Here is a 104,729-nt window from a genome sequence, read left to right as displayed (position 1 = left end):
GCTAGCGGATTTTTTATACAGATAGCGATAGCTTCATGTTTTTATTAGGCTGCCATAATGTTAACTAAGTGACATTGCCTAAAAGGCAGCTCTTTTTTGGAGGCACCACCCAGATTTGAACTGGGGAATAAAGGTTTTGCAGACCTCTGCCTTACCACTTGGCTATAGTGCCAGAGTTTATATTAATAGTATATACCTATATTATATTTTTGATACTTTTAGTTAAATAAAAATTTTATATATGAAGATAATACTAATAGGAGGTGTTAATTTGGACACATTTAACAAAATAAATAAGATATTATTAGATAGTGAAAATCCTTCTATTGAAATTGAAAAATTAATGAAGGAAGAATATTATAATAATAGCATTTTTGAAATTTTAACAAAGTTAAAAGATATTCCTCAAGATAAGAAGTTTCATCCAGAAGGAAATGTATGGAATCATACTAAGATGGTTATTGATTTTGCAGCTAAGGTTAGAAATTACTCAAATAATAAGGAAATGTTTATGTGGTCAGCTTTATTTCATGATATAGGGAAAATAACTACTACTAAATTTATAAAGGGAAGGTATAGATCCTATAACCATGATACAGAAGGGGAAAAAATTAGTTATAATTTATTAAAGGAATATATATCTGATAAAGAAGCAATTAATATTAGTGAAACAATTAAGTTTCATATGCATCATATTTATATATTAAAGGATTTGCCTTTTTCTGATATCTCTAACCTTACAAAAAGCAATAATTACAATGATATAATTTTACTCTTTATATGTGATAAGCTAGGAAGAGGAAAGCAGAATAAGGAAGATAAGATAAGGGTATTAAATGAAGTAAAAGTTATCTTAGACAAGCTTGAAAGAGAAAATAGCAATATTAATAATGATATTAAATTAAAAATAGAGGAAATAAAAAATATAATAATAAAATAGAAGGCAAGTTTGCCTTCTATTTTATTATTATATAGAAACATTTATATAGAAAATACGTATTATATAAAAGATTAAATTACAAAAAGACTTCCTCTATCAGTAAGTTTACTATTTTTTAAATAAATAGGTTTAACATTATATTTACTTAAAAATGAAATGACTTCATTACCATATTTATAATGATTTAAATCTCCAAAAAAAGCCATTGTATTATTATTTATTAATCCTCCTGTGCCACCAATAAATCCATAATTTAAGCCTTCTAGAATAATATCACCAGGTGGGAGTAGCAAGATATCGAAATCGTACTTGCATAATGAATTATAAATACCAGAATCATTTGTTATTAATGCTTTATCAGAAACATATAAACAAGAACATTTAGTATAGCCTTGTTTAACGTTAATTAGAATTTTATCTTTTTGATCATTAAGTAGGTTTTCATCTGTAAATTTTAAGTTATGTATAAAATATTTTTCTAAAATTAAAGCATTTAATATAATATCATTTGGGTAATTATACTTTAGTGAATTTTTACTTTCTATATAAGTTATTCCTTTATCTTTTAAATTATTTTTAAAATTGTTATTTATATTTTTGTTTATAATCACCTTTTTAGACTTCTTATCTAATATATTAAATTGAATATCAACATGACCATTTATAGATTCATATAAATCATTACATATTGGAATTTCAATAATTTCTAGACCAAGAGAACTTAATTTTTCTTTTTCAGGATAAGTTGTTCTATAGTCAACAAAACAAACCATAATAACCTCCTAAACAAATTTAGTTAATTTATTATAAAATATTAAAAGTTATTTGTCGATTACTAAGAAATAATTTTTGAATATAGTTAATTTTTTTATACATACTATTATTAGAAAGGGAGTGAAATCCATGCTTGTATTAAGACTTGTTTATAACAGCGACTTAGATTTTGTAGGAGAAATTCAGGAGTTAAGATCAGTCCTAAAGAAAAAAGACATTAAAATAGGAATAGTTGAAAGTGTGGAATTGGATAATCATATAATAAAGATATTATGTGATGATAATAGTTTTAATGAAAGAGTTAAGGAAATTATTAATTTATATATAAGTAATGTACTATATAAAATTGTTTTAGAAAAATATAAAGAAAAAGAAATGTTTGATTATTTAACTGAAAATTATTTCTTTTTAAAACAGGATGAAATAATTGAGGTTGAAGAAGAAATTATGCGGATTTTATTAGGAAATGAAGCTTTGAATTTTGATAATCTAATATATTGCATGAATAAAATAAACTCTATAATTGAAAAAATTAAAAATTGTTTAGAAGAAAACTCTGAAATTAATATAAATGGTTTTATTAGGTTTAGAATGAAAGAACTTAGAGAAGATATAGAAAATATAATTGATAAAGTTATAGAGAGTTATATGGTCGAAAAGGAGTATAAGGAGTTTATTAAGCTTTTAAAATATTTCGTAGAAATCCAGGAAAGCAAAATTGAAGAAATAAATATAGTAATAGAGGAAGGGGGAAACTATTTAATTATAGATAGAAATAAAAATGATATATTCAAGGAATTTATGAAAGAATTAATTGAATGTAAAGTTGATAGTGATGTTAAAATGGAAGATATTATAATTAGTGGATTAATAACTAATGCACCAAAAAGAGTTATAATACACGGTAAGAAGAATTGTAATAATAAAGAGTTTATGGATACTATTGAAAGTGTTTTTGAAAATAAGGTGTATTTTTGTAATAAATGTACATTATGTACTGAAAAGCAAGTTAAATTATAAAATAATATTGACAAGTTTTTTGTCAAATAATATAATTACTATTGTTAAGAAGAAACAAAGCCGTTTCTCACCTTACGGCATAGCTTAGTAAGGTAGTATATTCTATTTTAATTTATTGATATTTAAATTAAAGAATGGATATTGTGAGGACGGCATAATGCTGTCTTTTTTATTTTGTATAAGTTTGTAAATATCTTAGTTATTTTTAGACTTATTATTAAAGCATAATTTGAGAGGAGGATTTTATTATGCCAAAAATGAAAACACACAGAGGTGCAGCAAAAAGATTTAAAAAGACTGGAACTGGAAAATTAAAGAGAGCTAAAGCTTTTAAGAGCCATATATTAACTAAGAAAAGCTCTAAGAGAAAGAGAAACTTAAGAAAAACAGCTTATGTTTCAACAACTCAAGAAAAAGCAATGAAAAAATTATTACCATATTTATAAGATTATAGGAGGATTGGAGCATGGCAAGAGTTAAAAGAGCGGTAAATTCACGTAAAAATCATAAAAAAGTATTAAAGCTTGCAAAAGGTTACTACGGTGGAAAGAGTAGATTATTCAAAACTGCTAACGAATCAGTAATTAGAGCTTTAAGAAATGCTTATGTTGGAAGAAGATTAAAGAAGAGAGATTTTAGAAGACTTTGGATAGCAAGAATTAATGCAGCTACAAGAATGAATGGTCTTTCTTATTCAAAATTCATAAATGGAATCAAATTAGCTGGAATAGATATGAACAGAAAGATGTTATCAGAAATAGCTATCAATGATCCAAAGGCATTTGCAGATTTAGTAGAATTAGCAAAAAGTCAATTAAATAAGTAATTTACTGCGACCTGGTGGTCGCATTTTTTGTAGACAAAATAGAAATAAAATTGAAAAAATAGTAAACAATAATTAGTGTTAGTACAAAATTTAGTATATCTGTGAGGTGAAGATATGCAACATAATCTTAAAAAATTTTTTAAGTTAAATGGAGTTCAAATAGTATCGCTAGGATTTTTAGTATTAGTATTAATTGGTGCAGTCTTACTTACTCTACCTATTTCATCTAAAAGTGGAGAAGGTACTAATTTTTTAGATGCAATGTTTACGTCTACTTCTGCAGTTTGTGTTACTGGGTTAATAACATTGAATACTAGTACACATTGGAGTATATTTGGTCAAATAGTTATAATGATTTTAATAGAAATTGGTGGACTTGGATTTATGTCTTTTGCAGTATTACTATCTTTAATTTTAGGAAAGAAAATTACTTTAAGAGAAAGATTGGTTATGCAAGAAGCTATGAATACACATTCTATTCAAGGACTTGTTAAAATGGTGAAATATATTTTAATATTTACGGTATCAGTTCAGTTTTTTGGATCATTATTATTATCAACTCAATTTATACCTGTATATGGATTAACTAAAGGAATATTTTATAGTATCTTTCATTCTATATCAGCATTTTGTAATGCTGGATTTGATTTGTTTGGAACAAGTCTTGTTAATTTTTCAAATAATTTTGTTGTAATTTTAGTCATAAGTGCACTTATTATTATTGGGGGATTAGGCTTTGCTGTACTTTTAGAAATTTATGAATTTAAAAGAATAAAAAATTTTTCAATTCATTCTAAATTAGTTCTTATAACTACTGGGATATTAATTTTTACTGGATTTATATTAATGTTGTTATTTGAATATAGTAATCCAGAAACTATAGGTTATATGAATATAAGAGATAAATTTCTAAATTCGTTTTTTGCATCAGTATCTCCGAGAACAGCAGGATTTAATAGTGTTTCAACTAGTGATATGACTTTAGCTAGTAAGTTCTTAACAATAATTTTAATGTTCATTGGAGGATCACCAGGATCTACTGCTGGAGGATTAAAAACGGTTACTTTTAGCATTTTAGTTTTAACAGTTATTTCGGTAATTAAAGGAAGAGAAGATACTGAAGTGTTTGGTAGAAGATTTACGAAGGAAATAGTTTATAAGGCTTTTACTATTGCATTTATAGGGATATCTTTAGTAATTATTGTAACTATGATATTATCATATACAGAGGTTGGTGTTAGTTTTATTGATTTGTTTTATGAATCTGTATCAGCTTTAGGAACTGCTGGATTAACACTTGGAGTAACACCAAAATTAAGTTTAGTAGGAAAGATCCTCATTATGTTTATGATGTATCTTGGAAGAGTTGGTCCATTAACAGTAATGTTAGCTTTGACAAGAAAGAAAAAGAAGTCAGGGTACAAATATCCAGAAGGAAAAATTTTAATTGGATAGGAGATGAAGTAGTTGGCTAATAAACAGTTTGTAATTATAGGACTAGGAAGATTTGGTTCTTCAATAGCTAAAACTCTATATTCTTTGGGGAATGATGTATTAGCTATAGATAAGGATGAGGATGTAGTTCAAGAAATTGCAGATAGTGTTACTCATGCAGTTCAGTTAGATGCAACTGATGAAAGTGCATTAAGATCTTTAGGAATAAGAAATTTTGATGTAGCAGTAGTTACAATAGGTGATAACATTCAATCAAGTATTATGGCTACTTTATTAGTTAAAGAGCTAGGAGTGAAATATATAATTGCTAAGGGGCATAATGATTTACATGAAAAGGTATTATATAAAATTGGAGCTGATAGAGTGGTACTTCCAGAAAAAGATATGGGAATTAGAGTTGCCCATAACTTAGTATCGGCAAGTATTTTAGATTATATTGAGTTATCAAAAGATTATAGTATTATGGAAATTCAAGCATTAAGAGAATGGTCTGGAAGTACATTGAACAAATTAAAGCTTAGAAGTAAATATGGAATTAATGTAATGGCTATAAAGAGAGATGATAAAGTTAATTTATCTCCATCAGCAGATGATATAATTGAAGAAAATGATATAATAGTTGCTATAGGGTCAGCAGAGGACTTAAGCAGGTTAGAAGGCATGATAGTTAAATCAAAATAATGAGGTGATTGCTTTGATTTATATTGAAAGTAAAGATAATAATTTATTTAAGTTTGTAAAAAAACTTAAGGAAAGAAGATTTAGAGATAAAGAAGGACTTTTTATTTTAGAAGGACTTCGCTTGATAGAAGAAGCTATAAAAGCAAATATGGATATAGAATATATTATTATATCTAAAGATTATGAAAATAAGTTTAATGGATTATTAGTAGAAAATAATATTTCAAGTAATAAAATAAATATATTAGCTAATAATTTATTTATACAAGTAGCATCGACAGAAAATCCCCAGGGGATTATAGCTGTTATTAAAAAAAATAACAAGAAAAAAGATTTAATTGGAGATTTCTTTTTAATTTGTGATAAGGTTCAAGACCCAGGCAATTTAGGAACTATTATTAGAACTGCTCATGCAGCAGGAGTGGATGGAATAGTTTTAACAAAGGGAACTGTAGATATATATAATGATAAAACTATTAGGTCTACTATGGGATCAATATTCTATGTCCCTATATTTTATGATGATGATGATTTTACTATAATAAGAAATATGAAAAAAGATGGATTTAGTTTAGTTGCAACATCTTTAAAAGAATCAAGGGATTTTTTTGAAGAAGATCTTAAGGGAAAAATAGTCTTAGCCGTTGGGAATGAAGGTAATGGAATAAGTGATGAACTTTTTGATTTAGCAGATAAAAAAGTAAAAATTCCAATGCCAGGAGGGGCAGAGTCGCTAAATGTATCCATTGCAACGTCTATTATTTTATTTGAAAAAGTAAGACAAAATTTGATTTAGTAATAATTCTAAATTACTATTGAAATTATTTATATTTATTTGTATAATTAGTTGTAAAATAAATATGTAAAGACTGTGAATGAGAAAGTAGATATAAAGGACTTTTCAGGGAGAAATGGCCTAAGACTGTAAGCTGTTTTAAAGAAATTTATATTGAAGTTCGCTCAGGAGTCCTAGAAGTGAAATAATAGTAGTTTCTAGCGGATTTTCCGTTATTTAAATTAAGTTGGGTTAAGATTTCTTAACCAATTAGGGTGGTAACGCGACACTTCGTCCCTTTATAGGGGACGGAGTTTTTTTATTCTTTAGAAAATTATATTTTCTAATTATATTAATAAGGGAGGAAGAAAAATGCAAGAAAAGTTAATGTCTATTAAAGAAAATGCATTTAATGAATTAACAAGTGCAGATAGCAGTTCAAAATTAGAAGAAATAAGAGTAAAGTATCTAGGGAAAAAAGGAGAATTAACAACTATACTAAGAAGTATGGGAGGTTTATCTAAAGAGGAAAGACCAGTAGTAGGTAAACTTGTTAATGAAGTAAAAAAAGAAGTTGAAGATAAAATAGAAGAAAAACTTAATGCAATTAAAGAAAAAGAAAAAAATGACAAATTAGCTTCTGAAATTATAGATATTTCTATGCCTGGAAAGAAAAATATGATAGGAAAGAGACATCCTCTTGATTTAACTTTAGAAAGTATGAAGGATATCTTTATATCTATGGGATTCACAGTAGAAGAAGGACCGGAAGTAGAGTTAGATTATTATAACTTTGAGGCCTTAAACATACCTAAGAATCATCCAGCAAGAAGTGAACAAGATACATTTTATATAAATGATAATTTAGTATTAAGAACTCAAACTTCACCAGTTCAAATAAGAGTTATGGAAAATCAAACTCCTCCAATAAAAATGATAGGACCTGGTAAAGTTTATAGATCAGATGCAGTTGATGCAACTCATTCACCAATATTCTACCAAATGGAAGGATTAGTAATAGATAAGGGAGTAACTTTTGCTGATCTTAAGGGTACATTAGAGCTTTTTGCTAAAAAAATGTTTGGAGATAAGGTTAAAACTAAATTTAGACCTCATCACTTCCCATTTACAGAACCTTCAGCAGAAATGGATGCAACTTGTTTTGTTTGTGAGGGGAAAGGATGTAGAGTTTGTAAGGGAAGCGGTTGGATAGAACTATTAGGATGTGGAATGGTTCATCCACAAGTACTTAGAAATTGTGGTATAGATCCAGAAGTATATAGTGGATTTGCCTTCGGATTTGGTGTTGATAGAATGGTTATGCTTAAATATGGCATTGATGACATCAGATTATTATATGAAAGTGATATGAGATTCTTAAATCAATTTTAATTAACAGGAGGTAAAGGATATGAAGGTACCATTTAATTGGCTTAAAGATTATGTTGAAGTAAATATAGATGCAAAAGAACTTGGAGATAGATTAACTTTATCAGGATCAGCATTAGAAGAGGTTATTATTCAAGGTGATGAAATTAAAAATATTGTTACAGGTAAAATTGTAGAAATAACACAACATCCAGATGCTGATAAATTAAAGGTGTGTCAAGTAGATATTGGAAAAGAAATAATCCAAATAGTTACAGCGGCAACTAATATGAAGGAGCAAGACATAGTTCCAGTTGCTCTTCATAAATCAATTTTAGCTGATGGAACTGAAATAAAAAAAGGTAAACTTAGAGGAGTAGTATCTAATGGTATGTTTTGTTCTGAAGAAGAGCTAGGTATAGCAGGAGATGAACCAGTACATGGTCTTATGATATTACCAGCTGATGCTCCACTTGGAATGGATATCAAAGAATACTTAAATCTTAATAAATCGATTTTAGATTTTGATATTACTTCAAATAGACCAGATTGTTTAAGTATTGTTGGTATGGCAAGAGAAACAGCAGCAACTTTAGGAACAGCTTATAAGATGCCAAACTTAAACTATGAAGTGAAAAGTAATGAAAATATAAATGATAAAATAGAAGTTGAAGTTAGAGACTCACTTTGTAGAAGATATATGGCTAGAGGTGTTAAAAATGTTAAAGTTATGCCTTCACCAGCTTGGATGCAAGAAAGACTATTAGAAGCAGGGGTTAGACCTATAAATAATATAGTTGATATTACTAACTTTGTTATGTTAGAAATAGGTGAACCTATGCATGCCTTTGATGCAAGAGAAATTAAAAGTGGTAAAATTGTAGTTGAAAGAGCAAAAGATAATGAAGTATTTGTTACTTTAGATGGAATTGAAAGAAATTTAGACTCATCATTCCTTTGTATAAAGGACAATGAAACCTCTATAGGTCTTGCAGGAATTATGGGGGGATTAAATTCAGAAATTCAAGATGATACGATAGAAGTTATATTTGAAGCAGCAAATTTTGATGGAACTAATATTAGAGTTAATTCTAAAAAGTTAAATTTAAGAAGTGAAAGTTCATCAAGATTTGAAAAAGACATAGATCCAAACCTTGCTGAGTTAGCTATAAATAGAGCTTGTGCATTAGTATGTGAGCTTGGTTGTGGAGAAGTTATGGAAGGAACTATAGATATATATAACTCTAAAAAGGAAGAGGGACATATTACTGTAGATTCTAAATGGATAAATAAATTCCTAGGAACAGAAATTTCTTCTGAAGATATGAAGAAGTATCTTGATTTATTAGAGTTAAAAACAGAAATAAATGGAGATAATTTAGATATAACAATACCTACTTTTAGAATAGATATTGCTATAAAAGAAGATATAGCTGAAGAAATTGCAAGAATTTATGGATATGATAACGTGCCAGCAACTATATTTAATATTTCTACTGGTAGAGAGCCTAAGTACAAAAATGAATTACTAAGAGACTTAATGGTTAGTAATATGGTATCAAGTGGTTTAAATCAATCCATAAGTTATTCATTTATATCACCTAAGGTATTTGATAAAATTAATCTTCCTGATGATAGTGAATTAAGAAAGGTTATAAAAATCAAAAATCCATTAGGTGAAGATTATTCAGTTATGAGAACAACTACTATTCACTCTATGATGGAATGTTTAGGAAGAAATTATTCAAGAAATAATGAGTATGCAAGATTATTTGAAATAGGAAAAATATATATTCCTAATGAAGATGAAAGTGTTATGCCAACTGAAAAAAATATTTTAACTATTGGAATGTATGGTAATTGTGATTATTTAGATCTAAAAGGAATAGTTGAAAATGCTCTTGAAGCATTAGGTTTAAATAAAGTAATGTTTGTAAGAGAAAGTGATAATCTAAGTTACCATCCAGGAAAAACAGCAGCGTTAATGATAGGTAATAAAAAGGTTGGTGTTTTAGGAGAAGTGCATCCAGATGTTTCAGAAAACTATGGAGTAGATACAAATTGTTACTTAGCAGAATTAAACTTAGATTTATTATTTGAGTATGCTAAAACAGATAGAAAATATAAGGCTTTACCTAAGTTCCCAGCAGTTACAAGAGATATAGCACTTCTTGTAAATGATGAAGTTTTAGTTCAAGAAATAGAAGAAACTATTAAAAAAGCTGGTGGTAACCTAGTAGAAAAAGTAGCATTATTTGATATATATAAAGGGGCTCAAATACCAGAAGGTAAGAAGAGTATAGCATATGCAATAGCTTATAGAGATGAAAGAAAGACATTAACAGATAATGATGTTAATAAGGTTCATGATAAGATTTTAAGAAGTCTTGAATATAAGCTTGGAGCTACTTTAAGATAATAATTAATTAAATAGGTAAAAGTGAAGAGAAATTAAATTTTAGATATCTTAGATAAACATCTATCTAAGATATCTTTATTTTTATTATTTTGAAATTTTATACTTTAAATTTTATTAAAACTATAATTAGATTATAATTTCATATATATAATTATATATTTTTATGTTAAAATTAAATTAATATAATTATTATGTTAACGAGGTGTATTATGAATACTGTTACAATTAATATAAATGGTATGGAATATAATTTAAAGGGTAGAGAAAGCGAAGAGTATTTATTAAAAATAGCTAGTTATGTAGATGAAAAGGTTAAAGATATAATGTCAAGTAATAGAAAGTTAAGTTCAACAGCTGGAGCAACATTAGTGGCTATAAATATAACTGATGAGCTATATAAAGCAGATAAAGAGATTGAAAGTCTTTTGAAGAAAAATGCTTCTTTAGAAGAAAGAAATTTAACACTTAAGGAAAGAATCAAAGAAATTAGAGATGAGTCTGAAAATATAGATGAGTTAAAGAAGGCTATTGAAGATTTAAAAGCTGAGAATTTAACTCTTAGAGAAGAGGTTGAAAATTCTTATAAAGAAGTAAAAACTACTAGAGAAAATAATGATATACTCAAAGATAATGAAAAATTATATAGAGATAAATTTAGTAAATTAAATGAAGATTATAGAATAATGGAAGAAGAATATAATAAGAGTAAGTTAGAAAAAGACAAGCTAAAAGAAAGGCATAAAGAAACTAAATTCCAGTTCCAAAATTTAAAATATAAGGTATTGGATTTAGAAAAAAAATTATTAGATGCCCAAGTTAATTTAGCAAATGAAAAGAAAAAAACTAATGCATTACTAAAATAATATAATTTTTCAGGAGATGATTTTACATCTCCTTTAAAATTTTTAAGAGTAAATAAATATCCAATAGAAAAATAATGAAAATTGTGTTATATATAATAAGAAAGATTTTAGATAATTATAAACTAAAGCTTAGGAGAATTATTTATGAATAAAGTTGAGATTTTAGCTCCAGCTGGGAGCATGGAGAGCCTTATTGCTGCAATGAATAAAGGTGCTGATGCCGTTTATTTGGGGGGGAATAAGTTTTCGGCAAGGGCTTATGCCTCTAATTTTGATAATGATAATATGATTAAAGCTGTTGATTATGTACATAGCTATGGAGCTAAGGTATATGTAACATTAAATACTATATTAAAGGAAAATGAAATTGAAGAAGCAGTAAGATATGTTGGCTTTTTATATGAAATCGGTGTAGATGCAATAATATTACAGGATCTTGGATTATTTAAAAGAATTAAGGATGATTATCCTGATTTTGAAATACACGCTTCAACTCAAATGACTATACATAATGGAGAAGGGGCATTATTCTTTAAAGAAAGAGGATTTCATAGAATTGTACTATCTCGAGAACTTTCAGTAGATGAAGTTAAATATATATCAAAGGATTTAGGTATAGAAACGGAAATTTTTGTTCATGGTGCTTTATGTATATCCTATTCAGGACAATGTCTTATGAGCTCCATGATAGGTGGAAGAAGTGGAAATAGAGGAAGATGTGCTCAGCCATGTAGAATGGAATATACTTTAAAAGGAGAAACATCAGGGGAAAGAAAAGCCCATCTTTTAAGTCCAAAGGACACATGCACAATTGAAGATATAAAAGATATTATAAATTCTGGAACATATTCATTAAAAATTGAAGGTAGAATGAAAAGAGCAGAATATGTTGCAGGCGTAGTTGATAATTATAAAAAAGCAGTAGAAAAAGAATTGAATAATACTGAATATAATGTAAGTAAAGGCAAAAGGCAATTACTTCAACTTTTTAATAGAGGGGGGTTTTCAACAGCTTACTTACATAAGAATTTAGGTAAGGATATGATGAGCTTTAATAGCCCAAGAAATACAGGACTTCCTCTTGGTAGAATAGAAAAAAATAGCGAAATAATTTTAAAAGAAGATATTGCGTTAGGTGATGGTTTTAGATTTAGAGATACAGGTTATAACGTAAATAAGATTTTAAAAAATGGAAATGAGGTTAAAGAGGCTAAAAGAGGGGATAAGGTTAAGATATTTCCAACTGGATATAAGATAGGAGATGAAATATTTAAATCCTTAGATAAAAAGCTTTTTGATTCTTTAGAAGACTCATTAAAACCATATAATAGAAAAATTTCTTTAAATGCTAAAGTGAGGTTTAAGATATCAGAACCTTTAAAGATAACTATTAATTATAATAACAAAGAATATGAATTTTTAGGTGAAGTAGTTAAAAGAGCAGAAAAAAAGCCTTTAAGCAAAGAAAGAATTATTGAGGCATTAAATAAATCTTCAGATTCTGTGTTTAAAATAGATAATGTTGATTTTACAGATTTTGATGATGGATTCTTAAGAGTAAGTGATTTGAATAATTTAAGAAGAGAAGCTGTAGAAGGTATTCAAAAATCAATTACTAAATCATATAGAAGAAGAAGACCTGAAAAAATAAATAAAATCAAAGAGGAAGTTTTTAAAAACTTAGATTTAGATATTATGTATCAATGTATTACAAGGGAACAGTTAAATGCTTTATTAGAAGAGAATATTAATGATATAATTGTAGATGTTTTTAATAGAGATAGAGATTCTATAAAGGTTAAAGATATAATTGATTTAGCTAGTATGAAAAAAACAAATCTATATTTAAAAGTACCTAACATAATAAAAAGTGAATTTAATAATGTTGTTAAGGTAATTGAAAAAATTAAACCATATATTAAAGGTATAGTAACAGTTAATGTTGGTATAATAAGAAAATATCAAAGGGAAATGACGATAATTGGAGATTATAAATTGAATATAATTAATTCGGAAGCTTTGAATTTTTATCAACAAGAAATTGATATTCCTACTCTTAGTTTGGAGTTAAATAGAAAAGAAATAAAATCTGTGTTAAAAGCCAATAGAGGGAATGTTCAAGGAATTATTTATGGAAAAACTGAACTTATGATAAGTGAATATTGCCCAATTGGAAGCACTTTTGGTGAAAAATCAGCTTGTAAGGATTGTAATTTTGCATGTACTAGAGATAAGTTTATTTTAATAGATAGGATGAATGAAAAATTTAGAATAATGACTGATGTATTTTGTAGAAGCTATATCTTGAATCCTAAGCCACTTAATTTAATTGAAGAAAAAGAAGATTTAAGAAGCATTGGAGTTAATTCCTTTAGAGTTGAATTTAGAGATGAAAATTATAAAGAAGTTAAGAAAGTTATAAAAATGATAAGTGGTGAAGAAAAAATAAATACAAGTGAATATACTAAGGGTCATTATAGAAGAGGTATAGAATAGGAGATAATATGGAAATAAGAACTCTTAAAGTATTAGAATTTAATAAAATAAAAGAAAAGCTTAAAGATTATGCTATTACTAAAGGTGGAAAAGAACTTATTGAAAAACTTGAACCTTATGAAACTGTATTTGAAGTTAAAAATAAATTAAAGGAAACAGATGAAGCTTTAAATCTTTTAATTACAAAGGGGAATCCACCATTTGAAGGATTACATGATGTAAAGGATGGAGTCGAAAGAGCAAAAAAAGGAGGGATACTTACAGCTGGTCAATTACTTAAAATTGGTGCAATGCTTAAGTGTTCAAGAAGATTTAAGGACTATATTTCTAGAAGAGAAGATGAAACTGCACATATAATTTTAGAAGATTTAGCATATATTTTAACTCCTATAAAATCTTTGGAAGAAGTTATAGAAGTGTCAATAATTTCTGAAGATGAAATAAGTGATAGGGCTAGTGGCACTTTAAGTTCTATAAGAAGAAGTTTAAAAGAAAAGAATGCATCTGTTAGAGATAAAATTAACTCTATTGTTAGGGCAAATGCAAAATATCTGCAAGATTCATTGTATACTATGAGAGGAGATAGGTATGTTCTACCTGTTAAATCTGAATATAAAGGCTCAGTTCCAGGATTAGTACATGATCAAAGTTCAACAGGGGCTACACTTTTTATAGAGCCTATGAGTCTTGTTAATTTAAACAATGAAATTAAAGAACTTAAGCTTAAAGAAAAAGCAGAAATAGAAAGAATACTTATGGATTTATCCAATAGAGTATATGAAGTTATAGATACTGTAGAAAGTAATTATAAGATTTTAACAGAGTTAGATTTTATATTTGCTAAAGGGAAATATGGATCAAGTTTAAATGCTATATGCCCTGAGGTTAATGAAGATAAGAGTTTTGATATAATTCAAGGAAGACATCCTTTAATAGATTCAAATATTGTAGTTCCTTCAGATATTTACTTAGGTAAGGAATTTAGCACATTAATGATTACTGGCCCTAATACTGGAGGTAAGACTGTTACTTTAAAGACTGTAGGATTATTACATCTAATGGGTTTAAGTGGATTATTAATTCCAGCTAAAGATAACTCAAGCATAAGCTTTTTTACAAATATCTTTGCCGATATAGGTGATGAACAAAGTATAGAACAATCTTTATCAACATTCTCATCTCATATGACTAATACTGTTAAAATAATTAATAAATCTGACGATAATTCATTAGTTCTATTTGATGAAATTGGTTCAGGAACGGATCCAGTTGAAGGAGCTGCACTTGCTATTGCAATAATTGAAACCTTAAGAGGTCAAGGTTCAAGAATAATTGCAACTACTCACTATAGTGAGTTAAAAGGTTATGCCTTAAGAACTTCAGGAATTGAGAATGCATCTGTAGAATTTGATGTAGAAACATTAAAACCTACTTACAGACTTTTAATTGGTGTTCCAGGAAAATCTAATGCTTTTGAAATATCTAAAAGATTAGGGCTTAGGGAAGATGTAATAAATATGGCTAAGGAAAATATATCTTCTGAGAATCTAAAATTTGAAGATTTAATTAGAGATTTACAAGAAAAGAGTATTTTAGCAAATAGAGATGCAAGAGAAGCTAAAAAAATTAAAATTGAAGCTGAAGAAATAAAAAGAAAATATGAAGAAAAAGTAAAGAGATTGGATGAAGTAAGGGATAAAGCCTATAGTGATGCGAGATTAGAAGCAAGAAATATTATTTCTAAAGCAAAGGATGAAGCTGATGAAATACTTAAAGCTATGAGGGAACTTGAAAAACTTGGTATTGCTCAAGGTGGGAGAGCAAGACTTGAAGAGGAAAGAAAGAAACTTAAAGATAGCCTAGAAAAGAAAGAAGATTCACTTTATAAGGAAAGAGAAAATAAAGGAGAATCAATTGATAAAGTTGTATTAGGCATGGATGCTTATTTACCTTCTTTAAATCAAAATGTAATTATTATTTCTATGCCGGATTCTAAGGGAGAAGTACAAGTTGAAGCAGGTATAATGAAAATAAATGTTAAGCTTAAGGATTTAAGAAAATTAAATAATACATCTACTAAAAAGGAAAAGAAAAGAAGAGAACTTAATTTAAACCTAAAATCTATTGAAAGTAGAATAGATTTAAGAGGTATGGATTCAGAAGAGGCTTGTTATAAAGTTGATAAGTATTTAGATGAAGCATATATGGCTAATTTAGGAGAGGTAACTATTGTTCATGGAAAAGGAACAGGAGTACTTAGAAAAGCTATTAATAATATGTTAAAAAGGCATCCTCATGTGAAAGACTATAGATTAGGAGAATATGGTGAAGGCGGAGATGGTGTAACAATAGTAATACTTAAATAATATTAAAATAAAATTAATATAATGAGACTCATTTTTTAGAGTCTCTTTTTGTGATATAATTATATTGGAAAAGAGGTGTTTATATGTACCTTATAAGTAGCTGTTTATGTGGAGTTAATTGTAAATATAGTGGAAGTAATAACTTAAATGAACAATGTTTAAAACTATTTAAGGAAGGAAAAGCAATATTAGTATGTCCAGAGCAATTAGGAGGCCTTTCAACACCTAGAAGACCAGCTGAGATAAAAGGAACAGCAAAGGGTGTTATAAAGAATGTAGACAAAGTTTTCACTAAAGACAATATAGATGTTACTAAAGAGTTTTTAAAGGGTGCTTATGAAACTTTATATATAGCAAAATTAAGTAATGTAAATAAGGCTATTTTAAAAGAAGGAAGTCCTTCTTGTGGTGTAAATTATATATATGATGGCAGTTTTACTAGTAAAAAGATAGAGGGAAAAGGAATTACTGCAACTATTTTAAAAGAAAATGGAATTGAAATTATAAGCGAATTAGACCTTGGAGGAGAAAAAAATGGGGATTTTTAGTTTTATAAAGAGAATAAAAGATAAAAATAGTGAAGAGTTTGATGAAAAAATTGAAGAAAATAAAAAAAATGTAGATTATATTGATAGTGATAAAGATGAAAATATTGAGATAAATTTAAAAGTTGAAGAAAAAGAAATAGAGGAGGAACCTAAAGAAATAATAGAGAAAGTTAAGATAACTAAGGAAGAGTTAGATGAATTGATCTATAATGAAATATTAAGAATAATAGATATATATGATGATTTTGATGAAGTTAAAGTTGCTGCAATGGAAGCAGCTAAAAAAATTGGTGAAGAAAATCTAGGTGAAATTCCAAAGTTTTTAAATGGAAAAATACATAGGCCTGCTAAATATATTAATAAGTATTTTGAAGATTCTGAGTGGACAATCGTAGTAGAAAATTCAATATTAATGATTATATATAGTTTTAATGAAAATGCTGTCCCTATTCTTGAAAGGATTTCTCAAAAAAATTCTAAACTTAATTTAAAAGCTACTAATTTATTATGTAAATTAGCTAGTGAGGGAGTTGAAACAGATCAAATAGTTAATTGGATAATGAACAATTTAATTGCTTTTAATGATGATAATAAAATTATAATATTAGGATTTATGTCACAAATTAAAAATAATAATCAAGTAATTGGGTTGATACAGCATTTTTATAAAGTATTTATAAAAAATGGTGAAATTGAATATGCATTTAAAACATTGAAGCACTTAATAAATGCAGCAGAAAGATTTACTCAAGGACATTTAAAATTTTTAAAATACATTGCCATGGGCAAAGAAAGTATAAATTTAGAAGAGATTACGATGTTAGAAGATGGAGATCCTAAAACTATTAATTTCCCAAAAATAGATGAAAATTTAAGTATAGAAGCAGCAGTAACATATTATTCTTTAGATAAAAATGATGATGATATTAATAGTAAACTTTATTATTTAAGTGAATATTCATTAGATAAAAATTTAAGAGAAAGTATTAAAATTATTTTAAATGAATAAATACACCATAATATTACAATAAGATGAAAAAAAGATGGGGGTTTAAGCTTGAATAAGAATAATAAAAAAAGATTTAAATTGAATTTTATAAAACTAGTTTTATTTTTATCAGTATTGTGGTTAGTTATATATATTCCTCTAAAAGTTAAGCATTTTTCTTTAATAAAAAGAGAAGTAAGTGCGGGAGAAAGATTTAATGAAAATTTAGAAGCAATACAGGATTTTAAATACATTAAAGATAGCTATAATAACCTTTATGGTGATGATGAAGAATTAAAAAAAATAAGTGATTCAATAAGCTATATAGAAGGTAAATTGTCTAATAATATCAGCGATGAATTAGAAAATTTAATTTCAGAATTAAAATCAAAGATAAATGATTTAAGTGCTAGTAACGAAAGAGAATTGGAAGAATACTTTAATAGTATAAATGATAGTGGTTTAAATAACTTCAATGAAGATGAAATTTCTGAAGTAAATAATCTTATAAACGAATATAATAATTTATTTAAAGAAAAAAATTATAAACAAGCTAAAAGTAAATTAGATGAATTAAGTAATTATATAAACGAAACAAAGAAGACAGCAAATTTAAGAAGTATTAATGAAAAGTATGAAGAAAAATCAAATGAAGATGCAAGTTTAAGAGAGCCTACATATATTAATGGAATACTAATTGTAAACAAAGAATATGGACTACCTGATAATTTTGTTCCAGGAGAAAAGGCAGAGGCAAGAGAAGCTTTTGAAAAAATGAAAACAGATGCCGCAAAAGAAGGAATTTATTTAAATGCATTTTCTACATATAGAAGTTACTGGAGTCAAAATACACTATATAATAATTATGTATCAAATTATGGACAAGATTCAGCTGACACATTTTCTGCAAAGCCTGGATTTAGTGAACATCAAACTGGACTTGCTTTTGACATAGGTGGTGTAGATAGATCTCTTTGGGCAGAGGAGGATTTTAAATATACTGATGAAGCAAAATGGCTTAAAGAAAATTGTACTAAATATGGATTTATTTTAAGATATCCTGAAGGAAAAGAATGGATTACTGGATATATGTATGAATCTTGGCACTTTAGATATATAGGAGTAGAAAATAGTAAAAATTTTGAAAATAGTGATTTAACATTAGAAGAATATTTAGGATTAAAATAAAAAAAGAAGATATCACTAACAGATTTAGTTTTGTTAGTGATATTTTCTTTTTTATCTTTTAATATATAAAGTCTAATTTTATAGATTTTTATTTAGAAACTATTTTTATATATTTTACAGTGGAATCTTCAGTTCCTTGAACATATAAATTTGCTCTTTTTAAATCATGAACATAATCTATAACTTCTTTAGTTATTATTTCTCCTGGACAAAGTACAGGTATTCCTGGTGGGTATGCAAGTAAAAATTCTCCTGAAATATCTCCTACACTATCTTTTAACAGCTTAGATGTTTTATCACTATAAAATGCCTCTCTTGGTTCAAGAATTTTTTTTGGAATAGTAGGTATATCTAAGAAATCTTGAACAGGCTCTCTTTTACCATAGTATTCGTCTGAAATTTCTTTAAGAGCAGAAATTAATATATCCATGCCTTCTTTAGTATCTCCAAATGAACCGACGGCAAGAACATTATAAAAATCTGATAATTCCATTTGAATATGATACTTTTCAGATAAAATCATATCTAACTCAAAACCAGTAATACCAAGTTCTCTAGATGATATTGTAAGTTTAGTAGGATCAAAAGAATAAGAGCCAGGTTTTCCTAAAACTTCGTCACCAAAACAATAGAAACCAGGAATTTTGTTTATTTCATCTCTTGTATATTTACATAGCTCTATAGCATTATTTAATAATTCTTTTCCTTCTAAAGCAATTTGTCTTCTAGCACAATCTAAAGATGCCATTAAAATATATGAAGGTGATGTTGTTTGTAGCAGATTCATTATTTGTTGAACTCTTTTTGGATCAACATATTTACTTTTTACATGTAATAGAGACCCTTGAGTTAAAGAACCTATTATTTTGTGTGTGCTTTGAGCACAAATATCAGCTCCTGCTTCTAAGGCAGACATAGGTAGCTTTTCTGAAAAAGCTAGATGGGGACCATGAGCTTCGTCTACTATTAATGGTATATCGAAGCTATGAACTATATCAGCAATTTTTTTAATATCAGTTGCAACTCCGTAATAAGTTGGATTTATAATAAGAACTGCTTTAGCATCTGGGTTTTCTTTTAAAGTTTTAGCAATAGTTTCAGGAGTGACTCCATGTGCAATACCTAACTTTTTATCAATTTCAGGTTCCATAAATACTGGACTAGCACCACTTAAAATAATTCCTGAAGTAACTGATTTATGAACATTTCTTGGAACAAGGATTTTATCACCATCTTTTACTACAGATAAAATCATAGCTTGTATTGCTCCAGATGTACCATGGATGGAGAAAAATGAAGCATCAGAACCATAAGCATCAGCAACTAATTCTTGAGCTTTTTTTATTGGTCCTGTAGGATGATGCAAACTATCTACTAGCTTAAATACTGTAACATCTATTTTAAAAGGATTTTCTCCTATAAAATTTTTAAAATCTTTATCTATTCCAATTCCTTTTTTATGACCAGGTACATGAAAGGGTAAAGTTTCTCTATTTACATATTCCATTAATGCGTTAAATAGTGGAGTTTCATTTTGATTCATTTTATACACTAAAAGCACCCTCTTTCTTAAGAATATTATTGGTTATCATATTAGTTTTATACAAACATAAATATTATATTTTAATAATTACAACTATGCAATAAAATCCTTAAATTTATTTAATAAATAGTAAATTAGTCAATTTTGAATAAAAAATAACAATTATGTTAACAATATCTTAAGAGAAAATGAATTATAGGAGGAGTTATTTGTGAATAGCCTAAATTTAAATAAGAGAGATACAAGTATATCTAATAATGCTAAAAAGTTAAGAAGAGAAGGTAAAGTTCCGGGAATACTTTATGGTAAGAAAATAAGTGACTTTTTGTTTGAGGTCGGAGAAATAGAATTATGTAGAGAAATATCCAAAAATGGTGAACATGGAGTTATTAATTTTGATTTAGACGGAGATAGTTGTAGTGCATTAATAAAGGATGTTCAAAGGGATCCAGTTACTCATAAAATAATTCACTTAGACTTAGAAGAATTAAATCATAATGATAAGATAATTTCGACTATACCAATTATTTATGAAGGGGAAAATTATTTAAATAAAAAAGGGATGGTGCTTCAAAAAGAAAAAGATTCTATAAGGATTGAATGTATAGCTGATAAGCTTCCAAAGTATATAAAAATAAATATAAATGAAAGTAATAATGGATATGTATATAGAGCAGGAGACTTAGAGGTTGCATCGGAGCTTTCTATAATAGATGATTTAAATATGGTAATTGCTTCAGTTACATATGAAAGAAAAACTGTAAGTGATGTTATGGAATTAGAAGAAGAAAATAATGAAAGATAAATAAATTAAAAAAATGTAAAGAGATGCAACGATTACCCTCTTTACATTTTTTTATTCCAAAATCTTTTTCTTTAGTGTATAATATTACCTGGATTATTAAGTAGTTTAGGAGGTATAAAATGTTATATAAGGATAAATATAATGATTGGTTATCATCAAGGGTCATTGATGAGAAGATGAAAGATGAATTAAGACAAATTAAAGATGAAACAGAAATTGAAGATAGATTTTATAAGGATCTTGAGTTTGGAACAGGTGGACTTAGAGGGATTATAGGAGCAGGAAGTAACAGAATGAATATATATACTGTATCTAAAGCAACTCAAGGCTTTGCAAATTACTTAAATGGAAGATTTGAAAATCCAGCAGTAGCAATTGCTTATGATTCAAGAAATATGTCTAAGGAGTTTTCTAAGGCAGCAGCTTTAACTCTTTGTGCGAATAATATTAAAGTGTACTTATATGAAGACTTAAGACCTACACCAATGCTTTCTTTTGCAGTAAGACATTTAGAGTGTACTGGAGGTATAGTAGTTACAGCTTCACATAATCCTAAGGAATATAATGGATATAAAGTTTATGATGAATTTGGTGGTCAAGTAACAGATGAAAAAGCAAATATTATTATAACTGAAGTAAATAAAATCAATAATTTTGATATGATTAAAACTATCTCTGAAGAAGAAGCAATTGAAAAGAATTTATTAGTTTATATTGGTGAAGACATAGATAAGGAATATATAGATAAGGTAAAGTCTTTAGCTATAAGAAAAGAGTTAGTAGAAGCTAAGGCTAAAGATTTAAAGGTAATTTACACACCAATACATGGATCAGGAAATATGCCAGTAAGAAGAGTTTTAAAGGAACTTGGTTATACTGGAGTATCGGTAGTTAAAGAACAAGAAATGCCTGATGGAAACTTCCCAACAGCATCTTATCCAAATCCAGAAGAGCCAGCAGTATTTAAGTTAGCATTAAAAATGGCTAAGGAAGAAAATCCAGATGTAATTTTTGCAACAGATCCTGATTGTGATAGAATAGGTGTGGTTGTTAAAGATAGTGAAGGAGAATACAGAGTTTTAACAGGTAATCAAACAGGGTTATTATTAACTCAATATATTCTAGATGCATTAAAAGAAGAAAAAAAATTACCTGATAATGGGGTGGTTATTAAGACTATAGTAACTACAGATGGTGCTAAGAAAATAGCAGAAGCATATAATATTGAACTTATGGAAGTTTTAACAGGATTTAAGTATATTGGAGAAAAAATCCAAGGATTTAAAGAAAATAATGATAAAACTTATCTTTTTGGATTTGAGGAAAGTTATGGTTATTTAGCAGGAGATTTTGTAAGAGATAAGGATGCAGTAATAGCATCTATGTTAATTGCAGAAATGACTTTATATTATAAGGAAAAAGGAAAAAGCCTTTATGATGGATTAATAGATTTATATGAAAAGTATGGTTATTTTAAAGAGGCTCTAGTATCATTTGAATTAAAGGGAAAAGAAGGAGCAGAAAAAATAGCTAACTGCATTGACTCTTTAAGAAACGAAAAACTTGTAGAAATTAATGGCGTTAAAGTTAATACTAAGTATGACTATAAGTTAAGAATTGAAGAAGATATAGAAAGTGGAGAAAAGAAGGACATAAATCTTCCAAAATCAAATGTTCTTAAGTTTATTTTAGATAACGGATCATGGTTTGTAGTTAGACCTTCAGGAACTGAACCTAAGATGAAGGCTTATATAGCAGTTCAAGGAACAGGATTAAATGATTCAGAAGAAAAACTTGAAAGCTTTAAAGAAGAAGTAGTTAAATTAATAAATGAAAAGTTAAATTAATATTAATATTGGTGGAATGTCTAGAGCTATTTGTTTATTCTTATAGTAAATAGACTTCCACTTTTTCTTTAAAATATAAATAGTTATATTTTAAAGAACTTTGTAGAATTTAAAAATGAGATTTGAAAGCTTTATAAATATATAGTATTATGTATATTAAGCCAATATAAAGGAGGAATCTATTTGGATTATAATTCAGTTTTTAAAGAAAAATTAGGGAAATTATTATTCTTAGAAATAGATAAAGAGGGTTTTAAAAGAAATGTTGGTATACCAAGTTATATTTCTTTTGATAATAAGGAGTTATATTTACCTATTTCTTCTGATTATATAACTAATAATATTCAAGATGAGATTAAAATAAAAAACTTACCAATATATTATTTTATAGAAGGAATGTTTTTAGCTATAGGGGCAGATGAAAAATTAAGATTTAATGATGACTATGAATTAATATTATCTTACATAAAAGATACTGATAATTGTATAAAAAGCATAATAGCTAAGAAAATAAAAGATAATAATCTTGTTGATGGATATTTGCTTTTAAAAGGATATTATAGATATTCTAAAGATATAGATATTATGAAAAGGCTATTATTAGTAGGCGAAAGCATAAGAGAAAAAGATAGTGGATTTAAAGATATATTATTAAATGATATTCAATACTGTGAAGATCATTTGTTGAAAATTCCAGAGGCATATCTATATAAAGCATTAGTATTAAAAGATAATGATAATTATAAAGCAGCTAAAGTTGCAATTAATGAATATATAAATTTAGGTGGTAAAGTTACAGAAGAAATAAAAGTTTTATTAGAGGATATAAATAATGTTTCAAATTATGAAATAGCTATTGATAACTTAAAAGATAATCCAGATAAAACTATAAAGATTTTATTAGAACTATTAAATAATTTTGATAATAATCCTTTAATCTACTATTATTTAGGTGTAGCTTATAGAAAATTGGAAAATTATGAAAAGGCTATATATTATTTAAATGAAAGTTTAGAAAGAGAAAGTGGAATTTACGAAGTAGTTGTTGAATTAGGTATAAATTATGCTTGTATAAATGATTTTGAAACTGCAATAAAATATTTCAAAAAGGCATTTGAAGCAACTAAGGAAGTAGAAATATGCACTAATATAGTTATGTGTTATATAAATTTAAATAAATATGAAGAAGCTAAATTACATTTAGAAATTGCTAAAAAATTAAATCCAGAAGATGAAATAGTTAAGGATTTAGAGAAAATGCTAAATAAGTAATATTAAACGGGCTGTCTCTTACGACAGCCCAATTTATATATTATAAGTATTTATTACTTTAGCAATGCAGGTAAATATGATATTATAATTATGGATAATTTTACTTTTTAATTATTAAGGAGATACGATGGAAGATAATAACTTTATTGATGTATTAGGGTACAAAGTTTTTAAAAATAGCTTAGTAGATGCTGTTAATTATATTAATGGATTTAATAAAATTCATATAATATCAGGTAATCCTGAAGTTTTATATACAGGATTAAATAATAGAGTATTATTTGAAAACTTCACATCAAAGTATTCATTTATTATACCTGATGGTGTAGGTGTTCAAATATCCTCAAAAATTTTAAAAACTCCCGTTAAAGAAAAAATTGCAGGCATAGATTTAATGAAAGAAATTATTAATAAAGCTTCTTTGGAAAATAAAAGTATATATTTACTTGGAACCACAGATGAAAATTTAAAGGCATGTGTAGCTAATTTAGTAATAAAGTATCCAGGTATAAACATTACAGGATATAAAAATGGTTTTTTTGACATTAATAATCCAATTGAAATAATAAATGAAATCAAGGAGAAAAAGCCATATGCTATTTTTGTAGCAATGGGATGTCCAAGACAAGAAGAATTTATAGTAAGATATATGGATGAATTACCTTGTAAAATATTTATGGGAGTTGGAGGTAGCTTTGATGTAATTGCTGAAAAGGTCAATAGAGCTCCGAAATGGATGATAAAGTTAGGATTAGAATGGCTATATAGGGTTTTAAAAGAACCATGGAGAATTAAAAGATTAGGGAGTATCCCTAGATTTTTATTACTTGTTATAAGAGGAAAAAAGTAGATTATGAGTAAAAATAAAGTTTTTAAAGCAACATTTATAGTTATGATGATGACTATTTTGAGTAGAGTTATTGGATTTGGCAGAGATATTTTGGCTGCCTATCATTTCGGGGTAGAAGGATCTTATGATATTTATGTAGCTTCTGTCGCTATACCTGAATCAGTATTTATGATTGTTGGCCTTGCTATATCAACTACATTTATCCCTATGTTAAGTGAAATTAAACATAATAAAAGTAAAGAAGAGATGTTTAGTTTTGCAAATAATGTTATTAATATTTTATCTATATTATCTATATTTGTTATAATTTTAGGGTTAATCTTTACAAAAGAAATAGTTAATATATTTGTTCCTAATTTTTCTAATGAACAAATGACACTGACTATTTTTCTAACAAGGATAACATTAATTAATGTTATTTTCCTTTGTATTAATTCTTGCTTTGCATCTATATTACAAGTTTGTGAGGATTTTATAATACCATCATTATTAGGATTGTTTTTTAATTTTCCTATAATTGTTTATTTAATATTGTTTAAGGAGGTTAGCATTATTGGATTAGCTGTGGCTAATGTATTAGGAAATTTATTAAGAGTTATGGTACAAATTCCTTCACTATATAAGCAAGGATATAAGATAAAGTTTTTAGTGAATTTGAAAGATGAAAAATTTAAAAGAATGATGAAATTAATAATTCCGGTAATAATTGGAGCGGGTGCAAATTCTATAAATATGTTAGTAGATAAAAGTGTAGCTTCAGGTTTAGTTACAGGGTCCATGGCAGCTTTAGAGTATTCTCAAAGAATAATACAATTTGCAAATACTGCTATTACAACTTCTTTAGTTTCAGTAGTCTATCCTATTATGGCTAATAGACTTAATGAAGGAGATAAGGAAGGATTTTTAAAATATTTAAGTAAATCAATAGTAATAATTTGTATATTCTTAGTACCGATTACTTTTGGAGTTATTTTCTTAAGTAATGATATTGTAAAGCTAATATATGAAAGAGGAAAATTTGATTCTAATGCTGTTATTCTTACTTCGATGGCTCTATTAGGGTATTCAATTCAGTTACCTTTTGCAGGAATAAGAGATATATTGAATTCTTCTTTATTTTCAATGAAAAAGACTAAGATAACAACTTTAAATGGAATAATTGGAGTTGTTATTAATATAGTTTTAAGTATTACTCTATCTAAATATTTTGGAGTGCTTGGAATTGCAATAGCTACATCCATATCAGCATTTGTAATATCAATATTGCTATTGAATTCTACTAGAAAATTGATAGGTTCCTTTAATGTTAGAGAGCTTTTACTAAAAATATTTAAAGTAATAATAAGTTCCTCAATTATGATAGTAGCACTTTATTATTTAAATAAATTAATAAATATAAATAATTCATTTATATTTATTTTAGTAGATGGCATTATAGGAGCTATTATATTCTTTGTTTTATGTAAGGTTATTAATATAGAAGAATTTGAAGAAGTGTTAAGTATTATTAGAGAAAAATTTGTAAGGAGGGGATAGTTAATGAAAATTCTATTTATAGCATGTTATTCGCCATTAATTAATAATTCGGCATCTATAGAAACTCTTCAATATTTAAATAATTTAGCTAAATTTGAAGAAAATGAAATTCATCTTTTAACTGTAAATTTTCCTCCAAATTCAATTTATTATGATGAATATATATTAAGTATGTTAGATCCAAGGATAAAGTTACATATAATTTCTGGAGGCATAATTTTTGAAAAAATTATGCCTAAGAAGAAAAAAAATGAAGTTGTTACAGAAGTTAATAAATTAAATTTAAAGATAAAAGGTATATTAAGAAAAATTAAAAAAATATTTGCAGTACCAGATATGTATTTATATTGGGCTATAAAGGCAAGTAAATATGGAGTTAGATTAATGGAAAAAGAAAACTTTGATGTTATGTTTTCGATGCACGAACCGCCTTCAAGCCATATATGTGCTTATAAAATTAAAAAAAGTTTCAAAAGTCTTAAATGGATAGCTTATTGGAGTGATCCTTGGCTTAAGGATTCTACAAGGGATAGCTCAACCCTTATAAGAAGAAAATTTGAAGGATACTATGAGAAGAAAATAGTTAATCTAGCGAATAAACATATTTTTGTAACTAAAGCTAATAGAGATGATTATATAAATACTTATAATCTTAAAAAGGATAATACTTTTATAATAACTAGAGGATATGATGATAAAGTATATAAAGAAATAGAAAAAAATGAAATTCCTAAGTTGATTAATAAAGAAAAAATTAATTTAGTTTACGCAGGGGAAATTTTTTCAAAACTTAGAGATATAAGACCGTTCATAAAAGCTATTAATAAGATAAAAAGTGAAAATAGTAATCTATATAATAAGTTGAATATTTTATTCTTTGGAAATATAGATAATAATGAAGTTAAAAAAGAATTATTAGAAATAGATAATGTGAAAATTTCTAATAGAATTCCATATAATGAAGCCTTAAGTTATATGATAAATGCAGATATATTATTATTATTTGGAAATAAAAATTCTAAACAAATCCCGGCAAAAATATATGATTATTTTGGGTGTTATGGATATATATTAGTTGTTTTAGGAGATGAAAATGATCCAATTATTGATGTGGTTAATGATTTAGATAAGTGTAGTGTTTCTAAAAATAATTATGAATCTATTGAGAATTCTATAATAGAATTATGTGATAAAATTACTAATGGTGAAAAGTCTAATCAAATAGAAGAATATGAGTGGAAAAATATATCTAAAAGGTTAGATTCTATTCTAAGGGAGGATTAATATGCACGTTATGTTTATACCTTCATGGTATCATAATCAAAGAAATCCAGTTCATGGGAGCTTTTTTAAAGAACAGGCTTTAGCAATTCAAGAAAGCGGTGTAAAAGTTACGGTAGCATATAATGAAATTTGGCCTCTAACATTACTATTTAAAGTTAAAGAAAAAATAGGACTTAGTTTTAAAATTGAAGAAAACTTAAGAACTTATAGGTATAAGAATTTCAATTATTTACCTAAAAATCCAAAAATGTTTAATATATTCAATAAGAGATTAGATAAATTATACAATGAAATAGTAAAAAAAGAAGGTAAGATAGATCTGATACATTGTCAATCTTCCTTTTGGGCAGGCATTAGTGCTGCTTATATTTCAAAAAAATATAATATTCCTTTAGTTATAACAGAACATTCTTCTTTAGATAAAGCTGTATATATTAAGGAAAGTTATAAACCATTTATAAAAAAATCCTATTTAGATGCTGATGTATTAATTGCAGTAGGAAATGGATTGAAAAAAGAAATGAGTGAGTTTTCAGGACGAAATGATATAAGGGTAATACATAACTTAATTCCTGTAGAAAATTTTTATATTAGTGAAAATAAAAACAAAACATTTACTTTTTTTTCATTAGCCTTTTTGGAGGGAGAAAAAGGAATGGATGTTTTAATTAAGTCTTTCAACAAATATTTTAAAAATAGTAATTCAAAGTTACTTATAGGTGGAGAAGGTAGTCAAAAAGAATACTTAATTAACCTATCTAAGGAGCTTAAAATTGATAGTAAAATAGAATTTTTAGGAGCTTTATCAAGAAAAGAGGTTTCTGATTATATGAGTTTATGTGATGCCTTTGTATTAGCTTCTAAGTATGAGACTTTTGGAGTAGTATATATTGAAGCTTTGGCTTCAGGAAAGCCAGTTATTGGAACTCTTAATGGAGGAGCAGAAGATATTATTAATTCTAATAATGGATTAATAGTTAAAATTAATGATATTGATGATTTGGGTAATGCAATGATTAATATTATGAATAATATAAATTTATATAAGCCAGAAGAAATTAGAGATGAGTGTATAAAAAGATTTTCTAAGATTAAAATTACTAATGAAATTTTAGAGGTATACAATTCATTGTTAGAAGGAAGGTTATGATTATGCTGTTTAAGGATTATAGTATTGATGGATTTTTAAATGAACTATCATCAAGTGAACCATCTCCAGGTGGAGGAAGTACTGCTGCGTTAGTTTCAGCACTTGCTGCTAGTTTAAACTCTATGGTGTATTCACTTACTATAGGAAAGAAAGTTTATGAAAATCTCAGCGATAAAGAAAAAGAAGATATGTTGAGATTACATGACGAGACACATGATTTTATTAAATTATCTCAAGAATTTATGGAAAGAGATAGAAAAGACTTCTTGGGATTAATGGAATGTTATAAGTTACCTAAATCTACAGAGGAAGAAGTTAAGTTTAGAAAAGATAAAATAAAAGAATTCACTATTAAGGCAATGGAAAGTCCTTTAGAACTAGCTGAAGAATGTTTAAAATTTTATAATAATATTGATTTTGCTATAAGATATGGAAATAAGAATTTAATATCAGATGCAGGTGTTGCAATTAGTTTGTTACATTCAGCCATTGAAAGTTCTATAATTAATGTCAAGGTAAATTTAAATTATTTAAGAACTGAGGATATTATTTTTGAAATAGAAGATAAATGCAATAATATTATAAATGATTCATATGCAAAAAAAATCAATTTACTTAATGAAGTAGAAAAAATAATTTATCCTAAAAAAATATAGTCTCAAAGGAGACTATATTTTTTTATGGCAATTCATTTAATGATTTAAATTCATATCCTTGAGATTTTAACTCCTGAATTACATTTTTTAATATTTTAGCATTAGTGTCAGATACAGCATGCAATAGCATTATACATCCTGGATGAGCACCATTTACTATTTTTTTTATTGCTACATTTTCCACAGGTTGATTATCAACTAACCAATCTTTATATGCAAAACTCCAAAAAATAGTTTTATATCCTAAGTCCTGAGTTTTCTTTAATGAGTTCTTAGAGTATTTACCCATAGGTGGTCTAAAAAATTTAGGCATATCTTTACCTATTAAAGCTTTAAATTCATCTTCAACTTCGGTAAACTCTAGTTTGAATTTTTCATTCTCTTTTATACTAGCCATAGATGGATGATGAGATGTATGGTTACATACTAAATGACCTTCTTCAACCATTCTTTTAACTATATCTCCTTCTTGCTTTATATATGGTTTTACTACAAAAAAGGCTGCTGGAACTTGTTCTTCTTTTAAAGTATCAAGTATTTTAGGAGTATTACCATTCTCATAACCTTCGTCGAAAGTTAAATAAATTACTTTAGAATTAGTATCACCTACAAAATAAGCTCCATAGTCATTGAAGAATCCAGCTGATTCTTTTGGAGATTCTGGAGTTGCTCCATTTTGTCTATTTACAAAATACCAATTTAATTCTAAATCATCTGAAGCTAGGGTTTTTTGTATATTTAAGTTAAATCCTAAAAATAATATAAGTAAAGATATTGTTATTTTTTTTGTTATCTTCAAAATACTCACCTCCTATAATATATTTTTATCTAAAATATATCTTTTACACTGGAAATAGACAGTAAATATCCTATTAATTTACCTAATAATCTTTATATATTGAAATAATTCTTAGAGTAGAGTATAATTTTAAAGATGTTAAGATGTGATTATGTAAGGAAAGGAATGTACATAGATGAATTTAGGAATAGTTGGTTTACCTAATGTTGGTAAAAGCACTTTATTTAATGCAATTACAAAAGCTGGAGCAGAATCAGCAAACTATCCGTTTTGTACTATTGAACCAAATGTAGGAGTAGTTAGTGTACCGGATAAAAGATTAGATGTTTTAGAAAAAATGTATAATACTAAGAAAAAGGTGTATACTGCTGTTGAATTTTATGATATAGCTGGATTAGTTAAAGGAGCATCAAAAGGTGAAGGCTTAGGGAATAAGTTCTTATCTCATATTAGAGAAGTATCAGCGATAGTACATGTTGTTAGATGTTTTGATGATGGAAATGTTGTACACGTTGAAGGTTCGGTAGATCCTATTAGAGATATAGAAACTATTAATTTAGAACTTATATTTGCTGATTTAGAAGTTCTTGAAAGAAGAATGGAAAGATCTATGAAACAAGTTAGATCAGGAGATAAAAAAGCAAAAGAAGAATATGCTTTAATGGAAAAAGTAAAGGCACATTTAGAAAAAAACTTACCGATAAGAACATTAGAAGTTACTGAAGAAGAAGAAGAAATTATTAAAGGATTATTCTTAATAACTTCAAAGCCGGTTTTATATGCTTGTAATATATCAGAAGATGATATGATGGAAGGTAATACAAATAATGCGTATGTTCAAAAAGTGAAAGCTCATGCAGAAAGTGAAAATTCAGAGGTAGTTGTAGTATGTGCTAAACTTGAAGAAGAACTATCAGGATTAGAAGATGAAGAAAAACTTGAAATGTTAAGTGAGTATGGATTGACAGAATCAGGATTAGATAAACTTATAAGAGCAAGTTATAGATTATTAGGATTAATTAGTTACTTAACAGCAGGTGTTCAAGAAGTAAGAGCTTGGACAATAAAAGAAGGAACAAAAGCGCCACAAGCTGCTGGTAAAATACATTCAGATATTGAAAGAGGATTTATTAGAGCTGAAATAGTTTCTTATGATGATTTACTTGAATGCGGATCAGAAGCTGCTGCTAAAGAAAAAGGCCTTTACAGATTAGAAGGAAAAGATTACGTTATGAAAGACGGAGACGTTGTTAATTTTAGATTTAACGTATAAAAGTTTAAATATATAAAATATATTATTTAAAAGGTATGAAATTTATATAGATTTCATACCTTTTATAATTTTCTTCCTTAATTTCAGAAGTGCTTCTATTAGTTTTGCAATGACTTCTTTCGGCTAAGTAGGCAAGATTATATAGAAGTACTTTTTTATTTGAAAATAAGTAATGCTAAAAATAGAAATAGTTCTTGAAGTATTCCTAGAAAAATAATAAAATAATAGTATAAAGTGGTTTAAAGTGGTTTAAAGTGGTAGAGAATTTCATTTTAAGGTAGGATTGAAGATGTTTATTGGAGAATATCAACATGGGTTAGATGCAAAAAATAGAATGATAGTTCCTTCAAAATTAAGAGAAGGACTTGGTAGTAAATTTGTTATTACTAAGGGGTTAGATGGATGTCTTTATGCTTACCCAATAGAAGAATGGAAGGCTTTAGAATCAAAGTTAAAATCTTTACCACTTACTAATAAAGATGCAAGAGCATTTGTTAGATTCTTTTTTTCTGGTGCTTGTGAAATTGATGTAGATAAGCAAGGGAGAGGTTTGATTCCTCAGAATTTAAAAGAATATGCATGTATTGAAAAGGAAATAGTAAGTATAGGAGTATTAACTAGAGTTGAAATTTGGAGCAAGGAAAAATGGGAAGAATATAATGAATCGGATATAGATTTTGACTCTATTGCTGAAAAAATGAGTGATTTAGGAATATAAGGAGAATTATTATGGAATTTAAACATGTATCCGTACTTTTAAACGAGTGCATTGAGGGATTGAATATTAAAGAAAATGGAATATATGTAGATGGAACTTTAGGTGGTGGAGGACATTCTTCGGAAATACTAAAAGAATTATCTGGAGATGGCCTTTTAATAGGGATAGATCAGGATAAAGATGCTTTAAAAGCCGCAGGCTTAAGGTTACAAAACTTTAATAATGTAAAGTTTGTACATAGCAATTTTTATAATATAGATTCTATTTTGAATAATTTGCAAATAGAAAAAATAGATGGAATGTTAATGGATCTTGGAGTATCTTCTTATCAATTAGATAAAGGGGATAGAGGATTTAGTTATATGCAAGATGCACCTTTAGATATGAGAATGAATAGAGAAAATTCTTTATCTGCTTATGAAGTAATTAATGATTACGAAGAAGAAGAAATCTATAGAATAATTAGAGATTATGGAGAAGAAAAGTTTGCTAAAAGAATAGCAAGATTTATTGTGGAAAATAGAGAAAATAAACCAATAGAAACTACACTGGAATTGGTTGAAATAATTAAAGCAGCTATACCGGCAAAAGCAAGAAGGGAAGGACCTCATCCGGCTAAAAGAACCTTCCAAGCTATTAGAATAGAAGTAAACAGCGAATTGTCTATATTAAATAAAGCTATTGAAGATGGGGTAAATAGATTAAATAAAGGTGGAAGAATGGCTATAATAACCTTCCATTCTTTAGAAGATAGAATAGTAAAACTTAAATTTAAAGAATTAGCTACTTCATGTACTTGTCCTAAGGAATTTCCAATATGTGTTTGTGGTGGAAAAGCTAAAGTGAAGATAATTACTAGAAAAGCTATAGATCCATCTAAAGAAGAAGTTGATGAAAATCCAAGAAGTAGAAGTGCTAAATTAAGAGTAGTGGAGAAAATTTAAAAAAATTAAGTAAAATAATATGGGGGATGTAATTAAAATGGGTAATAAGGAATATGAATATATAAGAGGAAATACAGCTCTAAACCCAAAGAGAAAGTATGACGAAGTAAAAAGAAGAAAAGAAAGAGAAGAACTTGAAAGACAAAGAAGAGAGCAACAAAGAAGAGAAAGAAATGCTAAAAAATCTGTAGTTAAAAATATATTGCAAGTTGCATCTATTGCTCTAGTTTTAGGAGTATTAACAATAGCAAGAGACGGTAAAGTTTTTAAAATGCAAAATGATTTAACTAACGTTAAGAGTGATATAAAAACTGTTACTGCAGAAGGGGAAGCTCTAAGAGTAAACTTATTAAAATATTCTTCTCTTGGAGATGTAAAATCAGCTGCTACTGAAGCTGGTATGAAAATTCCACAAATGGATGATACTATCACAGTAAATATAACTAAAGATTTTTTTACTAATCTTAGAGAGTAACATAAGGAATGAAATAGTACACTTGCCAGATAAAGAGTATAATACTCTACATGTTTTAATTAATTACATGGAGGCATTGATGTGAATAGAAAGAATTATAGAGATAAAGCGCTAATGAAAAAAAGAATATCATTAGCGCTTACAACATTAATATGTTTATTTTCTCTTTTAGCAATAAGATTATCTTATATAATGATAGTTAAGAGAGAAGATTATTCAGCAAAGGCAGAAGAACAATGGACTAGTGAAGTAAAAATTGATGCAAGAAGAGGAAGAATTTTAGATAGAAATGGTGTTGAACTTGCTGTATCTGCTAATGTATATAGAGTTGATTTTGATTTAAACTCTATTAGAGCTCACTTAAGAAAAGAAAATTTAACGAATAATGATATAGCTCCAAAAATATCAGAGGCTTTAGGAATGGATGAACAGAAGGTTCTAGATAAGTTAAATACTAAGCTGCCTAGTGGTTCTGATGCTGGAGCTGCAATTTTAGTAAGAAGAATTGAAAAGGAACCTGCTGATAAAGTTAAAGATTTAAACATACCAGGGGTTATAGTATCTCCAGATACGAAAAGATATTATCCAAATGGAAATTTTTTAGCTCATGTACTAGGAAGTACTAATATAGATGGCCAAGGTTTAACAGGAGTTGAACTTGAATATAATGATTATTTATCAGGAACTCCAGGTCTTAGAATATCAGAATTAAGTAAATATAATGATGAACTTCCTTATACAATTTCAGAATTTACAGCTCCTGTAAATGGAAGTGATTTAGTATTAACTATAGACGCAAATTTGCAGGCTTTTGCTGAAAAGGTAGCTGAAAAGGGATATATAGATAATCAAGCAAAGCAAGTTTCAATAATAATTATGAATCCAAATAATGGAGAAATATTAGCTATGGTAAATAAGCCAGATTTTGACCCTAATAATCCCTATGAAGGCGCTGAAAATTATGAAGGCGAAAATTTGGCGGAAAAGGTACAAAAAATGTGGAGAAATCACTTAGTAAATGATACCTTTGAACCAGGGTCTATATTCAAAGTCGTGACTATGATTGGAAATTTAGAAGAAGGATTGGTAGATGAGTCTGATACATTTACATGTAATGGTAGTTTGAAAATTGGACCTCATACAATAAAATGCTGGAAGACATCAGGACATGGTACTCAAACATTACCTGAAATATTGCAGAATTCATGTAATGTAGGATTTATGGAGATCGGAAAGAAAATTGGTAAAGAAAAGTTAAATGAATATATAAGTAAATTAGGATTTGGTCAAGTTAGTGGGGTTGATTTACCAGGTGAAGCCAAGGGGATAACTAAAAAAACTGAAAATATTAATGAGGCAGATCTTGCAACTATTTCATTTGGACAAACTAATACTGTAAATGCAGTTCAATATATGGCAGCTTTTAATAGCATTATCAACGGAGGAAAGTTAATTCAACCACATATAATGAAAGAGATTACTTCTAGTAATGAAAATGGTGAAACTGTTGTTAAGGAAACTTTTGAGGCAAAGGTAACAGAGGTTTTAAGTGAGAGTAATACATCTATATTAAGAGATTATTTAGAAAGAACAGTTTCTTATGGTGGATCTAGCAAAACTTATGTTGAAGGTTATCATATAGGAGCAAAGACTGGAACAGCTCAAAAAGTTAATCCGAATGGTGGAGGATATGAATCAGGAAAATATATTTCATCATTAGCAGGGTTTGCACCAGCAGATAATCCACAAGTTACTGTTTTTATATCAATAGATGAACCTGGAACTGGTACTTACTATGCTGGTCAAATAGTTGCTCCTTTAGCAAATATATTATTTACTGATATATTTAATTATATGAGTGAAGAAATGCCTAAGGATGATGTAGAAAGTATAGTTAAGGAAGTAGTTATTCCTGAAATAAGGGGACTTGAAGTAAGTGAAGCAAAAAAAATATTAAAAGAATACAATCTAGAGTATAATATTGATGGAAATGGGTCTATAATAACAGATATAAAACCTTATCCGGGATACACAGTAAAAGAAAATTCTAAGATTAATATAGACACAGGAGAAATTGAGTCTTATAATAAAAATGTTGTTATGCCTGATTTAAGGGGTTACTCTTTAGAGGCAGCAAGTAAAATATTATATGATTTAGGTATTATCTTCACTTATGAAGGTGAAGGTACTATTGTTAAACAAAGCATTTCAAAAGGCGAAATTATTACCAAAGGTACAAATGTTAAATTAATTTTAAATGAAGAATATGGAGATTAATTAGAATATCCCTTTACATTAGCATGTGGGACACTCACATGCTAAATTTATATACAAAAGACATAGGGATTTCGTTTAGAATATTAAGGAGATGGTGAAATGAAGTTATTAGATTTATTAGATGGAGTAAGCTATGAGGTTTTAAGTGGAAGCTTAGATATTAATGTAAATCATATTCAATATGATAGCAGAAAGATAAAAGAAGGAGATCTTTTTGTGTGTCTTACAGGTTTCGAAGCAGATGGTCACGACTATGCATTTAAAGCTATTGAAGCTGGAGCTAAGGTTGTATTATGTGAAAAAAATATAAATATAGATGTAGAAGGAATAACAGTATTATTAGTAAAAGAGGGAAGAAAAGCTTTAGCAACTATGGCTGCTAATTATTATAATCATCCAGCTAAAAAATTAAAATTAATAGGAGTAACTGGAACTAATGGTAAAACTACAACTGTATATATATTGAAATCGATGCTAGAAAAAGCTGGTAAAAAAGTTGGCTTAGTAGGAACTATAGCTAATTATATTGGAGATAAAAAAGTTAAATCTGAAAGAACTACTCCAGAATCATTAGAGCTTCATAAGTTATTTAAAGATATGGTTGAAGCAAACTGTGAATATTGTGTTATGGAAGTCTCATCTCACTCTCTGTATCTAGATAGAGTTTATGGATGTGAATTTGAAATTGGAATATTTACTAATCTAACTAGAGATCATTTAGATTTCCATAAGTCTTTTGAAAACTATTATAAAGCAAAATTTAAATTATTTGAAATTAGTAAAGCTTGTGTTATAAATATAGATGATGACTATGGTTATAGAATTGTAAGGGATATTGAAAACATAGGGAATAAGGAAATAAAGACATATTCAATAAAGGATGAAAGTGACTTTAAGGCTTCAGATCTTATGTTGAAAGAAGGAGATATACATTTTAGGGTTAATGGAGACAGTTTTAATTCAATTTTACCTGGTGAATACAATGTATATAATGCATTAGGTGCTGTTGGAGCTATGAATATTTTAGGTATAAATAATGATTATATCAAAGAAGGACTTTTAGATGTAGTAGTTCCAGGTAGGTGTGAGAGAATAGGATATAAATATGATATTCCTTATGATATTATAATAGATTTTGCCCATACTCCAGATGGATTAAAGAATATTTTAGAAACAATAAAAGATTATACAAGAAATAGATTAATTGCAGTTTATGGATGTGGTGGAGATAGAGATAAAGTTAAAAGAGCAGAAATAGGAAGGATTGGAACTGAACTTGCTGATTTATCAATAATTACGTCAGATAATCCTAGAGAAGAAGATCCTATGGCAATACTAAAAGAAATAATTTCAGGAACAGATAAAACTAATTATATTGCAATTGAAAATAGATCAGAGGCAATCAAATTAGCATTAAGCATGGCAGAAGAAGGGGATGTTGTAGTATTAGCTGGTAAGGGACATGAAAACTATCAAATAACTCCAGAAGGATATGTTCATTTTGATGAAAGAGAAGTTATAGATGAAGTTTTAGCAAATAAAAGAAAAAATTAGAGGTGTAAGAATGGAACTATCTTTTAAAGAATTATTAAAAGCAATAGATGGTGAAGTTATAGTAGAGGGGAAAAAGACCTTTAATAGGCTTTGCATAGATACAAGAAAAATAGAGATTGGTGATATTTATTTAGCGATAAAAGGTGAAAGATTTAATGGTAATAAATTTTTAAAAGAAGCCTTTTTAAATGGAGCATCTATTGCTATAGTAGATGAAATATTATTTAATTTAGAAGAATTAAAGGGATTAGGTACAGTAATAAAGGTAAATAATTCTGAAAAGGCACTATTAAACCTTGCAAGTTATTACAGAAAAAAACTTGGATTAAAGGTTGTAGGAGTTACAGGTTCTTGTGGTAAAACTTCTACAAAAGATTTGATTGCTGCATTTTTAAGTGAAAAATATAAGGTTTTTAAAACTAAAGGAAATTTTAATAATCAAATTGGATTACCACTAATGATTCTAGAGTTAGATAGCTCTATTGATGTAGCTGTACTAGAAATGGGAATGAGTAATATTGGTGAAATAGATGTACTAGCTAATTGTGCAAGACCTGATATTGCTGTTATAACTAATATTGGGTTATCACATATAGAAAACTTAAAAACTCAAGAAAATATTTTAAAGGCTAAATCTGAAATTTTTAATTATTTTGATGAAAATAATACATTAATTATAAATGGTGAAGATAATTATTTATTAAAAATTAATAATAAATGTTTTGAAATTAAAAGAATTGGCTATAATCATGAATATGATGTTTATGCTTATAATATTATACTAGAGGAGGATAATACTACCTTTTCAGTTAAGGAAAATAATCAGGAATTCACATTTAATATACCTATGGCAGGAAAACATAATGTTTTAAATTCAATGTTAGCTATAGCTGTAGCTAAACAATTAAATGTATCACTTAAAGAAATGAAAAAAGGAATTAAAAATTTAGAAGCTACTTCAATGAGATTAGAAGTAATTAAAAGAGATAAAATTACAATAATTAATGATTGCTACAATGCAAGTCCTGATTCAATGAAATCTTCTATTGATGTATTAAATTCTTATAAAAAAGGGAGAAAAGTGGCTATACTTGGAACTATGAATGAACTTGGTGATGAATCTATAAATGCACATAGTGAGGTTGGCTGTTATGCAAAGAATAAGTTAGATTTGCTGATAGCAATAGGAAAGTATAAAGATTGCTTTAAAAATGGTTATTCTTTAGAGAGTATAAAGACTTTTGAAAGTAAAGATGATTTTATTAGCAATATAAATATACTTATTAAAGAAAATGATGTAATTTTAGTAAAGGCTTCAAGGGGAATGAAGTTTGAGGAAATAGTAAATTCATTAGAAGAGCTGGAAATATAACAAAGGAGGTGAACTGCCTAATTTAGGCAGGAATAATGGGGGATAAGTTAGTAGACATTATAACGTCAAAAATAGTAATAGGATTAGTATTATCTTTTATAATTTCAGTTATATTAGGACCAATAATAATACCTATGCTGACTAAATTAAAGTTTGGTCAAAATATTAGAAAAGAAGGGCCTCAAAGCCATCTTAAAAAAGCTGGAACGCCAACTATTGGTGGATTAATTTTTGTAATATCTACATTAATAGTTATGGTGGCAATGAGATTTAATCCTAGTGATGAGGCAATGATTGCACTATATTCATTATTGGCTTTTGGATTCATTGGATTTTTAGATGATATATTAAAGATATTAAAGAAAGATAATGAAGGATTAAAAGCATGGCAAAAAATGTTGCTATTAATAATTTTTTCTACTGCAATAGCAGTTTATGGTTATGTGAATTTAGGAACTAGTTTAAGAATACCATTTATAGAAACGAGAATACCTTTAGGAATATTATATATACCATTTGTTATAGTATATTATGCAGGTGCAACAAATGCAGTTAATTTAACTGATGGATTAGATGGATTAGCTTCTACTGTTAGTATTTTAGTTTTAACTTTCTTTGGTGTTGTATCATTTACAATGGGGCACGAATCGTTAGCAGTGTTTTCCTTTGTTTTAGCAGGAGGATTATTAGGATTCCTAAAATTCAACGCATATCCAGCAAAGGTATTTATGGGTGACACAGGTTCCTTAGCAATAGGTGGTGCAATAGCGACAATTGCTTTAATTTTAGAACTACCATTAATATTATTTATAGTTGGTGGTATATATGTTCTTGAGACTATATCAGTAATTTTACAAGTTGCATCTTATAAGCTTACAGGAAAAAGGTTATTCAAGATGGCACCAATTCACCATCATTTTGAGCAAGTTGGATGGAGTGAAATTAAAATAGTAACAATTTTTGCAATAATAACTGTAGTGTTATGCTTTATAGGATTTGTAGCCCTTTAATCATTGATTGGAGGAGTTTTTATGAGAGCAGTAAAGCAAAAGGTTAAAATGGGAGAAATCGACTATGGTATTTTTTATGCTGTTATAATTTTACTTGCAATAGGAGTAATTATGATATATTCAGCTAGTTCATATTATGCTATGTTTAAAGAGGGAGATAGCATGGTATATTTGAAAAAACAATTAATTTGGGCTATTACTGGATTAGTTGTAATGAGTTTTATGGCTAGTTTTGATTATCACAAAATAAGAAAAATTACTCCGCATATTTTAATTATAACTATACCTTTATTAATTGCAGTATTTTTCTTTCCGGCAGTAAATGGAGCAAAAAGATGGATACAACTAGGACCATTATCTTTTCAACCATCTGAGTTAACTAAGTATGCTGTAGTAATGTTTTTAGCAATGAGTTTAGATGCCAAGGGAGATGGTGTTAAAAAATTTTGGACTGGAATAGTCCCTTATTTAGGTGTATCTGGTTTTTTTGCGGCAATGATTTTAGCAGAAAAAAATTTAAGTATAGCTGCAATAATAATGATAGTTACTTTTATTTTACTTTTTGTTGCAGGAGGAAGATTTCAAGATTTGTTTGGAAAAGTAGCCCCTGTTTTGCTTGTAGCGGTAATGTTCTTTATATTTGGAGAAGATTATAGAAGAGCAAGAATGCTTAATTTTTTAAATCCATGGCAAGATCCAGCTGGAGATGGATATCAATTAATACAATCTTTTTATGCTTTAGGTGCTGGTGGTGTAACGGGACTTGGTCTTGGTCAGTCTAGACAAAAAACATTATATATGCCAGAACCACATAATGACTTTATATTTTCAATAATTGGAGAAGAACTTGGATTGATTGGTTGTTTATTTATAGTATCTTTATTTGTATTTTTTGTATGGAGAGGAATAAAGGTTGCAATTAAAGCAAAGGATAGCTATGGGACTTTATTAGCTATAGGGATTACATCTATAATTGCAGTTCAAGCAATTATAAATATTGCTGTTGTAACAGGTTCTATGCCGGTTACTGGGGTGCCTATGCCATTTATAAGTTATGGTGGTACATCACTAGTTATTAATATGATGGCTATGGGAATTCTTTTAAACATATCAAGACAGATACAAGGAAAAGAGTTATAATATTAAAAAAAGAGTGATTTTATTTTTAAACTCACTCTTTTAATTTTATGTGTAAAACTATTAAAAAAGTATTAATTTATTATAAAACTTTAAATTTAGTAAAAATTTATAATGAAAAAACATCCAAAAAGTGATACTATTATAATTAATAATGTTATGTAAAAGTGGGAGAGAAATGAATACTAAGGTTAATAAATTTGTAAGAAAAAAAAAGAAAAAGAAAATAGTAAAGAGAATAATTTTAGGCTTTTTTGTATTTATAATAGGAATTGTAATTTTTATATATAAGGCGCCTCTTTTTAATTTGAAAAAAATAAATATTAATGGATTAGTAACTATTACAAATGAAAGTTTACAAGAAAAATTAAAATATAATATTGGAAAGAATATATTTACTATAGACTATAGTAAAATAGAAAAAGATTTAAAAGAAAATCCATATATAAATGAAGTAAAAATAAGAAAAAAGGGTATTAATCAAATAAGTATAGATATAGTAGAAAATAATATAGCATATTATTTTGAAAGTAATGGTAAGATAAAATCTATTAATAATGATGGAGTTATAGTAGAGGAAGTTGATAGCTTAGAAGGAAGAAATTTAACTAAGTTAACAGGCCTAGATTTAACAGAAAAAGGAGTAGGAGATAAGATAACTGAAGATAAAAAGCTACCAGAAGTGTTAGGAACTTTTTATAAAATGATAGAAGTTATGCCTGAGGAATTTTATTTTTCAGAAATTAATATTTTTGATTTAAATGATATTGTGTGTTATATAGGAGATGTAGAGGTGATACTTGGAGATAGTTCTGACTTAATTGACAAAGTAAATATTGCATTAAACCTTATAGAGCAAGGAATAATTAGTAAAGGGTATATTGATATGAGTTTTAATGGAGCACCTGTTATTAAGCAAAGTGAATAGAAAGGGGGAATTTTTATATGAAAAAAGTAACTTCACAAATTTTTGTGGCTATTGTTTGTGCATTTTTAGGATTTTTATTAGCCCATCAGTTTAAATTGCTTAATGAAAAAGATAAAATGAATGTAGCAACTCAGAGTTTAGACATAATGGCTGAAATAGATGCATTAAAGAAAGAAAAAGAAGAACTTACAAAAGAAAATAGTTCTTTATCCCAAGAGTTAAAGCAATTAGAAGAAGCGGCAGCTCAAGAGGGGGATTTAGAAGCTGAAATAAAAAAGCAGTTAGATAATGCTAGAATGAATTTAGGCTTAGTTGATGTAAAGGGACCAGGAATAATAATAACAATTACTCCAAAGTCAAATATATTTAGTTCTAATACTAGTACATCTAGGAGTATAAGTGAAGATGAAATAGTTCATGTAGTTAATTCATTAAGATATATAAAGGCTGAAGCAATTTCAGTCAATGATTTTAGGTTAACACCTCAAAGTGGCATTAAAAACTCAGGAGATTGGATTTGGATAGGAACTTCTGGACAAATAGACCCTAAAGAAAAGATTGTTATTAAAGCAATAGGTGATAAGCAGGCATTAAGCGTAGCTGCTAATTTTCAAGGGGTTTTAAATTATGGTGCATTGCAAAACTATTATTGTGAAGTAAAAGAAAGCGATGAAATAATAATTAATAAAACAAATCAATCTTTAAAGAATGAGTATATAAAACCAGTAAATTAGTAAGGGGGAATTAATATGATAGCATTTATAGGACTTTTATTAGGTGTGCTTTTAGGTTTATTATTAGACGTTAACATTCCAGAAACATTATCTCCTTACATGTCTGTTGCAATACTTGCTTGCTTAGACTCAGTTTTTGGGGCTGTAAGAGCTTCTTTGTCTAAGAATTTTAAGGCTGATATTTTTATTTCAGGATTTTTTGGTAATGCAATTTTAGCAGCGGCTCTTGCTTATTTAGGAGATAAGCTAGGAATACCGATATATATTGCTGCAGTTATCGTATTTGGAGGAAGAATATTTGATAACTTTGCTGTTATTAGAAGATTAATAATTGAAAGGTTGAAATCTCGTAAAAGAGGTGAATAAATGAAAATTATTAAAGGAAAAATATTTGTATTAGCAGCATCAATTTTTACAGGATTCCTTATTGTTAATAGCATAGATTTAAATGGAGTTGTCAATAGTATTTCATCTTTAAATGCCGTAGATTATAAAAAAGCTGTTGAAGAGCGTAATCAGCTTTATAAAGATATAGAAAATATAAAAAGTGAAAATATAGATTTTAGATATAAAATAAGTAAATATGATGGAAATGACCCTGAAAAAAGTAAAAAGCTTGTTGAAGATATGAAAAATCAACTTGTTGATTATGGAGCTTTAAGTGGAATAACTACTATTAAAGGGCCTGGATTGATTATAAAGATGCAGGATGGTGATTACAATCTTGATTTAGATACAGAAATTCAAGTTCTTAGAAAGACTATACATGATAATGATCTTGCTCAAGTTTTAAATGCAATAACAAATGCTGGAGCTCAAGCCGTTGCAATAAATGATCATAGAATGCTTCCAAATTCAGCAGTTAAATGTTACTGGGCATTTATTGGTTTTGAAGATGAAACTACTACATTTGCACCTTTCTATATTTATGTAATAGGAAATCCAGAAGAAATTAAGACTGCTTTGTTATCTGAAAATAGTATAATAGAAAAATTACTTCTTAGAGAAATAAAAATTGAGATTGAAGAAAAAGATGAAATAATAATACCAGCAACAAATCAAAATACTGAGGCTAAGTATATGGAAAGATATGATGGAAAATAAATTTTGATAAAAATTTATAAAGTATGAAGGAATTTAAGTTTTTTTGAAGAATACTTAAATTATGTAAATACGCTTCTTTAGGAGGAAATACATTGAGTATAGAGGAAAACTTAAATAATATTAAAAAAAATATATCAAATAATGCTACACTAGTTGCAGTATCAAAAACTAAACCTATAGAAGATATAAAAACCGCTTATGATATGGAGCAAAGAGACTTTGGAGAAAATAAAGTCCAGGAACTTATAGAGAAGGAAGAGATGCTCCCTAAAGATATAAGATGGCATTTTATAGGGAATTTACAAACGAATAAGGTTAAATATTTAGTAAATAAAGTTTATTTAATACATTCTTTGTCTAGTATAAAGTTATTAAAAAAAATTGAAGATGAATTTTCTAAACAAAATTCTACAGCAAATCTTTTAATTCAAATTAATATTGGAAGAGAAGAATCGAAGAGTGGGATTTATGAAGAAGATTTATCAGAAATGATAAATGAAGTTGAAAAATGTAGTAGTTGTAAGGTATCAGGTCTTATGGCTATCATACCAAAAGGAAACGATGAAGAAAATAGATTTTATTTTAAAAAAATGAAAAGTATATTTGATGATTTAAATAAAAAATCATATAAAAATATAAATATGAAAATTCTATCCATGGGAATGACCCATGATTATAAAATAGCTCTAGAAGAAGGCTCTAATTTGATACGAGTTGGAGAAGGAATTTTTGGCAAAAGAAATATAGTGGGAGGAATGACAAATGGGTAATATGTTTGGAAAATTTAAAGAGATAATTGGGCTTGGAGAATATGAAGATGAATTTGATGATTTAGAAGAAACTGAAGTTGAAGAAGAGGTTCAAGAGGAAATAGAACCAATTATATCAAAGCAAAAAGGAAATAAGGTGGTTAATATTCATACTGCGTCTACTGCAAAGGTAATGGTAACTAAACCTTTAAATTATGATGATGCTAGAGAAATTGCAGATGCTATAAAAGCAAGAAAAATAGTGTTAGTAAATGCTACAACTTTAGAAACAAAAACGGCACAAAGATTAGTGGACTTTATTAGTGGTTCTTGTTATGTATTAGGTGCAACTTTACAAGAAATTGAACAAAGAGTTTATTTATTATCGCCATCAAATGTAGAAGTAACAAATGAATTGAAAAATGAATTAAGTTCAAAAGCATTATTTAACTGGAATAAGTAGGAGGAGATTTAAATCGAAATAGTTTTTGAAGCAATAAGATTATTAACTATAGCTCTTGAGATAACTATTTTATTAGAAGTTATAATATCAATGGTTCCTTCTATGAAGGAAAATAATATATATAATATAATTGCATCATTTAATTATCCTGTATTATTACCTTTTAGGATTTTACAAGATAAAGTATTTAAAAATAATTTAATAGATTTTTCACCTTTATTTGCAATAATGATATTATCTTATATTAGGATGTTATTTTAATGTTAAGCAAAGAAGTAATTATTAAAAGTTTTGTTGAAGATGATGCAAAAGAAGCAATAAAAATATATGAAAATTATAAACTTGCCTATGATAAAGACATAACTATTTTTAGTAATAGCTTTTGTCCACCTAATATATGGAATTTTTTTAGCAACTATTGCAAAAGTAATGATTTTTTTGTGGATACAAATGGAATTTTTGAGGAAGCTGAAAGGCGAATGATATCATTTAATAATACTTATAATATAGATTATCCAATTTGTGTACTAGAGATTAAAAATAAGTCAAACTTTTCAAATTTAGAACATAAGGATTATTTAGGAGCTATTTTATCATTAGGAATTGAAAGAAATAAGCTTGGAGATATTGTAGTAAAAGGAGATAAGGCATATTTACCTATTGTTGAAGAAATTAGTGAATATGTTCAATTAAATTTGCCTCATATTGGAAAATCTCCTGTGGAAATAAATATTGTATACAATATAGTAGATATACCTTCTGTAGATTTTGAGGAAATTTTAATTAGTGTTTCTTCATTAAGAGTAGATGGGATTGTTGCTAAAATTGTTAATATATCAAGAGCAAAATCAATTGAAATAATAGAAAGTGGAAAAGTATTAGTAGATTATGTTAAGGTAAAAGATAAAAGTCAGGAGGTCGTGTTAGGATCTAGGTTAACTATTAGAGGCAATGGAAAATATATAATTGGGAAGATTATTGGGGAAACTAGAAGTGGGAGACAGAGAATTTTAATAAAAAAATATATATAATGCGTAGAGGTGATTTTATGAAGCTTACTCCAATGGATATAAGCAACAAGGAATTTAGAAAGGTATTTAGGGGATATGATAGCGAAGAGGTTGATGAATTTATAAATGAAATTATAGATAACTATGAAGAACTTTATAAAGAAAATTCAAGGTTAAAAGAAAATTTATCAAGAGCAAATGAAAAACTAGAACATTATGTTAAGATTGAAAACACTATACAAAATACTCTTTTATTAGCTCAAAATGCAGCTGAACAGGCGAGAGCAACATCACAAAAAGAGTCAGAGATAATTTTAAAGAATGCTAATGAATCAGCAAAGAGGATAATTGATAAGGCACATAATGATGTTATAGCAATAAATGATGAATATGAAAAAGTTAAGCAGGAATTTGTAAAATTTAGAGCTAAGTTTAGAAATTTCATGAATGCTCAAACAGAAACTTTTGATGAATTAGAAAAAGATCTAACTAAGAATTATAATATTTCAGAACCTATAGAAAAGTTGATTGCAGAAAAAAAAATTGAAGTATCTGATAAAAATTTAGAATCTACTGACGATGTTTATACTGAAGATATGGATGAAATAAAAAGCTTTTTTGCTCAAGAAGAAGAATAAAATCCGTTTAAGACGGATTTTTTATTTTTATATAGGTATATCTATTGAGTGTGAAGATTCAATATATTATAATGTGTAAAGAATTATAAAAAAAGTGGAGATTTAATTAATGGATAAATTATTTTTTAAAGTAACTAATGAAAATGATATAGGTACAAGAATAGATAAATACTTATCAAATAATATAGAAGGCAAATCAAGGTCCTTTATTCAAGGGCTAATAGACTCGAAGTCTGTATTAGTAAATGAAAAAGAAGTTAAAAGTAATTTTAAGTTAAGAGAAAATGATCAAATTATCGTAAATATGCCAGAACCTATAGAGTTAGATGTAAAGCCAGAAAATATTGATTTAAATATAGTTTATGAAGATAAGGATATAATAGTATTAAATAAGCCTCAAGGTATAGTAGTACATCCTGCTCCAGGTAATTATTCAGGAACTTTAGTAAATGGATTACTATATCATTGTAAGGATTTATCTGGTATAAATGGAGTTATAAGACCTGGTATAGTTCATAGAATAGATAAGGATACTTCAGGAGTTTTAGTTATTGCTAAAAACGATGAGTCACATAATATATTAGCTGAGCAATTTAAGGAGCATAGCATCAAAAGAGAATATTATGCATTGGTAGAAGGAAGATTTAATAGGTTAGAAGGAACTATTGATAAACCTATTGGTAGAAATAAAAAAGATAGATTAAAGATGGCTATTGTAGATGACGGTAAAAGGGCAGTTACTCATTATAATGTATTGGAGCAATATAATAATGGTACTTCTCTAGTTAAGTGTACATTAGAAACAGGAAGAACTCATCAAATTAGAGTACATATGGCATCTATAGGGCATCCATTAGTAGGGGACCCGTTATATGGTTTAAAAAAACAAAGATTTAAGTTAGAAGGTCAAGTATTACATGCAAAGACTCTAGGATTTATACATCCAACTAAAAAAGAGTATATTGAATTTGATTCGGAATTGCCTAAATATTATTTAGATTTATTAGAATATTTAAGGAGTTAGAGGTGGAGTGACATGAAGTTAAAAGCAAATTTGTTAGATGATAAGGCTATATATAGAACTTTAATTAGAATATCTCATGAGATAATTGAAAAAAATAAAGGAATTGATGATGTTGTATTAGTAGGAATAAAGAGAAGGGGATATCCAATAGCTGAAAGAATAGCTAAAAATATAGAAAATATTGAGGGAGTAAAGGTACCGGTAGGATCAGTAGATATTACTTTATATAGAGATGATATAAGTGAAATTAAAGATACACCAAAAGTAAATAACTCTAATTTAGGTGTTGAAATAATAGGTAAAAAAGTAATACTAGTTGATGATGTGTTATATACATGTAGAACAGTAAGAGCAGCAATAGATGCAATAATGGATTCTGGTAGACCTGATCAAATACAATTAGCGGTATTAATAGATAGAGGGCATAAAGAACTTCCTATAAGAGCAGATTATGTAGGGAAAAATATTCCTACCTCTAAAAATGAAATTATAGCTGTAGAAATTGAAGAGATAGATGGAAAAGACTCTGTTAAAATTTACGAAGGAAAATAAAGGAGAAAAAATATGGAATATAATTTAATTGCAACTACTACCTTTGGATTAGAAGGAATTACTGCAAAAGAATTAAAGGCTTTAGGATATGAGGATTTAAGAACTGAAAATGGTAAGGTTCATTTCAAGGGAGATGAAATGGATATAGCAATAGCTAATATTCATTTAAGAACAGCTGATAGAATTTTAATAAATATGGGAGAGTTTGAAGCTAGAAGCTTTGAAGAATTATTTCAAGGTACTAAAAGCATAAAGTGGAGTGATTTAATTCCTGTAGATGGGATTATGCATGTTAATGGTAAGTCTGTAAAGTCTACTTTACATAGTGTTCCAGATTGTCAGTCAATAGTTAAAAAAGCAATAGTTGATAGTATGAGCAATTCTTATGGAATAACTCAATTTTCTGAAGATGGACCATTATATAAAATTGAAGTGTCAATACTTAAAGATTTAGTTACTTTAACTATTGATACATCAGGACCAGGACTTCACAAAAGAGGATATAGGGAAGAAGCAGGGGCAGCACCATTGAAAGAAACTTTAGCAGCAGCTATGGTTCTTATTTCAAGATGGAAAGAAGATTTCACTTTAGTTGATCCTTTTTGTGGCTCTGGAACTATTTTGATAGAAGCTGCAATGATTATGCAAAATATTGCTCCAGGAATGTGTAGATCATTTACTTGTGAAACATGGCCAACGATGGATGAGGATATTTTTGAGCAAGTTAGAGAAGGTGCTGAAAGGGCAATAAAACATAGAGATATAAAGCTTTTAGGATATGATATAGATGGTAGAATACTAAAGGTTGCTAGAAGTAACGCAGAAAAAGCTGGTGTATCTAAATATATAGAATTCCATAGAAGAGATTTTAAAGATTTTTCTAGTGGGGAGAAATATGGATTTATTATATCTAATCCACCATATGGTGAAAGATTAGGGGAAAAGAAGGAAGTTGAAGAATTATATAAGATTTTTGGAGGATTTAAGAAGAAGTTCTTTAATTGGGATTATAATATATTAACTTCTTATGAAAAATTTGAAACCCCTTTTGGTATAAAATCTAGCAAGAATAGAAAACTTTATAATGGTAAGTTAAAGTGTTATTATTATCAATATTTTGATAATGAATTAATAAAGAATCCAGGAGACATGGTTGTAAATCATATATAATTACCTAAATAATAAAAAAGTTAAGATGATTATTTATTCATCTTAACTTTTTTTGTATTATGGAAACATAAAAAATTAACTTTTTATAATTTTATTATTTTCAAATTTAAAATTACTATATTCACTAGGTTCAGTATATATAGAGTAATTTGTATGATAAATTACCATTCCAGGTTTTGCACCATTTGGTTTTTTTATATTCTTAACTAATGTATAATCTACTGGAACTTTAGTAGAATTTTTAGCCTTACTATAATAAGATGCGAGTATAGCTGCTTCCTCTATAGAAGTATCTGATGGATTATCACTACAAAGAATTACATGAGAGCCAGGTATATTTTTTGTGTGAAGCCACAGATGATTTTTATTAGCAAATTTTAATGTTAAATAATCATTTTGAATATTATTTTTACCTATATAAATATCAATTCCATCAGAAGAAATAATATGAATTGGTTTAGAAGATTTATCTTTTTTATTCTTTTTAGAATTCCCCTTGAATTTCAGATAATTTGTTTCTATTAATTCTTTCTTTATATCATCAATTTCTATATAACTTTCGCAGTTTAAAATATTTGTTAAAACTGAATTTAAGTATTCCAGTTCTGATTTATTTCTTTCAAGTTGTTCTAATGCAGATTCTGCTGATTTTTTTAATTTATTATATTTTTTATAAAAACTTTGTATATTTTCAGATGGAGTTTTATTTTCATCTAATTTTATGGTTATATATTCTTCTTCTTTTTCGTTATAGAAGTTTAATAAAGTTATCTCTTTTTGACCTTTTTTAATCATATAAATATAAGAAGTTAATAAGTCTCCATATATTTTATATTTATATTTTTCTCTACATTCTTCTAAAATATTATTTAATTTTTTATCTTTATTATTGCACCTATCTATATTATTTGAAATTAACTTTTGTAAGTCTGTGCTTCTACTTAATAATCTGTCTTGTTTGTCTTTAATAGTAAAAAACTCATCTAACAAAGTATTTGGATCATTAAAATTTATTGATGAATAAATATTATTAAAAGCATTTAATTCAATGCAATGAAAATCTTTAAATACTTCATTTTCCTTATAAATTTTGTAAGAAAAATTTTGCTCTAAGTTTTTTATAAATTTTTTAAAGAAATTAAAAATAAAATCTTTATTTATGGTATTATTATCTTGTAAGCAATTTATATATAGGTTTTTAGATAAAGATTTTCCAATACCAGTGAAAATATTAGTAAATAAATATTCATTTATATTTATTTCAGTACTATCTAAATACTTATTAAATTCATCTTTAGAAAAATCAAATGGATTTAATTTTTTAGAGCTTGGAGGGTATACATAATTTATGCCTGGATATAAAATTCTATAGGTATTTATATCTGAAGATATATGTTTAATGCATTCCATAATTTTATTATCTCTTTCTCTAACTAGAGTAATATTGCTATGTCTACCCATTATTTCAACTATTAATACATATTTACTGTCAAAACCTAGTTCATCAGTAGATTCAATATGTAATTGAATTACTCTATCACCATTTAATTGAGTAATATTGGTTATTTTTCCGCCAATTAAATACTTTCTCATTACCATAGTAAACATTGGTGCTTGAAGTGGGTTTGGTTTACTTATATTGGTTAAATGGATTCTAGGGAATTTTGAAGAGGCTGATATTAATAATTTAATATTTTCCCTACCCTTTCTAAGTGTTAAAATTATTTCATCTTTTTCTGGTTGATTGATTTTATCTATTTTACAATTTAATATTGATTTTTTGAAATCATGTACTAAACTATATAGGTAGATACCATCTAATGCCATAAGTATCATCCTTTCTTTGGTAATAACATAAGGATAGTATAACATTTAATAGATAATTTTATCAATGGCAATGTAAAGTTAAAAGGAGGGGTTTTATGAATTTTATTAAAATGGAAGGCTTAGGTAATGATTTTATAATAATTGAAGATTATAATAATAAAATAATTGAAAATGAGATAGAATTGGCAAAAAAAGTTTGTCATAGAAGATTTGCTATTGGAGCTGATGGCTTAGTTATTATAAGAAAATCCAATATTGCAGATGCCAAAATGATAATTATAAATAGTGATGGATCTAGGGCAAATATGTGTGGAAATGCAATTAGATGTTTTGCTAAATATTTATATGAAGTAAAGCATATAAATAAAGAGGAAATTATTATCGAAACAGGTGATGGAGTTAAAAAGGTTAAGGTAATACTTCATAATAATTATGTGAATTTAGTAAGAGTAAATATGGGAAAAGGAAGTTTTTCTGGAGAAGATTTATTACTAAGAGATAAAAATACATTAATAGATGAAGAAATTATTATAAATAATAAAGCCTACAAATTAACTAGTCTTTTAATGGGCGTTCCACATACTATATTAATTAATAATAAAGGTGAATATTCTATTGAAGATGGAAAGATAATAGAAAAGTATGAGTTGTTTACTAAAGGTACAAATGTAAATTTGGTAAAAAAAGTTGATGATAATACTATAGAAGTAAGTACATGGGAAAGAGGGGCAGGAGCTACTTTAGCATGTGGAACAGGATGTTGTGCATCTGTAGTTGCTTTAAATAAACTTGGTATGTGTTCAAATATAGTTAATGTTATAACTCCAGGTGGATCTTTAGTTGTAGAAATTTTAAATGAGGAAGTTTATATGATTGGGGAAGCAAATTTTATTTGTAAAGGTGAATTATTAATTTAAAGAGGTAAAAAATGATTAAAAAAAGGAGAAAAAGAGTTTTCCTTAGTAGTTTAATTTTGTTGTATAGTATTAGTCTTTTTGGTTGTAGTAATGATGAAGAAGAAATTAAAAAAGTTAAAATAGATAATGGTGCAATAGCAATAGAGAATTCAGGTAATTATAGTATTTATAATTTAGCTGATGAAAAATATGAGAAAGTAGAAACTGATTATATAATTACTTCATATGATTCAAAAAGTGAGAATTTCATTTATAATGAAGATGGAAAATTTAAAGTAAATTACTTAGGAAAAGAAAAAGACATAGAGAATTCAAAAAATATTACAGCACCTAAATTATCTATAGGTGGAGATTATTTATCATATTTTGTAAGGGAAGATTATTTAAATCTTAAAATTAAAAATTTAAGAGATGATAAAGATATTGATTTTAAAAGTAATGTAGCCATATCAGGAGAATTAATAGATTGGCTAAATGAAGATACTTTAGTTTATTATGGAATAGATGATAGTAGAAATAATGGTATATTTATATATAATATATCTGAAAATAAGGAGAAATTGCTATATAAATTAGATTTAGGATATGTTGAATACTTAAAGGTAATCGATGATGGAATAGTATTTGTGCAAGAAAAAGAAGAAAAACAAAGAACATTAAAATTTATAGATGAAAATGCTAATATTACTGAATCAATTGATAATATTATAGATATAAGTGATGTAGAAGTAAGTAAAGACGGTATTTATATTTTAGGCAGAATAGAAAATAATAATTACTCCCTTTATAAATATAATAATGGTTCAGTAAAAAGACTAGTTTATGATTTTCCTAAAATAATAAATTTAGAAAAGGGACTATCTAAGGATAGTAGTGGAAATATATTATTTATTGGAGGAGATGATACTAGAATAGAAAAATTATATAAATGTGAAGATGGAACAATTAGCACTTTAGATGTAGAGACAGGAACATATAATTTTATAGACTATAGTTAGGGATATTTATAATTAATTTATAAATATCCTTTTTTGATATATTAGAAATGGGAAATATAAGATTCCTATTTATTAAGTTAATACTAGATGTTAATATAAGTAAAATTTACCGAAGTATAACATTTATTTAATATAAATATAACAAAGATATATTAATATTTACTTTGTCAAGGTTGATAATAAAATAAATAAATGGGGGATGTTTATGATTAGAAGAAATAAAATTATAACTTTATCAATAGCTATGATAATAGCTATGTCAAGTGGAATGATTGAAGCAGGTGCATCAAAATTAACAGTGAATAATGAAGTAGCTACTGAAAATTCAGGGAAAGAAATTAAAACATATGATTTATCAGTTAGTGAAGAGGAATACTCAAAACCAAAGCAAGTAAATGTTCATATGGGAGATGATCCATCAACTCAAGTTAACATTACTTATACAACAATAAATTCTGGATTAGAAACTAAGATTGTATTAAAAAAAGTTGGAGATAATAAAGAAATAACTGTACTAGGCGAAAATTCAATAGGTAATGCAAATAAATATTTTCATAAAATAGCTGTAAATAATTTAGAGCCTAGCACACAATATGAATATAAAGTAGGGACAGGGGAAGATACATTTAGTGGTAAATTTAAGACAGCTCCAGCAGTTGGAAACAAAGATGGTATTAAATTTGCTTATATTGCAGATACACAAGTATCAAATGCTACAAATGCTAAGGCATTAGGTGCTACATTAGAAGAAGTAAATAATATTAAAGATTTAGATTTTATTTATCTCGCGGGTGATATAACAGATACATCTGCAAATGAAACTCAATGGGAATTGTTATTTAATAATGATGGAGCTTTTCCAACAGGTGGACAAGACATGTTTGGAAATAACTTAGTTACTGTAGTACAAGGTAATCATGATAATAATTCTTTAACTAGACATATTAATTCACCAGCCGAATCGGGAAATGTAGTATACTCATATGATTACGGTCCAGTAACATTCGTAATGCTAAATTTAGAAACTGCGAGATATGATGCTGATGCAAGATTAGCTCAAAAGGAACATTTAACAGAAGTAGTAAGTGAAGCAAAGTCAAGAGGACAATGGATATTTGTTGGTTTTCATAAATCAATATATACGGGGGCATCTCATATAACTGATTCAGATGTAATAGAAGCGAGAAAATATTGGTCTCCAGTACTTACAGCTTTAGATGTTGACGTAGTAATGCAAGGTCATGACCATGTCTATTCAAGGGGATTTGTTGATGAAAATGGATATAAGGCAAAAATAACAACAAATGATGATGGTACTGTAGTTGATCCAGAAAATGTGCCACTATATATGGTTGGAGGTCATGCTGGGGGATTAAAGTGGTATTCTAAAAAGAATTACACAGTAGGAAATGGCGATTTACTTGCACCAGGATATTCATTCTTAGATGTTAATTCAACTGATACCGGTAGTGATGTTAAAAAAGAACAAGTAATTGTTGAAATGGAAGTTTCAGAGAAAGAATTTACATTAAACACGTATATGTTTAAATATGATACAGATACAGATAGTATAACAACTAATAAATATTTATATGATACATTAACTGTAGTCAGAGATTTAAATGAAAGTCCTTTTACAGCTAGTATGCCAAATATTGATAATATAGAAGGTAAAGCAGGCATAGAATTTAGGATTCCAGTTACGGTTAATGAGTTGCCAACTGATTCGATAATAAGAGCTTCAGAAATGACATTTGATATTCCAGATGATTTAGAAGTTAAAAATGTTGAGTTGAATAATAAGATAATTAAAGCAAATAATTGGGATTACAATGTTGATGAAGGTAAATTGCGTATTGCTCTTGCAAATCTAGACGATGAACCTATTTTTGTTAATAACACATCAGGTGATAAGAATATTGTTACATTAACAGTTGGATTAAAGGAAGATAAGGCTAAAGAAGATAGTACTTCAATTAAGATGTCAGGATTAGTTTTAAGATGTGAAAATGATTTAGATATAGAATACGATACTAAAAATGCAAAGAGTAATATTACTTTCGTAGATAAAGAAGTAGCTCAAGTAAGTATAAGAGAACTATATGTATCAGATGGAATTGATGTAATACCTGAAAATATGAAAGCTGTTGCAGCAGAGTTTACATTAGTAGAGAATACAACAAATGTTAACTTTGGAGATAGTAAATTTTACTATAGCCCAGAATTTACAGAAAAAACAGGAAAAATAACTTATGTGGCATTAGTACCAGAAGAAACTAGTTTGAATAATTTATCTGATATAAAAAACTATACGTTAATAGAATCAAATAAGCAATCAGAATCAGTAGCATTTGCTGATATAAATAATGATGGAATAGATGCACAAGATGCATTAGTAGCAGTTAGTTCTTGGCTAAGAAAAAGAAATTTAGATAATAAAGAAATGATAACTGTTAATGTAAATGCTGATGGAAGAATTAATACAAGAGATGCTATAGACATAGTTGATAATTATGTATCAGCTAAAGAGTTCACAGTTTTATCAAAATAATATAGTTATTAAAGTATTACAAAGTGATTTGTATATCAATTTGTAATACTTTTCTTAATGTATAGACTAGTTATAAAAATTTTACCCTAGAAATAACCTTTTATAATTTCCTTCCTTTAGATCTTAAGGGATTCTATTAATTTTATAATGACTTGAAGTGAATTCGATAGAATAATGGGAATTATATAGAAATACTTTTTATTTATTCATGTTAAGTTTTTATTACATATATTTAACAGAATGATGAAAGAAAGATATGGTAATTCAATGTATTATATGTATATAATTTGAAATTATATTAAAGGGGAGAAGGATGAGTTTATGAAGCTAAAAATAAATAAAAAACTATGGGCAATTGGTGGAGGCTTGGTATTAGCTTTAATATTATCAATAATTATTTTAAATAATATAACAACACCTACATTAGAATTAAAAGTTTCTAATGAAAATATTTCAGCTAATTATGAAGATGAGATTATAATACCAGCAATATTAAGTAATTTACCTGATAATGAATATCCTGCGGCAAGTGTATCAATAAAGTTTGATAATAATAAACTAGAGTTTGTTGGTATTTCTATTGGAACAATGGAAACATATAACGATTATGATCTAGAAAGAGATACAGAAATTTCTTATAAGATTCCAAAATGGAGTTATAATGAAGAAGCTGCAAATCAAGAAGGAGAAATAAGGGCTATATATTTAGATACAACAGCTGGTAAAAATGCATATGTTAAGAGTGGATTTGAGAAAAAAAAGAAAGATATATTATTTAAAGTGATTTTTAAACTTAAAGATTCAGTTATTCCAAGCGATAAACTAGCTATTAAAATTGAAGAGGCTGTTTTTGCAACTGTTAATGGTGATAGTGATAAAACTACTTTATCTACAAAAAATAATTATGGGAAGCTAAATGTTAAAGATGGATTTATAAAAATAAATGGCTAGTTTAGAGTTAATGATACTTATATATAAGAAATATTTATTATATATAAATAAGAATAAAGAGGGAGTTACTTATGTCTAAATTTAAAAAAATAAATTTTAAAATTAATAAGGAACGTATAATTTGGAGTGTATTTATGTTAGCACTTTTTGTAGCTATAGTTATTTTTAATAAAACATTAAATTATAATAAACCAGGTGATAGACCGGTAGGTATTGAATATGCAAAAGCAGAAGTTATAAGTATAGTCTCGGAAGAACTAGAACCAGATCCAGATTTCCCTTATATTAATATAGGTAAACAACAGCTAGAACTTAAGATTATAACGGGAGAAGAGAAAGATAAAATAATTTCCATAAATAACTTTATTGGTAGAGTTGATAATAAGCCAGCAAAAGTTGGGACAAAGTTTATAATTTCTAGCTATGATAATTTTATTACAACTGTTATTGTGAATTATAGCAGAGAATTAGGTATTTATGCACTAGTATTAATATTTATTTTTGTTGTAATATTTATTGGAAAATTAAAAGGAATGAAAGCATTATTTTCTTTAGCAGTCACCATGATATGTGTAATATTTTTGTTTATTCCTTTGATAATAATGGGTGTTAATCCAATAGTAGCTTCAATAATTATTGTAATATTATCAACAGGCATTACTATGTTATCACTTAATGGATTTAGTAAGAAAACAATAGTCGCATGTTTGAGCTGTATTTTATGTACTGCTATTGCAGGAATATTAGCTTATTTATTTGGTGTTATGACTAATATATCTAGTTTTAATACTTATGATGCAGAAGATTTGCTTTTTGTTGCACAAAAGACATCCTTAAAAGTAAAAGATTTACTTTTTTCAGGAATAATAATTGCTTCATTAGGAGCAATTATGGATACTACTATGTCTATTACTTCATCTATATTTGAAATGTATGAGGTAAATAATAAATTAACTAGTTCACAGCTATTTACTTCTGGAATGAATATTGGGAAAGATGTAATGGGGACTATGACTAATACATTAATATTAGCTTTTACAGGAAGTAGTATTAATATAGTTGTTATTTATTTTATGTATAATCTTCCTTATATACAACTAATAAATATTGATAGTATAGTAATTGAAATAATTCAGGGGATATCAGGTGGGATAGCACTTGTTTTATCTATACCAATAGCAGCTTTTGCTTCTTCAAAACTAGCAGTAAAACATACAATTAATGAATCTGTGTTAAGTGATTAATTTTAAATTTAGAATGCAACAATTTTTTAGATAATGCACATGATTATAGAAAGTTATATGAATTAGAATATTGAGATAAAAAGTACTATTACTTTATTATGAAAAAAAGGTGGATTAAAATTTGATATGCTCCCATTATAGTAGACAGTTAAAATAATAAAACTGTTCTATAATGGGAGGATTTTTTTATGTCAAGAAAATCAAAAGTATCAACCGAGATAAAAGTCCAAGCTGTTGAAGATTATTTAAGAGGTATAAAAAGTTTATCTGAAATAAGTAATGAACTAAATATCTACAAAAGTGCTGTTTCAGCTTGGGTCCGTAAATATAAAACCTTTGGGAAAGAAGGTTTATTAAACAAAGGATATAATACATCCTATTCTGCTCAAGTTAAAACTCAAGTCGTTATTGATTATCTTGATGGTAAAGGATCATTAGATGATATTTGTATTAAGTATAAGATAAGTGCTATTGGTATTCTCCAGCAATGGATTAAGAAGTATAGTGGTCATAAGATATTTAAATCTCATTCAACTAAAGGAGATAAACTTATGACTAAGGGAAGAAAAACAACTTATGAAGAAAGAATTGAAATAGTGTCATTTTGCATTGCTAACGCTCACGATTATAATTTAACTGCTAATAAATTTAATGTTTCATATCAACAAGTTTATACTTGGGTAAAAAAATACAATAAGGATGGATATAACGCGCTAGTCGATAGACGCGGTAAAAATAAAGTCTTTGAAGAATTAAGTGAATCAGAAAAATTCTCTGCACAATTAAAACTTTTAGAAGCAGAAAATAGACGTTTAAAAATGGAGAATGATTTCTTAAAAAAATTAGAAGAGATAGAAAGGAGGTAGATAAATACACTATTTCATCAACAAATAAGTATATTGCAATTAAAGAATTACATGAATTAGGGTATTCAATATCTGAACTATGTAAATGTGCTGAAGTTGGGCGTGCTTCTTATTATAAGTGGTTAAATCGTTCCGCAACTGAAAGAGATAAAGAAAATAAAGTTATTTTAGATGAAATTATTAAATTATACTCAGAAGTTAAAGGGATTTATGGCTATCGCCGTATAACGTTAAATATAAATAGAATACTAAATTCAAATTATAATCATAAGCGTATATATAGGCTTATGAAATCTGTAAAACTTACTGCTGTTATTAGGAGAAGAAAGAAAAGATATATTCAAAGTACTCCACAAATTACAGCTGAAAATATATTAAATAGAGAGTTTGTAGCTGATAATCCAAATGAAAAATGGCTAACAGATGTTACTGAATTTAAGCTAACTAACGGAAGCAAAGCTTATTTAAGTGCAATACTAGATCTCGGAGATAATAGTATTATTTCTTATGTATTAGGTAAGTCTAACAATAATAAATTAGTTTTTGATACCTTAGATAAAGCTGTTGAAGCGAATCCGACCGCAACGCCACTATTCCATAGTGATCGCGGATTCCAATATACATGTAAAACATTCAAGATTAAACTAAATAAAATTAATGCAGTGCAAAGTATGTCTAGGGTAGGTAGATGTATTGATAATGGACCAATGGAGGCTTTTTGGGGTACTTTAAAATCAGAAATGTACTATCTAAGAAAGTTTTCAACCTTTGAAGAACTTGAACAAGCTATTGATTAATATATGAAATTTTATAATACAAAAAGATTGCAAAAGAAACTAAAATGTATGGCTCCTATTGAATATAGAAGCCACACCTTAGTAGCATAATTTTATATTATTTACCCTGTCTACTTGACAGGGGGCGGTTCAATTAATCCATCTTTTTTTATTTGATAGAATATTTGTTTTGGTAATAGGATATTTTTGATATATATGATTAAATGATGCAAATAAATTAGGATATATTGTATAAAAAGTAGTATTATGGGATATAAATTAAAAGGGTGATTTAAGATGAACAAAATAGAAATATTTAATATTAATTTAGATATTGCAAGAAAATTAGGAAATACAAAGACTGAAAAATATTTTATTTTACCAATAATGTTAGAAAACAATAAATTAACTGTACTTTCTTCTGAAGAAAAATTGAATAACAAAGAAGAATTAGAATTTCTATTTAATAGTAAAATAGAAGCTATTAAAATGAAGAATGATGATATTAGAGATTTAATATTTAAAGTATTTCTTGGAGAGTCTAACAACTTATTAGAAGAAATATTATGTAAAGCAATTATTGAAAGAGCTTCAGATATACATTTTGAACCCCAAAGAGAAGAAGTTTTTATAAGGATAAGAATTGATGGATTATTAGTACCTTTTACAAAAATTAAAAATGAGGAATATCATAAGTTGCTTTCTCAAATTAAAATTATGGGGAATATGGATATTACTGAAAAAAGGAAACCTCAAGATGGAAAAGCTTATATTAAAGTACAGGAAGAAGATTACGATTTAAGGTTATCTACCATACCAATTGTATATGGAGAAAAACTAGTTATAAGAATTTTATATGGTGAAATATTTGAACATGAACTTAATAATTTAAATATGAGTAAGTTTCAAAGAGAAAAATTGAAAAAAATGATTGCTGTAAAGAATGGTCTTATTTTAATTAATGGACCAACTGGGAGTGGTAAATCTACCACTTTATATTCTATATTAAAGGAAATTAATAAAAAAAATATTAATATTACGACATTAGAAGATCCAGTTGAAGTTTTAATAAATGGAGTTAATCAAGTAAGTTTAAATAAGAAAGCAAATATTACATTTTCAACAGGTCTTCGTAGCATATTAAGACAAGATCCAGATGTTTTGATGATAGGTGAAATAAGAGATGAAGAAACTGCTAATATAGCTGTTACTGCATCATTAACTGGACATAAAGTTTATTCAACGATTCATACAAAGACACCTAAGGAAGTTTTATTAAGATTAGAAGATATGGGAGTAAAACCATATTTAATAAAAGATTCATTAATAGGAATTATTTCTCAGAGGCTTATAAGAATTTTATGTTCTAACTGTAAGGAAAAAGATAAAACAATGACTCTAGATAATAAGTCTATAGTTGTATATAAGTCAGTTGGTTGTAATCATTGCAATTATACTGGATATAAAGGAAGAATGTCAGTAAGTGCAGTAGTATATATTGATGAAGAAGTTAAAAAAACATTTTCAAATATTTTCCAGGAAATAAAAGAATTAAGTAACCAAGAAATGATAATGAATTTAAATTATTTACTTAAAAATGGATTTATAACAATAGAAGACTATAATAATTTTTTGATAGAAGAGGCATTAGATTATGAAAAAAATAGAATTTTTATATAAAAAGGTAAATTATAATAATCTATCTTTAATTGCAGGAAATCTAGCAATACTTTATAAAGAAGGTATTTCTATGATTATGATAGTAGATTTACTTAATGAATTACCGCTAAATAGAGCTTATAAAGAAAGTATTAGAGGCATTAAAGAATATATTTTAGAGGGAAGATCTTTAGAAGAGTGTTTTAAGGTGTATGATTATTTATATCCAGATTTTTTTACAGGAATGATAGCTATGGGTGAAAAAAGTGGGAATCTTTTTAAAGTTTTAAAGGGATTAGAAGATTATTATAACGTTAATATATTTTTTAGAAACACAGTTAAAAATGCTCTAGCTTATCCGATTTTAATAATTACAGCTACTATTAGTTTATTTATTTTTATTATACTTTTTCTAATACCAAATTTATATGACTTTTATATTAGTTTAGATGCTGATATACCTTTAATATGTAAATTAAGTTATAATTTATCAAATTCAATAAGAGAAAATCCAGTAAGAGTACTTGTTTATATATTTGATTTATTAGTATTATTCTGGTTTTTATACAAATATTATTTAAAAGATACTATTATAAGATTATTTAATAAAATTCCTTTATATAGAGAGTTTAGTGAGTTTTTATTTATTTCAATATTAGGAATAATAATGAAGAGTGGTGTTAACTTGTCAGAAGGGCTTATCTGTGCAGCAAATAGTTTTAAAATAAGAGATTTAATAGATAGGTTTGTAGGTTTAAATTACAGTATATTAAAGGGAGAATCAATTTCTGATAGTTTGATAAATAAAGGATATTATTCCAGCTATACAATTTCTATTATTAAGTTAGGGGAAGAGGGAGGATCAATTGATGAAAGACTAGAATCATTAACCCATTACTTAGAGAAAAAATTAATTGATGGCATTAATAAGAAAGTTGCTATTATTCAGCCGGCATCAATATTAATTGTTGGAGGATTTGTTATTTCTTTTTTAATGATATTTGTAGTTCCATTATTTTCATCTATATTTGAGGTAGCAATATAATGAAAAAAGGATATACATTAATTGAGCTTATTATAGTTTTATCTATAATTGCAGTTATTTCTTCTATAACTACAATAAATATAGTGAAGTTTAAAGAGAAAATTGAGATTATTGAATTTAATAGTTTGGCTAATGAAGTAAAATCTTTATTAAGCTTTGGAAAAGCCTACTGTAGGAGAAATAAAGTGTCAGGACAGATACTTGTAGGTAGCAATAGGAGGACTATAACATTTGAGGTGACAAATAAGGAGTTTCCGATTACAAAGACCATAAGGCTAAATAAAGATATTGAAGTAGGAAGTAATTTTAAAGTTTCTAGTAGTATTACAAGTGATAATAATAATATCACAGATGAAGGATATATTAAGTCAGCAGGAACTATTACATTAACACATAAAAGTAATAAGAGAATTAATATAACAGTAAGTGTAGGTAATGATATTATTAGAAGTTATGAAAGTGATGAAGAAGAGGGAGATATTATACAATGAAAAAAGGTAATACATTGGTGGAAGCAATAATATCATTGTCTATTATTTTAATAGCTTTATCAATTTCTGTTCAAATTATTGCAATTACATCAAAATCTATAAATTTAAGAAGAAATAAAGAAAAGGCTAATAGAGTAGCTTATGCAATAGAAAATGAAATGAAATATAATGTAAGTTTTGATAACTTAAAAGATGTATTTGATAAGGGTAATTTATATTTAAAATATAAGGATGATATTATAGAAAGCTTACTTACTACTCCGCTTACAGATTTAGAATCAGGAAATAACATTATAATAGAAAAGGTAATTGATAATTATATAGAGGAAGGTTATAAAATATCTACATTTAAAATAAAGATTTTAGATTTAGAGGGAGGAATTTTAGCTGAAAGAGAATTTATTAAGTCTTATTGGATGGATATTTAGGAAAAAGAAATATGGATTTACATTAATTGAATTGAATATATCTATGTTTATACAGTTAATAGTATTAACATTAGCCTTTAATACAGCAATTATAACATTTAAAAATTATTCTTTACTTATAAATAATTCTAAAATTCAAGATTCCTTTGATGATGCAGTATTAAATATTGAAAGACTTTTAAAGGGATATATGATTAAATCAATTAAAATTAATGGAGAAAGTGAAAATAATAAAGGTGAAATATTAATAATATATAAAAAAGATAATAATCAAACTGATGTTAAGAAAAAGAAGATTTATCTAGATTCAAATAAAAAAAAGATAATTTTAGAAACATACAATAAGAATGATTTTAAAATTGGTACTAATATAATTATGACAGATGTATCTGATTTTAAAATTACAAAGAAAAACAACATATATTATTTAAAAATAATTAATTTAAATAAGGATGAGAGGACTATTTGTATATGATAAATAAGGAAAAGAAGAAAGGATTTGCTTTTATTGAAAGTTTAGTTGTTCTTATGTTTGTTACTTTATTAATAGCTATTTCACTGAATTTAATTACTTTAAATTATTTAAAATCTCAAACCTATAAATCTTATAGTGATAAAAAAACATTAACTTTAGAAGATGAATTAGTATTAAAAGAAATTAACAAGAATAATAAAGAGGAGTATAAGGATTCTAATTATCAGCTTGTTAAAAAGGAAAAGGAATATTTTCTAGTTAAAAAATTAAGTAATTCTAATATATATATTGAACTTGAAATGAAAGAGTATAATGATAAGAAAATTTTTGTTCCAACTTATTATAAAACTGAAAATATAGTAGGAGATAAATTATGAGTAGTAATGTAAAAATTTACAAAGATAAGTTATATTTTAAAAATGTAGAGTATGACTATGATTCAATTAAATTGTTATTAAGTAGGATAAATAAAAAAATAAGAATTACAATTTGTTCAGAAAAAATCTTTATTAAGAAATATAAGTATCCAGAAGAAAAAATAAAAATTGAAAAATATATAGATAATAAGATATCTGAGGATTTTTCAGATAAATCAAATTTATTATTTCATTATGAGGTTGAAAAGAGTGAAAGATATTTTTATCTATATTCTATGAGAAATCATAGAATAAATAATTTGTTTTATGGTGCAAAAGAATTAATTATTGAACCAATACAATTTAAAGTAAAGAATAAAATTTTTAAAAAGTTAAGAAAACATAAATATATATTAGTTTATTATAAAATAAAGGCGTTAAATCACTTAATAAATATAGAAGATGGTTTTATCATAGATTCTTTAATTACAGAAAGCTTTGAAAAAGTTAATACTTATATTAATGAAAGAAGTGATTATGTATTAGTTGTAGATAAAAGTTTAAAAGATATTAAAATAGAAGATATCAATTATTATATTGATTTTGGGGTTGATATATATGAAGAAATATGTGAAAAATAAATATTTTATACCATATGAATTTATAGAAGTACAAAATAATAAATCTAATAATAATATAGAAAAGTTAATTGGAATTTTAATTATTATTAATATATTTATAATACCTACTTCATTTAATAAAGTATTAAAAAAAATTAATAATAATGAAATAGTTCCTGTAGCAAGTGCTATTGAAAATAATCAAGATATAAATAAAGAGAAAATAAGTACCATTATTAAAGCTATAAGTGAAAATATAATAAGCTTGAAAATAGAAAATGACTCAGGAAGTATTGAATTGAATTCAATTCAAGAAATATACAGTATTGAAGAAAAAGAGATATTTAAGATTAATTCTTTAAATATTGATGCTAAAGATAGATATCATATTGAGGTTGGATTATGAAAAGAAAAAATATAGTATATTTCATAGTTATTTTTATAACAATGATTCAATGCTTTATATTATTAAGTTATAAAGATGAATCAGTAAAAAATATAAATGAGATCAAATCAGAAGGTATAACAGAAGTTAAAAATGCAAAATATATTAAAGAAATCGAAAAAGATTTTAAAGATTATAATACTTTAACAATTTTAAACTATAATAAAGCAGAAAATGGGCTATGGCAGTTAAATTGCAAACTAGAAGGAAGCAAAGAAGATATACTTAATGATTTAGGAAAAATTGATTATTATAAAATAACTAATTATAGCTTAAAGTATGAAAATAACAATGTTTTATTAGAAGTAGATTTATTAAGCAAATAAAAGATAAATTACTTTATATTAATATAAATAATTGCATTTATTTGTGAATTTTGATAAAATAGCTTTGTTATGTCATAAACATTGTTGAAGTTATGACAATTTAGTTAACATAAGTGTTAGACTAAATGTGGAATAAAGTTTTTGGAGGGATATTTAATGATATCAGCAGGAGATTTAAGAAAAGGTACTACTTTCGAGTATGAAGGACAAGTTTATACAGTAATCGACTTCTTACATGTTAAACCTGGTAAGGGAGCAGCTTTTGTAAGAACTAAGCTTAGAAATGTTATTTCAGGTGGTGTTACTGATACTACTTTTAACCCAACAGCTAAGCTTCAAGAAGCAGTTATTGAAAGAAAAGAAATGCAATACCTTTATTCAGATGGAGAATTATATTACTTCATGGATCAAGAAACTTTTGAACAAATACCACTAAACTATGAAAAAGTTGAAGATGCAATAAAGTTTATAAAAGAAAATATGTTTGCAGTAATTAAGTTCTATAAAGGAGAAGCTTTCTCAGTTGAAGCTCCAAACTTTGTTGAATTATTAATAACTCAAGCAGACCCAGGAATAAAAGGAAACACAGCTACAAATGCTATGAAGCCTGCTACATTAGAAACAGGAGCAGTAGTAAATGTTCCTATGTTCGTAAATGAAGGAGACGTAATCAGAGTAGACACTAGAACTGGTGAATACATGGAAAGAGTATAATAAACAAAAGCTAAGTATTTACTTAGCTTTTTATTCTATTATTCCTTTTAATTTTAAATTGTAATATTAGGGTATAATTTAAATAGATTATATTTCTATTTATAAGGAAGTGAAAATATGAAGGATATTAAATACAAAATTGATAGTGTTAAAGAAGAAATTTTAAGTATAGAAGATAAAAAATATAAAAATATATTTGAGAGTTTATTATCAATCATTAATGATATGGCAGATTCGATTAAAGAAATGGATTATAAACAAGAATCTTTGGAGGAAAGTGTTAGGTATATAGATGAAGATATCATTGGTTTACAGGATGAACTCTTTGAGGAAGTTTCAATTGAAGATTTAATTGAAATGGAAGAGGAGTATGTAGAAATAAAATGTAAGCATTGTAATAAGCCATTATTTGTTGAAAAAGAATCTTTAGATAATAAAAAGGATATTCCATGTCCTTTTTGTAATAATGAAGCAATTTAATATTTCATTTAAACCTATTAGCAAAATGCTAATAGGTTTTTTTTATTCACATAAATTAATTTATAGTTATTTTTAAATATTTTACATATTTAATTATTTGTATGAATATTATTTGATAGAAAGAAATAATTTTAAATATAACTATGGAATAGGAAGTGGTAACTTGGGGAAGGAAGAAGAAATCTTAAAGGTATTGCCTGCAAGGATAAGCAATGAAGTTAGGGATTTCCTTTTAAAAGATTCTATACAAGAAATAAGGATAAAGGTTAATAAGCCTATAATTATTAATTTACCTAGTAAAGAAGTAATTTTAAATATTATTACAACCCTAGAAGATATAAAACAAATATTAGTTAGAGTATCTAATTACTCTTTATATGCATATGAGGAAGAGATTAAACAAGGTTATATAACTATCAAAGGTGGACATAGGATAGGAATAGCTGGTGAATGTGTATTAGTAAAAGGTGAAGTTAGGACAATAAGAAATATTTCATCATTGAATATAAGAATATGTAGAGAAGTCAAAGGTTGTTCAAATGAAGTAATGAATTTTATTTCTAAAAATGATAGAGTTTTTAATACTTTAATAGTTTCTCCTCCTAAGTGTGGTAAAACAACGATATTAAGAGATATAGCAAGAAATATTTCAAATGGAATGCCAATAAATAATTTAAGCGGGAAAAAAGTAGCGATAATAGATGAGAGAAGTGAAATTGCTTCATGCTTTAATGGTATTCCTCAATTAGATGTAGGAATAAGAAGTGATATTTTAGATAATTGTTTAAAAAAAGATGGAATGATAATGTCAATAAGAAGTTTATCTCCAGAGATACTTATATGTGATGAGATAGGAACCGAAGGAGATGTAGAAGCTCTTAATATGGCCTTTAACTCAGGTGTAAATATAATAGTTACTATTCATGGATATAGTATTGAAGATATATATAAGAGAAAGGTTTTTAAGGATTTATTGGAAAATTCAATTTTAGATAGAATAGTTATTTTAAGTAATAGAAATGGACCAGGAACCATCGATAATGTGTATTTAATAGGAGGTGGAGGTGAGATTAAATGTCTAAAATAATTGCAATAATAATTATATTTCTATCTAGTTGTTATATAGGTTTTTATTTTGGAGAGAGCTTTAAAAAAAGAAGTAGGCAACTTAACTCCATACTAAAATCAGTTATTTTTTTGAATAATGAAGTTATGTATTCAAATACACCATTACCAGAAGCTTTAAAATATATATCTATCAAGGTAGATAGCCCTGTTAGAGATATTTTATCAAGTACTGCTTCGAAGCTTGAAATCGGAGAATCTATTAGTGTTTATGATGCTTTTAAAGATGAATATACAAATTCAAAGCAAAATTTTAATTTAAATGACGAGGATAAATTAATAATCAAAGATTTTTTAAAAGGTCTTGGGGAGTCTGGAGTTTATGGACAAGATAAATTATTTAATTTAACTATAGAGAATATGAAGTTAAATTGTAAATCAGCAGAAGAATTAGGAAAGAAAAATTCAAAGATGTATAGGGCTATGGGAGTATGTATAGGTGCTATGATTTCAATTTTTTTATTTTAGTAGGAGGGAAATAAATGCTAGATATAAGTGTTTTATTTAAAATTGGGGCTATGGGAGTTTTAATTATAGTTATAGATAAGGTGCTGAAAGCAAGTGGAAAAGATGATGTAGCAGTAGTAACAAATATTGCTGGAATAGTTATAATTTTAATTACAGTTATAGGTTTAATCAGTGATTTATTTAATACTGTAAAAACAATGTTTATGCTATAGGTGATGATAATGGAAATTATAAAAATAGTGTCGGTTGCATTTGTAGCATTATTTATTTATCTTATGTTTAATGAGAGAAGAGATGACATAGCAGTATTAGTAACATTAGCAGCTGGAATTATTCTTTTCTTGTTAATTATTCCTAGCTTAAATGATGTTATAAATTTTGTTAATGAAATAACTACAAAGGCTAATATAGATATGGTGTATATTGGAGTAGTATTAAAGATACTTGCAATATCATATTTAGCAACATTTTGTAGTGAAATATGTAAAGATGCAGGTGCATCTAGTATAGCCAGTAAGGTTGAATTTTCTGCTAAAATATTAATTTTAACACTTGCAATACCTATACTTATGGCTGTACTGCAATCAATTTTACAAATATTGTAGGTGTTTATATGTATAAAAAATTAGATACAAAAAAAATTATATTAGCAGTAAGTATGATAATTATTGCTTTTATAAATTTTAATATTAAAAATACTTATGCTAATGAAAATAATATAAATAAAAATAATAAAATTAGTCAGGAAGAAAATATTCTTGAAGATCAAGGAGTAAATAACAAATTAAATTCACTTTATAATTATATAAATAATGTGAAGCTAGATATTGAAATAATGAACGATTTAGATCCTGTAGAGTATATAAAAGGATATATAGAAAATGGAGAAAGCACTTTATCTTTAAAATCTTTAGGAAGTGCTGTAGTTAGTTTTTTATTTAAAGAAGTTAAAACTGTACTTACATTATCAATTAGTATAATAGTAATTGCGATTATGTGTTCTTTACTAAAAAATTTACAGTCAGCTTTTTCTAATGAAGGGATTTCAAATATTGCTTTTTTTGCATGTTATGCAATTTTAATAATAATTTTATCAAAAAGTTTTCTAGTTTCAATAAATATTGCAACAGATGTCATAAATGATTTATCAGATTTTATGGCTGCTATATTACCAGTATTAGTAATTATGTTAGGGTCTATTGGAGGATTTACACAAGCAGCAACTATGGATCCAATTATAATGGGGGCAACCTTATTTATTCCTAGGATATATACTAATATAATAATTCCTTTAATACTAATAACTTTTGTTTTAGAATTTACAAATAATATTTCTTCAGAACATAAAATAGGGAATTTATGTAAATTAACAAAGCAAATAACTGTATGGTTACAAGGTATAATTTTAACTGTTTTTATTGGGTTATTAACTGTCAGGGGGATAACATCTTCTACAATAGATGCAGTTACACTAAAAACTGCAAAATTTGCAATAGATAACTTTATTCCTATTGTTGGAAAGGCGTTTTCAGATGCTATATCATCTGTAGCTGGCTATTCTTTAATTATTAAAAATGCTGTTAGTTCAATTGGACTAGTAATAATTATACTTATGATGCTTTATCCTATAATTAAATTAGCTTTAATATCATTTGTATTTAAATTTACTGCTGCTATTATAGAGCCAATAAGTGATAATAGAATAACTAGTTCAATAGCATCTGCAGGAGACTCATTAGTATTAATAATGTCCTGTGTACTATCAGTTAGTTTAATGTTTTTTGTTCTATTAGCTATAATGGCATCTGCAGGAAAATTTGTAATTGGAGGTTAATTAATGGAGGAAATAAAAAGCTTTGTTACTACATTAGCAAGTATGATTATTCTAATTACAGCCATTGAGTTAATATCTCCTGATAATGGCATGAAAAAGTATGTGAAATTTGTTTTAGGCGCTATTCTTATAGCCGTTATGATAAGTCCGATAATTTCATTTATTAGTAGTGGCGAAGAGGTATTATCAAAAAAAATTGAAGAATATATTGATGTTACAAATAATAAATCTATAGAAACTAATAGTGAATATAATGAAAATACTACTGAATTAGCTTTTAAGCAGAGTTTAGAGGAAAACTGTAAAAGACTTTTAAAAGAAAAATTTAAAGATCTAGATTTTGAAAGTACTATTGATTGTGAAATAGACATGCAAAATATTACGTACTCTATTAAAAAGGTAGAGATAGGGGTTAAAAATAAAGAGGTATCTAAAATAGAAAAAATAATTATTAATAGAAATGATGAAAGTACAGAGGTATCTTCACAAGAAGATAGAGTAGAAAATCAAGATGAGATTATAGATTATTTATCTGTAACTTTAAATATAACTAAAGATAATATAAGGGTATATAAAATTAATTAATGGGAGGGAGAAAATGGGTAAGAGTAATATTAAAAGTGATTTGGCAAAAGTAATAAATGATAAAAAATTTTTGAATGCTGTTGTTATAGCATTAATATTAGCATTTCTTTTACTTGCTATTAGCTTTTTATCTACAACAAGAAAGAAGGAAACTGAAGAATCATTAAGTACAAGCGTTGGTAATTCAAGCACTCTAGAAGAAGCTGCTAAGGATACTATGAATAATTATGAAGAAAGTGAGAAACAAACACTTAGGACCTTACTTGCTAAAATTGAAAATGTTGGAGAGGTTGAGGTAATGATAAACTTTAAAAGTGGTGAAGTTAAGGTGCCGGCCACTGAAGAAAATACACAGGAAGCTTTAACAGAAGAAACTGATAGTCAAGGTGGAAACAGAACTACAACACAAAAAAATGGTGGAAGTACAGTGGTAATGGCTGGTGATGGAAGCAAAAATGAACCATATATTTTACAAGTTAACAAACCAGAAATAAGTGGCGTTTTAATAGTTGCAGAAGGTGCAAGTAGCGCAAAGGTTAAGTATGATATACAAGTAGCAGTATCAACATTATATGGCATATCTATTGATAAGGTTAATGTATATCCTATGAAAAATTAGCATATAAATAATATGAAAGATAGATAGGGGGAAATCACAATGACAAAAAAACAATTTGGTATTATTTTCACACTTATGGCTCTTATAGTATGTGTAGGAGTCATAGCAGCAAGATTAAATAAGACTGGCTTAAATGATCCAACAGACTTTAGCCAAGTAATATCACAACAAGGTACAGATGAAGAACAAAATAGTGATGACGATAAGGAAACTTTGGGTAGTCAAGATTATTTTTATACATTACGTAGTGAAAAAGAACAACAGGATGCAACAACAATGCAACAATTAAATGAATTGATTGCTGATGAACAAACTTCACAAGAGCAAAAGGACTTAGCTACTAATGAATTAAGAGTTAAAACAATGTTAGTAGATCAAGAAGGAAGAATAGAGGTAAATGTGAAAAATAAGGGCTTTGAAGACGTTTTATGTTCTATTGAAGGAAACAATGTAAGAGTTGTTGTAAAGACTGATGAATTAACTGATGTAGATACATCGTCAATACAAGAAATTGTAGAAAATATTTCTGGAATAAGTGATGTAATAATAGAACCTAAAAAATAATTCATTGTAATATAATAATTGCTTTGATATAATTAACATATGAGAGAGTTTTGACTTCAAAACGCTTAGGAGGTAATTACATGGATAATAAGAACTACGAAGAAAATTTAGGCATAGTTAAAATTTCAGATGAAGTTGTTAGCGTTATAGCTGGAATAGCTGCAGAAGAAATAAATGGTGTAGAAGATCTACAGCACTTAGTTGGTAATAACATATCACAATTATTAAAAGGTAAGAAAAACTCTGGTAAAAATGTGAGAGTAACATTAAATGAAGATTATGTAACAATAGATTTAAATTTAGCTGTTGAATATGGAGTTAAAATACCTGAGGTTGTAGGAGCTGTTCAAGAAAATGTTAAGAGAACTGTTGAAACTATGACAGGATTAAATGTTACGGCAGTTAATATTAACGTTCAAAGTATTTACGTTCCAAAAACTGAAAAAGAAGAAAGTAAAGAAATATAATCTCACCCTCTGATTTTTCAGAGGGTGTTTTTCTTGTGCTTTAAATAAATTTGTTGTAGTATATTTATGATTAGAAAGTTTTAGAAGGTTAATAATATAATTATTAACAACACTTAGGAGGATAAAATGAATAGAAAAAGATCGAGAGAAATAGCAATGGAATTACTATTTGGAATGACTTTAAGTAAAAATACATTAGAGGAAACAATTGAAACTTTTGTAGAAGATTTTGAAATGAATTTAAATACTATAGATTTAGAATACATAAAAGAAATACTATTAAAAGTTGAAAAAAATAAGGAAGTAATTGATAAAAAGATAGAAGAATCATTAACTAACTGGAAACTAGATAGAATTTCAAAAGTTAATCTTTCAATTTTAAGATTAGCAATTGGAGAAATGATATATATTGAAGATGTACCAGAAAAGGTTGCAATTAACGAAGCTATAGAATTAACAAAGAAGTATTCAGATGAAAAGAGTGTTTCTTTTGTAAATGGAGTATTAGACAACGCATTTAAAAATTTATAATAAAAAATATAGCGAGGGGTTTTTATGGGAAAAATAATAGATGGTAAAAAAGTTTCACAAGATGTTAAAGAAGAAATTAAGACTTTTATAGAAAAAAGAAAATCTAAAGGTCTTAGAGTGCCTAAAATAGTTTCCATATTAGTAGGAAATGATGGTGGTTCTATTTATTATATAAATAGTCAAGAAAAGGTAGCAACTTCACTTGGTGTCAATTTTGAAAAAATATTACTAAATGAAGATATAAAAGAAGATGAACTTATTAGTTTTATAGATAAATTAAATAAAGATAAATATGTAGATGGTATAATAATGCAGATACCTCTACCAAAGAGTTTAAATGAAAATAAGATTATAAATACTATTTCTCCAGAAAAAGATATAGATTGTTTAACTTTCGTTAATCAAGGAAAACTTTACAATGGTGATAAAGTATTTTTACCATGTACACCTAATTCTGTAGTAACATTATTAGAAAGATATAATATAGAGTTAGAAGGGAAAAATGTAGTTGTAATAGGAAGAAGCAATATAGTAGGAAAGCCAGTAGCTCAATTGCTTTTAAATAAAAATTCTACTGTAACAATATGCCATTCTAGAACTAATAATTTAAAAGATATATGTAAACAAGCAGATATAATTGTAGTGGCTATTGGAAAAGCAAAGTTTATTAATAAGGAATTTGTTAATGAAAATTCAATAATTATAGATGTAGGTACATCATCTCTAAATGGAAAAATAACAGGAGATGTGGATTTTGATGATATTATCGATAAAGTGAATATGATTACACCAGTTCCAGGCGGGGTTGGTGCACTAACTACAACTTTGTTAATTAAGAATTCATGCGAGGCGTTAGAATATAATGAAAATAAAAACTTTAACAGTTAGTGAAGTTAATAATTATATAAAAAAAATATTAGATAATGATTTTATACTTAATAATTTATTAGTCAAAGGTGAAATATCAAATTTAAAATATCACAGTAGTGGACATATATATTTTTCACTAAAAGATTCATCAAGTAAAATTAATTGTGTAATGTTTAAAAGTAGCAGTATGGGTCTTGACTTTAAATTAGAAGATGGTATGCAGGTTATTGCTAATGCAAGATGCTCTATTTATCAAGGAACAGGAGCACTTCAGTTATATATTGATAAATTATCAAAAGAAGGCTTAGGTGAGCTTCATATTAAGTTTGAAAAGCTTAAGAGAAAGTTAGAAGAAGAAGGATATTTTGATTATGAACATAAAAAGCCTATTCCTAAAATGCCAAGAAGAATTGGTGTTGTCACTTCTGAGACTGGTGCTGTAATTAGAGATATAATAAATGTAACTAAAAGAAGAAGTTCACTAGTAGATATAGTTTTGTATCCAGCCTTAGTACAAGGCAATGGAGCTTATAAAACTATTATAGAAGGAATAAAATACTTTAATGATAAGAAAATAGTAGATACAATTATAATTGGAAGAGGTGGAGGTTCCTTAGAAGAATTATGGAACTTTAATGAAGAAGATTTAGCAAAAGAAATATTTAAATCTAAGATACCTATAATATCTGCTGTAGGTCATGAAGTAGATTTCACTATTTCAGACTTCGTAAGTGATTTTAGAGCATCAACACCTTCACAGGCGGCAGAAATTGCAGTGCCACTAGAAAGTGATATTAGAAATTCAATAAAGGATTATGAAGATAGAATTTATAAAGTAACTATAGATATTTTGAATTATGAAAAGGAAAAATTAAATAATTATAAAAAAATATTGACTTTGAATAGTCCTGAAGTTGTTTTATCAAATTCCTATTTGGAAATAGATAGACTTCAAGATAAAATGAAAAATATTTTATTAAATAAAATTGAAAAGGAGAAAATTAAGATCAAATCATTGAATGATCTATTGGAGGCACATAATCCAATTAATGTTTTAAAAAAAGGTTTTGCTATAGTAGAAGATAAAGATAGTAATGTGATTTCATCGAAAGAAGAGTTAGAAAAAATAGATGAGATTAATATTATTTTTAGTGATGGAAAAATTAAAGGAAAATTCATAAAGGATATATAAATTATTTAAAAGGGAGTTGATAATTTATGGCTAAAAAAGAATCTTATGAGGATATGATAAATAATCTTCAAAATATATTAAATAAAATGGAAAATAACGAACTTCCTCTTGAGGAATTAATGAAAGAATATGAAACTGGAGTGAAATTAATTAATAAATTATATAAAACCCTGAATTCTTTAGAGGGAAAGTTGACTATAATTAAAGATAACTTAGAATTGGAGCTAAAGAATGAGTAATAAAATTGAAATTTATAGGGATTATATAAATAAATATTTAAATTTGTATTTCAATAACAAAGGAAGTTATAATAGAGTTATATATGATTCAGCAAGTTATAGTTTAAATATAGGTGGCAAAAGAGTAAGACCTATATTATTCTTATTAACTTATGAGTTATACAAGAATAATTATAGAGACGTAATAGAAATGGCCTCAGCAATAGAGATGATTCATACTTATTCTCTTATTCATGACGATTTACCATCCATGGATAATGATGATTTAAGAAGGGGAATGCCAACTAATCATAAGAAATTTGGGGAAAGTATAGCTATATTAGCAGGGGATACGCTATTAAACGAGGCAATGAGTTTGCTTATGCAATTTTCTATTAAACATGGGGAAAGAGCATTAATTGCTTCGAAGGAAATAGCAGAAGCAGCTGGACCAGAAGGAATGATTGGTGGGCAAGTTGTAGATATAATCAATGAGGATAAATTAATTTCAAAAGATGAACTTCTTTATATGCATAATAAAAAAACTGGTGAATTAATAAGAGTATCCATAGTAGCGGCTGCTATATTAGCAAATGCTCCTAAAAAAGATATAGAGATTTTAAATGATTTTGGATTAAAGCTTGGGTTAGCATTTCAAATAAAAGACGATATTTTAGACATTGTGGGAGACGTTTCAAAGCTTGGAAAAAATATAAAAAGCGATGAAACTAATAATAAGTCAAACTTTATATCCTTATTTGGATTAGAATATTGTGAAAGAGAATGTATTAATTTGACTAAAGAATGTATTGATTTGCTGAAGGGTCTTTCTGTAGAAACTATTGAATTAGAAGAAATAACTTTAGATTTATTGAATAGGGAATTTTAACAGAAAGAAAGGTTTAGTTATGGGTAGAATATTAGATCAGATTACCTCTCCGGAAGGAGTAAAGGACTTAACAAATGTTGAATTAGAGGTTTTAGCAGCTGAAATAAGAGAGTTTTTAATTGAAAGCGTATCTAAAACCGGTGGACATTTAGCTTCTAATTTAGGAGTAGTTGAACTTACTATAAGTTTATTTAAGAGCTTTAACTTAGAAAATGATAAAATAGTATGGGATGTTGGACATCAATCTTATGTGCATAAGATTCTTACTGGTAGAAAAGAACAATTTGATAAATTAAGAAAATATAATGGGTTAAGTGGTTTTCCTAAAAGATGTGAAAGTAAATATGATGCATTTGATACAGGACATAGTAGTACTTCAATATCTGCAGCTCTTGGAATGGCTAGATCAAGAGACATTAAAAATGAGAAAAATGAAGTGATAGCAGTTATAGGTGATGGAGCACTTACTGGAGGTATGGCTTTAGAGGCTTTAAATGATGTAGGATTTAATAAGACTAAGATGATAGTAATATTAAATGATAATCAAATGTCTATTTCTAAAAATGTTGGTGGATTATCAATGCATTTAAATAAGTTAAGAATGGAGCCTAAATATAATAAATTAAAATCAAATATAAATGAAACATTAAAAACTTCTAAAGCTGGTGAAAAGGTTGCTAATTGTATTTCAAGATTTAAAGATAGCTTAAAACAATTTATAGTACCTTCAATGCTTTTTGAAGATATGGGATTAAAATATATAGGACCAATTAATGGACATGATATTGAAACTTTAACTGAAGTTTTTGAAATGGCAAAGAATATAGAAGAACCTGTAATAATCCATGTAGTTACCAATAAAGGTAAAGGATATGAATTAGCAGAAAAGAATCCTAATAAATATCATGGGGTAAGTCCTTTTGATTTAGAAAGTGGAGAAACTAATATATCTAGCAATAAAACATATTCTAAAGCTTTTGGAGATGCCATGATAGAGTTAGCAAAAGATGATGATAGAATCGTTGCAATAACAGCAGCAATGCCAGATGGAACTGGCTTAAAAGACTTTGCTAAGGAGTTTCCAAATAGATTTTTCGATGTTGGAATTGCTGAGGCTCATGCTACAACATTAGCAGCAGGATTTGCAGCTGCTAATATGAAACCTGTGTTTGCAGTATATTCAACATTTTTACAAAGAGCTTATGACCAATTAATACATGATGTTTGTATTCAAAATATGCCTGTAGTTTTTGCAATTGATAGGGCAGGATTAGTTGGTGAAGATGGTGAAACTCATCAAGGAATATTTGATTTATCATATTTATCAGCAATACCTAATATGACTGTATTAGCACCTAAGCATTTAGAGGAAATAAAGGTTATGATAAATTGGGCTTTACATCATAATGGACCAGTTGCTATAAGATATCCAAGAGGAACTGATATTTGCGAAGATATTAATCCACTAAAAAATATTAATTATGGGAAATGGGAAAAGATGGTTATTGGTAAAAAAATAGCTATAATAGCAGTTGGCAAAATGCTACAACATGTATTATTAGCAAGAAAAGAGCTAAATAAACATGGAATAAATCCATTAATAGTAAACGCAACATTTGTTAAGCCATTGGATAATGAAATGTTAATGGAATTAGTTGACGATGGCTATGATATTGTAACTGTTGAAGATAATATGACTAATGGTGGATTTGGTAGCTACGTATTAATGAAACTATACGAATTAGGTTTTAAAAATAAATTTAAGGCCCTAGGTTTTGTAAACACATTTGTTCCTCAGGGAGATATTAATTCACTATACAAAGAAAATAAGTTAGATCCAGAAGGAATAGCAGAATCTATTTTAAAACTTAATGAATAAAGGAGATAAAAATGTCTGGAAAAAAGGAAAGACTCGATGTACTTTTGGTAGAAAAAGGAATATTTACCTCAAGAGAAAGAGCTAAAACTAACATAATGGCTGGTAAGATATTTGTAGATGGTCAAAGAGTAGATAAAGCTGGTGAAAAGGTAAGCATAGATGCAGAAATTATATTTAAGGGCCAAGAAATTCCTTATGTAAGTAGAGGTGGTTTAAAACTTGAAAAGGCAATAAAGGAATTTGGCGTATATTTAAAGGATAAGGTATGTATGGATATAGGTGCATCAACAGGTGGTTTTACAGATTGTATGCTACAAAATGATGCAAAAAAGGTTTTTTCTGTAGATGTAGGATATGGACAATTTGCATGGAAGCTTAGAACAGATCCTAGAGTTGTTTGTATGGAAAGAACAAATATAAGATATGTTACACCTGAGGATATTGGTGAAAAAATTGATTTTGCATCTATAGATGTTTCTTTTATTTCTTTAAAAAAAATAATGCCTGCTACCTTAAGTTTATTAAGTGATGTTGGAGAAGTAGTTGCATTAATTAAGCCTCAATTTGAAGCAGGTAAAGAAAAAGTAGGGAAAAAAGGAGTAGTAAGGGATATAAATGTTCATAAGGAAGTTGTTATGAATATAGTGGATTCTTTACAAAAGGAAAATTTAAATATTATTTCTTTAAGTTATTCACCTATTAAAGGTCCAGAGGGAAATATAGAGTATTTAGTATACTTTAGTAAGGATAATAATAAGGAATCAGATTTTTCTATGGAAGATATAGAAAAAGTAGTAAATGAATCACACGATTTATTATAAAACATAAATTTATTTTTATTAAAGACTTCTTGATTAGCATGAAGTCTTTAATAGAATTTATAGTTATAAATATACTATAGGGGGCATGATTGTGAAAAAGGTTGCTATTGCAATTAATTTATCAAAAGATAAAAATAAACAAATGGCTTTTAAGGTTCAAGAAAAGTTAGAGGAATACTTTGAAAATGTTGAAATTATCATGCTAAATAGTTATGATATAATAAATTATAGATTTAAGGAATTTCTTGATCTTGTAATAGTTTTAGGTGGAGATGGAACTATATTAAGTGTTGCTAGGGGCATTAATGGAAAACTTGATGTTCCTATATTGGGGATTAATATAGGAAATTTAGGTTTCTTATCAAGTGTTGAATTTTCAGATATAGATAAAGCTTTTAAAAAGTTAAAAGAGGGAAATTATAGAGCAGAAAAAAGAATGTTATTAACTTGCGATTTACCTTCAGAGAATATAGTTAATGAATCACTAGCATTAAATGATATAGTAATTGCTAGAGAAAGTCTATCTAGAATGATGAGTTTTCAAATATTTATAGATGGTAGAAGATATTATAATTTTAAAGGAGATGGATTAATTATTGCAACTCCTACAGGATCTACAGCATATTCATTTTCAGCTGGTGGTCCATTTGTTTATCCAACTGTTGATGCAATTACATTAACACCAATATGTGCCCATACAACAGGGGTACAACCTATTGTATTAAATAGTAATAGTAATATTGAAGTGAAAGTTATAAATAACAATGAAGAATTTAATATTATTTTTGATGGACAAAGAACAATTAGATGCGTTAATGAAGTAATTATTAATATAAAAAAGGCAAAAGAATATGCAAAAATAATATTATTTGATGATTATGATTATTTTAAAGTATTACGGGCAAAAATTATTAATAATTGGAAAGATTGTGAAGGTGATTAATTTGAAGTCAAGAAGGCATAATAAAATACTAGAAATAATAAGTGAGAAAGATATAGAAACACAAGAAGAGTTGGCAGAAGAACTTAAAATAGCAGGATATGATGTTACCCAAGCTACAGTATCAAGGGATATAAAGATACTTAAACTTATAAAAATGCAAGGCGTATCAGGAAATTATAAATATGTAGCTTCCTCTAAAGAAACAAAGGATATTAATGATAAACTATCTAGTATATTATCAAATGCTGCAGTATCAGTTGAAAATGTTGACAATTTTGTAGTTGTAAAAACATTAACAGGATCTGCTATGGCTGTGGCTGAAGCAATTGATAATTTATTTGATACTGAAGTAGCTGGAACTATTGCAGGTGACAATACTATATTTATATTAGCTAGAAGTTTAGAAAAAGCTGAAGAGTTAGTTGAAAAGGTTAGAAGAATGATATTATAAATTAAAGGTGATATTGAATGTTATTGCAATTAAATATAAAAAATTTTGCTTTAATTAGAGAATTAGGTGTTGAATTTGGAAAAGGATTTAATATTTTATCTGGAGAAACAGGTGCTGGTAAATCTATTTTAATAGATACTATAGATTATGTTTTAGGAGGAAAATTTTCTAAGGATTTAATTAGATATGGAGAAGAAAAAACCTTTGTAGAAGCTATATTTTCTATAGAAAATCCTGAGCTAGTAAATGTGTTAGAAGAACAGGGGATTGAAGATGAAATATTAATAATATCTAGAGAAACAACTATATCAGGAAAAAGTATAATTAAAGTTAATGGTAAATCAGTAGTTTTATCTTACTTAAAAAGAATAAGAGAAAAACTTTTGGACATACACGGTCAGCACCAAAATCAGAACTTATTGAATAAAGCTTTTCATATTTTATATTTGGATGATTTTATTGGTGAAAAAATTAATAAATATTTAAAAGTTTATGAGGATCTAAGAAAAGAACAAAGTTCAATTATAGAAAAAATCAATGAATTAAACGGTAATACTGATAGAGAAAAACTTTTAGATTACATAAAATTTCAAATAGATGATATTGAAAAGGCCAATCTTAAGATAAATGAAGAAGAGGATTTAAAAGAAGAATTTAATCTGCTTTCTAATGCTGAAAAAATTTCTTTAGCTTTAAGTAGGAGTTATGCAATTTTAGATAGTCCTATGGAGGGAATATCTGTTATTGAAGGACTATCTAAAGCTGTTTATGAACTTTCCATTGTTGAAAATCATTTTGAAAAAATAAAAGATAAAAGAGAGAAAATAGAAGAATCTTTATATACTTTAGAAGAAATAGCACGAGAGATTAGAGATCTTTCTTCAGAAATTCATTATGATGAATTTGAACTTGAAAAGATAAATTCAAGAATATATGAAATTAGTTTATATAAGAAAAAATATGGTGAATCTATTGAAGAAATTTTAAATTATTTGGAGAAATTAAAATCTCAATATGAGGAACTGGTTAATTCTGAAGAGATTATTAATGAACTAAATTCAAAAAAAAATGAAATTGAAAAAGAAATGAAAAATGTATGTGAAATAATGCATGATATTAGAAAAGAATATGCATGTAATTTAGAAGAAAAAATAAAGTCTGAATTAAATTATGTTGGAATGGAAAAAGCAGAGATAAAAATAGATATAAAAAATAGTGAGAATTTTAATTCAAGAGGATCGGATGATGTGACTTTTTTAATTTCTACAAATCCTGGGGAACCTTTAAAAGTTTTAGAAAAAGTTGTATCTGGAGGTGAGCTTTCTAGAATTATGCTTGCTATGAAATGTGTATTTGTAGATAAAGATAAAATACCAACTTTAATATTTGATGAAATAGATACAGGAATAAGTGGAACAATAGCAAAAAGAGTTGGCGAAAAGATGTTTGAAGTATCCTCAAAGCATCAAGTACTATGTATAACTCATTTACCTCAAATAGCTGCATTATCTGATTGTCATTATTTTGTGTCTAAAAAAGTTGAAGATGGAAAAACTTATACAGAAATTAGAACTTTAGATAAATATGAAAAAATTAAAGAAATAGCAAAAATGACTAGTGGAGATGAAGTTAGTGATGTTACTTTGGAAAATGCTTCAGAAATGGTTGCTTTTGCAGATATTAAAAAACAAGAAATATTAGAAAAAATGCTTATAATATAATACATAAGTATATAAATTTTTGAACAAACTAAAATCATGGTTCTTTACCATGATTTTAGTTTTTTATATTTTTAAGTTATATCTTTAAAATTTTTAACGGTTTTAACAAACTTAATACAGCATATATGAATGTATATGAGGGCAAGTTAAATACAGAACAAAGGAGGAGATAATATGAAAAAAAATAGGAAATTTAAATATTTAGTTATGATAATAACTCCAATGTTGATTCTGAGTTTATTTACATATTTTAACTTGTTTAAAATACCAGAAAAAATATATATAAACGAAGATACAAATAGTGTTAATGTTACAAATAATATTTTTATTAAAGATAGCAAAATTATAAAGGATAAACTTGAAGTTAAGCTTTTAGGTCTAATACCTATAAAATCAGTTTCAGTTTCTAAGGTTAAAGATTTAGAAGTATATCCTGGAGGAGTAAATGTTGGAATAAAAATTTCAACAAAAGGTGTATTAGTTGTTGGACACTCAGACATTAATACTATAGAAGGAAAATTAGAAAGTCCTGCGAAGGTTTCAGGAATAGAACTAGGAGATATAATTACAAAGATTGATGGGGAAAATGTTGAAAACTCAAAAGATTTATCTAAGAAAATTAGTAATTTGCATAAAGAGACTATTACAATAGAATATATGAGAAATGGAGTAGTTAATAATAAAGAAATTGAATTAGAACAAGAAAATAATGAATATAAATTAGGGCTTTGGGTAAGAGATTCTACGGCAGGAATAGGAACATTAACTTTTTATGATAAAAATACAAATATATTTGGAGCATTAGGGCATCCAATAACTGATGGAGATACTAATAAACCTTTTGCAATTAAAGAAGGAAATTTACTTAATTCATCAGTTATAAGTATAAGAAAAGGTGAAAAAGGTTCACCGGGTGAATTAAAAGGATTATTTGTAAATGAAAAAGATAGTTTAGGTAATATAGCTAAAAATACTGAAGCCGGAATTTTTGGTAGTGGATGTGATAAGCTAATTAATCCTATATTTAACAAACCGTTAAAAGTAGGCTTTAGGAGTGAAATAAAAGAAGGCGCAGCTAAAATTATAACTACTATTGATGAAGAAGGACCAAAGGAATATGATATTGAAATAATAAAGCTATTACCACAAGAATCACCAGGTGCTAAAAGTATGGTTATTAAAGTAGTAGATCAAGAATTATTAGAAAAAACAGGTGGAATAGTGCAAGGAATGAGTGGAAGCCCAATAATTCAGAATAATAAGATAATAGGTGCTGTAACCCATGTATTAATAAATAAACCAGATGTGGGATATGGAATATATATAGAATGGATGTTAAAAGATGCAGGTATAATTGAATAGAGTGAATTTTATATATTAAAATAAAAAACTTATTTTAAATATTAAATTTGAAAAAAATGTAAAAAAACTATTTTATTTAAAGAATATGTGTTATAATGATACTAAAGCGATTTTAGTAAATTGTAATTTAATGGAATGTCTATAAATGATATTTATAGATGTTTTATAAAGATAAAAATTTAAAGAACTATAATTTACTCATTTTATGTGGAGTAGTTGGGAAGATGGGGGAGAAAAAAGTATGAATGATTCCAAAATTTCAGTATTAATAGCTGATGATAACAAAGAGTTTTGCAGTATTTTAAATGATTATTTATTGAATCAAAGAGATATTATTGTTACTGCTGTAGCTAAAGATGGAAGGGAAGCTTTAGCTTTAATTGAAGAAAAACAACCAGATTTAGTGGTATTAGATATAATTATGCCACATTTAGATGGATTAGGAGTGCTTGAAAAACTTAATTCTATGAATTTAGAAAAAATGCCTAGAATTATAGTGCTTTCTGCAGTAGGTCAAGACAAAATAACTCAAAGAGCTATTACTTTAGGTGCAGATTATTATGTTGTTAAGCCTTTCGATATGGATGTATTTACAAAAAGAATCAGAGAGATGTTTAATGAAACTACAAGTAATGTAATTAAAAAGCAAACTAATACAGTTGTAGAAACAGATATAAAAGTACAATCTAGGGGTCCTATAGATTTGGAAACAGAAATTACAAACATAATTCATGAAATCGGTGTACCTGCTCACATTAAAGGTTATATGTATTTAAGAGAAGCAATTACTATGGTGGTAAACGATATGGAATTATTATCAGCCGTTACGAAAGAACTGTATCCTTCCATAGCAAAAAAATACAATACTACAGCCTCAAGAGTAGAAAGAGCTATAAGACATGCAATTGAAGTAGCTTGGGGAAGAGGACAAGTAGATGCAATAAATAGATTATTTGGATATACCATTCATAATGAAAAAGGAAAGCCCACAAATAGTGAATTTATAGCCATTATAGCTGACAAATTAAGACTTAAGAATAAAGTAAGCTAAAATGAGGTATATAGCCAAAGTTGAAAAAGAAAGTATACTCTATGCCGACGAATAAATTAGGGAAAAAGGCTAAAGTATAACAACAAATATCTATTAATAATATTATATAAACACTTTTGTTTATTGATATAAAAATCAATAAATGGAGGTGTTTTTATTTTGCCTAGAATTAATAGAAAATCTAAAAAAATTGAAGATATAGTTCAAGATTATATCGATTATTGTAACTATAAAAATTTAAGACCAAAAACTATTAAATCATACTATCAAACATTGATGTTATTTGCAAGGTACCTTGAAGAAGAAATGAACATAACAGATATAAAAAAGATTAACAAGGATGTTGTAGAGGAATATTTAACATTAACTAGAGAAAGAGGAAAATATTCTTTTGTTGCTAATGAAGAATCTCTAAAGAAAAATAGGCTTGATAATAGAAAAGATGTTGGAGATGAAGTTTCTCCTACTACAATAAATAATTATCTTAGAAATATAAAAGCCTTTTTTAGTTATTTAGAGGAAAATCAAATTATTAAAGAAAATACAGTAAGATATTGTGATTATTTAAAAGTTCCTAGAAAAGCAAAAGAACAACTAACGGATCATGAATATGAAAAATTTATAAAATCTATTGATTTAACTAAGTTTCATGAATATAGGGATTATATAATTATTAATTTGATTTTTGATACTGGAATGAGGTTGAGTGAAACTTTATCTTTGACTATACATGATATTGATTTAAGTAGAAGAACAATTTATATACCAGCAGAAGTTACAAAAGGAAGAAAAGATAGAGTTACATTCTTCTCTATTACAATGAGTAAATGGTTAAATAGGTGGATTAGATATAAAGATACAATGCAGGAAAGTGAATTATTATTTCCAACTCAAAGAACCAATGGCTTATTAACAGCTTCTAATTTTGAGAGGAACTTTAGAGAATATTTAAAAAGAGTGAATATAGAGAAAAATATAACCCCGCATGGATTACGAAATAACTTTGCAAGAAGATTTTTAATGAGTGGTGGAGATATTTATACATTATCTAAAATACTAGGTCATTCTAGTGTAATGGTTACAGAAAAAGCTTATTTAGATTTAATGGATGAAGATTTTAGAAAGAGATATCAAAGATTTAGTCCGTTAGAAAATATGAGAAAGTAAAAATAAAAAAATAGCACCTATGCCACTAGGTACTATCTAAAACTTAATATGTTTTAATTAACTTTGTATATCTCTCTTGGAGATACCGAAAAACCGTAATTAAATGGTATCAAAAAAAGAGAGAATTTGCAAGGCTTAATTTCCTATTGCCTAAAATTGGTGTAGGTTAGTTGTCCAAGCACTAGAGCAACTTAAAATAATTCTAGTGGTTACATAGAGCCAATGCAGAAAATCTATGGGGTATAGTTTAATTACCTTAGTTATATAGTTATATCCTTAGTCGGGTACATATGACCGATTAATAAATTATATGGGTTGTTTAAGGGAACTGGTCATTAATGACGGGAGTTAAGACACAGTTACATTTTATAGGGTAACAGTTTATAAAATGGTAAAGTCTTAACTATAACTAAGGTGTTGAGTGATGGATACAATGCGTATACTCGGTATTAGCAATGTCCTAAGAACAATTCTTAGGGCTTATTATATTCGTTCAGAATGTGTCCACGTGCCTCGGTATTATAGCTTTTGCTTTAGTAATTGCAAGTGTTAATCATAATTAATAAAAGCATTAAATAACAATTAAATATTGACAAAATATAAGTATATATATAAAATATCCAAGTAAATGTTATTTTTTTACAAGGGAATAGAGGAATAATATGAAGTTAACAATAAAACAAATAAAAGAGATAAAAAAAATATCCCAATTCAATATATGATGAATTAAAAATTGAGTTTTTATATAATTCTAACAAGATTGAAGGGAGTACATTCACAAGACAAGAATTAATCAAATGTTTAAAAGATAGAATAGTTGAAGGTAGCCATAAAATAGATGATATTTTTGAAACAATTAACTCATTGAACTTATTTGATTTTGTAGTTGATACATTAGGAGAACCACTTACTAAAACATTAATATTAGAATTTCATATGATTCTAAAAAAGAATAGCTTAGATGCAGAACGTGGCTTTTCAGGATCGTGGAAAAAGATACCTAATATGATAACTGGCTCACCAGTACAACTAGCACAACCTTGGGAAGTAGATATAAAAATTGCTGATTTACTTACATGGTGGAAAGAATCTAAAAAAGAATTTGAAGATATTGTTAAGTTTCATAGTGAATTTGAAAAAATACATCCATTTCAAGATGGTAATGGTAGAGTTGGTAGATTTATAATGTTGAAACAATGTATAGAATCAAATGAAAGTCTTATTGCCATTGATGAAAAGTACAATACAGAATATAAAAAAAGCTTATTAGAAAGTCAAATGAATGGAAATTATGAGAATTTAGAAAATGTATTGAGAAAGTGTCAAAATTTCTTAGAAGAAAAAAATGAATTATTATCGAATACATTAAGATGTTTAGTAGATTAGTTGAAAACAAAATGGCTTAAACGATAGATTTAGACTATTTTTTATAGTGAAAAATTATTAAACTAATTGCAAAGTGAAGCAAATGTAATTTACATATGATTAAGGAGGAAACTCTCATGAAAAAAATAAATGGATATATAACATATGAGGAATTAAAAAAAGATTTACTATTACTTGATAATGCTCAAGATAAATTTATACTATTAGCTATTTACAACGGAATAGCAGGAAAAAGTGGCTTATCTGAACTTATTAATCTTAAAGTAAAAGATGTAAATTTTAAAAAGCATATTATTAAAGTCGATAATAGAGAAGTTCTTATGGATAAAGAATTTGAAAAAATCACTAAGGAAGCTATCGAGCAAGATGTTTATGTAAGTGAAGTTGTTTCCAAACATGGAGTGGAAGAATATGAGTTAAATAGAGATTCAGAATATGTTATAAGAATCAGACCTAAAGCAGTTAATAATTGGGGATTAAGTCCTATAACTTATAATACATTAAGAGCAAAAATAAAAAAAATTTCAGCTAAAGCAGGATTTGAAATAAATGCAAGTCAACTTGAAACTTCGGGAATAGTTAATAGATTATTGAGTGAAAAAAAAGAATGGACAGTTTTAGATATAGAGTTTGAATTGAGAATGAAAAATATTAAGGCTAATGCCTATAGAATATATAGTATAATAAAAGAGATTACTAGCTATAAATAAAGGTGGACAAGGTTAATGGTAATGGATAATATAATAAATTTAAAAGAAAAGTATAGAGAACATATAGAAAGAAAGGCTTCAGAACAATTTGAAGCAATAAAAATAGCAGAAGATATTTACATGATTGCTTCAAATAAAATATGTTCAAGTGATAATTATGAACCAATTTTAGATTGTGTTTTATATTCTGATATGAAGTTAATACAAAGAATTAGAAAAATGAAATTTAAAAATAATGACCTAATCAGTATAACTTGCAAGAAGATTAAAAAGAATAATGTGAAAGTTTTAGAATTAATAAAGGTTACTGAAGATATGAACAAGGATTCTATTATTGAATTGGAAGTTAAATCTCATTTGTTATATGAAGATAGAGAATCATTACTTCAGACTATAGCCAATGAAAATAGAGATAAACAAATTTTTGTGAATTTTTATGATTATTACAATTTTAATCAGTTGGAAGAGTTGATTAATGAGTAGAAATATAATCAAATGAATATAAATTTAAGAGTTTGAATTGTTAAAAATGAACAGTTTAAACTCTTTTTTATCATAGATTTAAAATTTCAGCACCACAAATTTAGGGTATCTAAATAAAGCTAGTAAATAAGACGATTTAATACAAGTTAAGTATAAAACTATGCTTTCAACACCCCAATTTTTGGGGTGCATAATAAGAATACTACTATTAATAATAAGAATATTACTATTTAATAGTGCTTAAGACACACTTTTTATAAAACTCCAAAGCTTATATTTTTATATAAAAAAAGATGCTTAATTATTTAGCATCTTTCTTAATTTCTTCATATTCAGCTTTTAAATATTTTTCTATTAGGATATTTATAGTATCGCTAACAGTATGACGATTATTTTTGCTTATTGTTTGTATTATCTCTAAGTTTTCTAAATCAAAAGTTATTTGTACTCTCTTTTTCCCTTCACTAATTGCCATAAAAATTACCTCCAAAGTCTTGATTTAACTGACTTTTATCTGTATTTATTATACCACAAGTGAACCACCTTTACAAATTTATTAAAAAATACTTGCCAAGGTGTACCACTAAAGGTATAATAGGATATAGATTTAGTGGCACACCAAAGGTACACTTAAGAAGGGAGGTTAACACTTATGGATATTAAAAAAGGATTTACAAAAGTTAACAATGATATATTATTCAATTCTAAATTAAGTAACAATGCTAAGCTAATATATATTCAAATAAAATTCTACTCTAATATTCAAGGATTCAAACTTTCTAAAAATTTAATTCTTAAAGATAGCCAATTAAGTGTTAATACATTTGATAAGGTATTAAAGGAATTAAGAGAATCTGGATTAGTATTTCAATATACTGAGAAGCAAGGAAAGAAAAATGTTTATTGGTATTCTACTAATGAGTTAAAAGCTGGAATAGATAGTAATGGAAACAAGCCTTTAGAAAATCAAATAGACTTAACTGAAATTACTGGAGAAAGTGAAAAGGTGGAAGCAGTAAAGCAAAGTAGACAAACTAAGATTGATAATCATGAAAATGTAAGACTTGTTAGAAGTGTTAAGGATGTCAATATTGATAAGTCTAAGTTTGATAAAGATATATTAACTTTTGCTGATGCTGATTTAGTTAGAAGTACAGTTAAAGAGTTTAAGAAGAAGGCTAAGTACAATAAAAATGAAAAATTCTTATGTGCTAAAACAATTAGAAATATTCTTATACAAGAGTATTACAACAACAAAATTGACTTTAATCCAATAATGCTAAAAAAGATAAATGCAGTTAGAAAGCTAGATGGAGAAATGGATATAAAGCAATATAGCGATATAGCTGATGAAATAGAGTTAAGAGAAGCATTAAAAGAATTAGAAGCTGGTATATATCCAGTTGTAGCTTAACAAGAAATATCAAGGAGGATATAAGAGAAATGTCAATATATATTTTATATTGGATTAAAGAGGACTTTGAACAACAAGGAAAGAAATTGGAAGATTGCAAGTTTATAGAAATTAAATATTTCCTTGAAGAGTATAACAATAAGTACAATAAGTAATTTGAAATTTAATTATATATAAGAGGTTTAAATTAAGTTATAGGAGTGAGTTTTTATGTTAAATAAAGAAGTTAATGAGATATTAATGAAGTTTGCAGAGAAGTGCACAAGTATAAATTCTAATGTGGGATATAATGATTGCTTAAAAATAGGTAGAGATATTGTTTGGAATATTGCTACAGAAGATATACGTTTATTAATCCGTACTCTTAATTATGAGATTGTAAAATTAAAAAGAATATATCATAAACCAACAGACTATAAAGGGAATATAGAACCAAAATCAATAGAAGAGTTTATTAAAAAGATAGATTCTAAAGTTTTAAATGAAATTAAAGAATATAGAAATGTAGCTTAGTTCTATTAAAGTATGAAGAAGCCTAGAGAGTATAGCTTCTTCATAAAATTTATATCTTAAAATTATTAATAAATTCTAATTCACTTAAAATTTTATTATCACTAATAAAATATAGTAATTCAACTGCTGAAGTATGGTAGAAAGAGTCGTTAGTATCTTTTATTCCAACTGTGTATCTATTCATTTCTTCATTGGATGAATAGTAATAATTTTTAGAATTACCAACTTTATGTAGTAATTCTAAATAAAGTGGCAAAACTGGTGATAATACTTTTTTTGCTTGTGTATCATGATAGTTACTAAATTTAAGATTAAAAGAGTTTACATCAAATGTAATTAGATTAGATTTAATATAATCTTCATTTGGATTAAATGATAAAGATTTTACATTTTTGTAAATACCACTATATTTAAACCTTAAGTTAATGAAAAATGCATATAAATAACTTGCTACTAAAAAATATGAATTACTAAAATTATTTGAGCTTTCATCATTAAAGTAAAAGATATTAGGAAGTAAAACACTAATATACTCATAAACTTTATTGATATCTCTAAGTGAATAATTTTCTTTTATAAATATTTCTTCAAAAAATCTTGTTAAATATTCAGTGTTTTTATAATCAGAAGATATTTGTTTATTTTTATGTTTTATATAATTTAAAGTATTATTATTTGGAAGATTATATTCTAAATCAAAAAAACGTCTTAAATATCCATCACTATCCATACCTTGTCCATAAAGTGTTTTTATGGAGTGAGATAATTGCTCTTTATCTAATGATATTACAAAAACATAATTATCTAGATTAAAAATATGTTTTATAGTTTCTAATAATTCTACTGCAAATGTTGGTTTACATCTATCTAATTCATCAATAAATATTATAACTTTTTTATTTATTGAATTCTGAAACTCTATTAAATCATGCTTTAAGATTTCTCTAGTTTGCTTTGAAATAGAAATCTCTTTAAATGCTATTTCACCTACTTTATTACTTAATTCCATTAAATCTTCTTCTAAATTATCTTTTAATTCAAAGCTATCTAATACCCCTCTTGTTAAATGTTTTAATACTATTTGTCCACCAATTTTGGCATAAGGTTTTGCTTTATTAATTCCTTTCTCAAATAGAGATTTAACTTTAGTATCTTTAGATTTAATTTGCCTTTCTAATTCGGAAAGTAATGAACTAAGGGGATCGGATATATAATCATTCTCCCAAGCATTAAAATACATGGTTTCAAATGAAGTTTTATATTCAGCAGTACTATCAATCATATTTTTCCACATATTAATAAATGTAGTTTTACCAGTTCCCCAGCTTGAATCGATTGCTAAAACTCTCAAGTCAGATTTAAACTTAATAATATTTGTTAGATTTACTGCAACTTGTTGTCTATCTAATAGATCGTACTCAAATGAATTTAAATTTTCCATAAAATCACACTCCTTATTTTAATTATATTATAAAGAGGATATTTATACAAAAATATACATATTTTTTGGGGGAAGATTAATTATTAATGATTATTTGGGATTGGATTAAAATTCAATTTTTATTTTAATGCTAGAGTGAAATTGGATAATATGGTAATATTAAACTGTTATATTTATAAGATATATGTTGAAAAAAGATTCAACGAACAATATTAACTAATGAGGTAACTTTCTATGGTAAATTTAAAAAATATTAGAATAAGAAAATTTATGAATAAATCGGATGTAAACATATTAATATCTGACTATATTGAACTAATAGATAATGTATATTTGGGAAATAACTATCCACATAATTGGAAATGTAAATGTGGAGAAATAATAAATAATCGTCAGTGGAGTAATATTCGGTTTAGAAATGATATTAAATGTGATAAGTGTGTAAAACAAAAAATAATAAATAGATATAAATCAGAAGTAGAAAAAGTTTCTGGATATCAATTTATAAATGCTTATTTTGTAGGAGATAAGTTACCTAATGGAAAAATAGTTAAGCGATATCCAATTATTGAAATAAAGCATGAATATTGTAATTCAATATATACTATTGATGCTAGTAATTTTATTAATGATAAACAACGTTGCAATCATTGTTGTGGCTCATATAAAAATTCTCTTGCTTATTATATAGAAGTAATTCTAGTAAAGTCTTTAGATACATATCTTGACTTAAAGAAATGTGAAGATAGTCCATATTTTTTGAGTAAATACAGCAATAAAAAGGTATGGGTTTTTTGTCGTATAAATAGCTATCATGGTAGTTCACCTATAAGGTGTGGTGATTTTGTTAAAGGTATAGAAAGAAATTGTGGGTGTAAGTATTGTAGAAATAATGATACTCACAAATTAGATTCTATTGGATATAAATTACCTAATTTAGCTAATATGATAACTGGTGACGTTGATATATTTTCATTAGGTATTCAATCAAATAAAAAATATTATTTAAAATGTTCTGACTGCGGGCATATATCAAAGCATAAAATTCAAATTTGCAATCTTGTAAATCAAGGATATTATTGTAAGGTATGTGGTGATGGTTGTTCAATTCCAGAAAAATTTATGTATAATATATTATTAAAATTAGGGATAGATTTTTACTGTAGAAAATCATTTGAATGGTCGAATAATAAAGAATATGATTTTTATATTTCATCATTAAATATATTAATTGAAACTCATGGTGCTCAACATTATAGCGACCGTACTTCTTTTAAATCTACTACATTAAAAAAACAACAAGATAACGATTATTATAAATATATATTAGCTACAAAAAATATTCCAAAAGAAAATTATTATGTAATAGATTGTAGAGTTTCTGATTTTGATTTCTTAAAAAATAATATTATTAATACACTAAATAATATATTAGATTTTTCAAGCATAGATTGGAACTTAGCATGGAAAAATAGTCAAAAATCACTTACCAAGAAATCTTGGGACTTATGGAATAGTGGTTCAAAAAATTCTATAATTATAGCTAATAAGTTAAAACTATCTAGAAGCACAGTTATTGAATATTTAAAAAGGGGCACTAGGTTAAAACTTTGCGATTATAATCCAAAAGAAGAAATGAGAAAAAGTGCTTTATCTAATTCTTGTAATAATAAAAAAATTAAATGTATCTTTTCTAACAAAGATATAAAATATTTTAATTCTATTTCTGACCTTAAAAAATCATTAAATATATCTAGACATGTATATTCAAAGATAATGGATAATAGTGGAGTAATTGATATAAGTATGTTTAATCATAAAAGATGTAAAGAAAATTTAGAAAAAATTAATGGTACTAAAATAGAATTTATATAAATATAAAAGTATTTTTAAATAGAAAAATTAAGTTATTAGAGTTTCTTTTAAAATATATGAAAGATGAATTTTAGTTATTGTTAGAATTAAATTGTAAAATATGTTAATATTACATTATTAACCAAGAGATAAATTAGAATTTGAAAGGTAAAGTTAAAATGTCAAATAAAGCTTTTGATTTTGAAAAAGAAGTGAATAAGTGCTATAAAAATGCTATCGTAGATACAAAAAAATTATCTGAAATAGCTAAAACTAAAAGAAAATATACGTTTTGTGCAATTTATGCTTTATATGAAAATAACCAATTAAAGAAAATTGGAAAAGCTATTTATGGTGGAATACATCATAGAATGGTACAATATTATAATGGAAAAAGTGGCTCTAAATTTATAACAGTTTTAAATAGAGATGATATTGTTGTGAAATATTTTACCTTGAAAGATAAAAGTGAATTATGGTACGCAGAAAGAAGACTTCAAGTAATAGCACATGATAGTGGAGAAAAAATGGAGTGGGAAAATACATCAAGGAACTGATAACTTTCAGTTTTACGATTAGATGAAATTGTTATTTTATGGTTAATAGGTTGTAATGGCATCAAAGATATTTGATGAATGATTGTATCATATTGTGAGAGATAAATTGAGGAGATAACAAATTAAAAGGGTCTCATTATAGCAATAATACAAAGTTTAAATTTTTTTAAATGAAATTAATAGTACGTGTGTACACTTCAATCTTAAAACCACACGTTGCAGAAAGTGGAGATAAATATGTCAAAAAAATGTACTCTTGGTAAATGTGCATTATGTAGTAGAGAAAATATAGAGCTTATGAAAAGTCATATCATACCCAAACTGGTATATACTAGAGTCAAAACGTATGAAAACGCTAGATTTAGGAATTATTTTAATTTTAATCAAATATATCAAGATGGTGAGAAGAAACCAATGCTCTGTCATGATTGCGAAGAATTTTTTAGCAAATATGAAGTTGAATTTACAAATAAATTTCTTGATAAGTATTTAGCATTAAATAATCAAACACTTCCTTCTCAATATGATGGTATTCAAAATTATATATTAACTGTTTCATGGCGAATATTATATGATGATTTATTTGTATATAATTCATTTGATGGAACTTATATGCGAACCACTTATGAATTACTTGAAAAGAGACTAAGAAAATATTTAAATCAGATAAGAACTGATAACATAGAAGTAAAGACTCTTAACGAACCTTGTGGAAATAAACTGCAGTCGTTTGGAGAAATGATTGCCTCATATGAAAAAGCTATATATGAGTCTTCTCTAGAAACTTTAGAAAATATTAAAACCTATATTTTTACTCTTAAGGAACTAGGATATTCAAATGAAATAATAAAACTATTAGACCGATTTATTTTCGGATATTGCTATAATACTGGAGACCTGAAAAAATATATTATTTTTACATCATATAAAGGATTAATTATTGCAACCGTATTTGGGAACAATAGAATTATTTTAATTCCAAACAATATAAATGATTTTTTTAACTCTAGCCAAATCAAAAATTCATTAAAACAAGAAATTTATTATATGCTCGAACAAACAAAGAAGGCTTATTCCAAAAACCAAGAGATTCTGAATTCAAATAATACAAAGGAAAAACTAAAAAATCGATATAAAAATGCTAAAAAGCTCAGGTGAACAATCTCTATATACATGAATTGATGATAGAAATACAAAATTAAGTAACTTATGTTTAAGTTTGAAATACACTGTAAATTTCAATTTAGCTATTAGCTTCTATGAACAATATTAATATAATGTGAAGAAAAGACTAGAAGTACCAAAGGGGATTTTCAGCCTTTTTTTCTATTGAATGAAATTGAATTTTTATGTTAGTAAGAGCAAGAGATAAAAGTATGATTTTATTTAGGTTGATTGCTTTATTGTACGTAATTGATTAGATGATATAATAAAATAAGTATTGTTTATGGTAATATAACGATAAATTAGAATTTGTAGAGGAGGAGATTTAGATTATGAAAGATGAAATAATATCTTTGATGACAGACTTTGGTGAGGTTACTTTAGATTATTTTATACAAGATGATATTATAAAAGATTTGCCTATTGTTGGTTCCGTTTTTAGTATGGTAAAAATAGGAGTAGATGTTCGTGATAGAATTTTTGTGGAGAAAATAAAGAGCTTTATTGAGAACATAGATAAAAACCAAAAATGGCGAGAGAAATTTAGTAATGATGAAGAGTGTAATAAGATATCCAAGCAACTCCTGTATATAGTAGATTCATGTGATGATGATAATAAGTTGAAATTAATAGGAATGGCATTTAACTATTTAGTAACTGGGAAAATAAGCCGAGATGAGTATTTTTACACTGTCAATATAATTTCAAAATCATTTTACCCATTTTTAAAAATGCTATTAGATATTGATGAATCTGATAAACGTTTTAAAAATGATGGTACGAAGTATGATTATTTGGGGATAACACATTTGTTAAATATAGGTGCGCTTGATTTTGATGGTCAAACGATGGCATCTGTCAACTCTAAAACGGGTAAAATCGAATCGCCACCATCTGTAATAGTTGCAGTAAATGTATATAGTCAATTTTTAATGGAATTATTAAAGAAATTGAATTAATCTATCCAATTTATAAAGTTAATTGATTCAAATTTTGTATTTGTAGATAAAGAATAAGTTGAAAAAAACAAGGCAAGTTGAGGTAAAAGGAGAGGTATTATGGGAAAAAGGATTGACTTTAAAGAGTTTGTTGATTCGCAATATGCAATTAGAGATTATATGAATTCTAAAGCTGGAAATGACTATATACATGAAGCGAGAGTTTTAGTTTCTTACAGAGGAGAAACCAAGTATAACAGTATTTTGAAGGTGGTTCCGAGTATAGAAACTAATAATTCATTTATTGATATAATCGGTGATCTGAAATTTAGTCGAGATTATTACATGAAATATACCAACGAGTATCATAAGTTTGATTTTATCAACGGCACACTTTTAATTAAGGGTGAGGACAGATGGGGAAATACAATTGAGATTGATATAACAAGTGTATGAGAATGAAGAGAATTATTCTGAAGAACCCAACAAATTTTAATTTATATCTTAAATTTAAATAAAATATCGATTTCATCATTATAAAGGATTGCGAAAGTAAAGTTGCTTGAATTTATATTCAATTGACTTTTTAATTTCCTAAGATAAAATGAAACTTCAATTTCATTATAGATATGTTTGATAGATAATATAATAAAAGAATATTTAATGGTATGTAACCTTACAAGTATATATTTATTTCATATAGAATATATTTTACTATATTGCGTATGGAGGTAAATTTAATATGAAAGAATGCTTATATTGTGGTGAGCATAGTTTTGAAGATTCGTTTTCATTAAGGAGATGGGCAAATGGATTTTATTGTTCTGTAAAGTGCTTAAATGATGATATTTCTGAAGCTAAAGCAACAATAAATTATTATGAGAATGAAATTAAGGATAGTAGAAATCAAATTTTGAAGTATGAAAATGGGAGAAGTAATTTATCCAAAGAAGAAATTGAAAAAATAGAGGAAGAATTAAGAAAAGCTAGAAGTAGGCACGTTGCGACACTACAAAAATTAACTCATATGGAATCATTGCAGAAATTGAATAAGCTAAGATATAAGGAATCTGAAGAAAATACTGTAAAATAGTAAATACTCATAAATGCTAAATGAAAAAAATTAACCAATTAGTTTTTAATGATGAAGTAAGAGAGTAGAAATGCTCTCTTTTATTTTGAAAGATTTATTGTTCAACTCAATAAAATATCAATTTGATTTAAAAGAAGCTTCATAGCAATGTGAAGCTTTTTTCATTAATAAAAAAACAATTTTATTACCCTAAAAATAAGTAATAGATATGATATAATTGTTTTAAATCTATAGAAATTAGATGAAATATTAATATAGATAATTAAAGAAATAAATAAGTGGGATGATTCAAAATGGAAGAAAAGAATAACATGAGTATTATTTACTATGGAAGTTATACAATTGTAGATGAACCTTCAATCATAAAAGGAATAAGGAACAAGCTGAAAAATGGACTGAAAAATATAAAACTCCAGTTGTAAATACTTATTATTTAAAAGATATAGAAGGTTTAAGAGTAAAAAAATTTGAGGAATATAATGAGGAATGGCTTGATTTTGTAGTTCATTGTAGAAATGGTGGTACACATAACTATGACGTTGTGGAGGGTTTTATGGCAAACGATGTTATATATGAAGCTATAGATGAATTTTTAAATGGAGAGATAGATAAATTAGCTTTACTAGATATGATGGAATCTGAGTGGAGTAAGAAACGGCAAATTAGTTTCCATAGTGAAAGAGCATTAGAAAAAATTATGTTTTTAGAAAGTTATACTTTGAATAAAGAGATTAAGTAAAGTTACTAAAAAAGAAATTAATAGGTAGGATGATTTAGCATGGAATTAGTAAAGAAGATTACTGAATTATCAAAAAATTTAAGTGAGAAAAGACAGCATGAAGTTATAGACTTCATAGAGTTTCTAATAAAAAAGCAATTAAAAGAAGATATAGAAGTAATGGATGAGATCTTCGAGGATAATAAAGAAGTTATGAAGGAATTAGCAAAATGAAAATAAAGATTAAATAGAATGTAACAAATAGTTTATTAAGTAGGATTAATTTTAATCCTGCTTATTTTTTTATATTTTTTAACTTTTTTTCATTTATTTTTACATTTTAAAAACTCAATACATATAATTACTTGAAATAAATAACTTGAAAAAAAACTTCAAAATTAGTGTCCGAAAACGCTTGAAAAAAACCACCCTTATAAATGTAAGGGTAAATACAAATATTTTTTTACCCACTATGTATATACAAGTATAAACAAATTAGGAAAGGAGAAGATTTTAATGAACAAAAACTCAATTATAACTTTAAGGATTGATAAATCTCTAAAACAACAGTTTAAAGAGAAATGTGAAGCTAATGGTCAAAACATGAGCAAGGTCATTGAATTATTGATCAAAAAGAACATTAAAGAAACAAAATAAGTAAAAAAGAAAAGAGGTATTTAGTATGTCAAAAAACAAAACTAAAAGAGTAATAATAAAGGGATATAACCTTACTCAAGCAACAATGAACGATGAAGGGAAACTAATTCTTAATAATAAAAGTACATCAGAAGAATTAACATTATCAGAATCACAATTTTTGCATATGTTTTGTAAAATTTCTGGAGTAGAGTTTGTGGATGGAATGAATTTTAACTATATAATAAAAGTATCAAATGTAAGCTTGAAAAGAATGGGAAATTTAATAGCTGAAGGTAAAGAATATACTTTTTTAACCATAACTCCTAATCAATCAAAAAAGAAAGAAGCTTTTTATATTAATGTGGATTATTATAATTTTGCTAAAAAAATATTCAATTTAGCTGATGCTGGAAGATTAGAAAGGAATAAGATATCAGAGAAATATAAAAATGGTGAAATATCAATAGCTAAAGACCTAACTGCTAGATGGAGTTTATTATTTTCAGGTAGTAATAGAATAGTTGTTGATAATAAAGTCTATATTCCTAATATGATTTGTGTATCTGATATAGGATATAAAGTATATACTCCTAATACTAAGATATTTAAGGATGGACAGTTGGTTAAAGCAGAAGGAGAAGATGCTTATAATAAAGTAATTGCATTCGACGGGTGTGGAGTTATGACCGATAAGGTTGCTACTATGATAGGAAAAGGATTAGGACTAAAAAAAGCAGTACCATATGCAGTTATAAGAACTAAGATGGCTACTAAAGGATTACTTACTAATGTTAACATAATTAAATATTTAAATGATAAATTCCCATACTTAAAAAGAGAAGATGGTTATTTTTATATTAAAGATTGCTGGGGAGCTGATAGAAAAGTCACAGAAGATACAATTATAGTAAATCAATCAATGGTTAAGTGGAGCAAATGGTTTGATTCTATGGAAGATTATGAAAATAATAGAGAGGAAGCATTTGCTGATTTACTTGATTGTTTATATGTAACAAAGTATGGAAAAGGTAAATCTAAAACAATGGCAGAAAGCTCTTATCAATTATTAACCATGTTAAATCTTACTTATCAGGAAGTATTGGAATTAGCTGAACCAACTAGGAATATTCTTGAAAGGATTATTTATGGGGAAGAATTAGCAACAAAAGATTTTTTAAATATTGAATCTGAAGTTTCGACTTTAGAAGAATATGATGATGATTCTATAATGGCTAAAAATGTAGCAGATAAAATACATATGTTGTTAGGTATGGACTACAAAAAATTTATTGCAATACCAAGAGTAAGAAAAGGCTTATTGAAAATGATAGAGAGAAAGGTAAAGGAATTAGCTTCAGGTAAATTTTACTTAAATGATACATCGTTCAAGGTAGCTTGTGCTGATCCATTGTTATTTTTAAACTATTGCATGGAGCAAACACAAAGAGAAATAACTGACTTATCTCAAGTTGAGGGTGGTTTAAAAAAAGGAGAATTTTATATTAAAGGTGAAGTAGGTACTAGAATGTTAGCAAGGTTTCCACTTGCATCATATCAGGAAATTACAAATGACGTTTTAGTACAAACACCTGAATATGATAAATATTGCAACTTTTCTAATGAAATATTAGTATTTAACCAAAGATGGATTGATGCAATGATTAAGAGTGGTTGTGATTTTGATGGAGATATAATTTTAGTAAGCAATAACGAGAGTCTTAAAAATTCAGTAATTCCTCCTGCTGATGGATTACTCTTTGTAAATAAGGATGATGCAAGTTCTAAATCAGAAGTTATTAAGATTAAATTTGGTGAATTAAATGACGAGATTATCCAAAAAGAGAATATGAGAGTTCTTGGTAATAAGATTGGAAAATTGGCCATTGCATCAAGTGCAATTTGTTCCCAATGTCAATCAGTTTGGTTTGATGTGGAAGGTAATTTATTTAATTCAGAAATTTTATTTAGTAATATGTTAGGGTTTCAAAACTATAGTTCCGAGTTTTACACTGGACAAAATATACTCAATTTCAATAATGAGATAAGTAAATATATGAACTCAACTCAAGTATCTATTCAGGATCAAAAAGAATTAATGACAAAATGTTTTCATGATCAAGATTATAGATTAAATAAATTAATACAATTATCCATGAAAGAAATAGACAGTAATAAAACTGGTGTGCAGGTTACAGATAAAGAAATAGAAGAAGTAATAGGTAGTAATCAACTTAAGCCAAGATTTTTTATGGCATTACCTGATAAGAAGTATAGTAAAAAATCAACTACCATGAATATGACTTCCTTAAGCTTATATTATAATGATATTGCTACTACAATTTATATACATGGAGAAGTTCATGGAAAAATGTCGATGTTGTCTTATGTTATGGAATCAATTAAAAATAAAGTTGATGATAATACTAAAGTAGTACCTGATTTAATAGCAACCTTAATTGATACATTAGATTATGATGTTCAAGATAATGAATTAATAGCTAAGTCTGAAAAAGATATAACTGAAGCCTTTAAGAAATATATAGATGCTGAAAAGACTATGGGGAAACTTAGAAGGATAAGATATTTAAAAGGATATAAATTATCTAGGGATAATTCTATTGATATTGACCAAATATTTAATGCTACAAAAATAGAACAAGCTCAATTGGCTGAAGAGATATTTTCTAATTATAAAGAAGAGCAAATAATAAAAGCTATGTTAGAGTTCTTTAAGAATTCTAAGTTTAACAAGGAGAAAAACATTGAACTAGAAGAAATAAATCAATTCCTGATAAACTATTACTGGACAATAGTGGAGAAAGCTCTTAGATATAATTATCCAATAATGGTAGTTACTGAAGAAGATGAAAATGGTACTCCCATTTTATTTACTAGAAAGAGTTTAAAAGAAAGAAAAATAAAAGAAGATTGCTTTGGAGCTATAGCAAGAATGGACAAGCAATTACTTCAAAAGAAATTGGATGCTGAAATAGGATTCAATGTAATTATTGAAGATAAGGATAAGATTTTAAAGGCTGATTATATAGGAATTAGAAATAGCAAAGATGGATTCATTATCTTAAATTATAATGGGGAAATACTAGGGAAATTATATCTTCAATATTTAAAAAAGAATATTGAAGGAATCTATAAAGTTAATATGAGTAAAACAAGGGTACAAGGTAAAAGTGGTTATTTTGTACTAAGTTAAACACAAGAAATAAGGATGTATTTATTGAGTGCATCCTTATTTTTTTACATCTGAAAACCTTGATGCATATAATAAATAAAATATTCTTTTGAGATTTAATTTATCCAACAAAAAATAGTGGAGGTGTGGATCAATAGCAGTTGAAAATAACTGCAATAATAAAATCATTATAAGGAGATGTAAATTTTATGTATGAAACAAAAGAAGAATTTATAAGTTCAGTAACTGGAGAATTATTAAATCTAAATACTATTAAAGAAGAGTTAAAAGCTGAAGTAATGAAAGAACTAGCTGAAAACTCAAAAAGGCAAATAGAAGGGTTCGAATTTAGAAAATCTAAAGAGGAATTTTCAGTATTTATAGGTGAAAATTTTGGTTCTTTTTTCTTTAATAAGTACAATAAAACATTAGATAAGTTTATAGTGGATGGGAATTATGAGAGTGCTATGGCATTTAGATTTTTATACCTATGTTCTTACATGGACTATTCCAATAAACTTAGATTTGGCTCTAAATTTAGAGATAAAGATAGAGGTTATATGGTTGAAAAAGACTTGCAAGAAGTTCTAGGATTATCAGAAAGAGAAACGAGAAACACAAAGAACTTTCTATTTAGCTTAGGAGTATTAAAAATAGATATAGAGGGAGTGTTATTTGTGGATAAGATGTATAGTAAAAAAGGACAAATTACAGAAAGTTTTAATAGAGAAAGTACAAGAGTTTTTAATTGTGCAATTAGAAAGTTATATGAAGAATCTAAAGCTATAGAACATAAAAAATTGGGTTTATTTATTAAGTTAATGCCTTATATAAACTTTAAATTTAATATACTTTGTTCCAATCCAAAAGAGGAAGTAGAAAAATTAATAAAGCCAATGGACATGAAAGAAATTTGTGAGATTGCTGGATATAACAAAACACAATCTTCAAGGCTGAAGAAAGATTTGTTTAATATCAAAGTTAATGGAAAATGTGTTATTGGATTGTTTGAAACTGGAGCTGGAACTTCAATAGTTATTAATCCTAGTATATTTTATGCTGGAAACAATCTTGAAGAATTACAATGGTTAAATTCAATATTTAGAATAGTAGAATAGTGTTAGTGAGGTAGTCAGAAGTGGCTACCTCATATTTTTTTTATTTTTTTATCTCGACATTTTGTGCCGAAAATCATAAAAAACCTCGACATTTTGTGCCGATAGTTTTGAGAGTATTACTGGAATTGACTTAATTTAATGTTATGAATATGTGTAATATAGTTTTATTAGTTATATTTTTTGAGTAGAATATTTAATTTAAAAGGATATATCCATTTTATTTATAATAGTATAAATATTTTAATTTGATCAAATAAAAAAACTTCGACAAATCATAAAATCAGAGCGTAGCGATAGATTTTTGATTTGAAATGGTGGGAGTGTTAACGACCACCATTATATAAGATTATATGTATAGCGTATTTTTCATTGATAATTTTATAAATAGAGACAAGATTAAAACTATAGTTATATTCGCAAAGCAAAGCTTTGCTACGTTTGTGAGAGTTCATGTATTTAGTAGATTTAATTACTAGATTTCCATCTTAATCTTTTAATGTTTTTAAATTTATAATTTCTAATAATAGAGAGAGGAATAATAAATATTCTATACTCTCTATTTTTTATTTGAATTAAGCTATATTTTAATTTCTTGACATTAATACCTCTGATTAAAGATTACATTTAATTTCTCCTTTGGGAATATAGCTTGATTGAGATAAAATCTCTAGTGAAGTTGCTAGAGTCAATTTTGAACGGATATACTTTTTTAGAAGAGCTTTTACACTAATATGTAGAAGTTCTTTTTATTTTATTATAAATAAAAGAAGAAAGGATATTTTAAGGATGAAAACAACAATTACAGAAGAACAAGTTAAGGCAATTTTAAAAAACAATATTATTAATGATACAACTTACATTTACGAATTAGGGTTAAATGTACTTAGAAGTTTTAAAGGAGAGTTCTTTGCTAGATCAGGAGATAAAGTTATTGATTTATACGAAATTAGCGAGGAACTTATTTATCAACTTATAGAAGAGTTTGAAGAGTGTGCAAAGAATAGCATTGATTCAGATGAATATGATGAAGCAATAATAAGTATAGAAGTAATTAATAATTTAAATCAATTACTAGCAGGTGAAATTGATAAGGTAAAACTATGGTAAAGGGTGGTATTTAGTTTAACCACTCTTTTTATATTACTTCTAGTTAAAAAATAATTAAAGGAAGTGGATATTTTTGTTAAGAGTATGTAGTAAATGCAATCTTATTCATGACCATAGATTTAAATGTAATAGTAAGGTGGCAACTAGAAACACTACTCGTGAGCAGGATAAACTCAATAAATTTTATAGAAGCTATCAATGGAGAAAATTAAAAGAATTAAAAAGAAAAGACATACTTTATCAGTGTGAAATATGTAACTTTTTAGGCAAAATAGGATTTTGTGATGAAGTACACCATATAAAAAAGATAGTTACTGATGAAGGTTGGGAAGCTAGATTAGATTATGATTGGTTATTAGGTGTATGTGTAATGCATCATAAACAAATTGATAGTTCAGAATTAAAATCAAAAGAAGAAATATTCAAGTATTATTTAAGATTAAAACAAGAGTAGATTTGTTGAATTAAAGTCAACATCTACTCTTTTATTATATTTAAAAATAGTAAGGGAGTAGATTGGATTGAAAGAAGAATGGAGAGATATAAAAGGATATGAAGGTCTTTATAGGATAAGTAATATAGGAAACGTTTTTAGTATAAAAAGAAATAAGATACTAAAACCTAGAGAAAATAAGGGGTATTTAAATATTATTCTTAGCAAAGAGGGAAAGCGAAAAAGCTTTAGAATCCATAGATTGGTGGCTATTCATTTTATACCTAATCCTAAAGAATATGAGTGCATAAACCATATAGATGAGGATAGAAAAAACAATAGTATATTGAACTTAGAATGGTGCACGATTGCAGAAAATAATATTTATGGAACTAGATTAACTAGAGTTAAAGAATCACTTCATAGAAGAAAAAATCAATGTATAGGAATGTATGATGTAAATG

General features: G+C 26.7%; 109 protein-coding genes, 1 tRNA gene, 2 pseudogenes and 1 other annotated feature (1 of these 113 only partly in view). Of the genes and pseudogenes, 105 read left to right on the top strand and 7 right to left on the bottom strand.

Annotation, left to right across the window (positions count from 1 at the left end; genetic code table 11):
- Window positions 1-97: 97 nt before the first annotated feature.
- A tRNA-Cys gene (locus tag ACQPVP_RS09675) sits at window positions 98-172 on the bottom strand.
- A gap of 99 nt (window positions 173-271) precedes the next feature.
- On the opposite strand from ACQPVP_RS09675, the gene ACQPVP_RS09670 reads away from it, so the two are divergent.
- Window positions 272-940: an HD domain-containing protein gene (locus ACQPVP_RS09670; RefSeq protein WP_430849467.1), complete on the top strand. Its 669-nt coding sequence runs from the start codon at window positions 272-274 to the stop codon at window positions 938-940.
- Between the two features lie 71 nt (window positions 941-1,011).
- On the opposite strand, the gene ACQPVP_RS09665 is transcribed toward ACQPVP_RS09670, so the two are convergent.
- Window positions 1,012-1,713 carry a DUF6873 family GME fold protein gene (locus ACQPVP_RS09665; protein WP_430849465.1) on the bottom strand — a complete coding sequence of 234 codons (702 nt, stop codon included), beginning with the start codon at window positions 1,711-1,713 and terminating at the stop codon, window positions 1,012-1,014.
- A 130-nt stretch (window positions 1,714-1,843) separates the two neighbouring features.
- Here ACQPVP_RS09665 and ytxC point away from each other — a divergent pair, with 130 nt between their 5' ends.
- From ytxC to ACQPVP_RS09595, 14 genes are all read left to right on the top strand, one after another.
- On the top strand, window positions 1,844-2,734 hold the full coding sequence (ytxC, locus tag ACQPVP_RS09660; protein WP_430849463.1) for a putative sporulation protein YtxC: 891 nt from the start codon (window positions 1,844-1,846) through the stop codon (window positions 2,732-2,734).
- A 248-nt stretch (window positions 2,735-2,982) separates the two neighbouring features.
- The gene (gene rpmI / locus ACQPVP_RS09655) at window positions 2,983-3,180 is read left to right on the top strand and encodes a 50S ribosomal protein L35 (protein WP_008679235.1); all 198 of its coding nucleotides are present in this window, start codon (window positions 2,983-2,985) and stop codon (window positions 3,178-3,180) included.
- A 20-nt stretch (window positions 3,181-3,200) separates the two neighbouring features.
- Window positions 3,201-3,560 (top strand): 50S ribosomal protein L20, encoded by a 360-nt coding sequence (gene rplT / locus ACQPVP_RS09650; protein ID WP_066892995.1) that lies wholly within the window; start codon window positions 3,201-3,203, stop codon window positions 3,558-3,560.
- Window positions 3,561-3,674: 114 nt separating this feature from the next.
- Entirely contained in the window at window positions 3,675-5,015 is a 1,341-nt protein-coding gene (locus tag ACQPVP_RS09645) for a TrkH family potassium uptake protein (RefSeq protein WP_430849461.1), read from the top strand.
- 12 nt (window positions 5,016-5,027) lie between these two features.
- Window positions 5,028-5,696: a potassium channel family protein gene (locus ACQPVP_RS09640; RefSeq protein ID WP_430849459.1), complete on the top strand. Its 669-nt coding sequence runs from the start codon at window positions 5,028-5,030 to the stop codon at window positions 5,694-5,696.
- Window positions 5,697-5,709: 13 nt separating this feature from the next.
- A complete protein-coding gene (locus tag ACQPVP_RS09635; protein ID WP_430849457.1) occupies window positions 5,710-6,492 on the top strand; it encodes a TrmH family RNA methyltransferase in 783 nt (260 codons plus the stop codon).
- Window positions 6,493-6,558: 66 nt separating this feature from the next.
- Window positions 6,559-6,773, top strand: a binding site (T-box leader).
- A 70-nt stretch (window positions 6,774-6,843) separates the two neighbouring features.
- The gene (gene pheS / locus ACQPVP_RS09630; RefSeq protein WP_430849455.1) at window positions 6,844-7,863 is read left to right on the top strand and encodes a phenylalanine--tRNA ligase subunit alpha; all 1,020 of its coding nucleotides are present in this window, start codon (window positions 6,844-6,846) and stop codon (window positions 7,861-7,863) included.
- A 19-nt stretch (window positions 7,864-7,882) separates the two neighbouring features.
- Window positions 7,883-10,258: a phenylalanine--tRNA ligase subunit beta gene (pheT, locus tag ACQPVP_RS09625; protein ID WP_430849453.1), complete on the top strand. Its 2,376-nt coding sequence runs from the start codon at window positions 7,883-7,885 to the stop codon at window positions 10,256-10,258.
- Window positions 10,259-10,467: 209 nt separating this feature from the next.
- Window positions 10,468-11,121: a cell division protein ZapA gene (gene zapA, locus ACQPVP_RS09620; protein WP_430849451.1), complete on the top strand. Its 654-nt coding sequence runs from the start codon at window positions 10,468-10,470 to the stop codon at window positions 11,119-11,121.
- A 144-nt stretch (window positions 11,122-11,265) separates the two neighbouring features.
- Complete coding sequence (locus tag ACQPVP_RS09615; protein WP_430849449.1) at window positions 11,266-13,617, top strand: DUF3656 domain-containing U32 family peptidase; 2,352 nt, start codon at window positions 11,266-11,268, stop codon at window positions 13,615-13,617.
- Between the two features lie 8 nt (window positions 13,618-13,625).
- Complete coding sequence (locus ACQPVP_RS09610) at window positions 13,626-15,983, top strand: endonuclease MutS2 (protein ID WP_430849447.1); 2,358 nt, start codon at window positions 13,626-13,628, stop codon at window positions 15,981-15,983.
- Window positions 15,984-16,066: 83 nt separating this feature from the next.
- Window positions 16,067-16,531 carry a DUF523 domain-containing protein gene (locus tag ACQPVP_RS09605; protein WP_430849445.1) on the top strand — a complete coding sequence of 155 codons (465 nt, stop codon included), beginning with the start codon at window positions 16,067-16,069 and terminating at the stop codon, window positions 16,529-16,531.
- Complete coding sequence (locus tag ACQPVP_RS09600) at window positions 16,518-17,540, top strand: hypothetical protein (protein ID WP_430849443.1); 1,023 nt, start codon at window positions 16,518-16,520, stop codon at window positions 17,538-17,540. The genes ACQPVP_RS09605 and ACQPVP_RS09600 overlap by 14 nt, the downstream gene beginning before the upstream one ends.
- 48 nt (window positions 17,541-17,588) lie before the next feature.
- Window positions 17,589-18,707, top strand: a complete 1,119-nt coding sequence (locus ACQPVP_RS09595; RefSeq protein WP_430849441.1) for a D-alanyl-D-alanine carboxypeptidase family protein — start codon at window positions 17,589-17,591, stop codon at window positions 18,705-18,707.
- Window positions 18,708-18,795: 88 nt separating this feature from the next.
- Here ACQPVP_RS09595 and ACQPVP_RS09590 read toward each other — a convergent pair whose 3' ends face one another.
- Window positions 18,796-20,259 (bottom strand): aminotransferase class I/II-fold pyridoxal phosphate-dependent enzyme, encoded by a 1,464-nt coding sequence (locus ACQPVP_RS09590; RefSeq protein WP_430849439.1) that lies wholly within the window; start codon window positions 20,257-20,259, stop codon window positions 18,796-18,798.
- A 202-nt stretch (window positions 20,260-20,461) separates the two neighbouring features.
- Between ACQPVP_RS09590 and ACQPVP_RS09585 the strand changes: the two genes are divergently transcribed.
- The 8 genes from ACQPVP_RS09585 to ACQPVP_RS09550 all read left to right on the top strand — a co-directional run bounded on the left by ACQPVP_RS09585 (window position 20,462) and on the right by ACQPVP_RS09550 (window position 29,650).
- Entirely contained in the window at window positions 20,462-21,055 is a 594-nt protein-coding gene (locus tag ACQPVP_RS09585) for a 50S ribosomal protein L25 (RefSeq protein ID WP_430849437.1), read from the top strand.
- A gap of 119 nt (window positions 21,056-21,174) precedes the next feature.
- A complete protein-coding gene (locus ACQPVP_RS09580) occupies window positions 21,175-22,902 on the top strand; it encodes a phospho-sugar mutase (protein ID WP_430849435.1) in 1,728 nt (575 codons plus the stop codon).
- A gap of 183 nt (window positions 22,903-23,085) precedes the next feature.
- Complete coding sequence (locus tag ACQPVP_RS09575; protein ID WP_430849433.1) at window positions 23,086-24,174, top strand: tetratricopeptide repeat protein; 1,089 nt, start codon at window positions 23,086-23,088, stop codon at window positions 24,172-24,174.
- Between the two features lie 127 nt (window positions 24,175-24,301).
- Window positions 24,302-25,024 carry a WecB/TagA/CpsF family glycosyltransferase gene (locus tag ACQPVP_RS09570; RefSeq protein WP_430849431.1) on the top strand — a complete coding sequence of 241 codons (723 nt, stop codon included), beginning with the start codon at window positions 24,302-24,304 and terminating at the stop codon, window positions 25,022-25,024.
- 3 nt (window positions 25,025-25,027) lie between these two features.
- Window positions 25,028-26,560, top strand: a complete 1,533-nt coding sequence (murJ, locus tag ACQPVP_RS09565; RefSeq protein WP_430849429.1) for a murein biosynthesis integral membrane protein MurJ — start codon at window positions 25,028-25,030, stop codon at window positions 26,558-26,560.
- 3 nt (window positions 26,561-26,563) lie between these two features.
- Window positions 26,564-27,844, top strand: a complete 1,281-nt coding sequence (locus ACQPVP_RS09560; RefSeq protein WP_430849427.1) for a glycosyl transferase group 1 — start codon at window positions 26,564-26,566, stop codon at window positions 27,842-27,844.
- Window position 27,845: 1 nt separating this feature from the next.
- On the top strand, window positions 27,846-28,994 hold the full coding sequence (locus tag ACQPVP_RS09555) for a glycosyltransferase (RefSeq protein WP_430849425.1): 1,149 nt from the start codon (window positions 27,846-27,848) through the stop codon (window positions 28,992-28,994).
- Window positions 28,991-29,650, top strand: coding sequence for a cyclodeaminase/cyclohydrolase family protein (locus ACQPVP_RS09550; RefSeq protein ID WP_430849423.1), 660 nt, complete (start codon window positions 28,991-28,993; stop codon window positions 29,648-29,650). Before ACQPVP_RS09555 ends, ACQPVP_RS09550 begins: the two co-directional genes overlap by 4 nt.
- A gap of 22 nt (window positions 29,651-29,672) precedes the next feature.
- Here ACQPVP_RS09550 and pdaA read toward each other — a convergent pair whose 3' ends face one another.
- Complete coding sequence (gene pdaA, locus ACQPVP_RS09545) at window positions 29,673-30,425, bottom strand: delta-lactam-biosynthetic de-N-acetylase (protein ID WP_430849477.1); 753 nt, start codon at window positions 30,423-30,425, stop codon at window positions 29,673-29,675.
- Between the two features lie 199 nt (window positions 30,426-30,624).
- On the opposite strand from pdaA, the gene ychF reads away from it, so the two are divergent.
- The 21 genes from ychF (at window position 30,625) to ACQPVP_RS09440 (ending at window position 49,581) form a co-directional block, all read left to right on the top strand.
- The gene (ychF, locus tag ACQPVP_RS09540; protein ID WP_430838989.1) at window positions 30,625-31,722 is read left to right on the top strand and encodes a redox-regulated ATPase YchF; all 1,098 of its coding nucleotides are present in this window, start codon (window positions 30,625-30,627) and stop codon (window positions 31,720-31,722) included.
- Window positions 31,723-32,011: 289 nt separating this feature from the next.
- Window positions 32,012-32,440, top strand: a complete 429-nt coding sequence (gene mraZ, locus ACQPVP_RS09535) for a division/cell wall cluster transcriptional repressor MraZ (RefSeq protein WP_430849421.1) — start codon at window positions 32,012-32,014, stop codon at window positions 32,438-32,440.
- A gap of 11 nt (window positions 32,441-32,451) precedes the next feature.
- Window positions 32,452-33,384 (top strand): 16S rRNA (cytosine(1402)-N(4))-methyltransferase RsmH, encoded by a 933-nt coding sequence (gene rsmH, locus ACQPVP_RS09530; protein ID WP_430849419.1) that lies wholly within the window; start codon window positions 32,452-32,454, stop codon window positions 33,382-33,384.
- 37 nt (window positions 33,385-33,421) lie between these two features.
- Window positions 33,422-33,859 carry a cell division protein FtsL gene (locus tag ACQPVP_RS09525; RefSeq protein WP_430849417.1) on the top strand — a complete coding sequence of 146 codons (438 nt, stop codon included), beginning with the start codon at window positions 33,422-33,424 and terminating at the stop codon, window positions 33,857-33,859.
- Between the two features lie 81 nt (window positions 33,860-33,940).
- Complete coding sequence (locus ACQPVP_RS09520; protein ID WP_430849416.1) at window positions 33,941-36,136, top strand: stage V sporulation protein D; 2,196 nt, start codon at window positions 33,941-33,943, stop codon at window positions 36,134-36,136.
- 99 nt (window positions 36,137-36,235) lie between these two features.
- Window positions 36,236-37,690: a UDP-N-acetylmuramoyl-L-alanyl-D-glutamate--2,6-diaminopimelate ligase gene (locus ACQPVP_RS09515; RefSeq protein WP_430849414.1), complete on the top strand. Its 1,455-nt coding sequence runs from the start codon at window positions 36,236-36,238 to the stop codon at window positions 37,688-37,690.
- Window positions 37,691-37,700: 10 nt separating this feature from the next.
- The gene (locus ACQPVP_RS09510) at window positions 37,701-39,062 is read left to right on the top strand and encodes a UDP-N-acetylmuramoyl-tripeptide--D-alanyl-D-alanine ligase (RefSeq protein ID WP_430849412.1); all 1,362 of its coding nucleotides are present in this window, start codon (window positions 37,701-37,703) and stop codon (window positions 39,060-39,062) included.
- 35 nt (window positions 39,063-39,097) lie between these two features.
- The gene (gene mraY, locus ACQPVP_RS09505) at window positions 39,098-40,072 is read left to right on the top strand and encodes a phospho-N-acetylmuramoyl-pentapeptide-transferase (RefSeq protein ID WP_430849410.1); all 975 of its coding nucleotides are present in this window, start codon (window positions 39,098-39,100) and stop codon (window positions 40,070-40,072) included.
- A 21-nt stretch (window positions 40,073-40,093) separates the two neighbouring features.
- Window positions 40,094-41,212: a stage V sporulation protein E gene (gene spoVE, locus ACQPVP_RS09500; RefSeq protein ID WP_430849408.1), complete on the top strand. Its 1,119-nt coding sequence runs from the start codon at window positions 40,094-40,096 to the stop codon at window positions 41,210-41,212.
- A 175-nt stretch (window positions 41,213-41,387) separates the two neighbouring features.
- The gene (locus tag ACQPVP_RS09495; RefSeq protein ID WP_430849406.1) at window positions 41,388-42,137 is read left to right on the top strand and encodes a cell division protein FtsQ/DivIB; all 750 of its coding nucleotides are present in this window, start codon (window positions 41,388-41,390) and stop codon (window positions 42,135-42,137) included.
- Between the two features lie 17 nt (window positions 42,138-42,154).
- The gene (locus tag ACQPVP_RS09490) at window positions 42,155-42,871 is read left to right on the top strand and encodes a DUF881 domain-containing protein (protein ID WP_430849404.1); all 717 of its coding nucleotides are present in this window, start codon (window positions 42,155-42,157) and stop codon (window positions 42,869-42,871) included.
- A 15-nt stretch (window positions 42,872-42,886) separates the two neighbouring features.
- Window positions 42,887-43,237 carry a small basic family protein gene (locus ACQPVP_RS09485; protein ID WP_430849402.1) on the top strand — a complete coding sequence of 117 codons (351 nt, stop codon included), beginning with the start codon at window positions 42,887-42,889 and terminating at the stop codon, window positions 43,235-43,237.
- Window positions 43,238-43,975 carry a DUF881 domain-containing protein gene (locus tag ACQPVP_RS09480; protein WP_430849400.1) on the top strand — a complete coding sequence of 246 codons (738 nt, stop codon included), beginning with the start codon at window positions 43,238-43,240 and terminating at the stop codon, window positions 43,973-43,975. It abuts the gene before it with no gap.
- A 92-nt stretch (window positions 43,976-44,067) separates the two neighbouring features.
- Window positions 44,068-44,745, top strand: coding sequence for a YggS family pyridoxal phosphate-dependent enzyme (locus tag ACQPVP_RS09475; protein ID WP_430849398.1), 678 nt, complete (start codon window positions 44,068-44,070; stop codon window positions 44,743-44,745).
- Window positions 44,738-45,187 (top strand): cell division protein SepF, encoded by a 450-nt coding sequence (locus ACQPVP_RS09470; RefSeq protein WP_430849396.1) that lies wholly within the window; start codon window positions 44,738-44,740, stop codon window positions 45,185-45,187. Before ACQPVP_RS09475 ends, ACQPVP_RS09470 begins: the two co-directional genes overlap by 8 nt.
- 12 nt (window positions 45,188-45,199) lie before the next feature.
- Window positions 45,200-45,448: a YggT family protein gene (locus tag ACQPVP_RS09465; protein ID WP_430849475.1), complete on the top strand. Its 249-nt coding sequence runs from the start codon at window positions 45,200-45,202 to the stop codon at window positions 45,446-45,448.
- Entirely contained in the window at window positions 45,448-46,218 is a 771-nt protein-coding gene (locus ACQPVP_RS09460) for a YlmH/Sll1252 family protein (RefSeq protein WP_430849394.1), read from the top strand. Before ACQPVP_RS09465 ends, ACQPVP_RS09460 begins: the two co-directional genes overlap by 1 nt.
- Window positions 46,219-46,235: 17 nt before the next feature.
- Window positions 46,236-46,835 carry a DivIVA domain-containing protein gene (locus ACQPVP_RS09455; RefSeq protein WP_430849392.1) on the top strand — a complete coding sequence of 200 codons (600 nt, stop codon included), beginning with the start codon at window positions 46,236-46,238 and terminating at the stop codon, window positions 46,833-46,835.
- A 109-nt stretch (window positions 46,836-46,944) separates the two neighbouring features.
- Complete coding sequence (locus ACQPVP_RS09450; RefSeq protein WP_430849390.1) at window positions 46,945-47,859, top strand: RluA family pseudouridine synthase; 915 nt, start codon at window positions 46,945-46,947, stop codon at window positions 47,857-47,859.
- A gap of 12 nt (window positions 47,860-47,871) precedes the next feature.
- Entirely contained in the window at window positions 47,872-48,411 is a 540-nt protein-coding gene (gene pyrR, locus ACQPVP_RS09445) for a bifunctional pyr operon transcriptional regulator/uracil phosphoribosyltransferase PyrR (RefSeq protein WP_430849388.1), read from the top strand.
- Between the two features lie 12 nt (window positions 48,412-48,423).
- Window positions 48,424-49,581 carry a THUMP domain-containing class I SAM-dependent RNA methyltransferase gene (locus ACQPVP_RS09440; protein WP_430849386.1) on the top strand — a complete coding sequence of 386 codons (1,158 nt, stop codon included), beginning with the start codon at window positions 48,424-48,426 and terminating at the stop codon, window positions 49,579-49,581.
- Between the two features lie 75 nt (window positions 49,582-49,656).
- Here the strand turns inward: ACQPVP_RS09440 and ACQPVP_RS09435 are convergent, their stop codons facing one another.
- Entirely contained in the window at window positions 49,657-51,408 is a 1,752-nt protein-coding gene (locus ACQPVP_RS09435) for an Rqc2 family fibronectin-binding protein (protein ID WP_430849384.1), read from the bottom strand.
- A 95-nt stretch (window positions 51,409-51,503) separates the two neighbouring features.
- Between ACQPVP_RS09435 and dapF the strand changes: the two genes are divergently transcribed.
- The 43 genes and pseudogenes from dapF (at window position 51,504) to ACQPVP_RS09220 (ending at window position 88,086) form a co-directional block, all read left to right on the top strand.
- On the top strand, window positions 51,504-52,325 hold the full coding sequence (gene dapF, locus ACQPVP_RS09430; protein WP_430849382.1) for a diaminopimelate epimerase: 822 nt from the start codon (window positions 51,504-51,506) through the stop codon (window positions 52,323-52,325).
- 11 nt (window positions 52,326-52,336) lie between these two features.
- Window positions 52,337-53,323: a hypothetical protein gene (locus tag ACQPVP_RS09425; RefSeq protein ID WP_430849380.1), complete on the top strand. Its 987-nt coding sequence runs from the start codon at window positions 52,337-52,339 to the stop codon at window positions 53,321-53,323.
- 205 nt (window positions 53,324-53,528) lie between these two features.
- The gene (locus tag ACQPVP_RS09420) at window positions 53,529-55,874 is read left to right on the top strand and encodes a metallophosphoesterase (protein ID WP_430849378.1); all 2,346 of its coding nucleotides are present in this window, start codon (window positions 53,529-53,531) and stop codon (window positions 55,872-55,874) included.
- A 321-nt stretch (window positions 55,875-56,195) separates the two neighbouring features.
- Window positions 56,196-56,825, top strand: coding sequence for a hypothetical protein (locus ACQPVP_RS09415; protein ID WP_430849376.1), 630 nt, complete (start codon window positions 56,196-56,198; stop codon window positions 56,823-56,825).
- 71 nt (window positions 56,826-56,896) lie between these two features.
- Window positions 56,897-58,069 carry a YibE/F family protein gene (locus tag ACQPVP_RS09410; RefSeq protein WP_430849374.1) on the top strand — a complete coding sequence of 391 codons (1,173 nt, stop codon included), beginning with the start codon at window positions 56,897-56,899 and terminating at the stop codon, window positions 58,067-58,069.
- Window positions 58,070-58,257: 188 nt separating this feature from the next.
- Complete coding sequence (locus ACQPVP_RS09405; protein ID WP_430849372.1) at window positions 58,258-58,935, top strand: transposase; 678 nt, start codon at window positions 58,258-58,260, stop codon at window positions 58,933-58,935.
- Window positions 58,911-59,822, top strand: a pseudogene (locus ACQPVP_RS09400) (IS3 family transposase). Before ACQPVP_RS09405 ends, ACQPVP_RS09400 begins: the two are co-directional and overlap by 25 nt.
- Window positions 59,823-60,008: 186 nt before the next feature.
- Complete coding sequence (locus tag ACQPVP_RS09395) at window positions 60,009-61,391, top strand: GspE/PulE family protein (RefSeq protein WP_430849370.1); 1,383 nt, start codon at window positions 60,009-60,011, stop codon at window positions 61,389-61,391.
- Entirely contained in the window at window positions 61,366-62,415 is a 1,050-nt protein-coding gene (locus tag ACQPVP_RS09390; RefSeq protein ID WP_430849368.1) for a type II secretion system F family protein, read from the top strand. The genes ACQPVP_RS09395 and ACQPVP_RS09390 overlap by 26 nt, the downstream gene beginning before the upstream one ends.
- Entirely contained in the window at window positions 62,415-62,906 is a 492-nt protein-coding gene (locus ACQPVP_RS09385; protein ID WP_430849366.1) for a pilus assembly FimT family protein, read from the top strand. The genes ACQPVP_RS09390 and ACQPVP_RS09385 overlap by 1 nt, the downstream gene beginning before the upstream one ends.
- Complete coding sequence (locus tag ACQPVP_RS09380; protein ID WP_430849364.1) at window positions 62,903-63,334, top strand: type II secretion system protein; 432 nt, start codon at window positions 62,903-62,905, stop codon at window positions 63,332-63,334. The genes ACQPVP_RS09385 and ACQPVP_RS09380 overlap by 4 nt, the downstream gene beginning before the upstream one ends.
- The gene (locus ACQPVP_RS09375; protein ID WP_430849473.1) at window positions 63,294-63,809 is read left to right on the top strand and encodes a PilW family protein; all 516 of its coding nucleotides are present in this window, start codon (window positions 63,294-63,296) and stop codon (window positions 63,807-63,809) included. Before ACQPVP_RS09380 ends, ACQPVP_RS09375 begins: the two co-directional genes overlap by 41 nt.
- Entirely contained in the window at window positions 63,806-64,186 is a 381-nt protein-coding gene (locus ACQPVP_RS09370) for a hypothetical protein (RefSeq protein WP_430849362.1), read from the top strand. The genes ACQPVP_RS09375 and ACQPVP_RS09370 overlap by 4 nt, the downstream gene beginning before the upstream one ends.
- Window positions 64,183-64,806 (top strand): hypothetical protein, encoded by a 624-nt coding sequence (locus ACQPVP_RS09365; RefSeq protein ID WP_430849360.1) that lies wholly within the window; start codon window positions 64,183-64,185, stop codon window positions 64,804-64,806. Before ACQPVP_RS09370 ends, ACQPVP_RS09365 begins: the two co-directional genes overlap by 4 nt.
- A complete protein-coding gene (locus ACQPVP_RS09360; protein WP_430849358.1) occupies window positions 64,784-65,191 on the top strand; it encodes a hypothetical protein in 408 nt (135 codons plus the stop codon). Before ACQPVP_RS09365 ends, ACQPVP_RS09360 begins: the two co-directional genes overlap by 23 nt.
- Window positions 65,188-65,556: a hypothetical protein gene (locus ACQPVP_RS09355; RefSeq protein ID WP_430849356.1), complete on the top strand. Its 369-nt coding sequence runs from the start codon at window positions 65,188-65,190 to the stop codon at window positions 65,554-65,556. Before ACQPVP_RS09360 ends, ACQPVP_RS09355 begins: the two co-directional genes overlap by 4 nt.
- A gap of 156 nt (window positions 65,557-65,712) precedes the next feature.
- Window positions 65,713-66,270 carry an elongation factor P gene (gene efp / locus ACQPVP_RS09350; RefSeq protein ID WP_430838952.1) on the top strand — a complete coding sequence of 186 codons (558 nt, stop codon included), beginning with the start codon at window positions 65,713-65,715 and terminating at the stop codon, window positions 66,268-66,270.
- Between the two features lie 117 nt (window positions 66,271-66,387).
- Entirely contained in the window at window positions 66,388-66,750 is a 363-nt protein-coding gene (locus ACQPVP_RS09345) for a CD1247 N-terminal domain-containing protein (RefSeq protein ID WP_430849354.1), read from the top strand.
- Window positions 66,751-66,913: 163 nt separating this feature from the next.
- Window positions 66,914-67,837 carry a stage III sporulation protein AA gene (spoIIIAA, locus tag ACQPVP_RS09340; protein ID WP_430849352.1) on the top strand — a complete coding sequence of 308 codons (924 nt, stop codon included), beginning with the start codon at window positions 66,914-66,916 and terminating at the stop codon, window positions 67,835-67,837.
- Complete coding sequence (gene spoIIIAB / locus ACQPVP_RS09335; protein WP_430849350.1) at window positions 67,825-68,343, top strand: stage III sporulation protein SpoIIIAB; 519 nt, start codon at window positions 67,825-67,827, stop codon at window positions 68,341-68,343. The genes spoIIIAA and spoIIIAB overlap by 13 nt, the downstream gene beginning before the upstream one ends.
- 14 nt (window positions 68,344-68,357) lie before the next feature.
- Entirely contained in the window at window positions 68,358-68,555 is a 198-nt protein-coding gene (gene spoIIIAC / locus ACQPVP_RS09330) for a stage III sporulation protein AC (protein ID WP_430849348.1), read from the top strand.
- A gap of 9 nt (window positions 68,556-68,564) precedes the next feature.
- Window positions 68,565-68,948 (top strand): stage III sporulation protein AD, encoded by a 384-nt coding sequence (spoIIIAD, locus tag ACQPVP_RS09325; RefSeq protein ID WP_430849346.1) that lies wholly within the window; start codon window positions 68,565-68,567, stop codon window positions 68,946-68,948.
- Between the two features lie 8 nt (window positions 68,949-68,956).
- A complete protein-coding gene (gene spoIIIAE, locus ACQPVP_RS09320; RefSeq protein ID WP_430849344.1) occupies window positions 68,957-70,177 on the top strand; it encodes a stage III sporulation protein AE in 1,221 nt (406 codons plus the stop codon).
- Between the two features lie 3 nt (window positions 70,178-70,180).
- Window positions 70,181-70,762: a stage III sporulation protein AF gene (gene spoIIIAF / locus ACQPVP_RS09315; RefSeq protein ID WP_430849342.1), complete on the top strand. Its 582-nt coding sequence runs from the start codon at window positions 70,181-70,183 to the stop codon at window positions 70,760-70,762.
- A gap of 13 nt (window positions 70,763-70,775) precedes the next feature.
- The gene (gene spoIIIAG / locus ACQPVP_RS09310; protein WP_430849340.1) at window positions 70,776-71,381 is read left to right on the top strand and encodes a stage III sporulation protein AG; all 606 of its coding nucleotides are present in this window, start codon (window positions 70,776-70,778) and stop codon (window positions 71,379-71,381) included.
- Window positions 71,382-71,420: 39 nt separating this feature from the next.
- The gene (locus tag ACQPVP_RS09305) at window positions 71,421-71,945 is read left to right on the top strand and encodes a SpoIIIAH-like family protein (RefSeq protein ID WP_430849338.1); all 525 of its coding nucleotides are present in this window, start codon (window positions 71,421-71,423) and stop codon (window positions 71,943-71,945) included.
- An 80-nt stretch (window positions 71,946-72,025) separates the two neighbouring features.
- On the top strand, window positions 72,026-72,412 hold the full coding sequence (locus ACQPVP_RS09300; protein ID WP_430849336.1) for an Asp23/Gls24 family envelope stress response protein: 387 nt from the start codon (window positions 72,026-72,028) through the stop codon (window positions 72,410-72,412).
- Between the two features lie 126 nt (window positions 72,413-72,538).
- Complete coding sequence (gene nusB / locus ACQPVP_RS09295; RefSeq protein ID WP_430849334.1) at window positions 72,539-72,943, top strand: transcription antitermination factor NusB; 405 nt, start codon at window positions 72,539-72,541, stop codon at window positions 72,941-72,943.
- A gap of 24 nt (window positions 72,944-72,967) precedes the next feature.
- Window positions 72,968-73,831 (top strand): bifunctional 5,10-methylenetetrahydrofolate dehydrogenase/5,10-methenyltetrahydrofolate cyclohydrolase, encoded by an 864-nt coding sequence (locus tag ACQPVP_RS09290; protein ID WP_430849332.1) that lies wholly within the window; start codon window positions 72,968-72,970, stop codon window positions 73,829-73,831.
- A complete protein-coding gene (gene xseA, locus ACQPVP_RS09285; protein WP_430849330.1) occupies window positions 73,806-75,005 on the top strand; it encodes an exodeoxyribonuclease VII large subunit in 1,200 nt (399 codons plus the stop codon). The genes ACQPVP_RS09290 and xseA overlap by 26 nt, the downstream gene beginning before the upstream one ends.
- A 26-nt stretch (window positions 75,006-75,031) precedes the next feature.
- Window positions 75,032-75,244: an exodeoxyribonuclease VII small subunit gene (xseB, locus tag ACQPVP_RS09280; protein ID WP_430849328.1), complete on the top strand. Its 213-nt coding sequence runs from the start codon at window positions 75,032-75,034 to the stop codon at window positions 75,242-75,244.
- The gene (locus ACQPVP_RS09275) at window positions 75,237-76,112 is read left to right on the top strand and encodes a polyprenyl synthetase family protein (protein ID WP_430849326.1); all 876 of its coding nucleotides are present in this window, start codon (window positions 75,237-75,239) and stop codon (window positions 76,110-76,112) included. Before xseB ends, ACQPVP_RS09275 begins: the two co-directional genes overlap by 8 nt.
- 19 nt (window positions 76,113-76,131) lie before the next feature.
- Window positions 76,132-77,991: a 1-deoxy-D-xylulose-5-phosphate synthase gene (gene dxs / locus ACQPVP_RS09270; RefSeq protein WP_430849324.1), complete on the top strand. Its 1,860-nt coding sequence runs from the start codon at window positions 76,132-76,134 to the stop codon at window positions 77,989-77,991.
- 11 nt (window positions 77,992-78,002) lie between these two features.
- Entirely contained in the window at window positions 78,003-78,812 is an 810-nt protein-coding gene (locus tag ACQPVP_RS09265; protein WP_430849322.1) for a TlyA family RNA methyltransferase, read from the top strand.
- Between the two features lie 91 nt (window positions 78,813-78,903).
- Window positions 78,904-79,755 (top strand): NAD(+)/NADH kinase, encoded by an 852-nt coding sequence (locus tag ACQPVP_RS09260; protein WP_430849320.1) that lies wholly within the window; start codon window positions 78,904-78,906, stop codon window positions 79,753-79,755.
- Between the two features lies 1 nt (window position 79,756).
- Complete coding sequence (locus ACQPVP_RS09255) at window positions 79,757-80,206, top strand: arginine repressor (RefSeq protein ID WP_430838929.1); 450 nt, start codon at window positions 79,757-79,759, stop codon at window positions 80,204-80,206.
- 17 nt (window positions 80,207-80,223) lie between these two features.
- Window positions 80,224-81,927, top strand: a complete 1,704-nt coding sequence (gene recN, locus ACQPVP_RS09250; protein ID WP_430849318.1) for a DNA repair protein RecN — start codon at window positions 80,224-80,226, stop codon at window positions 81,925-81,927.
- 174 nt (window positions 81,928-82,101) lie between these two features.
- Window positions 82,102-83,289, top strand: a complete 1,188-nt coding sequence (spoIVB, locus tag ACQPVP_RS09245; protein ID WP_430849316.1) for a SpoIVB peptidase — start codon at window positions 82,102-82,104, stop codon at window positions 83,287-83,289.
- Between the two features lie 241 nt (window positions 83,290-83,530).
- Window positions 83,531-84,340, top strand: a complete 810-nt coding sequence (spo0A, locus tag ACQPVP_RS09240; RefSeq protein WP_430849314.1) for a sporulation transcription factor Spo0A — start codon at window positions 83,531-83,533, stop codon at window positions 84,338-84,340.
- A 159-nt stretch (window positions 84,341-84,499) separates the two neighbouring features.
- Entirely contained in the window at window positions 84,500-85,507 is a 1,008-nt protein-coding gene (locus ACQPVP_RS09235; RefSeq protein ID WP_430849312.1) for a tyrosine-type recombinase/integrase, read from the top strand.
- 864 nt (window positions 85,508-86,371) lie between these two features.
- Window positions 86,372-86,893, top strand: a complete 522-nt coding sequence (locus ACQPVP_RS09230) for a Fic family protein (RefSeq protein ID WP_430849310.1) — start codon at window positions 86,372-86,374, stop codon at window positions 86,891-86,893.
- A 116-nt stretch (window positions 86,894-87,009) separates the two neighbouring features.
- A complete protein-coding gene (locus ACQPVP_RS09225; protein WP_430849308.1) occupies window positions 87,010-87,603 on the top strand; it encodes a hypothetical protein in 594 nt (197 codons plus the stop codon).
- Window positions 87,604-87,618: 15 nt separating this feature from the next.
- Window positions 87,619-88,086: a hypothetical protein gene (locus tag ACQPVP_RS09220; protein ID WP_430849306.1), complete on the top strand. Its 468-nt coding sequence runs from the start codon at window positions 87,619-87,621 to the stop codon at window positions 88,084-88,086.
- Window positions 88,087-88,387: 301 nt separating this feature from the next.
- Here ACQPVP_RS09220 and ACQPVP_RS09215 read toward each other — a convergent pair whose 3' ends face one another.
- Complete coding sequence (locus ACQPVP_RS09215; protein WP_430849304.1) at window positions 88,388-88,561, bottom strand: hypothetical protein; 174 nt, start codon at window positions 88,559-88,561, stop codon at window positions 88,388-88,390.
- A gap of 177 nt (window positions 88,562-88,738) precedes the next feature.
- On the opposite strand from ACQPVP_RS09215, the gene ACQPVP_RS09210 reads away from it, so the two are divergent.
- Genes ACQPVP_RS09210 through ACQPVP_RS09200 form a run of 3 tightly spaced genes read left to right on the top strand, consistent with a single transcriptional unit; the run spans window position 88,739 to window position 90,013 of the window.
- On the top strand, window positions 88,739-89,500 hold the full coding sequence (locus ACQPVP_RS09210) for a hypothetical protein (protein ID WP_430849302.1): 762 nt from the start codon (window positions 88,739-88,741) through the stop codon (window positions 89,498-89,500).
- A 29-nt stretch (window positions 89,501-89,529) separates the two neighbouring features.
- Window positions 89,530-89,655, top strand: a complete 126-nt coding sequence (locus tag ACQPVP_RS09205) for a hypothetical protein (RefSeq protein ID WP_430849300.1) — start codon at window positions 89,530-89,532, stop codon at window positions 89,653-89,655.
- A 55-nt stretch (window positions 89,656-89,710) separates the two neighbouring features.
- Window positions 89,711-90,013 (top strand): hypothetical protein, encoded by a 303-nt coding sequence (locus tag ACQPVP_RS09200; RefSeq protein ID WP_430849298.1) that lies wholly within the window; start codon window positions 89,711-89,713, stop codon window positions 90,011-90,013.
- A 49-nt stretch (window positions 90,014-90,062) separates the two neighbouring features.
- Here ACQPVP_RS09200 and ACQPVP_RS09195 read toward each other — a convergent pair whose 3' ends face one another.
- Window positions 90,063-91,454, bottom strand: coding sequence for a KAP family P-loop NTPase fold protein (locus ACQPVP_RS09195; protein ID WP_430849296.1), 1,392 nt, complete (start codon window positions 91,452-91,454; stop codon window positions 90,063-90,065).
- A 234-nt stretch (window positions 91,455-91,688) separates the two neighbouring features.
- Between ACQPVP_RS09195 and ACQPVP_RS09190 the strand changes: the two genes are divergently transcribed.
- The 15 genes and pseudogenes from ACQPVP_RS09190 to ACQPVP_RS09120 all read left to right on the top strand — a co-directional run.
- Window positions 91,689-93,329: a hypothetical protein gene (locus ACQPVP_RS09190; RefSeq protein WP_430849294.1), complete on the top strand. Its 1,641-nt coding sequence runs from the start codon at window positions 91,689-91,691 to the stop codon at window positions 93,327-93,329.
- A 158-nt stretch (window positions 93,330-93,487) separates the two neighbouring features.
- Entirely contained in the window at window positions 93,488-93,865 is a 378-nt protein-coding gene (locus ACQPVP_RS09185) for a hypothetical protein (RefSeq protein ID WP_291670364.1), read from the top strand.
- A 237-nt stretch (window positions 93,866-94,102) separates the two neighbouring features.
- The gene (locus ACQPVP_RS09180; RefSeq protein WP_430849292.1) at window positions 94,103-95,023 is read left to right on the top strand and encodes a hypothetical protein; all 921 of its coding nucleotides are present in this window, start codon (window positions 94,103-94,105) and stop codon (window positions 95,021-95,023) included.
- 338 nt (window positions 95,024-95,361) lie between these two features.
- A complete protein-coding gene (locus tag ACQPVP_RS09175; protein ID WP_430849290.1) occupies window positions 95,362-95,988 on the top strand; it encodes a hypothetical protein in 627 nt (208 codons plus the stop codon).
- 99 nt (window positions 95,989-96,087) lie between these two features.
- The gene (locus tag ACQPVP_RS09170) at window positions 96,088-96,423 is read left to right on the top strand and encodes a hypothetical protein (protein ID WP_430849288.1); all 336 of its coding nucleotides are present in this window, start codon (window positions 96,088-96,090) and stop codon (window positions 96,421-96,423) included.
- Window positions 96,424-96,709: 286 nt separating this feature from the next.
- Window positions 96,710-97,060, top strand: coding sequence for a hypothetical protein (locus ACQPVP_RS09165; RefSeq protein WP_430849286.1), 351 nt, complete (start codon window positions 96,710-96,712; stop codon window positions 97,058-97,060).
- Between the two features lie 293 nt (window positions 97,061-97,353).
- Window positions 97,354-97,482 carry a hypothetical protein gene (locus ACQPVP_RS09160; RefSeq protein WP_430849284.1) on the top strand — a complete coding sequence of 43 codons (129 nt, stop codon included), beginning with the start codon at window positions 97,354-97,356 and terminating at the stop codon, window positions 97,480-97,482.
- A gap of 5 nt (window positions 97,483-97,487) precedes the next feature.
- A pseudogene (locus tag ACQPVP_RS09155) lies at window positions 97,488-97,799 on the top strand (DUF3990 domain-containing protein); the annotation flags it as partial.
- Between the two features lie 39 nt (window positions 97,800-97,838).
- The gene (locus ACQPVP_RS09150; RefSeq protein WP_430849282.1) at window positions 97,839-98,012 is read left to right on the top strand and encodes a DUF2281 domain-containing protein; all 174 of its coding nucleotides are present in this window, start codon (window positions 97,839-97,841) and stop codon (window positions 98,010-98,012) included.
- 282 nt (window positions 98,013-98,294) lie between these two features.
- Window positions 98,295-98,435 carry a ribbon-helix-helix protein, CopG family gene (locus ACQPVP_RS09145; protein WP_430849280.1) on the top strand — a complete coding sequence of 47 codons (141 nt, stop codon included), beginning with the start codon at window positions 98,295-98,297 and terminating at the stop codon, window positions 98,433-98,435.
- A 25-nt stretch (window positions 98,436-98,460) separates the two neighbouring features.
- The gene (locus ACQPVP_RS09140) at window positions 98,461-101,628 is read left to right on the top strand and encodes an RNA dependent RNA polymerase (RefSeq protein WP_430849278.1); all 3,168 of its coding nucleotides are present in this window, start codon (window positions 98,461-98,463) and stop codon (window positions 101,626-101,628) included.
- A gap of 188 nt (window positions 101,629-101,816) precedes the next feature.
- Window positions 101,817-102,725, top strand: a complete 909-nt coding sequence (locus ACQPVP_RS09135; RefSeq protein ID WP_430849276.1) for a hypothetical protein — start codon at window positions 101,817-101,819, stop codon at window positions 102,723-102,725.
- Window positions 102,726-103,511: 786 nt separating this feature from the next.
- Window positions 103,512-103,832, top strand: a complete 321-nt coding sequence (locus tag ACQPVP_RS09130) for a hypothetical protein (protein WP_430849274.1) — start codon at window positions 103,512-103,514, stop codon at window positions 103,830-103,832.
- 73 nt (window positions 103,833-103,905) lie between these two features.
- Complete coding sequence (locus tag ACQPVP_RS09125; RefSeq protein ID WP_430849272.1) at window positions 103,906-104,286, top strand: hypothetical protein; 381 nt, start codon at window positions 103,906-103,908, stop codon at window positions 104,284-104,286.
- Between the two features lie 67 nt (window positions 104,287-104,353).
- Window positions 104,354-104,729: the 5' portion of an NUMOD4 domain-containing protein gene (locus ACQPVP_RS09120; RefSeq protein ID WP_430849270.1), read on the top strand. The gene runs 188 nt beyond the window's last position; only the first 376 of its 564 coding nucleotides appear in the window; its start codon is at window positions 104,354-104,356; its stop codon lies beyond the right edge, outside the window.

Source organism: Clostridium nigeriense, assembly GCF_050585265.1.
Taxonomy (GTDB): Bacteria; Bacillota; Clostridia; order Clostridiales; family Clostridiaceae; genus Clostridium; species Clostridium nigeriense_B.
The sequence above is the reverse complement of the archived record's forward strand: the minus strand, read 5'-3'. Positions and strand labels throughout refer to the sequence as shown.

What these genes read in the sequence shown, in the direction of transcription:
- ACQPVP_RS09415 (WP_430849376.1), top strand. Translation starts at nt 56,196, where the DNA reads ATGAAGCTAAAAATAAATAAAAAACTATGGGCAATTGGTGGAGGCTTG.
- ACQPVP_RS09180 (WP_430849292.1), top strand. Translation starts at nt 94,103, where the DNA reads ATGTCAAAAAAATGTACTCTTGGTAAATGTGCATTATGTAGTAGAGAA.
- ACQPVP_RS09175 (WP_430849290.1), top strand. Translation starts at nt 95,362, where the DNA reads ATGAAAGATGAAATAATATCTTTGATGACAGACTTTGGTGAGGTTACT.
- ACQPVP_RS09515 (WP_430849414.1), top strand. Translation starts at nt 36,236, where the DNA reads ATGAAGTTATTAGATTTATTAGATGGAGTAAGCTATGAGGTTTTAAGT.
- ACQPVP_RS09560 (WP_430849427.1), top strand. Translation starts at nt 26,564, where the DNA reads ATGAAAATTCTATTTATAGCATGTTATTCGCCATTAATTAATAATTCG.
- ACQPVP_RS09205 (WP_430849300.1), top strand. Translation starts at nt 89,530, where the DNA reads ATGTCAATATATATTTTATATTGGATTAAAGAGGACTTTGAACAACAA.
- pyrR (WP_430849388.1), top strand. Translation starts at nt 47,872, where the DNA reads ATGAAGTTAAAAGCAAATTTGTTAGATGATAAGGCTATATATAGAACT.
- nusB (WP_430849334.1), top strand. Translation starts at nt 72,539, where the DNA reads ATGAATAGAAAAAGATCGAGAGAAATAGCAATGGAATTACTATTTGGA.
- ACQPVP_RS09495 (WP_430849406.1), top strand. Translation starts at nt 41,388, where the DNA reads ATGAATACTAAGGTTAATAAATTTGTAAGAAAAAAAAAGAAAAAGAAA.
- ACQPVP_RS09275 (WP_430849326.1), top strand. Translation starts at nt 75,237, where the DNA reads ATGAGTAATAAAATTGAAATTTATAGGGATTATATAAATAAATATTTA.
- ACQPVP_RS09570 (WP_430849431.1), top strand. Translation starts at nt 24,302, where the DNA reads ATGGAAGATAATAACTTTATTGATGTATTAGGGTACAAAGTTTTTAAA.
- dapF (WP_430849382.1), top strand. Translation starts at nt 51,504, where the DNA reads ATGAATTTTATTAAAATGGAAGGCTTAGGTAATGATTTTATAATAATT.
- ACQPVP_RS09420 (WP_430849378.1), top strand. Translation starts at nt 53,529, where the DNA reads ATGATTAGAAGAAATAAAATTATAACTTTATCAATAGCTATGATAATA.
- ACQPVP_RS09385 (WP_430849366.1), top strand. Translation starts at nt 62,415, where the DNA reads ATGAAAAAAGGATATACATTAATTGAGCTTATTATAGTTTTATCTATA.
- ACQPVP_RS09290 (WP_430849332.1), top strand. Translation starts at nt 72,968, where the DNA reads ATGGGAAAAATAATAGATGGTAAAAAAGTTTCACAAGATGTTAAAGAA.
- ACQPVP_RS09130 (WP_430849274.1), top strand. Translation starts at nt 103,512, where the DNA reads ATGAAAACAACAATTACAGAAGAACAAGTTAAGGCAATTTTAAAAAAC.
- ACQPVP_RS09200 (WP_430849298.1), top strand. Translation starts at nt 89,711, where the DNA reads ATGTTAAATAAAGAAGTTAATGAGATATTAATGAAGTTTGCAGAGAAG.
- pheS (WP_430849455.1), top strand. Translation starts at nt 6,844, where the DNA reads ATGCAAGAAAAGTTAATGTCTATTAAAGAAAATGCATTTAATGAATTA.
- ACQPVP_RS09395 (WP_430849370.1), top strand. Translation starts at nt 60,009, where the DNA reads ATGAACAAAATAGAAATATTTAATATTAATTTAGATATTGCAAGAAAA.
- ACQPVP_RS09610 (WP_430849447.1), top strand. Translation starts at nt 13,626, where the DNA reads ATGGAAATAAGAACTCTTAAAGTATTAGAATTTAATAAAATAAAAGAA.
- ACQPVP_RS09380 (WP_430849364.1), top strand. Translation starts at nt 62,903, where the DNA reads ATGAAAAAAGGTAATACATTGGTGGAAGCAATAATATCATTGTCTATT.
- ACQPVP_RS09550 (WP_430849423.1), top strand. Translation starts at nt 28,991, where the DNA reads ATGATTATGCTGTTTAAGGATTATAGTATTGATGGATTTTTAAATGAA.
- ACQPVP_RS09370 (WP_430849362.1), top strand. Translation starts at nt 63,806, where the DNA reads ATGATAAATAAGGAAAAGAAGAAAGGATTTGCTTTTATTGAAAGTTTA.
- xseB (WP_430849328.1), top strand. Translation starts at nt 75,032, where the DNA reads ATGGCTAAAAAAGAATCTTATGAGGATATGATAAATAATCTTCAAAAT.
- ACQPVP_RS09490 (WP_430849404.1), top strand. Translation starts at nt 42,155, where the DNA reads ATGAAAAAAGTAACTTCACAAATTTTTGTGGCTATTGTTTGTGCATTT.
- spo0A (WP_430849314.1), top strand. Translation starts at nt 83,531, where the DNA reads ATGAATGATTCCAAAATTTCAGTATTAATAGCTGATGATAACAAAGAG.
- ACQPVP_RS09410 (WP_430849374.1), top strand. Translation starts at nt 56,897, where the DNA reads ATGTCTAAATTTAAAAAAATAAATTTTAAAATTAATAAGGAACGTATA.
- spoIIIAB (WP_430849350.1), top strand. Translation starts at nt 67,825, where the DNA reads ATGTCTAAAATAATTGCAATAATAATTATATTTCTATCTAGTTGTTAT.
- ACQPVP_RS09440 (WP_430849386.1), top strand. Translation starts at nt 48,424, where the DNA reads ATGGAATATAATTTAATTGCAACTACTACCTTTGGATTAGAAGGAATT.
- rpmI (WP_008679235.1), top strand. Translation starts at nt 2,983, where the DNA reads ATGCCAAAAATGAAAACACACAGAGGTGCAGCAAAAAGATTTAAAAAG.
- ACQPVP_RS09470 (WP_430849396.1), top strand. Translation starts at nt 44,738, where the DNA reads ATGGGTAATATGTTTGGAAAATTTAAAGAGATAATTGGGCTTGGAGAA.
- ACQPVP_RS09600 (WP_430849443.1), top strand. Translation starts at nt 16,518, where the DNA reads ATGGGGATTTTTAGTTTTATAAAGAGAATAAAAGATAAAAATAGTGAA.
- ACQPVP_RS09390 (WP_430849368.1), top strand. Translation starts at nt 61,366, where the DNA reads ATGAAAAAAATAGAATTTTTATATAAAAAGGTAAATTATAATAATCTA.
- ACQPVP_RS09525 (WP_430849417.1), top strand. Translation starts at nt 33,422, where the DNA reads ATGGGTAATAAGGAATATGAATATATAAGAGGAAATACAGCTCTAAAC.
- ACQPVP_RS09510 (WP_430849412.1), top strand. Translation starts at nt 37,701, where the DNA reads ATGGAACTATCTTTTAAAGAATTATTAAAAGCAATAGATGGTGAAGTT.
- recN (WP_430849318.1), top strand. Translation starts at nt 80,224, where the DNA reads ATGTTATTGCAATTAAATATAAAAAATTTTGCTTTAATTAGAGAATTA.
- ACQPVP_RS09405 (WP_430849372.1), top strand. Translation starts at nt 58,258, where the DNA reads ATGTCAAGAAAATCAAAAGTATCAACCGAGATAAAAGTCCAAGCTGTT.
- ACQPVP_RS09605 (WP_430849445.1), top strand. Translation starts at nt 16,067, where the DNA reads ATGTACCTTATAAGTAGCTGTTTATGTGGAGTTAATTGTAAATATAGT.
- mraZ (WP_430849421.1), top strand. Translation starts at nt 32,012, where the DNA reads ATGTTTATTGGAGAATATCAACATGGGTTAGATGCAAAAAATAGAATG.
- ACQPVP_RS09665 (WP_430849465.1), bottom strand. Translation starts at nt 1,713, where the DNA reads ATGGTTTGTTTTGTTGACTATAGAACAACTTATCCTGAAAAAGAAAAA.
- rplT (WP_066892995.1), top strand. Translation starts at nt 3,201, where the DNA reads ATGGCAAGAGTTAAAAGAGCGGTAAATTCACGTAAAAATCATAAAAAA.
- ACQPVP_RS09225 (WP_430849308.1), top strand. Translation starts at nt 87,010, where the DNA reads ATGAAAAAAATAAATGGATATATAACATATGAGGAATTAAAAAAAGAT.
- ACQPVP_RS09160 (WP_430849284.1), top strand. Translation starts at nt 97,354, where the DNA reads ATGGAAGAAAAGAATAACATGAGTATTATTTACTATGGAAGTTATACA.
- ACQPVP_RS09185 (WP_291670364.1), top strand. Translation starts at nt 93,488, where the DNA reads ATGTCAAATAAAGCTTTTGATTTTGAAAAAGAAGTGAATAAGTGCTAT.
- ACQPVP_RS09190 (WP_430849294.1), top strand. Translation starts at nt 91,689, where the DNA reads ATGGTAAATTTAAAAAATATTAGAATAAGAAAATTTATGAATAAATCG.
- spoIIIAE (WP_430849344.1), top strand. Translation starts at nt 68,957, where the DNA reads ATGTATAAAAAATTAGATACAAAAAAAATTATATTAGCAGTAAGTATG.
- efp (WP_430838952.1), top strand. Translation starts at nt 65,713, where the DNA reads ATGATATCAGCAGGAGATTTAAGAAAAGGTACTACTTTCGAGTATGAA.
- mraY (WP_430849410.1), top strand. Translation starts at nt 39,098, where the DNA reads ATGGGGGATAAGTTAGTAGACATTATAACGTCAAAAATAGTAATAGGA.
- zapA (WP_430849451.1), top strand. Translation starts at nt 10,468, where the DNA reads ATGAATACTGTTACAATTAATATAAATGGTATGGAATATAATTTAAAG.
- ACQPVP_RS09485 (WP_430849402.1), top strand. Translation starts at nt 42,887, where the DNA reads ATGATAGCATTTATAGGACTTTTATTAGGTGTGCTTTTAGGTTTATTA.
- ACQPVP_RS09265 (WP_430849322.1), top strand. Translation starts at nt 78,003, where the DNA reads ATGTCTGGAAAAAAGGAAAGACTCGATGTACTTTTGGTAGAAAAAGGA.
- ACQPVP_RS09580 (WP_430849435.1), top strand. Translation starts at nt 21,175, where the DNA reads ATGTTATATAAGGATAAATATAATGATTGGTTATCATCAAGGGTCATT.
- spoIIIAC (WP_430849348.1), top strand. Translation starts at nt 68,358, where the DNA reads ATGCTAGATATAAGTGTTTTATTTAAAATTGGGGCTATGGGAGTTTTA.
- ACQPVP_RS09170 (WP_430849288.1), top strand. Translation starts at nt 96,088, where the DNA reads ATGGGAAAAAGGATTGACTTTAAAGAGTTTGTTGATTCGCAATATGCA.
- ACQPVP_RS09300 (WP_430849336.1), top strand. Translation starts at nt 72,026, where the DNA reads ATGGATAATAAGAACTACGAAGAAAATTTAGGCATAGTTAAAATTTCA.
- ACQPVP_RS09355 (WP_430849356.1), top strand. Translation starts at nt 65,188, where the DNA reads ATGAAAAGAAAAAATATAGTATATTTCATAGTTATTTTTATAACAATG.
- ytxC (WP_430849463.1), top strand. Translation starts at nt 1,844, where the DNA reads ATGCTTGTATTAAGACTTGTTTATAACAGCGACTTAGATTTTGTAGGA.
- ACQPVP_RS09145 (WP_430849280.1), top strand. Translation starts at nt 98,295, where the DNA reads ATGAACAAAAACTCAATTATAACTTTAAGGATTGATAAATCTCTAAAA.
- ACQPVP_RS09135 (WP_430849276.1), top strand. Translation starts at nt 101,817, where the DNA reads ATGTATGAAACAAAAGAAGAATTTATAAGTTCAGTAACTGGAGAATTA.
- xseA (WP_430849330.1), top strand. Translation starts at nt 73,806, where the DNA reads ATGAAAATAAAAACTTTAACAGTTAGTGAAGTTAATAATTATATAAAA.
- ACQPVP_RS09435 (WP_430849384.1), bottom strand. Translation starts at nt 51,408, where the DNA reads ATGGCATTAGATGGTATCTACCTATATAGTTTAGTACATGATTTCAAA.
- ACQPVP_RS09615 (WP_430849449.1), top strand. Translation starts at nt 11,266, where the DNA reads ATGAATAAAGTTGAGATTTTAGCTCCAGCTGGGAGCATGGAGAGCCTT.
- ACQPVP_RS09450 (WP_430849390.1), top strand. Translation starts at nt 46,945, where the DNA reads ATGGATAAATTATTTTTTAAAGTAACTAATGAAAATGATATAGGTACA.
- ACQPVP_RS09215 (WP_430849304.1), bottom strand. Translation starts at nt 88,561, where the DNA reads ATGGCAATTAGTGAAGGGAAAAAGAGAGTACAAATAACTTTTGATTTA.
- ACQPVP_RS09645 (WP_430849461.1), top strand. Translation starts at nt 3,675, where the DNA reads ATGCAACATAATCTTAAAAAATTTTTTAAGTTAAATGGAGTTCAAATA.
- ACQPVP_RS09165 (WP_430849286.1), top strand. Translation starts at nt 96,710, where the DNA reads ATGAAAGAATGCTTATATTGTGGTGAGCATAGTTTTGAAGATTCGTTT.
- ACQPVP_RS09150 (WP_430849282.1), top strand. Translation starts at nt 97,839, where the DNA reads ATGGAATTAGTAAAGAAGATTACTGAATTATCAAAAAATTTAAGTGAG.
- ACQPVP_RS09220 (WP_430849306.1), top strand. Translation starts at nt 87,619, where the DNA reads ATGGTAATGGATAATATAATAAATTTAAAAGAAAAGTATAGAGAACAT.
- ACQPVP_RS09140 (WP_430849278.1), top strand. Translation starts at nt 98,461, where the DNA reads ATGTCAAAAAACAAAACTAAAAGAGTAATAATAAAGGGATATAACCTT.
- ACQPVP_RS09345 (WP_430849354.1), top strand. Translation starts at nt 66,388, where the DNA reads ATGAAGGATATTAAATACAAAATTGATAGTGTTAAAGAAGAAATTTTA.
- ACQPVP_RS09365 (WP_430849360.1), top strand. Translation starts at nt 64,183, where the DNA reads ATGAGTAGTAATGTAAAAATTTACAAAGATAAGTTATATTTTAAAAAT.
- ACQPVP_RS09425 (WP_430849380.1), top strand. Translation starts at nt 52,337, where the DNA reads ATGATTAAAAAAAGGAGAAAAAGAGTTTTCCTTAGTAGTTTAATTTTG.
- ACQPVP_RS09555 (WP_430849425.1), top strand. Translation starts at nt 27,846, where the DNA reads ATGCACGTTATGTTTATACCTTCATGGTATCATAATCAAAGAAATCCA.
- pheT (WP_430849453.1), top strand. Translation starts at nt 7,883, where the DNA reads ATGAAGGTACCATTTAATTGGCTTAAAGATTATGTTGAAGTAAATATA.
- spoIVB (WP_430849316.1), top strand. Translation starts at nt 82,102, where the DNA reads ATGAAAAAAAATAGGAAATTTAAATATTTAGTTATGATAATAACTCCA.
- murJ (WP_430849429.1), top strand. Translation starts at nt 25,028, where the DNA reads ATGAGTAAAAATAAAGTTTTTAAAGCAACATTTATAGTTATGATGATG.
- ychF (WP_430838989.1), top strand. Translation starts at nt 30,625, where the DNA reads ATGAATTTAGGAATAGTTGGTTTACCTAATGTTGGTAAAAGCACTTTA.
- ACQPVP_RS09460 (WP_430849394.1), top strand. Translation starts at nt 45,448, where the DNA reads ATGTTAAGCAAAGAAGTAATTATTAAAAGTTTTGTTGAAGATGATGCA.
- ACQPVP_RS09195 (WP_430849296.1), bottom strand. Translation starts at nt 91,454, where the DNA reads ATGGAAAATTTAAATTCATTTGAGTACGATCTATTAGATAGACAACAA.
- ACQPVP_RS09480 (WP_430849400.1), top strand. Translation starts at nt 43,238, where the DNA reads ATGAAAATTATTAAAGGAAAAATATTTGTATTAGCAGCATCAATTTTT.
- spoVE (WP_430849408.1), top strand. Translation starts at nt 40,094, where the DNA reads ATGAGAGCAGTAAAGCAAAAGGTTAAAATGGGAGAAATCGACTATGGT.
- dxs (WP_430849324.1), top strand. Translation starts at nt 76,132, where the DNA reads ATGGGTAGAATATTAGATCAGATTACCTCTCCGGAAGGAGTAAAGGAC.
- spoIIIAD (WP_430849346.1), top strand. Translation starts at nt 68,565, where the DNA reads ATGGAAATTATAAAAATAGTGTCGGTTGCATTTGTAGCATTATTTATT.
- rsmH (WP_430849419.1), top strand. Translation starts at nt 32,452, where the DNA reads ATGGAATTTAAACATGTATCCGTACTTTTAAACGAGTGCATTGAGGGA.
- ACQPVP_RS09455 (WP_430849392.1), top strand. Translation starts at nt 46,236, where the DNA reads ATGAAGCTTACTCCAATGGATATAAGCAACAAGGAATTTAGAAAGGTA.
- ACQPVP_RS09360 (WP_430849358.1), top strand. Translation starts at nt 64,784, where the DNA reads ATGAAGAAATATGTGAAAAATAAATATTTTATACCATATGAATTTATA.
- ACQPVP_RS09210 (WP_430849302.1), top strand. Translation starts at nt 88,739, where the DNA reads ATGGATATTAAAAAAGGATTTACAAAAGTTAACAATGATATATTATTC.
- ACQPVP_RS09305 (WP_430849338.1), top strand. Translation starts at nt 71,421, where the DNA reads ATGACAAAAAAACAATTTGGTATTATTTTCACACTTATGGCTCTTATA.
- spoIIIAG (WP_430849340.1), top strand. Translation starts at nt 70,776, where the DNA reads ATGGGTAAGAGTAATATTAAAAGTGATTTGGCAAAAGTAATAAATGAT.
- spoIIIAF (WP_430849342.1), top strand. Translation starts at nt 70,181, where the DNA reads ATGGAGGAAATAAAAAGCTTTGTTACTACATTAGCAAGTATGATTATT.